At 63.4% G+C, this 115,343-nt stretch carries 88 protein-coding genes, 3 tRNA genes and 1 other RNA gene (2 of these 92 only partly in view); 44 read left to right on the forward strand and 48 right to left on the reverse strand.

The features are described 5' to 3' along the window. On the forward strand, positions 1-1,652 hold the 3' portion of the coding sequence (locus tag ACYQ00_RS03740) for an ABC transporter ATP-binding protein (RefSeq protein WP_460030837.1). It extends 160 nt beyond the left edge of the window; 1,652 of the gene's 1,812 nt are visible here — the last part of the coding sequence; the start codon falls outside the window, past its left edge; its stop codon occupies positions 1,650-1,652. Here the strand turns inward: ACYQ00_RS03740 and ACYQ00_RS03745 are convergent. Beyond that, positions 1,633-2,001: a hypothetical protein gene (locus tag ACYQ00_RS03745; protein WP_460030838.1), complete on the reverse strand. Its 369-nt coding sequence runs from the start codon at positions 1,999-2,001 to the stop codon at positions 1,633-1,635. The genes ACYQ00_RS03740 and ACYQ00_RS03745 overlap by 20 nt on opposite strands. 278 nt (positions 2,002-2,279) lie before the next feature. Between ACYQ00_RS03745 and ACYQ00_RS03750 the strand changes: the two genes are divergently transcribed. Next, positions 2,280-2,936 carry a hypothetical protein gene (locus tag ACYQ00_RS03750; RefSeq protein WP_460030839.1) on the forward strand — a complete coding sequence of 219 codons (657 nt, stop codon included), beginning with the start codon at positions 2,280-2,282 and terminating at the stop codon, positions 2,934-2,936. A 55-nt stretch (positions 2,937-2,991) separates the two neighbouring features. Here the strand turns inward: ACYQ00_RS03750 and ACYQ00_RS03755 are convergent, their stop codons facing one another. The 6 genes from ACYQ00_RS03755 to ACYQ00_RS03780 form a co-directional block, all read right to left on the reverse strand. Continuing rightward, the gene (locus ACYQ00_RS03755; protein ID WP_460030840.1) at positions 2,992-4,194 is read right to left on the reverse strand and encodes an FprA family A-type flavoprotein; all 1,203 of its coding nucleotides are present in this window, start codon (positions 4,192-4,194) and stop codon (positions 2,992-2,994) included. A 42-nt stretch (positions 4,195-4,236) separates the two neighbouring features. Beyond that, positions 4,237-4,395 (reverse strand): rubredoxin, encoded by a 159-nt coding sequence (gene rd / locus ACYQ00_RS03760; RefSeq protein WP_460030841.1) that lies wholly within the window; start codon positions 4,393-4,395, stop codon positions 4,237-4,239. Positions 4,396-4,425: 30 nt separating this feature from the next. Further along, entirely contained in the window at positions 4,426-5,004 is a 579-nt protein-coding gene (gene rbr / locus ACYQ00_RS03765; RefSeq protein WP_460030842.1) for a rubrerythrin, read from the reverse strand. A 194-nt stretch (positions 5,005-5,198) separates the two neighbouring features. Then, positions 5,199-8,234, reverse strand: coding sequence for an AIR synthase-related protein (locus ACYQ00_RS03770; RefSeq protein WP_460030843.1), 3,036 nt, complete (start codon positions 8,232-8,234; stop codon positions 5,199-5,201). Positions 8,235-8,334: 100 nt separating this feature from the next. Further along, positions 8,335-9,321 carry a polyprenyl synthetase family protein gene (locus ACYQ00_RS03775; RefSeq protein WP_460030844.1) on the reverse strand — a complete coding sequence of 329 codons (987 nt, stop codon included), beginning with the start codon at positions 9,319-9,321 and terminating at the stop codon, positions 8,335-8,337. A 135-nt stretch (positions 9,322-9,456) separates the two neighbouring features. Then, on the reverse strand, positions 9,457-10,770 hold the full coding sequence (locus tag ACYQ00_RS03780) for a nucleotide sugar dehydrogenase (RefSeq protein WP_460031319.1): 1,314 nt from the start codon (positions 10,768-10,770) through the stop codon (positions 9,457-9,459). Between the two features lie 125 nt (positions 10,771-10,895). On the opposite strand from ACYQ00_RS03780, the gene ACYQ00_RS03785 reads away from it, so the two are divergent. Next, positions 10,896-11,039 (forward strand): DUF2065 family protein, encoded by a 144-nt coding sequence (locus tag ACYQ00_RS03785; RefSeq protein ID WP_460030845.1) that lies wholly within the window; start codon positions 10,896-10,898, stop codon positions 11,037-11,039. 34 nt (positions 11,040-11,073) lie between these two features. On the opposite strand, the gene ACYQ00_RS03790 is transcribed toward ACYQ00_RS03785, so the two are convergent. The 9 genes from ACYQ00_RS03790 to ahbB all read right to left on the reverse strand — a co-directional run bounded on the left by ACYQ00_RS03790 (position 11,074) and on the right by ahbB (position 23,736). Beyond that, the gene (locus ACYQ00_RS03790) at positions 11,074-11,826 is read right to left on the reverse strand and encodes a ubiquinone/menaquinone biosynthesis methyltransferase (protein ID WP_460030846.1); all 753 of its coding nucleotides are present in this window, start codon (positions 11,824-11,826) and stop codon (positions 11,074-11,076) included. A gap of 14 nt (positions 11,827-11,840) precedes the next feature. Then, positions 11,841-12,062: a hypothetical protein gene (locus ACYQ00_RS03795; RefSeq protein ID WP_460030847.1), complete on the reverse strand. Its 222-nt coding sequence runs from the start codon at positions 12,060-12,062 to the stop codon at positions 11,841-11,843. Positions 12,063-12,462: 400 nt separating this feature from the next. Further along, positions 12,463-16,650, reverse strand: a complete 4,188-nt coding sequence (locus tag ACYQ00_RS03800) for a coiled-coil domain-containing protein (protein ID WP_460030848.1) — start codon at positions 16,648-16,650, stop codon at positions 12,463-12,465. A gap of 284 nt (positions 16,651-16,934) precedes the next feature. Beyond that, positions 16,935-17,747 (reverse strand): precorrin-3B C(17)-methyltransferase, encoded by an 813-nt coding sequence (gene cobJ / locus ACYQ00_RS03805; RefSeq protein ID WP_460030849.1) that lies wholly within the window; start codon positions 17,745-17,747, stop codon positions 16,935-16,937. Then, positions 17,729-18,898 carry a cobalt-precorrin 5A hydrolase gene (locus tag ACYQ00_RS03810; protein ID WP_460030850.1) on the reverse strand — a complete coding sequence of 390 codons (1,170 nt, stop codon included), beginning with the start codon at positions 18,896-18,898 and terminating at the stop codon, positions 17,729-17,731. Before ACYQ00_RS03810 ends, cobJ begins: the two co-directional genes overlap by 19 nt. Then, entirely contained in the window at positions 18,820-20,088 is a 1,269-nt protein-coding gene (hemL, locus tag ACYQ00_RS03815) for a glutamate-1-semialdehyde 2,1-aminomutase (protein ID WP_460031320.1), read from the reverse strand. Before hemL ends, ACYQ00_RS03810 begins: the two co-directional genes overlap by 79 nt. Before the next feature lie 123 nt (positions 20,089-20,211). Continuing rightward, positions 20,212-21,834, reverse strand: a complete 1,623-nt coding sequence (locus ACYQ00_RS03820; RefSeq protein ID WP_460030851.1) for a sensor histidine kinase — start codon at positions 21,832-21,834, stop codon at positions 20,212-20,214. A gap of 24 nt (positions 21,835-21,858) precedes the next feature. After that, positions 21,859-23,052 (reverse strand): ABC transporter substrate-binding protein, encoded by a 1,194-nt coding sequence (locus ACYQ00_RS03825; protein ID WP_460030852.1) that lies wholly within the window; start codon positions 23,050-23,052, stop codon positions 21,859-21,861. Positions 23,053-23,256: 204 nt separating this feature from the next. Then, a complete protein-coding gene (ahbB, locus tag ACYQ00_RS03830) occupies positions 23,257-23,736 on the reverse strand; it encodes a siroheme decarboxylase subunit beta (protein ID WP_460030853.1) in 480 nt (159 codons plus the stop codon). Positions 23,737-23,880: 144 nt separating this feature from the next. Here ahbB and ACYQ00_RS03835 point away from each other — a divergent pair, with 144 nt between their 5' ends. Both ACYQ00_RS03835 and ACYQ00_RS03840 read left to right on the forward strand, forming a co-directional pair. Further along, positions 23,881-24,873 (forward strand): NAD(P)H-dependent glycerol-3-phosphate dehydrogenase, encoded by a 993-nt coding sequence (locus ACYQ00_RS03835; RefSeq protein WP_460030854.1) that lies wholly within the window; start codon positions 23,881-23,883, stop codon positions 24,871-24,873. 104 nt (positions 24,874-24,977) lie between these two features. Continuing rightward, positions 24,978-25,370: a hypothetical protein gene (locus ACYQ00_RS03840; RefSeq protein ID WP_460030855.1), complete on the forward strand. Its 393-nt coding sequence runs from the start codon at positions 24,978-24,980 to the stop codon at positions 25,368-25,370. A 60-nt stretch (positions 25,371-25,430) separates the two neighbouring features. Here ACYQ00_RS03840 and ACYQ00_RS03845 read toward each other — a convergent pair whose 3' ends face one another. The 9 genes from ACYQ00_RS03845 to ACYQ00_RS03885 all read right to left on the reverse strand — a co-directional run bounded on the left by ACYQ00_RS03845 (position 25,431) and on the right by ACYQ00_RS03885 (position 37,855). Further along, entirely contained in the window at positions 25,431-26,444 is a 1,014-nt protein-coding gene (locus ACYQ00_RS03845; RefSeq protein WP_460030856.1) for an aldose epimerase family protein, read from the reverse strand. Positions 26,445-26,504: 60 nt separating this feature from the next. After that, positions 26,505-27,200 (reverse strand): ribose-5-phosphate isomerase RpiA, encoded by a 696-nt coding sequence (rpiA, locus tag ACYQ00_RS03850; RefSeq protein ID WP_460030857.1) that lies wholly within the window; start codon positions 27,198-27,200, stop codon positions 26,505-26,507. A gap of 266 nt (positions 27,201-27,466) precedes the next feature. Then, positions 27,467-28,195 carry a 6-phosphogluconolactonase gene (pgl, locus tag ACYQ00_RS03855; RefSeq protein WP_460030858.1) on the reverse strand — a complete coding sequence of 243 codons (729 nt, stop codon included), beginning with the start codon at positions 28,193-28,195 and terminating at the stop codon, positions 27,467-27,469. After that, a complete protein-coding gene (zwf, locus tag ACYQ00_RS03860; protein ID WP_460030859.1) occupies positions 28,192-29,817 on the reverse strand; it encodes a glucose-6-phosphate dehydrogenase in 1,626 nt (541 codons plus the stop codon). The genes pgl and zwf overlap by 4 nt, the downstream gene beginning before the upstream one ends. Before the next feature lie 8 nt (positions 29,818-29,825). Then, positions 29,826-30,731: a phosphogluconate dehydrogenase (NAD(+)-dependent, decarboxylating) gene (gene gnd, locus ACYQ00_RS03865; protein WP_460030860.1), complete on the reverse strand. Its 906-nt coding sequence runs from the start codon at positions 30,729-30,731 to the stop codon at positions 29,826-29,828. Between the two features lie 14 nt (positions 30,732-30,745). Beyond that, positions 30,746-31,762 carry a glucokinase gene (locus ACYQ00_RS03870; protein ID WP_460030861.1) on the reverse strand — a complete coding sequence of 339 codons (1,017 nt, stop codon included), beginning with the start codon at positions 31,760-31,762 and terminating at the stop codon, positions 30,746-30,748. 179 nt (positions 31,763-31,941) lie between these two features. Further along, on the reverse strand, positions 31,942-34,170 hold the full coding sequence (locus tag ACYQ00_RS03875) for a methyl-accepting chemotaxis protein (protein WP_460030862.1): 2,229 nt from the start codon (positions 34,168-34,170) through the stop codon (positions 31,942-31,944). A gap of 315 nt (positions 34,171-34,485) precedes the next feature. After that, on the reverse strand, positions 34,486-36,813 hold the full coding sequence (locus ACYQ00_RS03880) for a methyl-accepting chemotaxis protein (RefSeq protein ID WP_460030863.1): 2,328 nt from the start codon (positions 36,811-36,813) through the stop codon (positions 34,486-34,488). A 112-nt stretch (positions 36,814-36,925) separates the two neighbouring features. Next, positions 36,926-37,855 (reverse strand): hypothetical protein, encoded by a 930-nt coding sequence (locus ACYQ00_RS03885; protein WP_460030864.1) that lies wholly within the window; start codon positions 37,853-37,855, stop codon positions 36,926-36,928. Between the two features lie 190 nt (positions 37,856-38,045). On the opposite strand from ACYQ00_RS03885, the gene ACYQ00_RS03890 reads away from it, so the two are divergent. Further along, positions 38,046-38,828, forward strand: coding sequence for a substrate-binding periplasmic protein (locus ACYQ00_RS03890; protein ID WP_460030865.1), 783 nt, complete (start codon positions 38,046-38,048; stop codon positions 38,826-38,828). Between the two features lie 95 nt (positions 38,829-38,923). Here the strand turns inward: ACYQ00_RS03890 and ACYQ00_RS03895 are convergent, their stop codons facing one another. The 4 genes from ACYQ00_RS03895 to ACYQ00_RS03910 form a co-directional block, all read right to left on the reverse strand. Further along, positions 38,924-42,016: an efflux RND transporter permease subunit gene (locus tag ACYQ00_RS03895; protein WP_460030866.1), complete on the reverse strand. Its 3,093-nt coding sequence runs from the start codon at positions 42,014-42,016 to the stop codon at positions 38,924-38,926. After that, positions 42,013-43,191, reverse strand: a complete 1,179-nt coding sequence (locus tag ACYQ00_RS03900) for an efflux RND transporter periplasmic adaptor subunit (RefSeq protein WP_460030867.1) — start codon at positions 43,189-43,191, stop codon at positions 42,013-42,015. Before ACYQ00_RS03900 ends, ACYQ00_RS03895 begins: the two co-directional genes overlap by 4 nt. 2 nt (positions 43,192-43,193) lie before the next feature. Further along, positions 43,194-43,862 carry a CerR family C-terminal domain-containing protein gene (locus ACYQ00_RS03905; protein WP_460030868.1) on the reverse strand — a complete coding sequence of 223 codons (669 nt, stop codon included), beginning with the start codon at positions 43,860-43,862 and terminating at the stop codon, positions 43,194-43,196. Between the two features lie 178 nt (positions 43,863-44,040). Further along, complete coding sequence (locus ACYQ00_RS03910) at positions 44,041-44,850, reverse strand: alpha/beta fold hydrolase (protein WP_460030869.1); 810 nt, start codon at positions 44,848-44,850, stop codon at positions 44,041-44,043. Between the two features lie 170 nt (positions 44,851-45,020). Between ACYQ00_RS03910 and ACYQ00_RS03915 the strand changes: the two genes are divergently transcribed. The 7 genes from ACYQ00_RS03915 (at position 45,021) to hemC (ending at position 53,046) form a co-directional block, all read left to right on the forward strand. Continuing rightward, a complete protein-coding gene (locus tag ACYQ00_RS03915) occupies positions 45,021-45,404 on the forward strand; it encodes a flagellar basal body rod C-terminal domain-containing protein (protein ID WP_460030870.1) in 384 nt (127 codons plus the stop codon). Between the two features lie 263 nt (positions 45,405-45,667). Beyond that, complete coding sequence (locus tag ACYQ00_RS03920) at positions 45,668-46,678, forward strand: sigma-54 interaction domain-containing protein (RefSeq protein WP_460030871.1); 1,011 nt, start codon at positions 45,668-45,670, stop codon at positions 46,676-46,678. A 162-nt stretch (positions 46,679-46,840) separates the two neighbouring features. After that, positions 46,841-50,044, forward strand: a complete 3,204-nt coding sequence (locus ACYQ00_RS03925) for a tetratricopeptide repeat protein (protein ID WP_460030872.1) — start codon at positions 46,841-46,843, stop codon at positions 50,042-50,044. Positions 50,045-50,170: 126 nt separating this feature from the next. Beyond that, positions 50,171-51,079, forward strand: coding sequence for an AmmeMemoRadiSam system protein B (gene amrB / locus ACYQ00_RS03930; RefSeq protein ID WP_460030873.1), 909 nt, complete (start codon positions 50,171-50,173; stop codon positions 51,077-51,079). Between the two features lie 75 nt (positions 51,080-51,154). Continuing rightward, complete coding sequence (locus ACYQ00_RS03935) at positions 51,155-51,781, forward strand: D-sedoheptulose 7-phosphate isomerase (protein WP_460030874.1); 627 nt, start codon at positions 51,155-51,157, stop codon at positions 51,779-51,781. A 55-nt stretch (positions 51,782-51,836) separates the two neighbouring features. Beyond that, on the forward strand, positions 51,837-52,091 hold the full coding sequence (locus ACYQ00_RS03940) for an FmdB family zinc ribbon protein (protein ID WP_460030875.1): 255 nt from the start codon (positions 51,837-51,839) through the stop codon (positions 52,089-52,091). Between the two features lie 10 nt (positions 52,092-52,101). Beyond that, positions 52,102-53,046, forward strand: a complete 945-nt coding sequence (gene hemC / locus ACYQ00_RS03945; RefSeq protein WP_460030876.1) for a hydroxymethylbilane synthase — start codon at positions 52,102-52,104, stop codon at positions 53,044-53,046. A 62-nt stretch (positions 53,047-53,108) separates the two neighbouring features. Here hemC and ACYQ00_RS03950 read toward each other — a convergent pair whose 3' ends face one another. Continuing rightward, a complete protein-coding gene (locus ACYQ00_RS03950; RefSeq protein ID WP_460030877.1) occupies positions 53,109-53,798 on the reverse strand; it encodes a nuclear transport factor 2 family protein in 690 nt (229 codons plus the stop codon). A 672-nt stretch (positions 53,799-54,470) separates the two neighbouring features. Between ACYQ00_RS03950 and ACYQ00_RS03955 the strand changes: the two genes are divergently transcribed. The 12 genes from ACYQ00_RS03955 to ACYQ00_RS04010 all read left to right on the forward strand — a co-directional run bounded on the left by ACYQ00_RS03955 (position 54,471) and on the right by ACYQ00_RS04010 (position 69,901). Continuing rightward, entirely contained in the window at positions 54,471-54,779 is a 309-nt protein-coding gene (locus ACYQ00_RS03955; protein ID WP_460030878.1) for a hypothetical protein, read from the forward strand. A gap of 225 nt (positions 54,780-55,004) precedes the next feature. After that, positions 55,005-55,988: a type II secretion system protein gene (locus ACYQ00_RS03960; protein WP_460030879.1), complete on the forward strand. Its 984-nt coding sequence runs from the start codon at positions 55,005-55,007 to the stop codon at positions 55,986-55,988. Between the two features lie 187 nt (positions 55,989-56,175). Beyond that, positions 56,176-57,951 (forward strand): PilN domain-containing protein, encoded by a 1,776-nt coding sequence (locus ACYQ00_RS03965; RefSeq protein ID WP_460030880.1) that lies wholly within the window; start codon positions 56,176-56,178, stop codon positions 57,949-57,951. Further along, entirely contained in the window at positions 57,951-58,532 is a 582-nt protein-coding gene (pilO, locus tag ACYQ00_RS03970) for a type 4a pilus biogenesis protein PilO (protein WP_460030881.1), read from the forward strand. Before ACYQ00_RS03965 ends, pilO begins: the two co-directional genes overlap by 1 nt. Further along, the gene (locus ACYQ00_RS03975) at positions 58,501-59,121 is read left to right on the forward strand and encodes a hypothetical protein (RefSeq protein ID WP_460030882.1); all 621 of its coding nucleotides are present in this window, start codon (positions 58,501-58,503) and stop codon (positions 59,119-59,121) included. Before pilO ends, ACYQ00_RS03975 begins: the two co-directional genes overlap by 32 nt. Then, positions 59,121-60,986: a type II secretion system protein GspD gene (locus tag ACYQ00_RS03980; RefSeq protein ID WP_460030883.1), complete on the forward strand. Its 1,866-nt coding sequence runs from the start codon at positions 59,121-59,123 to the stop codon at positions 60,984-60,986. Before ACYQ00_RS03975 ends, ACYQ00_RS03980 begins: the two co-directional genes overlap by 1 nt. Before the next feature lie 4 nt (positions 60,987-60,990). Further along, on the forward strand, positions 60,991-62,133 hold the full coding sequence (locus tag ACYQ00_RS03985) for a type IV pilus twitching motility protein PilT (protein WP_460030884.1): 1,143 nt from the start codon (positions 60,991-60,993) through the stop codon (positions 62,131-62,133). Between the two features lie 18 nt (positions 62,134-62,151). Further along, positions 62,152-63,786, forward strand: coding sequence for a GspE/PulE family protein (locus ACYQ00_RS03990; protein WP_460030885.1), 1,635 nt, complete (start codon positions 62,152-62,154; stop codon positions 63,784-63,786). Positions 63,787-63,812: 26 nt separating this feature from the next. Continuing rightward, positions 63,813-65,045 carry a type II secretion system F family protein gene (locus ACYQ00_RS03995; protein ID WP_460030886.1) on the forward strand — a complete coding sequence of 411 codons (1,233 nt, stop codon included), beginning with the start codon at positions 63,813-63,815 and terminating at the stop codon, positions 65,043-65,045. A gap of 24 nt (positions 65,046-65,069) precedes the next feature. After that, positions 65,070-66,110 carry a peptidylprolyl isomerase gene (locus ACYQ00_RS04000; protein ID WP_460030887.1) on the forward strand — a complete coding sequence of 347 codons (1,041 nt, stop codon included), beginning with the start codon at positions 65,070-65,072 and terminating at the stop codon, positions 66,108-66,110. Positions 66,111-66,125: 15 nt separating this feature from the next. Next, positions 66,126-68,162, forward strand: a complete 2,037-nt coding sequence (locus ACYQ00_RS04005) for a type II secretion system protein (protein ID WP_460030888.1) — start codon at positions 66,126-66,128, stop codon at positions 68,160-68,162. Continuing rightward, complete coding sequence (locus tag ACYQ00_RS04010) at positions 68,159-69,901, forward strand: SpoIID/LytB domain-containing protein (RefSeq protein WP_460030889.1); 1,743 nt, start codon at positions 68,159-68,161, stop codon at positions 69,899-69,901. Before ACYQ00_RS04005 ends, ACYQ00_RS04010 begins: the two co-directional genes overlap by 4 nt. Here ACYQ00_RS04010 and ACYQ00_RS04015 read toward each other — a convergent pair. Beyond that, complete coding sequence (locus ACYQ00_RS04015; RefSeq protein WP_460030890.1) at positions 69,864-70,574, reverse strand: protein-S-isoprenylcysteine O-methyltransferase; 711 nt, start codon at positions 70,572-70,574, stop codon at positions 69,864-69,866. The two genes, ACYQ00_RS04010 and ACYQ00_RS04015, sit on opposite strands and share 38 nt — an antisense overlap. 294 nt (positions 70,575-70,868) lie before the next feature. Here ACYQ00_RS04015 and ACYQ00_RS04020 point away from each other — a divergent pair, with 294 nt between their 5' ends. From ACYQ00_RS04020 to larB, 3 genes are all read left to right on the forward strand, one after another. Beyond that, positions 70,869-72,074: an aldo/keto reductase gene (locus tag ACYQ00_RS04020; RefSeq protein WP_460030891.1), complete on the forward strand. Its 1,206-nt coding sequence runs from the start codon at positions 70,869-70,871 to the stop codon at positions 72,072-72,074. 138 nt (positions 72,075-72,212) lie between these two features. Beyond that, complete coding sequence (gene larC, locus ACYQ00_RS04025) at positions 72,213-73,523, forward strand: nickel pincer cofactor biosynthesis protein LarC (RefSeq protein WP_460030892.1); 1,311 nt, start codon at positions 72,213-72,215, stop codon at positions 73,521-73,523. A 32-nt stretch (positions 73,524-73,555) separates the two neighbouring features. Continuing rightward, complete coding sequence (larB, locus tag ACYQ00_RS04030) at positions 73,556-74,302, forward strand: nickel pincer cofactor biosynthesis protein LarB (protein ID WP_460031321.1); 747 nt, start codon at positions 73,556-73,558, stop codon at positions 74,300-74,302. Positions 74,303-74,332: 30 nt separating this feature from the next. Here the strand turns inward: larB and ACYQ00_RS04035 are convergent, their stop codons facing one another. The 3 genes from ACYQ00_RS04035 to ACYQ00_RS04045 form a co-directional block, all read right to left on the reverse strand. Continuing rightward, positions 74,333-75,211, reverse strand: coding sequence for an AraC family transcriptional regulator (locus ACYQ00_RS04035; protein WP_460030893.1), 879 nt, complete (start codon positions 75,209-75,211; stop codon positions 74,333-74,335). Positions 75,212-75,397: 186 nt separating this feature from the next. Beyond that, the gene (locus ACYQ00_RS04040) at positions 75,398-78,340 is read right to left on the reverse strand and encodes a PAS domain S-box protein (RefSeq protein ID WP_460031322.1); all 2,943 of its coding nucleotides are present in this window, start codon (positions 78,338-78,340) and stop codon (positions 75,398-75,400) included. A gap of 467 nt (positions 78,341-78,807) precedes the next feature. Further along, a tRNA-Ser gene (locus tag ACYQ00_RS04045) sits at positions 78,808-78,871 on the reverse strand. 197 nt (positions 78,872-79,068) lie between these two features. Between ACYQ00_RS04045 and ACYQ00_RS04050 the strand changes: the two genes are divergently transcribed. From ACYQ00_RS04050 to ACYQ00_RS04095, 10 genes are all read left to right on the forward strand, one after another. After that, the gene (locus ACYQ00_RS04050; RefSeq protein WP_460030894.1) at positions 79,069-80,313 is read left to right on the forward strand and encodes a tyrosine-type recombinase/integrase; all 1,245 of its coding nucleotides are present in this window, start codon (positions 79,069-79,071) and stop codon (positions 80,311-80,313) included. A 58-nt stretch (positions 80,314-80,371) separates the two neighbouring features. Continuing rightward, positions 80,372-80,560, forward strand: a complete 189-nt coding sequence (locus ACYQ00_RS04055) for a type II toxin-antitoxin system HicA family toxin (RefSeq protein WP_460030895.1) — start codon at positions 80,372-80,374, stop codon at positions 80,558-80,560. Positions 80,561-80,572: 12 nt separating this feature from the next. Further along, on the forward strand, positions 80,573-80,974 hold the full coding sequence (locus tag ACYQ00_RS04060; RefSeq protein ID WP_460030896.1) for a type II toxin-antitoxin system HicB family antitoxin: 402 nt from the start codon (positions 80,573-80,575) through the stop codon (positions 80,972-80,974). A gap of 438 nt (positions 80,975-81,412) precedes the next feature. After that, on the forward strand, positions 81,413-82,234 hold the full coding sequence (locus tag ACYQ00_RS04065; protein WP_460030897.1) for a hypothetical protein: 822 nt from the start codon (positions 81,413-81,415) through the stop codon (positions 82,232-82,234). A gap of 192 nt (positions 82,235-82,426) precedes the next feature. Continuing rightward, positions 82,427-82,594: a hypothetical protein gene (locus tag ACYQ00_RS04070; protein ID WP_460030898.1), complete on the forward strand. Its 168-nt coding sequence runs from the start codon at positions 82,427-82,429 to the stop codon at positions 82,592-82,594. Between the two features lie 78 nt (positions 82,595-82,672). Next, positions 82,673-85,840, forward strand: a complete 3,168-nt coding sequence (locus ACYQ00_RS04075; protein WP_460030899.1) for a DEAD/DEAH box helicase — start codon at positions 82,673-82,675, stop codon at positions 85,838-85,840. A 724-nt stretch (positions 85,841-86,564) separates the two neighbouring features. Next, the gene (locus ACYQ00_RS04080) at positions 86,565-86,882 is read left to right on the forward strand and encodes a type II toxin-antitoxin system PrlF family antitoxin (RefSeq protein WP_460030900.1); all 318 of its coding nucleotides are present in this window, start codon (positions 86,565-86,567) and stop codon (positions 86,880-86,882) included. Beyond that, on the forward strand, positions 86,882-87,286 hold the full coding sequence (locus tag ACYQ00_RS04085; RefSeq protein ID WP_460031323.1) for a type II toxin-antitoxin system YhaV family toxin: 405 nt from the start codon (positions 86,882-86,884) through the stop codon (positions 87,284-87,286). The genes ACYQ00_RS04080 and ACYQ00_RS04085 overlap by 1 nt, the downstream gene beginning before the upstream one ends. A gap of 184 nt (positions 87,287-87,470) precedes the next feature. Then, a complete protein-coding gene (locus ACYQ00_RS04090; RefSeq protein WP_460030901.1) occupies positions 87,471-90,470 on the forward strand; it encodes a hypothetical protein in 3,000 nt (999 codons plus the stop codon). A gap of 126 nt (positions 90,471-90,596) precedes the next feature. Further along, positions 90,597-92,816, forward strand: a complete 2,220-nt coding sequence (locus tag ACYQ00_RS04095) for a hypothetical protein (RefSeq protein WP_460030902.1) — start codon at positions 90,597-90,599, stop codon at positions 92,814-92,816. Positions 92,817-92,855: 39 nt separating this feature from the next. Here ACYQ00_RS04095 and ACYQ00_RS04100 read toward each other — a convergent pair whose 3' ends face one another. From ACYQ00_RS04100 to ACYQ00_RS04130, 7 genes are all read right to left on the reverse strand, one after another. Beyond that, positions 92,856-95,765 carry a type I restriction endonuclease subunit R gene (locus tag ACYQ00_RS04100; RefSeq protein ID WP_460030903.1) on the reverse strand — a complete coding sequence of 970 codons (2,910 nt, stop codon included), beginning with the start codon at positions 95,763-95,765 and terminating at the stop codon, positions 92,856-92,858. Then, entirely contained in the window at positions 95,758-96,942 is a 1,185-nt protein-coding gene (locus ACYQ00_RS04105; RefSeq protein ID WP_460030904.1) for a restriction endonuclease subunit S, read from the reverse strand. The genes ACYQ00_RS04100 and ACYQ00_RS04105 overlap by 8 nt, the downstream gene beginning before the upstream one ends. Further along, the gene (locus ACYQ00_RS04110) at positions 96,917-97,921 is read right to left on the reverse strand and encodes a hypothetical protein (protein ID WP_460030905.1); all 1,005 of its coding nucleotides are present in this window, start codon (positions 97,919-97,921) and stop codon (positions 96,917-96,919) included. The genes ACYQ00_RS04105 and ACYQ00_RS04110 overlap by 26 nt, the downstream gene beginning before the upstream one ends. Positions 97,922-97,999: 78 nt before the next feature. After that, positions 98,000-99,034, reverse strand: coding sequence for a PDDEXK nuclease domain-containing protein (locus ACYQ00_RS04115; RefSeq protein WP_460030906.1), 1,035 nt, complete (start codon positions 99,032-99,034; stop codon positions 98,000-98,002). A gap of 14 nt (positions 99,035-99,048) precedes the next feature. Further along, the gene (locus ACYQ00_RS04120) at positions 99,049-100,599 is read right to left on the reverse strand and encodes a type I restriction-modification system subunit M (protein WP_460030907.1); all 1,551 of its coding nucleotides are present in this window, start codon (positions 100,597-100,599) and stop codon (positions 99,049-99,051) included. A gap of 234 nt (positions 100,600-100,833) precedes the next feature. Beyond that, entirely contained in the window at positions 100,834-102,549 is a 1,716-nt protein-coding gene (locus tag ACYQ00_RS04125; RefSeq protein ID WP_460030908.1) for a type I restriction-modification system subunit M, read from the reverse strand. 1,369 nt (positions 102,550-103,918) lie between these two features. Further along, positions 103,919-103,993 (reverse strand) — tRNA-Lys (locus ACYQ00_RS04130). Positions 103,994-104,101: 108 nt separating this feature from the next. On the opposite strand from ACYQ00_RS04130, the gene ACYQ00_RS04135 reads away from it, so the two are divergent. The 5 genes from ACYQ00_RS04135 to ACYQ00_RS04155 all read left to right on the forward strand — a co-directional run bounded on the left by ACYQ00_RS04135 (position 104,102) and on the right by ACYQ00_RS04155 (position 107,461). Then, positions 104,102-104,191: transfer RNA gene (locus tag ACYQ00_RS04135), tRNA-Ser, on the forward strand. Between the two features lie 9 nt (positions 104,192-104,200). Next, positions 104,201-104,296: signal recognition particle sRNA small type (gene ffs / locus ACYQ00_RS04140), an RNA gene on the forward strand. A 153-nt stretch (positions 104,297-104,449) separates the two neighbouring features. Continuing rightward, positions 104,450-104,848: a response regulator gene (locus tag ACYQ00_RS04145; protein WP_460030909.1), complete on the forward strand. Its 399-nt coding sequence runs from the start codon at positions 104,450-104,452 to the stop codon at positions 104,846-104,848. 33 nt (positions 104,849-104,881) lie between these two features. Further along, complete coding sequence (locus tag ACYQ00_RS04150) at positions 104,882-105,613, forward strand: Tim44 domain-containing protein (RefSeq protein WP_460030910.1); 732 nt, start codon at positions 104,882-104,884, stop codon at positions 105,611-105,613. Positions 105,614-105,757: 144 nt separating this feature from the next. Further along, complete coding sequence (locus ACYQ00_RS04155) at positions 105,758-107,461, forward strand: autotransporter outer membrane beta-barrel domain-containing protein (RefSeq protein ID WP_460030911.1); 1,704 nt, start codon at positions 105,758-105,760, stop codon at positions 107,459-107,461. A gap of 3 nt (positions 107,462-107,464) precedes the next feature. Here ACYQ00_RS04155 and ACYQ00_RS04160 read toward each other — a convergent pair whose 3' ends face one another. From ACYQ00_RS04160 to ACYQ00_RS04175, 4 genes are all read right to left on the reverse strand, one after another. Then, complete coding sequence (locus ACYQ00_RS04160) at positions 107,465-108,397, reverse strand: cation diffusion facilitator family transporter (RefSeq protein ID WP_460030912.1); 933 nt, start codon at positions 108,395-108,397, stop codon at positions 107,465-107,467. A 176-nt stretch (positions 108,398-108,573) separates the two neighbouring features. Continuing rightward, a complete protein-coding gene (locus ACYQ00_RS04165; protein WP_460030913.1) occupies positions 108,574-109,533 on the reverse strand; it encodes an aminotransferase class IV in 960 nt (319 codons plus the stop codon). Between the two features lie 144 nt (positions 109,534-109,677). Continuing rightward, positions 109,678-110,730, reverse strand: coding sequence for an aspartate-semialdehyde dehydrogenase (locus tag ACYQ00_RS04170; protein WP_460030914.1), 1,053 nt, complete (start codon positions 110,728-110,730; stop codon positions 109,678-109,680). Positions 110,731-110,802: 72 nt separating this feature from the next. Continuing rightward, positions 110,803-111,219 (reverse strand): bacteriohemerythrin, encoded by a 417-nt coding sequence (locus ACYQ00_RS04175; RefSeq protein ID WP_460030915.1) that lies wholly within the window; start codon positions 111,217-111,219, stop codon positions 110,803-110,805. Between the two features lie 269 nt (positions 111,220-111,488). Between ACYQ00_RS04175 and ACYQ00_RS04180 the strand changes: the two genes are divergently transcribed. After that, positions 111,489-112,484: a hypothetical protein gene (locus tag ACYQ00_RS04180; protein ID WP_460030916.1), complete on the forward strand. Its 996-nt coding sequence runs from the start codon at positions 111,489-111,491 to the stop codon at positions 112,482-112,484. A 109-nt stretch (positions 112,485-112,593) separates the two neighbouring features. Here ACYQ00_RS04180 and metF read toward each other — a convergent pair whose 3' ends face one another. The 3 genes from metF to ACYQ00_RS04195 all read right to left on the reverse strand — a co-directional run. Further along, positions 112,594-113,982, reverse strand: coding sequence for a methylenetetrahydrofolate reductase [NAD(P)H] (gene metF, locus ACYQ00_RS04185; RefSeq protein WP_460030917.1), 1,389 nt, complete (start codon positions 113,980-113,982; stop codon positions 112,594-112,596). A gap of 29 nt (positions 113,983-114,011) precedes the next feature. Continuing rightward, positions 114,012-115,232 carry an alanine racemase gene (locus ACYQ00_RS04190; protein ID WP_460030918.1) on the reverse strand — a complete coding sequence of 407 codons (1,221 nt, stop codon included), beginning with the start codon at positions 115,230-115,232 and terminating at the stop codon, positions 114,012-114,014. Positions 115,233-115,335: 103 nt separating this feature from the next. After that, positions 115,336-115,343 carry the end of a ferredoxin gene (locus tag ACYQ00_RS04195; RefSeq protein WP_460030919.1) on the reverse strand. 172 nt of this gene lie beyond the right edge of the window, so only the last 8 of its 180 coding nucleotides appear in the window; its start codon lies beyond the right edge, outside the window; its stop codon occupies positions 115,336-115,338.

A 115,343-nucleotide genomic window follows, 5' to 3' on the forward strand; every position in this document is an offset into this window, starting at 1 on the left:
CCATGACCAGGCCGGCGGACGGGGCCTCTCCCCCGGGGCTCGATGGAGCTGCCTTTTTGCACTATGGGCTGGCCGTGCTTGGCGCCTTCTGCTGCCTGGCCTGCTTCCAGAGCATTTCAGACTATCTGCTGGACTCCATGGCCCAGAAGATCCGCCACGATCTGCGCACGGATCTGTACGCCGCCCTCTCCCGCCAGGACCTCTCCTTTTTCGAGGACCGCCAGACCGGGGATATCCTCGCCGTGGTTTCCAACGATGTGGACAACCTGGAAGCCTTCTTTTCCGACGCCACCACCAGCATGGTCCGCACGGTGATCACCTTTGCCGGCACCTTCGGATTCCTCTTCTGGCTGGATTGGCGGCTGGCCCTGCTCCTGGCCGGACCACTGCCCCTGGGCATCTTTGCGGTCCGCTTCTTCGCCACCCGCGTGCAACCGCAATATCGCAAGGCCCGACAAAGTGTGGGGGAAATCAATTCCCTGCTGGAGAACAACATCCAGGGCATGGGCGTCATCCAGGCTTACACCGCGGAAACCAGCCAGGCCGCACGCATCGCCGAGCAGTCGGCCACCTATCGCGACGCCGCCATCCGGGCCGCCTTTGAGCGTGCCCGGTTCATCCCCCTGCTGTACGCCGTGGCCGGCGTGTCCTACGCCGTGCTCATTGCCGGCGGCGGCTGGCTCACGGCCGAAGGGTACGGGCCATCCCTCGGGGATTACACCACCTTTGTGCTCATGGCCATGCGACTCATCCTGCCGTTGTTTGTATTTGGGATGCTCATCAACCAGATCCAGCGGACCGAAGCCTCGGCCCAACGAATCCGGGGGCTGCTGGCCACGGAACCGCGGGTGGTGGACACGCCTGGAGCCGTGGCCCTGCCCGGAACGCCCCAGACGCTGGAATTCCGGGAAGTCAGCTTTGCCTACCCCGGCCGGGAGCAGGTGCTGAATCGCGTCCAGTTCTCCCTGCGTCAGGGTCAGGTACTGGGCGTGGTCGGACCCACGGGCGCGGGCAAATCCACCTGCATCAAGTTGTTGTTGCGATATTACGATCCCACGGGCGGGGCCGTGCTGCTCAATGGCCGGCCGCTCTCAGACTACACTCTGGCCAGCATCCGGCGGCACCTGGGCTACGTTTCCCAGGAGGCGTATCTGTTCCACGGCACCGTGGCCGAGAACATCCGCCTGGGAACGCCAGAGGCTGACATGGACGCCGTGCGCCAGGCCGCAGCCGTGGCCGGGGCGGATGAGTTCATCGAAAAACTGCCCCAGGGCTACGAGACCATGGTGGGTGAACGCGGGGTGAAGCTCTCCGGCGGGCAGCGCCAGCGCATCTCCCTGGCCCGGGCCGTGCTGCGCGACCCGGCCATCCTCATCCTCGACGAGGCCACCTCGGCTGTGGACACGCGCACCGAGGCGCTCATCCAGCAGAATTTACAACGTTTTCGCCAGGGCCGCATGACCTTGGCCGTGGCCCACCGCCTCTCCACCATTCGCCACAGCGACGACATTCTGGTCCTGGTGGATGGTGTGGTGGTCGAGCGCGGGGATCATGCGGCGCTCCTGGCCCGCCACGGCGCCTACGCCCACCTCTGGCACGTGCAAAGCGGCGAGCAGGACCTCGAAACTACAACTACTCCAGCTGGTCAATGAACAATTCCAGCTCGTTGGGCTGACCATCCTGATAGTCATCCGGGTACAGCAGGCTGGCTTTGTAAAAGACGCTCTGCACCGACCGCGCCTGCTTGGCACGCATGGCCATACTGCGGACCTGATCGTTGATCATTTCCGCATACTGTTTGGGAATATCCTGCAACAACGGGGTGATAGTCTGGGGCAGGTCGATGAGCGCTGCGCACTTGGCGTCCAATGCCGCGGCGTGGGCGGCGGTATCATAGCCATTGTCCAGGGCGGCGCGGGCCTGGGATTCCAGTGTCCGAACCTGCGTCGCCGTCTGACGCAGCAGCGCCAGGGCGGTGGTCAAAGCGGTGTCGGCAGTCATGCGATCCTCTCTTGCTACAGCGGCATTTCGCTGCGGGGTGCGCCCCCGGCAGGGGCATCTGCAATGGCGGAACCTCGCTTCAGCGTCTGAAAATCTATGGCAGGGATAGACGGAAGTCAATGCGCCGCCCCGACTCAAGAATCTAGATAAAATCTAATGCCTATGCCTGGTTGCATAATACCCTGGCTGCGGCTACAATCGCAACAGGCGCATTGTGCCGTATCGCAACAGAATCGCAACGCCTGATCCCGCGCATGGCCGCATTGGGGGTTCCGCGCATGGCCGGTTTGTATGTTGACGACGATCCGTTGGAGGCCCACGGGCCCGTGCCCATCACGGAACTGGCCCGGCGCTTCCTGCTCCCGGAATCCACGGCTCGCTATTATTGCAAGCGGTTCCTGCCCTGGTTGCCGCACACGGGCCAGGGCAAGCGGCGGCGTTTTTTGCCCGAGGCTTTGCCTGTGTTCCAGGCCATTGTCCAGGGCATGCAGGAGCACAAGGACGCGCGGGCTGTGGAACAGCAGCTGGGTGATCCGCTCGTGCAATCGCAAGGTTCGCAACCCAACCGCAACATCACCGCCATTGCGCCCGTGCAGCCCCATGCGGCGGATGTGGCTGTGATCCAGCCCACAGCCCTGCATCCCCACGAACTGGGGGAACTGGCCCTGGCCGTGCGTCAGCAGGGCGCGGCCCTGCAAACCATCGCCGGCACGCTCCTGGCCATGCAATCGCAGCAGCAGGAGATTGCGATACTGCGCGAAGAACTGACCCGCCGCGACGCTGAAACCGCCGCCCTGCGCGAGGAACTCCGCCGCCTGACCCTGCTGCAGGACAGCGCCGAAAAAACCCACCAGCAAGATCTGGAGCAGCTGCGCAAATGGCTGGCCGCCATGGCCCGCCAGCAGCAGAAGAGCGAAGGGAAACAGGAAGAATAGGCACGAAAGGGGGAACCATTCTTCAGGAATGGCTCCCCCTCGTGTTCGCAATGCGTTACAGCTTGGCCTTCAGCGCCGTGGCGATGGTTTTGGCCATGGACTTGAGCTGTTCGTAGTCCGCATGGGTGGGGACGTTCTTGATTTTGACTGGTTCCGCCGGCATTTCAAAGCCCATGCCGGAGAGCCATTCGGCAATCACCTTGGGGGACTCGCCGCTCCAGCCAAAGGAGCCGAACGCGCCGCCAATCTTGTTCTGCGGCCGCAAGCCCTTCAGGTACTGCAGGGTGCCGGCCACATACGGCAGAATGCCGTTGTTGTGGGTGGGGGAACCGACGAGCACCGCGCCGGCGTCGCTCACTTCGCTCATAATCTGCGAATGATGGCAGGCCTTGCACCACATGACCTTCACGGTGCAGCCTTCTTCCCGGAAGGATTCAGCCAGCACGCGGGCCATTTTCTCCGTGGAGTGCCACATGGAATCGTAGAAGATGACCACCTTGTTGGTGGGCTTCTGCTCGGCGAATTCCACGTATTTTTGCAGGGCAAAGGCGCAATCCTGCGCGCCGCGGAAGATCAGCCCGTGGTCCGGGCAGATGTATTCCGGGGCCACGCCCGCGCCCGCCAGGGTCTCAATGGCCTTGAGGGTCTGCGGGGCGTAGGGGTTGACGATATTGGCGTAGTATTCGCGCATGGCCCGTTCCAGGGTCTGGCGCGAAATCTGGTCGCTGAAGCGCTCGCTGGCCGCGATGTTCTGGCCGAAGATGTCGTTGCTGATGAGCACCTTTTCTTCGCCAAACCAGGAGACCATGCTGTCCGGCCAGTGCAGCATGCGGGTTTCGTAGAACGTGACCGTGCGCTTGCCCAGGGAGAGCGTTTCCCCGTGCTTGACCACCTGCACGGGCCAGTCCTTGTAATGGAAGTGGGATTCCATGGCCTTCTGGCCCAGGGAGGAGGTGAAGATCTTCTCGGGCTGGCAGGCCTCGATGAGGGCAGGCAGCGCCCCGGCGTGGTCCAGCTCCAGGTGCTGCACCACAATGTAGTCGATCTTCTTGGGATCCATCACGCTGGCGATGCCGCAAAGCAGCTCGCCCTTGTACTCGGCCTTGACGGTGTCGAAGAGCGTGTTTTTCTCGTCTTCCACCAGATAGGCATTGTACGTGGTGCCCATGGGCGAGAGGGTGTAGCCGTGAAAGTCGCGGCTGTTCCAGTCAATGGCGCCCACAAGGTGGAAGCCGTCAATGATTTTAGTCGCTTGCATAATCAGGTCCAACTTCTGCTAGGGTGAGAACCGGCTCCGGCACTACTGCTTTTCAAAGGCGTCCTTGGACGCGCCGCACACGGGGCAAACCCAGTCGTCGGGCAGGTCTTCGAACTTGGTGCCGGGCTTGATGCCGCTGTCGGGGTCGCCTTTGGCGGGGTCATATTCGTAGCCGCAGATGGTGCAGACGTAGATGTCCATGCGTGTATCCTCTTGGTTGTGCCGCCGGAGTTACCAGGGCTGGCAATAGGGTTCAAAAAAGGCCTGGGGGTGCACACAGGCCGGGCACACACCCGGGGCTTCCATGGCCTCGTGCTGGTAGCCGCAGTTGGAGCACTGCCAGACCACCTTCCCAGGTTTTCGGAATACTTCCATTTTTTCCACCAGATCAGCCAGGCCGGTGTAGCGGCGCTCGTGCCAGGCTTCCACCTTGCCAATGGCCGTGAAGGCGGCGGCGATTTCGGGGAACCCCTCTTCCTTGGCCACCAGGGCAAAACCGGGGTACATCTCGGTGTATTCGTGATGTTCGCCGGCGGCAGCGTGGCGCAGGTTTTCCAGGGTGGTACCCAGGCGGCCGGCCGGGAAGGGGTAGGCGATTTCCAGATCGCTGCCCGTCTCCAGGAACTTGAAATACCGCTTGGCGTGTTCCTTTTCCTGGGCTGCGGTTTCCTCGAACACCTTGCTGATCTGGACAAAGCCTTCCTTGCGGGCAATGCCGGCAAAGTAAGTGTATCTGTTTCTCGCCTGGGATTCCCCGGCAAAGGAGATGAGCAGATTCTTTTCGGTCTTGCTGCATTGCAAGATAGGCATGATCCTTCCTCCATGGGTCTCAAACGGGGATGTGGTCAGCCGCCCCGCACGACTTGGGATACCAGTCTGTCGGATTACATTTTTTGGAAGGGAACTTCAATCCCTCGGGGTGATTTTTTGATCAATCTACCGCAGCGAGGGCAAAAGGTCAAAAAAAAGCCCCTTCCGAAGAAGGGGCCCGATCAGGTATGTGTTTACCAATCCAGTGTCGCCTTCCAGGAGGCGGCCAGGGTTTCCACCGGTTCGCGCAAGAGCTCGGCCCCCTGGTGCCGTACGATCAGCTCGGGAGCAGCCGTGATCTCGCCGATGCAGGCGCAATGCTGGCCGGCAAACAAGGCCTCGAAAGCCGCGGCGTTCTCGGGCGCCACCGTTGCCAGCAGGCGGCTGGCTGATTCGCTGTACAGGAGCTGCACGGCATCCAGTTCCCCGAGCGCCGGCACGGCGTCCAGGTCCATACTGAGGCCCAGCCGGCCGCCGATGCACAGCTCCGCCGCGGCCACGGCCAGGCCGCCGTCGGAGCAGTCATGGCAGGCGGTGACCAGCTTCCGACGCATGGCCTGATGCAGGGCGGCGTAGCGGGCCCGGGCCGCCAGGGCGTCCACCTGGGGCACGTGGCGGAAGGGGACGTTCAGGGCATCGGCCAGTTCGCTTCCGCCCAGTTCGGCCTTGGTCAGGCCCAGGATGTAGAGCCGCTCGCCGGGGCGTTTGGCATCGCTGGTCACGGCCATGGACACGTCGTCCATGCGGCCCAGGATGGTGAACAGCAGCGTGGGCGGGATGGAGATCTTGGCCGCGCCGCCGGTGTAGTCGTTTTTCATGGAATCCTTGCCCGAGATGAGCGGGATCCCGTAGGCAAAGCAGTAATGGGCCAGGGCCTCGTTGGCGCGGACCAGCTGGGCCAGCTTGTGGCGGCCGTCGGGGGTCTTGTCGGACTGGACGGGGTCGCACCAGCAGAAGTTGTCCACCCCGGCCAGGGTGGCGGGGTCGGCGCCCACGGCCACGGCGTTGCGCACGGCTTCGTCGATGGCGTTGGCGGTCATCCAGTAGGTGTCCAGGTCGCTGAATTTCGGGCAGATCCCATGGCTGAGGACCAGGCCTTCGCGCCGGCCGAGCACAGGACGCATGACCGCGGCGTCCGAGGGGCCGTCGCACATGGCCCCCACCAGGGGCTTGACTGCGCTGCCGCCCTTCACCTCATGGTCGTACTGACGGACGATGTATTCCTTGGAGCAGATATTGAGCCGGCCGAGCATGTCCTTGAGCAGCCGGGCGTGGTCGTGGCCGGGCTGGGTCAGGATTTCGGATTCGTCCACCAGCGTTCCGGCAGCCGGCGCACCGGCCCAGACGGCTTCCAGCCGCAACTGCGGGCAGCCATCGTGCAGGAAGGCCAGGGGCAGCCGGGCCACGGGCTTCTCGCCATAGACCACATGGAAGTAACCGGAATCCGTGTATTCTCCCAGCGGGGTGGCTTCCACGTCCATTTCCACAGCCAGGGCCAGGAAGGCGTCCAGCTTTGCCGGAGGCACGGCCAGGGTCATGCGTTCCTGGGCCTCGGAGATGAGGATTTCCCAGGGCGCGAGGCCATCGTACTTGAGCGGGGCCTTGGCCAGATCCAGGAGCGCGCCGCCGGTGTCCTGGCACATCTCACCCACGGAGGACGACAGACCGCCGGCGCCGTTGTCGGTGATGGCGTTGTACAGGCCCAGGTTCCGGGCGCGCATGAGAAAGTCGTAGCACTTGCGCTGGGTGATGGGGTCGCCGATCTGCACAGCCGTGGCCGGGGAGCCTTCGTGCAGCTCTTCCGAAGAGAAGGTCGCGCCGTGGATGCCATCCTTGCCGATGCGCCCGCCGACCATGACGATGGCATCGCCCACCAAAGCCTGCTTTTCGTGGCTGGGCTTGCCCTGGATGGTCCGGGGCATCATGCCCACGGTGCCGCAGTACACCAGCGGCTTGCCCAGGAAACGCTCATGAAAGACGAGGGAGCCATTGATGGTCGGCACGCCGCTCTTGTTGCCGCCGTGCTCCACGCCCTCGCGCACGCCTTCGAGCACCCGGCGGGGATGCAGCAGGCGGGGGGGCAGTTCGCCTTCAAAAAAGGGCGAGGCGAAGCAGAAGACATCCATGTTGGCGACCATCTCCGCGCCAAGACCGGTGCCCATGGGGTCGCGATTCACGCCCACAATGCCCGTGAGCGCGCCGCCATAAGGGTCCAGGGCCGAAGGGGAGTTGTGCGTCTCCACCTTGATGCAGAGGTTGGTCTCCTCGGTAAAGGCCACCACGCCGGCGTTGTCCTTGAAGACGCTCAGGCAGTAGTCCCGCTCGCCCATGGCCTGGCGCAGGCGGGCGGTGGTGCGCTGGATATAGGTCTTGTAGAGGGAGTCGATTTCCTGTGTCGCGCCGGTGTGTTGATTGGTATAGGTGATTTTGCTGCTGAAAATCTTGTGCTTGCAGTGCTCGCTCCAGGTCTGGGCCAGGCACTCCAGCTCGGCGTCCGTGGGGTCGGCCGGAAGGTGGAACCGGGCGCGTTCGGCCTGCACGGCCGGGTCCTGGAAATAGGCTTTGATACCTTGCATTTCCTCCAGGGAAAGGGCCAGCACGTTGTCCTTGCTGCAGGCCAGCAACGCGGCGTCATCCATGGTGGAAAGGGGTATGACGTTCACGGCGTCCGAGGCCGCGCCCAGCACGCGGGCGGCCCGGGCCGGGAAGCCGGGATCCTGCTCCCAGTCCGCCCCGCTCTTGATCTGCACGCGCTGGATCAGCTCGTTGGCCAGAAGGTTGTCGGCAATGGCCTGGATCTGCTCGCGGGAAAGCGGTCCCTGTGCAGGAGCGGACAGACGATACTGCAAGGAGGTGTAGACGGCCACGGGCAGGTCGCCCCCCTGGCGTTTGAGGCCGAGGGTCAGGGCGATGGAGGCCGCGGCAGTGCGGCCTTCGTTATCGGTCACCCCGGGCTTGAAGCCCACTTCCAGGGCCCAGTCGAAGCGGCCGGGCGCTGCGCCCACAAAGGCGTCCTGGAGCACGGGGTCGTGCAGCACGGCGCCGTCCAGCACGCGGGCGATGGCCGGGCCATCCAGCCCTTCCACGGTATAGACGCGCACCACGCGCACGTCGGCCACGTCGTAGCCCAGCACCTCGCGAATGCGGGCATCGGTCTTGCGACCCAGGGGATCGGCCAAATGCGGCCGCACCGCCACTTCCACTCGGGTCAGGCGCGCTGCGTCGGACATGGTGGCATTCAACTCCTTGATAAAACAGCCATTGCCGGCATCCAGCCCACATCTGGCCTGGGCGGTGCCGGCAATATCACGGAAACACTCTTCAGCAGTGCTACTTTTCGCGCGCCACCACGTAGGCCACGGCTTCGAGCAGCAGTTCCTTTTCCTTGCTGGCCGGGAAGGCGTCCAGAGCCGCGGCGGCGCGCAGGGCGCAGTCGCGGGCTGCGGCGCGGGTTCTGGCAGCCCCGCCGCAGGCTGCCACCTTGCCCACAAAGGGCGCAAACTCGGCCGCGAGCGACTCGGGCGCCTCGCCCTGGCGCAGCCGGGCCATCAACGCGGCCAGGGCCGTCTTTTCTTCCACCGGCGCGGTTTCCAGATAAAAAAGCAAGGGCATGGTCACCTTGCCTTCCAACAAATCTGCGCCCACGGGCTTGCCGGCCTTTTCGCGGGTGGCATCATAGTCCAGGGCGTCGTCCACCAGCTGAAAGGCAATGCCGAGATCAAGCCCGTAAGCTGCGGCGGCAGCCTCTTGTTCCGGAGTGGCCCCGGCGGCAATGGCCCCGCTCTGGCAGGCCGCCTGGAGCAGCCAGGCCGTCTTGCCGGTGATGATTTCCAAATATTGCTGCACGGTGAGGCCGATGTTCCCCACCTGGGCAATCTCCAGAATCTCCCCTGTGGCCGTGGCCATGATGGAGCGGGAGATGCACGCCGTGAGCCTGGCGTCGCCCGAATCGGCCATCAGCCGGTTACCCAGGGCCAGGAGCACGTCCCCGGCCAGGATGGTCGGCGTCAACCCGAAGAGGGTGTGCGCGGCGGGACGGCCACGGCGCAGGGTGGCGTCGTCCAGGATATCGTCATGCAGCAGCGTGGCCGAGTGCAGGTATTCCAGGGAACAGGCCAGGGGATAGAGCGCGTCGTCATCCCGACCCAATCCGCGGGCGCAGAGCAGCAGCAGCAGCGGCCGCAGCCGCTTGCCGCCGGCGGCCAGCACATGCTCGGCCACCGGTTTGACCAGGGGATTCAACTCCGCCAGCAGCGCCTGCAAGGAGGCGTTGATGCGCGGTTGTTCGGCGTGTAAATATTCCAGAAGGGCGTGCATGGCCGTCTCCTAACTGCAAAGCGCCGCAAGCGCAAGCTGCACCAGACTGACGCGGGCCAGGGCCTGGAGTCGCCATACATCCCGTGGAAACACCCTCCCGCAAAAAGGTGTTTCCACGAAGAACATGCGGGCTCCTTACAGCCGCCAATACTCAAAGCCGGCAGTGCGCCAGGCGGCCGGGTCGAACAGGCCGCGCAAATCCAGCAGCAGGGCCTTGTTCGGGTCGGAAAGCATGCCCCGCACAGCCTCGGGCGTCAGGGTCTTGAAGGCGGCGTGCGGCACGGCCACGATGACGGCATCCAGATCCCTGAAGGCATCCAGCCCGCAAAGGGTGAGCCCGTATTCCTCGCGCGCTTCTTCCGCATCGCACACCGGGTCATGCACCAGCACGGTGACGGCGTATTCCTCCAGTTCCCGGACCACGTCAATGACCCGCGTGTTGCGCAGGTCGGGGACATCTTCCTTGAAGGTGAAGCCCAGCACGCCCACGCGGGCGCCCTGGGTCCGGCCGCCGCCCTGGAACAGCTTCTTGATGCAGGTCTCGGCCACGTACTTGCCCATAAAGTCGTTAATACGCCGGCCGGCCAGGATCACCTGCGGATGAAAGCCCAGGGATTCGGCCTTGAAGGTCAGGTAGTACGGGTCCACGCCGATGCAGTGCCCGCCCACGAGCCCGGGCGAGAAGCGGATGAAGTTCCACTTGGTGGCCGAGGCCTGGAGCACTTCCAGGGTATCGATGCCCATGCGGTCGAAAATAATGGAGAGTTCGTTCATCAGCGCGATGTTCAGATCCCGCTGGGTATTCTCGATGACCTTGGCCGCCTCCGCCACTTTGATGGACGAGGCCCGGTGCACCCCGGCGGTGACGATGGCGCCGTAGAGCTTGCAGAGCAGGTCGGCCGTGGCGTCGTCCTGCCCGGCCACCACCTTGACGATGGTTTCCAGGGTGTGGACCTTGTCTCCGGGATTGATGCGCTCCGGCGAATAGCCGACCCAGAAATCCTGGCCACAGCGCAGGCCGGAGTGTTCTTCCAGCAGCGGCACGCAGATTTCCTCGGTCAGGCCGGGATAGACCGTGGATTCGTAGCAGATGACCGCGCCCTTGCGCAGGTGCTGGCCCACGGTGATGGTGGCCCCGCGCACGGGGCGCAGGTCCGGGGTGCGATGGTCATCAATGGGCGTGGGCACGGCCACGATGATCACCCCCGCAGTGGCCAGCGCGGCGGGATCCGCCGTGTATTCAATGGTCACGCTGGTCAACGTCGCGTCGTCCACCTCGCCGGTACGGTCATGCCCGCGGCGCAGCTCTTCCACACGGCCGGCGTTGATATCAAAGCCAATCACCCGAAACTGCCGGGCCAGGGCCACGGCCAGGGGCAACCCCACATAGCCCAGCCCCACCACCGCCACCGGCACGGTGCGGTCCTGCAGGGCGGAATACTGCTGCATCATCATGATCTCTTCCTTGTTCCAGACTGGACAGCCGGGCCGCGCCCCGGTATGTCCCCCGCATGGCCCTCGACATGCAGACCCTTGGACAGGCGGCTGGTTTGGCGTTGCTCATGGAGGGCGCGATGTATTTTCTGTTTGCCGAACGCATGCCCGACATGCTGCGCCAGCTGGCCGAGCTTTCGCCCGGCTGGCTCCGGGGGCTTGGCGGCGCGGCCATGCTCCTGGGGCTGGCGCTGGTCTTCCTTTTCAAGCATCACGTCTCGTAACGCCGCCTTTGGCGGCGCACTCCCGTTTTTCCCGTCAGCGTTGTGCGGGGGCGCCGCCCGGCGCGATGCCCACATGCACATAGACGATGCCAAAGGTGAGCTTCTCCCAACGGACCTGCTCAAACCCTGCGGCAACAAGCTCCGCACCCAGGGCCGCCGCATCCGGGAACCGCTCAATGGTGTCGGCCAGATACCTGTAGGCCTCTGGATCACCTGAAAAAATCTTGCCCATCACCGGCAGCAGCCGGCGCAGGTACAGGTTGTACACCCCGCGCAGGATGGGGGTGCGGCCGGAGCCGAATTCCAGTATGCAGAACCGCCCGCCCGGAACGAGCACCCGGCGGATCTCCGCATACGCCGCCTCGCGCGGAACGATATTGCGGATGCCGAAGGCGATGGTCACGGCGTCCACACTGGCATCGGCCAGGGGCAGATGCCGGCCGTCGGCCACGCCAGGCAGCACGCGGTGGCGGTCCTCGCGGGAAAGCTTGCGCAGGCCGCGGCGTACCATGGGCGCGGCAATGTCCAGGGCGGCCACGCGGGCCGTGGGCGCACGGCGCAGGAGCCCGACGGTCACGTCCAGGGTGCCGGCAGCCAGATCCAGGATGCGGGCCGGCCGGCCCAGGGACTTCCAGGCCGGGGCCGCGGCATGCAGGAGCCGGTGCCGCCACCAGATGTCCACGCCGCCGCTCAGGAAATGGTTCAGAAAATCATACCAGCCGGCGATGCGCCCGAACATGGCGCTCACGGCGCGACGATGGGCGTCCGGAGAAGGTGCTGATGCCATGAAGTATCCGTCGCTCAGGAGCGGGGGCGAGGGTCGCTCGCAATCTGCGGCGTGCCCGGCGTGCCCGGTGAGGCTGACGAGGCTGGCGCGCTCCCTGCGGTGATGGTTTCCAGAATCTTGGTGTAAATGGCCGGAAACACCTCACCCAGGTTCGCCGGGGAGACGCGGCCTGTTTCGATGAATTTGACCACGATTTCCTTGGTCACTTGCAAGGCTTCTTTTTGCAACTTGTCCACGTGCGTCACCATGTGGCGGATCCGCTTCGGCAAATTTCTGCGGCGGCCTGCGGGAAGTGCATGGCCACACATGACAACGCACGACAACGCACAACAGGCCACGGCAGAGGGAGGATTTCCCGGCTTCGCATGCAGCCCGCCGTCGCGCACACGCAGCCTTGCCAAAAAAAAGCCCGACCGGGTGGGGAAATGGCTTAGACCGAAATGGGCAAGCGCACCGGGCGGGAAAAAAGGAAGAAACCTGAGGAGCCCCTCCCTTTTTTTGCTGCTGGTAGCATGCCCGGAATGGAAAGTCGAGCGGCCCGGCCGCCCCTGCCCGGCCTTCGGAAGCCGGGCCGCATCTTTCTGCCTGCCGCACGCCTGTGAACAGGAGGAAACCGCCGGGGGCGTCGCCGTTGGATCAGTCGCCGGCGTCTTCTCCCTCGGCCTCGCCTTCATAGTCGTCCAGGGCGTCCTCCTCGGCCATGGCCAGCAATTCCTCGCGAATGACCGTGGCCGCCGCCATGGAAGCCAGGCGTTCCAGCTCCTGCAGCAGCTCGCCCTTGAACCCGGCCAGGGCCTCGGCGCTGACAAAGCGCCCGGCCGCCATGGCTTCCAGCCGGCCGGCCAGGGTCTGGCTCACGCCGGCCAGACGTTCTTCCAGCAACGCGGCCACGCGGGTCTCCACCTGCTCAGCCATGCGGGCTTCCAGTTGCGCTTCGAGTTGCGATGCCAGCTGCGCTTCCAATTGCGATGCCAGCTGCGCTTCCAGGCGGGCAGCCTGGGCCGCGGCCACTTCTTCCAGGCGGCGCTCCAGCTGCGCATTGCAGGATTCCGCCATGGCCCGCATGGCCGGCGAATCCGGCGCGAGCATGGCGGCCATCCGCTGCTCCAGGGTCGTCTGGGAGGCGGCCACCTGTTCCATTCTCCCGGCTACCTGCTCCACCCGGCCGGCAAGTTGCTGCCCTTCTGCATGCGCTGTTTCCCGGACCCCGGCCAGACGGGCCTCCAGGCGTTTGTGCAGCGCGCCGTTCTCGCCCAGGACGTCTTGCAGCCGCTGGTCCACCGCACCGGGAATATTGGCAAGACCACCAGCCAGCTGTCGCAGGCCGGCCTCCAGGGCTTCAGCGCGGTGGGTAAGGGCCTCGAATTGCTCCTGCTGACGGGCTTCCGCCGCCTGCTCCAGCTGGGTGAGCTGGGCCAGATCCTCCTGCAGCCGTTCCTGCTGCTGGTCCACGGCATCGAGCAGGCCGGCCTGGGCCGCCACCTGATCGCGCAACTCGTGCTGATCCCGGCTGCGGGCTTCGGCCATGCTGTACAGGGCGTCCAGGGACTGCGCCCCGGATTCCACGGCCGCGGCCTGTCGCTCCACAAGCTCCCGCAAGGCGGCCAATTCCTCTTCAAACGCGCCCAGGGTCGCCCCGCGCTCTTCCAGTCGGCCGTCCACCTGCTCCACCAGGGAAGCGGACAGGCGGACCAGCTCCTGGGCCAGGGATGTGGTTTCCTGGGACGATTGCTCCACCATGGCCCGGACTGTGTCCATGGAGCCGGCCAGCTCCTCGCGCTGCACTGCGGCATCCTGACGCTGGTGATCCAGCTCCGCGGAAAGGCGGGCTATTTCATCCATGAGCGGCTCGCGGACCTGGGCCAGACGCGACACATCCGCCCGGACTGCCTCCAGGGCCTCATCCACGGCGCGCTGGGCTCCGGCCAGCCGGCTTTCCACCAGTCCGGCAATGAATGCCCGCTCCTGGAGCTGCTCCTGCACGGCAGCCTCGCGCTGCTGTTCCAGGCTGGCGGCCAGTTGATTCTTCAGGGCGCCATCCAGGGCGGCCGCCGCAGTGAGCCCCTGTTTCAGCCGGCTATCCATGAGATCGACATACGCGGAAAGATTGGTGAATCTCCCTTCTACGCGCGTCACGGCGTTGTCTTCCGCCAGGGTCGCCGCCTGCCGGGCCTGGTCTACAGCCCGTTCCACGGCCTGCTCGGCAGCCGCCGCGGTGTCGGCCAGGGCCGTGCGCAGGGCCTCCAGCTCGCCAGCCAGGGCGGCCAGGCCATCCAGACGCTCCGACTGTGCGGCAATCTGCCCGGCAAGACTGTCCGCGGCTGCCCGCTGCGCCTCCAAGGCCTCCTGCAGCGGAACCAGCGACGTTGCCGCCGTGGCGGCCAGCTCCTGGCGCAAGGTCTCAAGGGCCTCCTGCGCAACGCCTGGCTCTGGCACCGACTGTTCGACAGGGGCTGCGGCTGCGGCAAGATGATGCTCCGCGTGCCCCGCGACCTGGGCTTCCAGCGCATCCAGGCGGGCGGCCAGTTCACTCAGGGAATCGACCCGGCTGGCCAGTTCGTTGATGGCATCCACCCGGCTGGCAAATTCCAGGGCCTCCACCCGACCCGGCAGGTCCTGAAGGGTCTGGAGTTCCTCGCGAAGCGCGACCTGTTCGGCCTGCAGGGCGACAAAGGCCTCCTGACGGTCCGGTTCGGCGGCAGAGGAAAGAGCGGCCAGCGACTCCTCCACGGCCACGAGGCGTGGCTCCAGGGACAGGCGTAGCTGAGCAAGTTCGTTGTGAATTTCTTCCTGCACCTGCTCCAGCGGCACCGCTGATCCGAGGCTCGCCGTTGCCGGCATCCCACCGGCCACCGCAGCTGCGGCCATGGCCGCGGCGCCAGGCAGAACCGCCGGCTCCAGTGTCTCGGGGAGATCTTGCGCAGAAGCCGGGGCAACGGGCTCAGAACGTTCCGGCAATCCAGTGTGCTCTGACAATTCCGCCGCTGGTTCCGGCTCTTCGAAGGCCAGGGCTGCCTTCATGGCCTGCGCGGCTTCCGGCGAGGAGGTCTCCATGTCGGCTTCAGACAGGCCGGCAGTCGCCAAAGACTCCACCACGTCGGCCGCGGCCTCCCCCCCTGCGTGAGGAGGTGGTGGCGGCGGGGGCGCAGGCTCCGAAAGCGCCAGGGCCTCTTCCAGGGCCTGGCCAAGAAATTCCTCTTCTGGCGCGACGGTGGATAGCGCTTCGGCCTGCTCCCCGGCCATTTCATCGGGCCGTTCGTCGGGCTGTTCCTCGGGCGCCTCGGCCACCAGCTCTTCCAGTTCCTCGACAAACCCATCGGATGGGGCACCGGGCGCGGGGCCGTGCTCCGCGAGCTCCAGCAGGGAATCCAGGTCGGCCAGCTCGGTCATGGCTTCCAGATCGGCCTGCGCGTCCAGACCACCCAGCTCATCCAGATCGTCCAGGGGCTCCAGATCATTCAGGGGTTCGAGATCTTCCAGATCCCCAAGCGCATCCGCCAGCGCAGCGGAATCGACAGGGGCGAGCGACTCTTCTTCCGCCAGGTCGAGGATGTCCTCGGGCTCCTCTGCGGCTGAAGCCGGGGCGATGGGCGGGGCAACAGGCTGGGAGGGGGCCTGGAGCTGCGGGGGCGGAAATTCGGTGGTGACGGCAGGAAAATCCAGATCCTGGAGCAGATCGTCCAGTTGGGCGGCGTCCACGCTGCCGGCCAGCAGTCGCGGTTCCGGGGGCGGGGCTGCCACGGCCGCACCGCTGCCGAGGGCTTCGATTTCACTCAGCTCGTCGAAGATGCCCAGGTCATTCATGCCGCCCAGCTCGTCCAGCCCGGCGTGATCATCCGGCGCGTGCGCGGTTGCCGGTTCGCGTGCTGGCGCAAGCTCGTCTTCTGGCGCAAGCTCTTCAATCGGCTCCAGATCCTCAATGGGCTCCAGGTCATCCACAGGTTCCAGGCCCTCAAGGGGCTCCAGAGCGTCCAGATCATCCAGACCGCCCAGATCATCCAGCGGGTCCAGGGCATCCAGTGCGCCCAGGGCTTCCAGGTCGGTCACATCGTCATCAAGTCCTTCGTCATCCGCCAGGCCCTGCAGGGGCGCCATGCCCGGGGCGAGGGTGTCGTCCATGGAAAGCGCGTCGAGGCGTTCCTCCGGGCCGGCTTGTTCCAGGTCGTGGGCTTCGGCGTCGCCCACGAGGTCGGCCAGGTCGGCGATGTCGTCGTCCTCGTCCTGGCTGAACCCGTCGTCCTTGCCGTCGATCATGGAGGCGGCCGTGAGGTCGAGAGTGAACTCATCGTCGTCGAGATCCTTGAAGTCGAGGATATCGTCGTCGATGCCGGCATCGTGCGGGTCGGCCAAAGGGGCATCATGGCGGACGAGGGTGGTTTTTTCCAGCTCGTCAAGGTCGTCATCCAGCCGCTCGCCAAAGTCGGCAAGTTCGGCGTCCAGATCCGGCGCCGGGGCCTTGCCCTGGTACGGGACCAGATCTTCCGGGCCAAAAAGCTCTTCCCCCAGCTCCAGATCCAGGCCGCTCAGGGCCAGATCCGTGTCAGCCTCGCCCCGTTGGGCGGCGGCCCGGGTATTGAGCAGGGTGTGATCTTCGGCCTCGGAGAACAGGTCGTCCAGTTCCCGTTCGAAGTCCACATCGGCGCCGAGACCGTCCAGGGGAACGCCAGTGATGGCAGCCATGCCATCCAGATCTGCGTCCAGATTGGAATCCACAGGCACGCCGGTGACGGCCATCAGATCATCCCGGGCGAAATCTTCCGCCAGGTCGTTCAAATCAAAAGCGTCTGTAGCATCCGTGTTGGGGGACTGTCGCCGGGCTGCCATACGTCACCTTCGCAGAGCAGGTTGCAGGGGATCCGGGTGCAACGGCGTCTGTTGCGGCCCTTGCACGGTACTGTGAAACAAGCAGCAGCCAACGCCACGAGCCTCGCCGCGGCCAGCACTACAGCGTGACCGGCATTAACTGAACACACGCAACAGACTGTATCTTCTCTGTAATTCCAAGGCTGCGCCATGCGCAAACACCACACGCGCCTTCTGCACAGCGTGAGTATTCAAGCACATTTCCGTGCGCAAGGCAAGGGAAAGAACAGAAAACCATAACGGAATCAACGCCTTTGCGCTGCATCCGGCATGTCGTACTTGTCCAGATATCCGCGCGGTGTGATGAGCCTGCCCCCTGCGATGCGGGTTCTGGAATTGCCCACCACGGCAATGGAGAGCATATCCGCCTGATCCCACGGCATTTCCCCAAGCGGAGCGACCCGGACTTCCTGCTCCGGACGGTAGGCCTGGCGGACCAGCCCGGCCGGGCGCTCCGGGCCTGTGACCGCGATGATCAGTTCCAGCGCCCTGGCCAGCTGCCAGTCCCGATGCATGGAGCGGGGATTGTACAGGACCATGACGAAATCCCCGGCCGCGGCATGGGTGATGCGCGACTCGATAACCTCCCAGGGTGTGAGCAGATCCGAGAGGCTGATCACCGCGAAGTCGTGCATCAGGGGCGCGCCCAGAATCGCCGCCGCCGCTGTCAGGGCCGGCACACCGGGAATCACCTCCACGGGCACGCGGTCCAGCAGCCCCTGCCCTTCCAGCAGTTCCAGGATGAGTCCGGCCATGCCGTACACGCCGGCGTCGCCGCTGCTGACGATGGCCGTGGGCGTGCCGGCCAGGGCGGCATCGATGGCCTGGCGGCAGCGCTGCATCTCCCCGCGCATGCCCGTGGACACAATCTGCTTGCGGGCGCGGATGGATTCCGGAATCAATTCAATATACCGCGTATAGCCCACCAGCAAGGCGGCGGCCTCCAGGGCGGCCGTGGCCTGAGGCGTGCACAGGGCGGCATCGCCGGGGCCCAGGCCCACCACGGACAACAGGGCAGGATTCCGGGAGGCAGGCGGGGTTATTGTTTCAGCAGACATGGACTCCTCACTGCCACGGCGCAGGTCATGCCCTGGCCGGTCTGTTTGGGAACGAGCAATTGCGCCGCATCGGCCAGCAGCAGGGCCGCGGCCTCGGCCACGGAGGGCGTGCCCATGCGGCGCATTACCACGGCCGATGGCGTGGGCACCGGCACCGCGGCCAGCGCCTCGACGGGATAACACGTCAGCGGGAGTCCCAGCCGCTGCGCCAGGGCCAGCATTCCCGGCTCATCGGCCTTGGCCTGGGCGCTGGCCAGCCCGGCGAGGCTTTGCCGGGCCAGGCCATGCCGGGCCAGCACGCCCTGCCCGCCCAGCACGAATTCCTGCAGCGCATCGGCCGGGGTGCCGCGTTTGCATCCCATCCCCAGGATCAGGGCCGGCGGATGGACCAGCACCGCGCCAGGGGGGAGCCACGGCGGCCGGGCCCGCCAGTCCACCACCAGCAACGGGCCGGGCCAGGAGGCCATCCCGGTCTGCGCCTCCAGGCTGACGCTTTCAGGAAACGCACCGGCAAACCACCCTTCCGGATCCACCACCCCCAGCTGTTCGCCCCGGACGATCCGCGCCATGGCCGCAGTCAGCGCCGCGGGGTTGGCCGGAACGAGACTGCGTCCGGCCAGCAGCACATCCAGCGCCGGCAGGCCCAGACAGTCCGACGCCGTGGTGATCACGGCCTGGCCGCCCGTCAGGGCCGCCACGCGCCGGGCCAGGGCATTGGCCCCGCCCAGATGGCCGGACAACAGGCTGACGGCGAAGCGGCCGTCCTGATCCAGGACCACCACCGCCGGGTCGCTGTGTTTGGAGGCCAGCAGAGGGGCGATGGCCCGGACCACGATGCCCGTGGCGCACACGCAAAGGTGCCCGCGGAACTGCGGCCAGGCCGCGGCGAGGGCGTCTCCAAAGCGATGAAAGACGCGAGGGGAGAGAGCGCCCTCGTGCGGGAGCGGGAGATTGGCGTGCAGAAAGAGCGTGGCCCCCAGCGCCTCGGCCAGCCTCCCCCCCAGGACCGCGCCCTGGGGGGTCAGGCACCAGATGGCCAGCGATCTGGCCAGCGCAGTGGGCAGCTGTTCGCTCAGAAGGTCACCTTCCGGGCGGCGTCCAGGGTCCTGGCCAGATCTTCCTCGCTGTGGGCGAAGCTGAGCATGGCGCACTCGAAGCCCGAAGGCGCGAGGTAGATGCCCTGGTCCCGCATCTGGGTGTAGAAGCTGGCGTAGCGGTCGCGATCCGCGGTCTTGGCGCTGTCATAGTCCGTGACCGGGCAGTCTGTGAAGAACAGGGTGAACATGGAGGCGATGGTGTTGCAGGTGACGGCTGCGCCCTTGCCGCGCAGGATTTCCGCCAGTTCGCCGGCGAATTTCGCAGTGCGGGCCTCCAGGGCGGCGTAGTCCTGGGTTTCCAGGGCAGCCAGGGTGGCCAGGCCGGCGGCCATGGCCACGGGATTCCCGGAGAGGGTTCCGGCCTGGTACACGTCCCCGCAGGGCGCGATGCGTTCCATGTATTGCCGCTTGCCGCCGTAAGCCCCCACGGGGAAGCCGCCGCCGATGATCTTGCCCATGGTGGTCAGGTCCGGCTCAATGCCAAAGCGGGTCTGGGCCCCGCCGAAGGCCACGCGCAGGCCGGTGATGACCTCGTCAAAAATCAGCAGCGCGCCATGGGCGGTGCACAGTTCGCGCAGGCCGGCCAGGAACCCGGCGGCCGGCGGCACCAGCCCCATGTTTCCGGCCACCGGCTCCACGATGACACAGGCGATCTGCCCGGCATGGGCGGCAAAGCAGGCGGCCGTGGCGTCCAGGTTGTTGTAGGGAACCACGATGGTATCCTCCACCGTGGAGGCGGGCACGCCGGGGGTGCCGGGAATGCCCAGGGTGGCCACGCCAGAGCCGGCGGCAGCCAGGAAGGCGTCGGCATGGCCATGGTAGCAGCCATCGAACTTGATGACCTTGGCGCGCCCGGTCACGCCACGGGCCAGCCGCAGGGCGCTCATGGTGGCTTCGGTGCCGGAGGAGACCATGCGCACCATGTCCATGGCCGGGAACAGGGCTGTCAGCTTTTCGGCCAGCACCACTTCCCCTTCACAGGGCGCGCCGTAGCTGGCGCCCTTTTTCACGGCATCCAGCACCGCGGCCTCCACGCCGGGGTGGCAGTGGCCCAGGAGCATGGGGCCCCAGCTCATGACAAAATCAATATACTCCTGCCCCTCCACCGTGCGCAGCCTGGAGCCGTAGCCCTCGGCGATGAACAGGGGATCGGCCTTGACGGACAGGCAGGCGCGCACCGGGGAATTGACCCCGCCGGGAATGACCTTGCGGGCGCGGGCGAACAGTTCCTGGGACGTGTGCATGGCGTTCATGATGGCATCCTTCACAAGACAAAAGGTGACTCGGCAGGCCAGACACAGCGCTGTGGCTGCCAATGTGGGCAAGCGATGCCACAGCCCGGCGGCGGGGTCAAATGGAGGAGGGGTTCAGGGCTGCGCCGTGGCATCCGGCTGCGGGCGCGAGGCCCCCGGCCAGACCGGGAGGGTGAAGTGGAACGCGCTGCCCTCGCCGGGCTGGCTCTCCACCCAGATCTCCCCCTGGTAATGGGTCACTATTTCCCGACAGATGGCCAGGCCCAGGCCGGTTCCGCGGGAGCTGACGGGGGACAGATCCGCCGCGGGACGCCCGGGGTGATGCAGCTGGATGAATTTCTGAAACAGCCGTTCCTGATCTTCCAACGCAATGCCCGGGCCGGTGTCCTGCACGGTAAAGCCGATCATCTCCGGCCCGTCTGGGTTTTCTGGGCTTTCAGGATGCTCCGGCCTGTACCGCCTCGCCCGCACCGCCACCTGCCCGATATCCGTATAATTCACGGCATTGTGCAGCAGATTCACCAGCACCTGCTGCAGCGAGTCCGGGTCGGCCATGACCTCTGGCAGATCCTGCGGCACCTCGGTCCGCAGTTCGATCTCCGGTTTGAGGGCAAAAAGCATGGCCGTGCTGCGGATGGCGTGCTCCACGGCCTCGGCCGGCCGGATGGGCTTGTCCCGCCAGACGCGGCGCCCGGACTCGATACGGTTCAAATCCAGGACATCGTTGATCAGCCGGGTCAGCCGGGCGCCCTCGGCCTCGATGACTTCCAGGTTGTCCATGATCTGCCCGCTGCGGCGTTCCAGATTGGGGTCATTCTCTGCCAAGGGCAGAAAATGCTTGCGGAAGTGTTTGCGGGTCAACGAGGCAAAGCCCAGCAGGGAGGTCAGCGGGGTGCGCAGCTCATGGGAGACGGAGGAGAGGAAATGACTTTTCAGCTCATCCAGCTCGGTCAGCTTGCGGTTCAGGTCTTCCAGCTCGTGTACCTTGGCCCGGATAGCCTCGCGCATGGTGGCGAACTGCCGGGCCAGGCTGCCGATTTCGTCATCGCGGGAGGTGTCGATGGGCTCGTCGAGCTGCCCCTCTGCCAAGGCGTTGGCACTTTTTTCCAGGGCCTCCAGGGGGTGCACCACGCCCCGTCGGAACAGCAGCAGCAGCCCCGCAGAAGTCATGAGGATGCAGCCCAGGGAGCCCAGGGCAAAGCCCCAGCCCAGGCGGGCCTTCAGGTGCTCGGAGTATTCCGTATTCAGGAAAATGAGCGCAAAGAAAAACGGCTTGGCGCCTTCATAGGCCCGGATCGGCGTCAGGCAGAGGAGCGTGCCCGCCTGCAGGCGGACCACACTCCCTTGCGAGGACAACCCTCCCAGGGCGGTATTCAGCTGGGTGGCCGCTTCCGGATCCAGCCGTCCCAGAGACTGGCCAACCAGTGACTTGTCCGTGGCAAAGTAGATGTGCCCGTCTGCCGCCACCACCAGGCCGTTCAGGAATTCATTGCCCGCCAGGGTGGTCATCACGGCTTTGTCCGCGACGGATTCGTACCGCAGGAGCTGGCGGCTCATGAGCAGCCCGGGCAGCCGGGCCCGGGCCTCCAGGGTGCGGTCGATTTCCCGGGAAAGCAGCCCCACGGCCACCACGCCCAGTGCCGCCAGGGCCAAGGCTTCCACCAGCACCACGATGATGCTCGTGCGCCCCAGCAGGCTGTGTGGTATACTACGTGAGCCGATATGCATGCCAAGCATGTCTACCTGACCAGTGTTGCAGCATTATTGCCACGTCACGCGCTGCATGGACCGCAGGGTTTCATCCACGTCGTGCCGGCCAAGATGAAAGTCTTCAAAGGCCTGCAGCCCCGCCTGCGCCAGGGGCGGTTGAGCTGTCAGATCAAAGGCAAACACCCACGGCCCTCCCCCGGCCACTTCCTTCTGAATCTCTTGCATGATGGGGGAATACCATGTCGGTGGCACCAACCGGCTTGGGGCCAGACAGCCGAATCCCCGGCTCATGGCTTTCTGGGCATTGGTGGCGGCAAAGGCGGCCAATGCCGCGCTGCGTTGCGGATGCCTGCCCTTGCGGCTCATTAACACCAGATCCACCGGGCCAACCTGCACGCGGGGCACCCCGGCCTCGATTTCAGGGAACGCAAATACCCCAAAATCCTTGCCCCCCTGCCAGCCAAGTTTCTGCTCCAACTGGCCGATGGCCCAGCTGCCCATGAGAGTCATGCCTGCCTCACCGCTGTGCACAGCCTTGACCGCCCCGGCCCAGTCGTACAATGCGGCCTGCGGCAAAAAGAAGTCCCGATCCTTGAGTTCCTGCCATAGCACAAACGCCCGGCGAACGCGTGCGTCCGTAAAGGATGCACGCCCATGCAGCAAGGCTTCGCGAAATTCCGGGCCCGCCGTGCGCAGCAGCAGAAAGTCGAACCAAAACTGGGCCGGCCAGCGGCGTTGCAGCCCCAGGGCCACTGGCGCTCGGCCGTTCCGCCGGATGGCTTCGCACACATCCAGAAAGTCCTTCCAGGTGCGCGGCGGTTCCAGATTCAGATTGCGGAACAGGGCCTTGTCATAGATGAAACCAACCCAGTGCATGGTCACGGGCACGCCGTAACGCACCCCGTTGTAGGTGCATGCGGCCTCGACCGCAGGAGGAAACACATCCTGCAGGTTGTACTGACGCCACACCTCATCCACCGGCGCAACCAGCTGTCTGTCCACCAGCATCTGTGTCCGCTGGCCAGCCCAGTAGGAAAACAAATCCGGCGGCTCCTGCGATTGCAGCATGGCCGCGACGCCGGTTTTGAAGGCCTCGTGCTCGAAGCCCTGCCCCTGCAAATGCAATGACGGTTCGCCGCGACGGATGGCTTGCAGCATTCCATCCACTCCGGTTGCAAAGTCATCCGTCCAATAATGCAGGAACACCACCGCATCTGAGGCGGGGCCGGTGGTTGCAGCGGGCATTGCCTCCACCGGCAACACCGGCTGCACACAGAAACACGCCGCGCACAGCGTTGCGCTTGCGATAAGGTGGAGCCACACGCTCGTTGCATCCTTTGCCATGGCAGTCCTTCTGGCTGTCCGCTGCTTTTCGCCTGGTTGTTTTGCCAAGGTATTATGCATAGCACAACTCCGCAAGATTGGCGACAACAAAGGACCGGAAACCCCCTATTCCTGAAAATAGACCATCGATGTCTTCTTCAGCTCCTTGATGCTGTGCAGCAGGGCATAGTCCCTCTGCCCCGTCGCCTGCGACAGCTCCGCCACCACCTGATGCAGCTCTTCCGGACTGCGACCATGCACCATGGTGTACAGCGTATACGGCCAGTCCGCCTGGGCGGGCCGCCAGTAGCAGTGGGAAACATGGGCGTGTTCGGCCATGGCGGTTCCGGCAGCATCGCGGGCGGCGTCCTCGTCGATGCGCCAGGCTACCATGACGTTGTGGTTCCACCCGGCCTGCTGATGCTTGATGGACGCGCCGAACCGACGGATCACGCCTTCCTCCAACAGGGATTGCAGCAACGCGATGACTTCCGCCTCCTCAATCCCGGCTTCCCGGGCCATGTCGGCATACGGCGTGAGCGAATCCGGCAGCTGATCCTGGGCCATCCGCAAAACGGCTCGTTCGGCGGGGGTGAATTGACGCATGGGCTACTCCTTTGCAGCAAGGACGCCGCGGCGCCCTGTGACATGATGCACAGCAGCCTTGCCAAGGCCGGCCGTGTTTGGCAAGCCGCGTCTTGCATCCGGCTCGCTCACCACGTAGACATGACGGCTGCAAGGAGGATGATCATGCGCATTACCGTGCTGGGAGGCGGCAGCTGGGGTACCGCCCTTGCTGGCCTGTTTGCGGAGCAAGGCCGCGAGACGACACTGTGGCTGCGAGAGCCGGAACTGGCCGCCCGTATCCGCACCACTCGCATCAATGATGCCTATTTGCCCGGCATTGTCCTGCCTGAAGCCCTGCGGGTGGAGCACGACCTGCCCCGGGCGCTGGCCGGCTCCGGGGTGTTGGTGCTGGCTGTGCCGTGTCAGTTCAGCCGCGCGTTTCTCGTGCAGGCCCGGCCGCACCTGCCGCACCGGCCCGTGGTGGTCTGCGCCAGCAAGGGCATCGAAGTGGCCCACCTGGCCACCATGCATCAGGTGGTGGAGGAGGCCCTGCACGACCTGACCCCCATGTATGCCATGCTCTCCGGCCCCTCCTTCGCCATGGAAGTGGCCAGAGGTCTGCCCACGGCGGTGGCCCTGGGCTGCGTCAATGAGGCCATTGCCCGGGAGCTGCAGGGGCTGCTCTCCGGCCCCATGTTCCGCATTTACACCAACCCTGACGTTCTGGGCGTGGAACTTGGCGGCGCCCTCAAAAACGTCATGGCCATTGCCGTGGGCATGCTCGACGGCCTGGAAGCCGGGCTGGACGCCCGCGCCGCCCTGATCACCCGCGGTCTGGCCGAAATGAGCCGCCTGGGCGTGGCCATGGGCGCACAGGAAAGAACCTTCATGGGCCTGGCAGGCATGGGCGATCTGGTGCTGACCTGCACGGGGGCCCTCTCCCGCAACCGCACGGTGGGCCTGGAGCTGGGCCAGGGCAAATCCCTGGCCGAGATCACCGCCTCGCGCAACAGTGTGGCCGAGGGCGTGGCCACTGCGCAATCCATGTTCCTCTTGGGGCAACGCCATGGTGTGGAACTGCCCATTGCCGCCGCGGTGCACGCGGTGCTGTACGAGGATGCCCCGGTGCGCGAAACCCTCTCCCGGCTGATGGCCCGCGGGCTCAAGGGAGAATAGTCGTCAGACCTGCCTCTATCCCTGCGTATCCTTGATTGACCCCGCACAAGGGTGCCTGATACAGCACCCCCATTCACCTTTCACTCACTCTCGCGAGCGTTGCCATGAAACGAACCCGTCGGTCCAACATCCTGCTTTGCATTATGGCGCAACTGGCGCTGGCTTTCGTTCTGGCGTTCATGTTCATTGCCCAGGCCGGGCTGCCCCTGTTCATGGGCGACAAGGCCGGCGCCCAGGCCGCGGCGCTTCGCAAGCAGGGCCAGGCCATCGTGAACGATGTGCAGAGCGTGCTGACCATGAACATGGCCAGAGCCTCCGGCGTGGGCAAGGACGCCCTGATGGCCGGCCTGGAAGACGCCTGCGCCAAGGCCCTGCAGTTTACCGCCGGCTGGAAAATCGACTGCGCCGGGGATCCTGCCAGCGGCGAGGTGACCATCACCGCCAGCCACGAAGGCTTGAAAGACCCCGTGCGCGCGGTCTGGAAAAAAGCGGAATAACCGGCCGAACCACGTCCTTCCGGCGCCGGCCTGCCGGATTCGGTGGGGAGCCGCGGCTGGCTAGAGCAATCTGAGCACCGTCATGTGCCGGTACACACCGCCCGGGAACAACCAAACATTCGGGAATCTGGGCTGGTTGGGGCTGTCCGGCAAGTGCATGTCTGCCAGCACCAGGCCGGGGGGGGTGTTTGCGCCCGCCTCCATTGTCCGCACGCGCAATCCCGGCCGGGTGGAATAGAGTTCCAGCCCCCGACCGCTGGGGGGATGCCGCAGCCGGGCGACCAGCTCCGGGCACTCTATGCAGCCGGGCAGTACCAGAAAGCAATCCAGACCATCCCCCGCGGCCAGACGGTCGCCCAGCCGGACGGGCATCCGCAAATCCGCAGCAGTGCCATGCGCCAGCCTCGGTTGGGCCACGGGCAGGCCGTGTGCTTCGGGGAGCATGTAACTGGCCAGCACTTCCAGCTCATGCGCAGCCAGCTCGTGCGGCAGGTGCGCCCCGGCCAGATTATAGCTGCACTGTTGGGAGAGATTGCAAATGGTGTCGGCCGTGGATGTGGCAAGCATCTCCACGTACAACAGATTGTCATCCGTCAGGACATAGCGCGCCTGCACGCCCAGCGTACCGGGATAGCCCTCTTCGCCATCCTGGGAAATATACGACAACACCACGGACATGCCCGTTGCGGTGGCCTCCCGGCGCGCGGACCAGAGCACGCTGTGGAGCCCTGCCGCACCGCCATCGCAATGGTGCGGGCCGCAGTTGGCTGTCAGCTGCACGGGCGCGCCTTCCAGCTCGTACCGGGCTCCGGCGATGCAGCCGGCAAAACGCCCCAGCAGCGCACCGCAGTGCCGGGGATCCTGCAATCGCGCCGGCAACGTGTCCGGCCCGGCGAGCACGTTGGCCCTGTGGCCGGCCCGATCCGGCCACACCAGCCGTTCCAGGGCCGCGCCGTATTCGAGGATGGCCACCTCCACCCCGGCAGCGTTGGCCAGCACATGCCGATGCACAGGCCTGCCATCCAGCAGTGTGCCCACCACTTCAATCGGTTCGGAGAGTTGAGGAAAAGTCAAGGGACCTGTTTCCTGAGGAACTACTTGTGTGCGCCCCTGTGCCGGAACGCGGGGAAAGGCCTATGCCCTGCGCAGGCGCTCCAGGTCTTGCGGACCGGCCAGAATGACCTCGCTGGCCATGCCCAGGAACAACCCATGCTCGACCACGCCGGCCCTGGTGGCCAGGCGCTGGGCCAGATCATGGGGAGCATCTATTGGGCCAAAATCGCAATCGAGGATAATATTCCCCTGCTCCGTCAAAAAGGCCCGGCCTTCCGTGTTGCGGCGCAAGACTACCGTGGCCCCCAGGGACTCCAGATATTCCACCTGGAACCGGCGCCCCCAGGACACGCATTCCACAGGCACAGGCCAGTGCGTCCCCAGCGCCGGCGAAAGCTTGGAAGAATCGGCAATGATCACCAGGCGGTCCGTGGCCTGGGCCAGGATCTTTTCCTTGAGCAAGGCCCCGCCGCCGCCCTTGATGCAATCCAGATTCGGGGTCACCTCATCCGCGCCATCAAGCACCAGATCCAGACGCGGCACATCGTCGAGCTGCTTGAGAGGAATGTGCATGGCCCTGGCCTCACGCTCCACCAGGGTGCTGCAGGCCACGGCGGTGATGTCGCGCAGGCGGCCTTCCTCCAGCCATTCTGCCAGAAGCCGCACTGCCCAGAGCACGGTGCTGCCGTGCCCCAGGCCAACCACCATGCCCGGTGCCACCAGTTCCAGGGCGGCCCGCGCCGCCTCCTGCTTGTGCACCTTCATGGTTTCAGTCATCGCGGCTCCCCCCAGACTCATACCGAAAAAACCGGCTTGCGAACTGTCGATCTTCGACAGCGTCACATCACCATTTCGCTGCAATAACGAATGCATGGGCGCTCCCTTTAGTCCGAATCAGGACTCCCCGGGCCAATTGCTCCGGAACATTCCGAAACCATTGCCCTGCGCGACCGGTGACGGCTGCAATAAATCCAGTATCGACTATTGAATTATCGCATTACCATCTCCGGCAAACTGCCATGCCCCCGCTGGCGAGTACCATATCACAGTTGTTCCGAAACAATCCACACGCAATTTTCTGAAGGACACGCTCTCGCCGCAGGAAGTTCCGCAGCTTGTTCCGTGTTCCAGATTCGTTTCGCCAGGGCGAGTTTTTCCTGCCCGCCTGCCAGAAACAGCACATGCCGGGCCCGGTTGATCAGCGGCAATGTCATGGTCAACCGTGGCACCCTGGGCTCCACCTCTGGAGACGGCACCGCGAAAATCCAGGCTTTTTGCGCAATGAGCGCCGGCGAGCCCGGGAAAAGCGAGGCTGTGTGCCCATCCTTGCCCAGGCCGAGGATGACCACATCCAACACCAGATCCCCACCCGGCGCGATTCCCAGGGCCTTGGCGATCTGGGCCTCGTACGCGTGGGCAGCGTCCTGCGGGGAGCAGCCTTCAAGCTCCGGCACCAGGAACCGGGCCGTGCAGGCCCGACCGCCGGCCATGAGACTCCGCCGGATCATGGCCGCGTTGGAAATAGCTTCCTGGCCGGGAGCAATGCGCTCATCCCCCAGCAGCAGGAGCACCTTCTCCCACGGCAGATCCAATTCCCCGAGTTCCTTGTAAAAAACCTCCGGGGTTCTGCCACCGGCCAGGGCCATCACTGCCCGGCCTTTGGTGTCGATGGCGTCCTGCAGCCAGGTGCGGACGCGCTCAAGCGCTGCGGCGGTCATGGCCGCGCCATCCGGAACAATCACATGTTCCGATGCGGATGCATCTGCATTCATAGTCCCATCCCGTCGTGCATCGTTACTGGCGAGAGAATTCGCCGTACTTCCTGAGGGCCGTCACTGCCCGCCCGATACAGGAACAACCGCTCAGCCATGTCCCTTTTATCCGGACAGTCACACTCGTGCAAGATCGGTGTCAGAAATCCCCAACACAGCTCCACGCCATCCTGTCGCCAGAACAACGTCTGGTCCCCGAGCAACACATCCTGCAGCACTTTGACGTATGAGTCCACCTTTGGCCGTTGTACCCCTGCATTGTAGTCGAATTCCATGCGCACCGTGCGCAGGCACATGGGGCCGGGCTGCTTGGTCTGGAAGGTCAGGATGACTTCTTCCCTGGGCTGGATCGTCAAAATGAGGGTGTTTGCGGAAATATGTTCGCCCAACACACTGCGGAACATGGAATATGGCACCTGCTTGAACTGCACGGCAATTTCCGTGTGCTTTTTCCGCAGTCGTTTGCCGGAGGTCATGTAGAACGGCACGCCCTGCCAGCGCCAGTTGTCGATATAAATCTTCATGCTGGCGTAGGTCGGGGTGATGCTGTCCGCGGCCACGCCGGGCTCATCCACGTAGGCCGGGGCCTTCTGGCCATTGATCAGGCCAGCCCCATATTGCCCGAGCACCAGATATTCGTCCAGCCGGTCCACGGGAAATGGGCGCAAGGCCCTGTAGACTTTTGTCTTCTCGTCGCGGACCAGTTCGGCCTCAAACCGTGAGGGTGGCTCCATGGCGCACAGGGCCAGCAGCTGCATCATGTGGTTCTGGAACATGTCCCGCAGGACGCCTGCGTGCTCGTAAAACGCCGCGCGGTGCTCCACCCCCAGGGACTCCGCCGCGGTGATGCGCACGTGGTCAATGTAGCGCCGGTTCCAGAGCGGCTCGAAAATGGCGTTGGCAAAGCGCAGAAGCAGAATGTTCTGCACCGTTTCCTTGGCCAGATAATGATCAATGCGAAAGACCTGATGCTCTCGAAAATGCTGGTGAATCGCCGCATCCAGGGCCCGGGCGGTTTGCAGGTCGCTGCCAAAGGGCTTTTCGATGACGATGCGGGCAAAGCCGCGTTCTTCCCGGGCCAGCCCCGCCTGGCCCAGCCCCGTGGCGATGGGCTCGTAGGCAGCTGGCGGAACCGCAAGATAAAACAGCCTGTTGCCGCCAATGCCATAGTCCGCGTCCAGAGCCTCGCACTGGGTGCGCAAGGCGTCAAAGCCCGCGGTGGCATCGGCATCCAGATCCACAGGGCAGTAATACAGCCGGGGGGCCAGCGTTTCCCAGGCGGTGGGGTCAACCCCTCCCGCCTCGGCCAGGGCCTCGCGCATGCGGGTGCGGAAGGCCTCGTGCTCCATGGGCTTTCTGCCCACGCCCACAATGCAGGACCGCGGGTCCAGGCTGCCGAGAGAGTGTAAATTATACAACGAGGGAAAGAGCTTGCGCGCCGTCAAATCCCCCGTGGCCCCAAAGATGACCAGCACGCAGGGCGGGCCAGGGCGATCCGTCTGGCATTGACTTCCCAGCGCGGCGGGGGTCTCGTGCTCCGCGGCAATGCGGGCCGTGGCGACAGGCGGAGCGGCTTGCGCGACGGCTGGCATGGATTCGGGCTGCGATTGAACGTCCGACATCGGCGGTCCTAGGTGCTCTTGACTGCGTGGCCGCCGAATTCCCGGCGCAACGCGGCAAGGACGCGGTCCTGAAACGTGTTTTCCTGGCGGGACCGGAAACGCTGCATGAGTGACAACGCCAGCACCGGCGCAGGCTGGGCCAGCTCGATGGATTCCTGCACCGTCCAGCGGCCCTCCCCGGAATCATCCACGTGCCCGGCAAGACCCTCCAGGGCGGGATCCTCGGCAAACGCCCGCTCAGCCAGTTCCAGCAGCCAGGAGCGGACCACGCTGCCTTGGTTCCACAGGTGGCACAGGGCGGCCATATCCAGGTCCTGTCCATAAGGGGAGGCCTGGAGCAGCCCCAGGCCCTCGGCGTAGGCCTGCATCATGCCGTATTCAATACCATTGTGGATCATTTTGACGTAATGCCCGCTCCCCACGCCGCCGCAGTGCATCCAGCCTTCGGGCGGGGCCAGGGCATCGAGATAGGGTGCGAGCAGCGCCACGGTCTCGGCCTCGCCGCCAACCATGGTGCAATACCCTTCGCTCAGGCCCCAGATGCCGCCGGAAACACCGGCATCCACGTATCGCACACCGGCTGCGGCGCAGGTTTCGGCATGGCGCAGGTCATCTTTGTACCAACTGTTGCCGCCGTCGATGAGCACATCCCCTGGCGCAAGCAGGGGCAGCAGCCGGGCGATGTGCGCATCCACGGCCGGGCCGGCGGGAAGCATCAACCAGCACAACCGCGGCGGCTCCAGGGCCCCGACCAGCGCTTCCAGGGTCCGGCAGGCCAGGGCGCCATCTTCAGCCGCCAGGGTCTCGGTTTTGTCAAAGGAGCGATTCCACGCCGCCAGAGGCAACCCGGCGCGCCGCAGGCGGCGGGCCATGTTCAGCCCCATGCGTCCAAGCCCGACAATGCCGAATTGCATGTCACCCTCCGTGTTCATACGGCCTGCACCACCCCGCGCCGCCCGGGGGGAAAGCCGGGGGAGCCGGCCCGCAGCGCCTGCAGCCCAGCATGCGCCGCGCCCCACAGTCCGGACAGTTCGTTGGCGTTCCTGCGTATGGGGATGGCCTCCAGCAAGGGGAGCTGGCTGGGGCAATCGAGAAACGAGGCGAGAAAATTCGGATGCCGCACCAGAATGGGATGCCGTGCCGCCACGCCGCCGGAAATGACCGAACCGCCCGAGGCCACCACAGCCAGGGCATATTGCCGGCAGGCCCGGCCATAAAAACGGGCAAACCATTCCACCACCTGCGGCACTCTTTCAAAATGCTCAGCCACTTCCCAGGGATGTACCATCTCGCCAGTGAAAAAGGCATGCAACGCAACAAGCCCGCTGCCGCTAACCACATGGTCCCCGATCGGCGCCGCGACACCCACCTGCCTGGCCAAAAACGACTGGAACGCAAACTCTTCCTTGCCCTGGAACGGAAACGGCGCATGCCCGATTTCCGAAGGCACCACCGTGCAGTCCCCGTCCGGCAGCGGCAGCAAGGCGCAGTTCCCCAGGCCGGTCCCGGCGCCGGTGACCGCCACCGGGCCCAGGTCATAGGCCTCGCCCGGCTTGAGGAGCTCGGCCTCAGCCATGACCGGCGTACGCACGGCATGGGCCTGGGCGGCGAAATCATTCAGTATCACCAGCACTGCCCCGGGCACGGCAGCCTGCATCTCCTCCCTGCGGGCCTGCCAGGCAATGTTGGGCAGATGCACCGGGCGGGTGCCACGCACGGCGCCGGGCACGGCAAATGCGGCAGCATCCATGTCGGCTGGCTCCAACGCCGGCTCCTGCGCCACGGCTTGTTGCAGCAAGTCGGTAAAGGAGTCCGCGTTGCCTGTGGGCAGCACCAGTGTCGCTTCGAGGGCAAGCTCGTCCCCAAAGGCGACGAAACAGCCGAATCGACTGGAGGTGCCGCCAATATCCGCGGCCAGAATACGGTCCGTCCTTTCTGCCATCATCACATCCATACAGCATGAGTGTCAGGGATTTTCCGGACACCACGTGCAACCCAATGCATCCCAGTATCGGCATGCCTAGCACGACACGCCCCTGCAGAACAAGCCCGCCCCCCAAAAAAACGCGCTCCGGGTCATGGAGACTCGGAGCGCAACCTACACGATTTGTATACAAAACAGGCCTAGGTGGAATGTGATTGCGACAACAATTCCCGGCTCACCGCTTCCATGGCCTGCACCTGTTTGCGCAGGGCCTCAATGGTGCCGCGGGCGTTTTCCATGACCCGGGACGTTTCCGTAGCGATGCGGTCCACTTCCTCCACCGCACGGGTGATCTCCTCGCTGGTGGCGGATTGCTGCTGGCTGGCTGCGGCAATCCCCTGCACCTGACCAGAGGCTTCATTGACGAAGCTGACAATCTCATCCAGGGCGTTGCCGGATCGCCGGGCCAGATCAGTGGCCGCAGCCACGGCTTCGGATGCGGTGGTGGTGGCATTGCGAGAGACCAGCGCCCCCTGCTGGATGGCCTGGATGGCGCCAACCACATCTTTGGTGGCGTGCATGGTTTTTTCCGCCAGCTTGCGGACCTCATCGGCCACCACGGCAAACCCGCGGCCGGCATCGCCGGCGCGTGCCGCCTCAATGGCCGCATTGAGCGCCAGCAGGTTGGTCTGGTCGGCGATATCTGTAATCACGGTAATGACCTGGCCGATCCCCTCGGCGTGCCGGGCCAAATCATCCATGCTGCTGCGCAGCTGTTCGGCCTGATGCTGCACCCCGCTGATGGCGTCCACCACTTCCTGCACGGCCCGTTTGCCATGCTCGGCCTTGTCCGTGGCCTGGGCGGCCTGTTGGGAGGCGTTGGAGGCGCTCTGGGCCACTTCCAGCACCGTGGCGTTCATTTCTTCCATGGCGGCCGCCGTGGCCGAGACGCGCCCGGACTGCAGCCGGGCACCCTTGCCGGCTTCATCCACCTGGCTGGTCAACGCTGCCGCGGCAGCCGCCACCTCCCGGGCCACGGCATCGCCTTCCTGCGCCAGACGCTGCAGGGAAGCGTTGGTGGCCTCCATGACCTGCTGGCGACGGCGTATCTCGGTGATATCATGATAGAAGGTAAAGACTCCGAGGGGCTGGCCGTCAAGATCCTGAATCGGATTGGCCTGCACGGAGAGGATATGCTCTTCTTGCTTGAAGTTCTTCAGCTGCAGTTCACCGGCCACCCGCTCCATGCGTTCCAGGGCTTCATCGGTCCGGGTTTTGCGCGCGGCGTCCTTATACAGCAGCTCCCCATTGCGCATGCCTTCGACATCCTTGGGCGACTGATCCCGTCCCACAATGCGCAACATGTGCTCGTTGATGAAGGTGATGCGGCCTGCCTGGTCCGTCACCAGACAGGGGACAGCGCTGGCGATGCCACCCAGCACGCCCTGGGCAAACCCCAGGCGGTTTTTCAGCACCGCGATCATGCGTCTGACGTTCTCCGCCAGTTCCAACAGCTCCTTGCCCGTCCCCACTGCCACGGTGGCGTTCAAGTCGCCATCGGCCACGGCATGCGTATAGGCCCCAAGGGCCTGCAACGGTTTGATGATGACGAAGCGACTCAGCAGCACAATGACCGCCAGGAGCACCACAAAGGCGCCTGCCCCCACAGCCAGCAGCAGATTGCGCTGGCCGGCGGCCTTTTCCGCCATCTCTGCCGTATAGGCCGAGGCCACCAGAATCCAGCCGTTGGACACCCGACCCCAGGAGAGGAACTTGTCCTCACCTTGGAACACATATTCAAAGGAGCCTTGCCCATCGCTCAGGTGCGGCTTGATGAGCGGATAAGTGGATGATGGCTGGAGCATGAGCTTGGGGTTCGGATGACCGACCAGCTTGCCTTCGCTGTCGATCATGAAGGGATAGCCCCGGGCGCCGATTTTGATCGGAAGGATGTAGGTCTTGACGAAGCGGGAGAGATCCACGGCCACGGCCACCCCGCCAGCGATGGCGCCATCCGCGCCCTTGACCGGGCAAGCCATCACCAGAACATTGTTCCCGGTAAAGCGGCTCTGCACCAGGGTATCGCCCTTGTAGGGCTGCCCCTTGGAAATGGCCTGAAAGTAGGCCCTGTCCGTGACGGAAAAGGCATCGTCCTGCCGCCGGATCGAACCATTGACCGAAACGCTGGCCGCCTGCACCTGTCCGGCTGCATTCCATACCAAAACCGACTCTGCCTCGGGCACGCTCTCCAGCAACACAGCCAATTCATCGGGATCGCCTGCCTGACGGCCATGCACCGCCAGACTGCGCACGGCAGGATTGCCCGCAGCCACGCGCGTGACGGCTTCCCCATGCGCGAGAAAATCTTCCAGTGTGTGCGTCAGCGAGATGCGGAGCTGGTCCATGGCCCCAAGCTGCGATTGCAGCACGGCCCTCCAGGTGGATTGATACGCCACGAACACAAGCACCGCAAGAACAGCCAGCAGGACCACAGTCACCCCAGCAGAGAGCCGAGATGCTATCGACCGTAACCCGATCATATCTTCCCCCAAGTTAAAGAGGCCGCCTCCCCTTTACCCAAACAATTCGTATCACCCATGGTGACGATTGAGAAGCATTTTATCGCGTTGCCTCCCAAAACAATGCCGTCCCGCCTCTTTCAATACAGGTTGCCCGCAATTTGTCACACATTCTACACAGAGCAGGGCGCACCTCCCCCAAGGCGCGCTCCCTCCCGGCAACAACTAGCGCGCCTCAGACTGCGCCATCAGCTCTTTGGTAATGGATTCCATGGCCTGCGCCTGGTGACTCAAGGCCTCGATGGCCTGGCGGGCCTGACGCATGGTGGCGGCGGTTTCCGCGGCAATCCGGTTCACATCCTCCACCGCCCGGGTGATTTCCTCACTGGTGGCAGACTGTTCCTCGCTCGCCGCAGCAATACCCTGCACCTGGGCCACGGCTTCATTCACGTAGCGCACAATCTCGTCCAGACTCTGGCCCGAGCGGGAGGCCAGTCCTGTTGCCGAAGACACGGCAGCGGCGGCCGCCTGCGTGGCCTGCATGGAAGAGGCTGCGCCCTGCTGGATGGACTGGATGGCGGACACCACATCCGTGGTGGCATGCATGGTCTTTTCCGCCAGTTTGCGCACCTCATCCGCCACCACCGCAAAGCCCCGGCCGGCATCCCCGGCCCGGGCAGCCTCAATGGCTGCATTCAGAGCCAGCAGGTTGGTCTGGTCCGCGATATCCTTAATAACGGTGATGACCTGACCGATCCCCTCGGCGTGCTTGGCCAGCACGTCCATGTTCTTTTGCAGATCTCCCGTCTGCTGATGCACGCCGCCGATAGCCCGTACCACTTCGGTAACGGCCTCACGCCCTTCGTGTACCTTGTCCAGGGCCTGGGACGCCCGGTCCGAAGCCTGGGAGGCGCTCTTGGCCACTTCCATGACTGTGGCGTTCATTTCTTCCATGGCGGTGGCGGTTTCGGTCATGCGCTGGGACTGCAGCTCCGAGCCCCTGGCCGCCTCGTCCACCTGCCCGGCCAGCTGCGACGCCGCCCCGGCCACCTCCTGCGCCACGGCCCCGCCCTCCACGGCCAGGCGCTGCAGGGCCTTGCCCGTGGCCTCCATGGCCTCCTGCTGATGCCTGAGGGCGGTAATGTCATAATAAAACGTGAAGACGCCATTGGGGGTGCCATCCAAATCCATGATCGGATTGGCCTGAACATTCATGACCACGGGCTGGCCTGCCAGATTGGTCATGGTGTGCTCGCCGGTCACGCGTTCCCCGGTCTTGAGGGCCCGGTCGGAACGGGTGCTCCGGGTGCGGTCGTTGTAGAGCAGCTCCGGCACAGTCAGCCCATAGGCGGTTTCCGGCTTTTGGTTACGACCGGTGAACTGCATCATCAATTCATTGATAAAGGTGATTTTTCCATCCCGGTCAATGACCATGCACGGGAGCGCGCCGGCGATGCCGTTGAGCACGCCTTGGCTGAACCCGAGGCGGTCCTTGAGCATGGTCACCATGTTGTGGATATTGGCGGTCAGCTCGGCCAGTTCGCAGCGGGGATTGCCACGCACCTCGGCATTAAACTCGCCAGCGGCAACCGTTTGCGTGTACTGTCGCAAGGCCAGCACCGGGGCGATAACCAGCCGGTGCACTGTCAGGAACAACACCCCAAGCAGCACCAGAAACGCTGCGCCGCCAATGGCCAGCAGCAGATTGCGCTGGGCCTTGGCCTTGGCCAGCAGCTCTTCTTCAAAGGCCGAGACCACCAGCACCCAGCCATTGTTCAGCCGGGCCCAGCTCTGGACTTTGAGCTCGCCTTTCCAGTCGTATTCCACGGTGCCCTCGGGGCTGGCCAGGGTGGTTTTGACGAAGTCCAGATTACTGACATCCTTGGCGAACATCTCCGGATCCGGATGCGCCACAATCACGCCTTTGGCGTCCAGGATGTACGGGTAGCCCCGCTGCCCCACCTTGACCGGCAGCACATAGCGTTCCACGAAGGTACTAAAGTTCACGCTCATGCCCAGGCCGCCCATGACCTTGCCCCGCCCGTCCAGCAGGGGTCGGGCCACCACCACCACATCCGCGCCCGTCAGCCGGCTTTTGACTGGTGTATCGCCCATGTAATTGCGGCCTTCCTGAATGACCTTGAAATAAGCCCGGTCGGCAATGGAGAACGGGGGGACCTTTTTGTCTGCGCCACTCACGGTAATCGCGGTGACCATCCCCTCAGCGTTCCAGATAAAAATCGATTCCGCCACCGCGAGTCGCTCACGCAGGGCGCTCAATTCACGGCTGGCCGTGTCGGCCTGCGTGCGCATTGCCAGGGAACTTACCTGGGTATTTTCCCCGAGCAAGACCACGGACTCCAGGGAATTGGCCAGAAAATCCTCAAGGGTTCTGCGCAGGGAATCCCGCAGCTGGGCCATGGAGCCGAGTTGCGATGTCAGCACGGCCTCATAAGTCGAATCATACGCCTGCCAAACCATGCCACCAACCACCACCATCAGCAGCAGCGCGGTGGTCAACAAGAATCGTGCGGCGAGTGAACGCGAGAGCATGCTTCCTCCCTGCCAGTCTGGTGCAGGCAATACCGATAGGGGACATTACCTAGTTATATGAGAATGACAAGCACTATCATCCAAGGACGTCGTAGCGGGAATCCTCCTCCAATCAGTTCGCTGCATTTCGCAGGGCGGCGAGCACTCCCGCCAGGGCCTGCTCCAGCAGCGGCACAAACAGTTCGCACACTCCGGCGCCATGATGCCCGTACCCGCCCAAGGGGGCCATGAGCGCGCCAATGGCCGGACCTGACCGGGGGACAAAGGGAGAATGCCGCACGACCAGCCGCACATTCTCGCCGCCGGGATCGCTGCTCAGGCGAACCTGGGCGTGTGCCTCGGGAAAATTGAGGAAATCCTGGGCCTGAATGCCCGGAGGCTGAAAGTCCAGGCCCCGCAGGTCGGTCAGCAGCACCCCCTGCTGCACCGAACTGCGGGAGCGGACCATGGCGTCATATTCATGTTGTCCGGCCGCCAGCCGCAGCCGGGCAGCATGGCAGGCCGGACTATCCAGCACGGCGGGGGCGGGCATCCGGCGGCAGAGCTGCACCAGATCAAAAAACCGAGTGGCCAGGGGCTGCGTGCAGGGAAACGGCGAATCCGCCTCCACCTCCAGCAAAAACCCGAGCAGCAGATGCTCCGAGGGGGCCTGGACCATCTCCGGGGTAAGGCCGGCTTGTTCCAGCGCATCCGCAGCATCCACCCACTGGGCAAATGCCCAGGGGAAACGTTCCCCTCCGCCGAGTTGTTCCCAGAGAATGCGCGCCGTGCTTGGCACATCCGGCAGGCATTCGCCGCGCAGGTTGTAGCCAATGGCACGCGCCTCGGCCAGGCGGATGGCCTCGCTGACATGATGGTCGTGCCATTGGCCCGCAGCCGCGTGATATGGCAAGCTTACCAGCACGTCGTTCCCATCCACTTTGGCCAAGCCGTCAAGCACATCCTTGGGGTTTGCCAACCCCACATCCTGTACCTGCCTGGCTTCGAGCAAAAGCATGGCGCTCACCAGACCGTCCAACGAAAGACGGGCGCTGCAATGCATAACTGGTCTCCTAGCCCCCCGCGCTTATTCACACACAAAGTTCGTCTGCACGGTACGTGAATGCGGCACATCCCGCAACATCCCTGCGTTGCCACAGCGGCTGTCGAATGATTTTCACCTGCCTGTCATCCTCCCGACAAGGCCCATGCGCATGGTCAGGGAAAATACCCTAACGCCTCAGGAGCAGGCCATGAAATCCAGTGTCGTCGTGTTGTCAATTCTCATGCTGGCGCTCTGTGTCAGGGGCGCCTGCGCCCAGTCCGGCGCTTCCAACACCATCACCCTGGCTGCGGACGAATGGTGCCCCTACAACTGCGACCCTGCCAGCGATGCGCCAGGGTACATGGTGGAGATTGCCCAAAAGGCCTTTGCGCCGCAGGGGCTGACCGTCTCCTACCAGGTGCTAAACTGGGCGCGCGCCGTCAGCGACGCCCGCAGTGGTGTGTTCAGTGGGGTTATCGGCGCCATTGAGGGCGATGCCGAGGGTTTTGTCTTCCCCAGCGTGGCCCAGGGCAAGGATGACTCGCATTTCTTCATCCGTAAGGGGTTTGACTGGAAATTCGCCGGCGTGGATTCCCTGCGCCCCCTGCGCGTGGGCATCATCCGCGACTATTCCTATGGCGAGACCCTGGATGCCTATTTCGAGGAACTCGGCGAAGGGGACCACGTGCAGCTCGCCTCGGGCGACAACGGCATGGAGACCAACATCAAGAAGCTCCTGGCCGAGCGCATCGACGTGATCATCGCCAACCCCTACGTCTTTCAGTACGAAGCCAAGCGTCTCGGGGTGCAGGACCAGATTGCCGATGTCGGCCCCCAGGGCGAGCCCACGCCGCTCTACATTGCCTTCTCCCCGGCCGATCCTCAGGCCAAGGAGCACGCCGAGCAGCTGGCCAGGACCACCCAGGCCCTGCGCGCTTCCGGCGAGCTGGCGACAATTCTGGCCAAATACGGCCTGACCGACTGGGAATAGCGCTGCGTGGGGATAGTCCCACCGTTGCCACAAAAAAGGGAGGCGCAGCCGTGCGTCTCCCTTTTTTGGATCAGAAGATGGTGCCGTCAGCCCGCTCAGGCCTCGGCGGGACGGGCCGCGCCGCCCGAGAGCAGACGCTGCAGCTTGTCGAAGTACATGTAATACACCGGGGTTATATACAAGGTGAGCAGCTGCGAGGCCACCAGCCCGCCCACCACGCACAGGCCCAGGGGCTGGCGGGCGTCGCCGCCGGCGCCGTACCCCACGGCGATGGGCATGGCGCCCATGATGGCGGCCATGGTGGTCATCATGATTGGCCGGAAACGGACCAGACAGCCCTGGCGGATGGCCTCCCGCGGTGCAAGGCCCTGATCCCGCTGGGCCTCCAGGGCGAAGTCGATCATCATGATGGCGTTTTTCTTGACAATGCCGATGAGCATGATGATGCCGACAAAGCCGTAGAGATTCAGGTCAAAGCCGTAGAGCCAGAGGGTCACCAGGGCCCCGAAGCCGGCGGACGGCAGGCCGGAGAGGATCGTCAGCGGGTGGATGAAGGACTCGTAGAGCACGCCGAGAATCAGGTAGATCACCACCACGGCCATGAACAGCAGGAGCCCCATGTCCTTCAGGGAGTCCTGGAAGGCTTGGGCCGTGCCCTGGAAGCTGGCATGAATGGAGTCCGGCAGCACCCCGCGCGAGGCCTTTTCCACCGCCGCCACGGCCTGGCCCAGGGAAACACCGGGCCGGGGGTTGAAGGCGATGGTCACCGAGGCCAGCTGTCCCGTATGGTTCACCAGCATGGGCCCCACCCCCGAGGTGATGCGGGCCAGGGTGTCCAGCCGGGCCAGATTGCCGTCGGCCGTACGCACGTACAGCAGGGAGAGGGCATCCATGTCCCGCCGGTACTGGGGCAAAAGCTCCATGATCACGGAATATTGATTACTTGGGGCATAGATGGTGGACACTTCCCGCGTGCCATACGCCGACTGCAGGGCCAGCTCGATGCGCCGGGCCGAGACGCCCAGGGCCGAGGCCTTGTCCCGGTCAATCTCCACGCGGGCCTGGGGATTCTTGAGCTGCAGGTCACTGGAAACGTCCTGGATTTCCGGCAGGGTCTTGAAGAGCCCCTCCATCTCCTGGGCCACACGGTAAAGCTCCTGGGTATCCGGGCTCTGCAGGGTGTATTGGTACAGGGCCTTGGCCGCACGACCGCCAATGTTGATGGCCGGGGGATTGACCAGAAAGGCCTGAATGCCCGGCTCTTTGTTCAGCTTTGGCCGCAGGCGGCGGATGATCTCGTCGGCGGTCTCGTTGCGGTCGTGCAGGCCCTTGAGGCGGATCATCAGCCGGCCGTTGTTGCCCGAGACGTTGGGGCCGCCCGCGCCCACGCTGGACATATACGTCCGGATGGCCGGGTCCTTGTTCAGGATCTCGTGGAGGGTCTTTTGGTACTCCACCATCTTGTCAAAACTCACTCCCTGCTGCGCCTCGGTAAAGCCCTGGATCTGCCCCGTGTCCTGGCTGGGCAGAAAACCCTTGGGCATTATCTGGAAGAGATGCACCGTGGCGTACAGCACGGCCAGGGAGATCAGAAACGTCAGGGGATGCAGCCGGAGGCTGATGTCCAGCGTCATCCGATACAGGGCCTGCAGACCGTCGAAGACCCGTTCCGTGGCCCGCAGCAGCAGGTTGGGTCGGGCAGCGTGGTCATGCGGCTTGAGGAACCGGGCGCAAAGCATGGGCGTGAGCGTGAGCGACACAAAGCCCGACAGCAGAATGGCCGCCGCAATAACCACGGAAAACTCGTGAAACAGCCGGCCCACAATGCCACCCATGAACAACACCGGGATAAACACCGCGGCCAGGGAGATGGTCATGGAAATGATGGTGAAGCTGATTTCCGCCGAACCGTCCAGGGCGGCCCTGAGGGGCGGCTTGCCCATTTCCAGATGGCGGACGATGTTCTCCAGCATGACGATGGCGTCGTCCACCACAAAGCCCACGGCCAGGGTCAGGGCCATGAGCGAGAGGTTGTCCACCGAAAACTCCATCAGGTGCATCACCGCAAAGGTGGCCACGATGGACATGGGCAAGGCCAGGCTGGGGATGATGGTGGCCCGGACATTGCGCAAAAACACGAAGATGACCATGACCACCAGACAGACCGTGAGCACCAGGGTGAACTTCACGTCGTCCACGGATTCCCGGATGGACTCGGAGCGGTCGTACAGAATCTCCATGGAGATGGCCGCCGGCATCTGCGCCTCGAAGGTCGGCAGCAGCTTCTTGATGCTGTCCACCACGTCGATGGTGTTGGCGCCGGGCTGGCGTTCCACGGCCAGCACGATGGAGGTCTGGCCGGCCCGCCAGGTGATGGCCTTGTCGTTCTCAATGGAATCGATCACCTCGCCCATGTCCTGCAGTCGCACGGGCGCCCCGCCCCGCCAGGCCACGATGAGCGGACGGTAGGCTTTGGCGTCCATCAACTGTCCCGAGGCCTGGACGTTCAGGGCCCGGTGCGCGCCGTAGAGCGTGCCTGTGGGCAGGTTGACGTTGGCGTTGTCGATGGCCTCGGCCACCTCGTCAATGCCCACCTCGCGCGAGGCCAGGGCCTTGGGGTCCAGCTGCACGCGGACGGCGTATTTCTTGGATCCATAAATGGAAACCTGGGCCACCCCCGGCAGCATGGACAGCCGCTGGGCAATCATGGTGTCCGCATACTCATCCACCTGGGACATGGGCAGCGTGTCCGAGGCCATGGAAATATAAAAGATGGGCTGATCCGCCGGGTTCACCTTGCGAAAGGACGGCGGCGCGGGCAGGTCGTCCGGCAGGGCGCGCTGGGCCTTGGAGATGGCCGCCTGCACGTCCAGGGCCGCGGCGTCGATGTTGCGGTCCAGGTTGAACTGCAGGGTGATGCGCGAGTTGCCCTGGTAATTGGTGGAGGAGATGGAATCAATGCCCGAAATGGTGGCGAACTCTCGCTCCAGCGGCGTGGCCACGGTGCTGGCCATGGTTTCGGGGTCTGCGCCGGGCATGCTGGCGCTGACGGAAATGGTCGGAAAGTCCACGGCGGGCAGGTCGCTCACGGGCAGCACCCGGTAGCTCATGACCCCAAAAAGCAACAGCCCGAGCATGACCAGCGTGGTGGCCACCGGGCGACGGATGGACGGTTCGCACAGGTTCATTGTGCGCCCCCGGCCTGCGAGGCGCCGGCTTTGCCATTTAGGGCTTCCGTCCCGGCCGCGCCGCCAGCCTGCTGGGGCGCATTGCGCACTTCCACGGGCCGGCCGGGCGCCAGACGCAAATGCCCGTCGGTAACCACCCGCTCCCCACCCGAGAGCCCGCTCTCCACCACGGCCTTGCCTTCCAGCCCCGAGCCGAGCTGCTCGTCCGTCTTTACCGGGCGGAATTCCACGGTATTGTCATCCTTGATCACATACACCGCATCGCCCTGGGAGGAGGCCATGATGGCCTGCGAGGGCACGGTGACCACCTTGTCCCGCACGCCCAGCACCATCTGCACATTGACGAACTGCCCGGGCCAGAGGCGGTGGTCCTTGTTTTCAAACCTGGCCTTGAGGGCAATGGCCCCGGTTTTGCGATCCACCGTGTTGTCAATGAAGGTCAGCGCGCCTTCGGCCTGCTGCTGTTCTTGCCCAGGCGGTGCGGCCCGCACCTCCAGCGCGGCCTCCTTGAACCGGGCCATGACCTCCGCCAGCCGGGCTTCGGGCACGGAAAACTGGACAAAAATGGGCTCGATCTGCTGGATGACCACCATGGCCTCGTCGGCATTGGCCTTGATCATGTTGCCCTCGTCCACCAGGGTCTGCCCGGTGCGGCCGTCAATGGGCGAACGGATCACCGCATAGGTCAGCTCCACCTGGGCGGACTCCACGGCGGCTTCGTCCGCCTTGACCTGGGCCTGCAGGGCGGCCAGGTTGGTCATTTTTTCCTCAAACTGCTCTCGGCTGATGATGCGTTCGTTCACCAGACGCTCGTAGCGACGGTTGTCTTCCTCGGCCTTGCGCATGAGGGCCTGGTTGCGCTCCAGATTGGCCTTGGCTTGGCGCACCTCGGCTTCCAGGGGGCGGGGGTCGATGGTAAAGAGTACCTCCCCTTTTTTGACCTCCTGGCCTTCCGCAAAGTGCACCTTGACCAGTTCCCCGTTGATGCGGGCCTTGATGGACACGGTGTTGGCCGCCTCCACATTGCCCACGGCCGCCACCACTTCCGGCACCGACTCCACGGCAGCCACAGCCTCCAGCACCGGGGCCGGCTGCGGGGTCCCCTTGCCCTGGGCAAACCCGGCCGAGGCCCACGCCAGGACACCAACAAGCACACAGACGCAGACAACTCGCATACTCAATCCTGTTGAAGCGGTGAACGTGACCCGCGGGGAGCCCGCAGGGCGGCCAGGCCGGCCAGGGAAAAGGCAGTGATGTGCGCAGCCAGGGCATCAAGCTCGGCCGGCGTGTATTCATAATCGGGATACAGCAGGGCGATGTTCCGGGCCGCCGTGCGATGATGCAGACACTGCCCCACAATGGACAGGGCGCAACGGATGCACTCCCTGCGCGAAAGCTCCGGCCCGGTCAGCTCCTGCACCAGATCCAGCAACAGCTGGGAGACGGGCCGCAGCTCCCGGCGCACGAATTCGGCCCGCAGTTCCGTGGGCTCCACCAGCTCCCAGTTCAGAATGCCCCCGCACCAGGCAGGGCGCACCCCACCGCGGGCGCGCTGGATCATGGCCCGCACAAACCGCTGCAACCTTTCTTCCGGGGGCAGCACCGCGTTCTGGTCCAGCTCCTGCACAAAGCGCGGCGGGCCGCACTGGTGGCAATGCTCCAGCACCGCGCCGTACAGGCCGGCCTTGTCCCCAAAATAGTACTTCACCATGGCCACGTTGAGCCCGGCCTTGCGGCAGATTTCCCGCAGCGAGGTACGGTGAAATCCCTTTTCTGCAAAACACTCCCCCGCGGCGTGCAGCAGGCGGTCCTTGGTGTCCGGATGATCTGGCGGCAGGTTCGGCATGGAAGACGGCTTTGACTAAGGGTGTGCACAACGGGATGGCCCGGCCAATACGCCCGCAACGGCTCCAGGGCACGCCTGGATGCGGACGGCACACTCTTAAACAATCGTTGAATCCATGTCCAGATTGCCACCCCCGGGCAAGTGTGAACTTTTTGTCAATTTTGTCGTCACCTGCTGTTCATCCGGCCAGAAAGCCCTGCACCGCCTGCCGATAGCGCACGGGATCTTCCCACAAATGGCAATGCCCGCATTCCGCAAAGGCCAGCAGTCGCGCGCCGGGAATGCCGGCAGCCAGTTGGCGGGCGCCTTCCAGGGGGACGAGGATATCGTCCTCGCCATGAGTCACCAGTGTCTGACAACCGATATCTGCCAGTCGGCCAACCGTATCATGCCTGATGCACGCTGCCGCCTGATACTGGAACACTTCCAGCGGCACTGGCTGCTCCAGTCCGGCCAGGAGCAGGGCGTCCAGCTCGGCCAGGTGCTCGCGGTGAAAGCGGGCCCCGAAGACCAGCCAGTAGATCATCTGCAGGGCGGCCACGGTGTCGCCGGCGGCCAGCAGTCTGGTGCCGGCCTCCAGGGCCCGGGCGGCCCGCGGGTCCAGCCGGGCAAAGGTACCACTGAGCACCAGCCGGCGGACCAGCTCTGGATGCCGGAGCGCCAGTTCCTGGGCAATGGCTCCGCCCATGGACATGCCCAGCACGTTCGCGGACCCGATGCCCAGAGCCCTCAAGCCGGCGGCGATGCGGTCGGCCAGGGCCCCGGTGCTGCAGCCTTCTTCCGGCAGAGGCGTGGCCAGGGGGCCGGCAGGCAGGCCGGGGTGTTCCAGGGTCAGGCAGCGCATGGAGTTGCCGAAGTATTTCAGCTCGGCCTCCCAGCCCCGGTAATCTCCCCCCCAGCCTGAGACAAGCACCAGGGGTTCACCCTGGCCATGTTCCACATAGACGATCGATTCGCCTGCCGCTGTGTGCACCGTTCCCGTTCGCATGCTCGCTCCTTTTGCGGGGTGTGCCGCCAGCACACTTGCTGCCGGCGGACTGATGGCTATACTACTGAAACGAGGACTTGACTGCACGAGCTTTTCGGGCATGCTGCATGGGAGAGTCAGGCCTCAGATGCACGCACGACCGGCGCCAGGCAGTCGCAAGGAGTTCCGCCATGAACATGGACGCGCCCATTTCCGCATTGCAGTCCTTTTCCGTGGGCATGCAGGTCACGGCGAACAACATCGCCAACGTGAACACGCCCGAGTTCCGCGCCAGCCAGATTCACCTGGCCGAGGCCGCAGGCTCCGGCGGAGTGGCCGTGGCGGATATCACCCAAAGCACGACCAATGGCGGCTACGTGCAATCCCTGCAGCCCCTGGAAAACCCTGAAACCCAGCAGATGGAAGTGCAGTGGCAGACCGTGCCGGCCTCCAACACCGATCTGGTCCGGGAAATGGTGGACATGATTTCCTGGCAGCGTGGGTTTGAAGCCAACATTGCGACAATACACACTATCGACGAAATGAACGGCGTGGTGCTGGACATGGTGGTGTGAACGCCTCCCCCTGTTTTCCCCGCTCCCACACGCTCCTGCCGGAGCGTTTTTTTTGGCATGGCAGGGGGATAGATTTTGTCTAGAGATTATGCTATGTTCCCGTTGACGTCAGAACCTTGACAGGATGCTGACCTCGCCGCATAGTTTTCATACTGGATGTTCCTGCAACCGTAGTCGGAATCCTGGTTGCCGGAAACTTGCCCTAGCACCGTGTTGTCGCAACTGTCTGCCGCAGCCTGTTGTTGTGAGGAGGAGGATGCCGCGTGAGCTTTAACGCCGGAAACATCATCGGCAATTGCCAGGGCTTGCGCGACCTCTTCAAGGTCATGGCCAAGGTCGCTCCCACGGACTCCACCGTGCTGGTGACCGGCGAATCCGGCACCGGCAAGGAGCTGATGGTCCGCGCGCTGCATACCAACTCCCTGCGCAGGGACAAACCCTTCGTGCCCATCAACTGCGGGGCCATCCCCAAGGAACTCCTGGAATCCGAACTCTTCGGGCATGAGAAAGGGGCCTTCACCCACGCCATCCGCTCCCGGCCCGGACGCTTTGAGCTGGCTGACGGCGGCACCATCTTTCTGGATGAAATCGGCGAGATGGAGCTCTCGCTCCAGGTCAAGATCCTGCGCGTGCTCCAGGAAAAAGAGTACGAGCGCGTGGGCGGTGCCGGGGCCAAAAAGGTGGATGTGCGCATTGTGGCCGCCACCAACCGGGACCTGGAAGAGGAAGTCCGCACCGGCCGGTTTCGCGAGGATCTGTTTTACCGTCTCAACGTCATTCCCTTGCACCTGCCTCCCCTGCGCGAGCGCGGCAGCGACGTCCTCCTGCTGGCCGAGAGCTTTCTGCGCCGGTTCTGCGAAAAGAAATGCCGCCCCACCCTGACGCTGGAGCCCAACATCCGGGACATGCTCCTGGGCTACTCCTGGCCAGGCAACGTCCGAGAGCTGGAGAACTTCATGGAACGGCTGTCCATCCTGTGCGATGGCGACGCCATCACCACGGAAGATCTGCCGGAAAAAATTCTGCGCGAAGTGGGCGTTGAACCCCCAAAACGTGTGATTGAGGCCGCACCGGCCGGATTCGTCTGGCCAGCGCTCAAGGATCTGCGCGAGCAGCATCTGGGACTCAAGGAATTTCTGGATACCGTGGAAGAGCGGCTGTTGCGGGAGGCCCTGGAACTGAGCGGCGGCGTCAAGAATCAGGCAGCTGAGATTCTGGGCATCAAGCGCACCACCCTCATTGAGAAGCTCAAGAAGCGGCAATGGGAGGAGTGAGGCGCGGCCAGCCATGCACCAACGCAATGTTGCACAGCTTTTGCATAGAGCCAGGACATGAACGCGCAGCATCAGGCACATAGACGACAGGCTCAGGGCGTGCAGGGGTGGGGCAGCCAACCGCTTGTTCTGGTAACGTCCTTGTGGAGAGGAGCGTCCGCCATGCTGGCGCGCCTGCCTTTCTCCTTTCATCGCAATGCCTTGCCCGTTAAGTGCACCCTGGCGCTGGCGCTGCTGGCGGCAGTGTTGCTCTCCCCTGCCGCGGCGCGAGCGGCGTCCTTTTCCTTGCGCCCGGTCCAGGGGCACGAGCAGCTGACCATCACCCTGGAGGCCACGCCTTCCCTGTACAATCTGCTGCGCGACTCTCGCACCTCCATGCAGTTATCCCTGCCGCCAGACAGTCTGGGCGGCAAGCAGCCCAGGGCCCTGCGTCCCGGCGCGGGTGCGGGCAAACTGGTCAAACGGGTGGAGGCCACGCCCCAGGGGGTGCGCATTGAGCTCGCCTCGCCGTCCTTTGGCTTCATTCACCAGCTGAATGACAATGTTTTGACCATCGACATCTTTGCCGACCCCTTGGGCGCGCAGTGGACCCCGCCGGCCCAGCCCGCGCAACTGGCCCAGAACGCGCAACTGGCCCAGAACGCGACGACGGCGGATAACGCCACCGCCGCAAGGCCTGGCAACGCCACCGGGGCGGCCCCGGCCCCAAGCACGAGCCCAGCTCCAGTCACAAACCCTGGCCCCGGCACGAACACGGACTCTGGCGCGATCCCGGGCGGCGACAATGCCACAGCCGCGCGCAATGCCACAGCCCCCGCGCCTGCGCCCGCCTCGGCCTCGGCTTCGGCCCCTGAAGAAAGCACGCCCCGGGTCACTGCCGCAGCACCACCGCGACCTGAGCCTGAAGCCGAGCCTCGCACTGCGCCCGCCCCTGTGCCGCAGGCCCCCGCGGCACCGCCGAGTGCCGGGGCGGCCCCGGCCCCGGGCAGTGCGGACCACTGGCGGATGCGCGCCCCGGTGGTCAAGCGCGAGTTTGGCGATCCGGTCCCTGGTGGCAAGACTGGGGCCCCAGCCGCCAATGCCTCTTCCGGCACCCCCCCTGTCTCGCCCGCACCGGCTGCGGACCAGCCCGCAAAACCCGCGGCCTCCGGTACTTCAATGCCGGAAGGGAATGCCTCCCAGGCCGAAGCCCAGGCTGATACACGGACCGGTACCCCCAACGCCACGGCCACGGCCGCGCCCATGCTCGAACAAAACACCACCGCCACGCCTGCTGCGTCTCCCACGGCCGCAGCCACTGCGGAAGAGCCCGAAGACGACGGCTGGCTGATGACGCCGGATGAGGCCCTCAGGGCCCTCTCCCCGCCCGAAGGCGAACAGAACGCCTCCAAGCCCTTTGTGCCGAACTTCGCCGGCGTCCTGAACAGCGCCCGGGCAGCCATGGTCAATGGGGACTACGATCCGGCCATCGCCCTGTTCATGGCCCTGCGCGACCATCCACAACTGCCGAAAAAGTATGTGGAAGAAGTGCTGTACTCCCTGGCCGACGCCCACTTTGCCAAAGCCAAGGAAGACTACCGCGGCAACTACGACACCCTGACCTCGCTGCTTTCCGCAGCCATGAACCAGAACCCCAAATCCACCCGCACACCGGAAGCCCTGCTCAAACTCGGGCTGATCAACCTCAAGGTTGGCAACCAGCCCGAAGCCGACGCGTATTTTGGCATCCTGCTGCGGGAATTTCCCAACGATCCCAGCGTCCCCCTCGTGTATTACTACCAGGGCAAGGACTTCTTCGAACGCGGCCAGTACCAGGAAGCCGCGGACAAATTCCAGTTCGTGGTGCAGCAATATCCAGACTCCCGTCACGTCCGCGAATCCGCCGTGGCCCTGGCCGAATCGCTCTACAAACTCGGCTACAACGAGCAGGCCCAGCAAATCGCCGATTACCTGGACAAACGCTGGCCCCGGTTCTACGTGGAATACCCGCCCATCCTCAAGCTCAACGGCGACATCGCCGCCCGCAACAAGGCCTGGGACCGCGCCCGCGTGAACTACTGGACCTACTACAACCTCGACCCCGAAGGCGACGACGCCGATATCGTCCTCGCCCGCATCGGTGACGTGTACACCGGCCAGAACAGCACGGCCGCAGCCCGGGAAATCTACACCCAGTGCGCCACCAAATATCATGACAAGGACGGTGGCCTCATCGCCCTCATGCGCCTTGCGGAAAACGGCATCCACGACGCGCCCTCCGTTCAGGAAATGTTCACCGTGTTCGACCAGCCATTTTCCATGCACCCGGTGGACATCTATGAGCGCATTCTCAAGGAGCACCCCGATTCCACCATCGCCCCCCTGGCCCGGCTCAAGCTGGCCATGTGGCGGCTCTTCAACAGCGAGGAACGCGAGGCCCTGGGCGATGTGGAAGATTTTCTGACCAAATGGCCCTCCCACGAACTGGTGCCCCAGGTCATGGATGTGGCTGCCCAGGCTTTCCAGACCATCATCGCCCAGCAGGTCAGCCAGGAAAACTATGCCGGCGTGGTACTGCTCTGCAACGATCACCCGGCCATTGCCAAGCAGTTGGACAAACTGCCCCCTTCCACCCAGACGGCCATGGCCCTGGCCTTCATGAAAGTCGGCCAGCCGGCCCGGGCGCTTTCCATCGTGGAACCCCTGCTCACCCGCCCCGGCATGCCGGAGCAAAGCGAAATGGCCCTGCAGCTGGCCACCACCATCCACCTGGACGCCCGCGCCTGGGACAGCATCGTGGCGCTCAACGAAATCGTCCAGGACTGGGAACTCTCCCCCAAGGTCAAGGACGAGTTCGACTACGCCCTGGCCCTGGCCTACGAGAATCTCCAGTCTCCTGAAAAAAGCGCCTCCATCTGGCAGGAACTGGCCGACAAGCAGGACCTCGGCATCAACCGCATCGCCTACACCAAATACTTCCTGGCCATGGAAGCCCGCAAACGCCAGGATCTCAAGCCGGCCTATGAATACGGGCTCGAAGCCCTGACCAGCTTCCTGGAAACCGGCGAGGACCCGGCCAAGGTCATGGATTTGATGCAGATGCTCATGGACGTGGCCGACGTGGCCGGCCGGCCCAGGGATGCCCTCAAGTGGGCCATTGAATATGGCAAACGCCTGGACCCGTCAGATTCCCGCTGGCCGGCCATGCGCTACCGCACCGCCCAGCTGTACAAGAAGGTGCAGGACGAAGGCCAATGGCGTGCTATTCTTGAAGAACTGGCCACCCAGATGCCCACTTCCCACTTCGGCCGCATGGCGGCCATGGACCTCAAGGGCGCCAAACTCGAAGAAGGCCTGAGTCAGTACACCACATCCCCCTCAATGTAGCAGCGTTCCGCGCAACGCCGATAGCAGGGCCATGGGCGCCTTCTCTCGCAGGCTCCAGCTCAAGCATTGACTCCAGCCATTGCGGGACTATGGTACATGGAGTCCTTATCATCAGGAGTGTGCGCCATGCTCAGACCGCCCGTCGTTGCCGGCAGATTTTATGACGGCTCTCCAGAGCTGTTGCGGCAGGATGTCCAGACCCGCCTGGCCCTGGGGGCGCACCTGGCAGGCAAGGCGCACAGTGCGGGAGAAGGCCGCGCCCTGCTGACCATGGTCCCCCATGCCGGCTATTTTTATTCTGGAGACGTGGCCGGCAAGACCCTGGCTGCCGCACCCCTGGCGGACTGCATGCTCCTGCTCGGCCCAAACCACACCGGACAGGGGGCGGCGCTCTCCCTCTGGGCCCAGGGCGGCTGGCGCATCCCCGGTGCCGACGTGCCCGTGGACGAAGCCCTGGCCCAGGCCCTGCTCCGGGCCGAGCCGAGCCTGACGCCGGATCAGGCCGCCCACCGCGGCGAACACTCCCTGGAAGTGCTGCTGCCCTTCTTGATCCAGACCAATCCGCACTGCCGCATCGTGCCCCTGGCCGTGGCCGAACCGAACCTGCGCACCCTGCTGACCGTGGCCCACTCCATGGCCGGCGTGTTGCGTGCCTGGCACGAGCCGGTGACGATGCTCGTCAGCTCGGACATGAGCCACTACCTGCCGCATGAGGTGGCCGCCACGCAGGATGAACTCGCCATCAACCGCATCCTGGCCCTGGACCCGGAGGGGCTCTACACCACCGTCCGCACTGCGCATATCAGCATGTGCGGCGTGCTGCCCATGACCCTGGGGCTGGCCATTGCCCGGGAGCTGGGCGCGCAACCGCCGGAACTGGTGGCCTACACCACCTCCGGCGAGGCCAGCGGCGACTACACCCAGGTGGTGGGCTATGCCGGGGTGGTGGTTCGGGCGGCAACCCAGGAGGCGACACAGGAAGAGGCGCAGGACCAGAACGGGACCCGGCCGGCCCAGGCGCCCGGCATTGCCTAACGCCGGCGCATGGAGTAGTGGGTTCCTTTCCTTTGATGCACGCCATCGTGCCGGAATCCGGAAGAAGGTACCGCCATGTCAGACAACGCACTCTCCATGGTCCTGACCCATGGCCAGGAAGGCGCCGTGCTGCGCACCGCGTTTTTCCAGAACCATGCCCAGCAGGTGGTGGACATTGCCCGGCACATTGCCCTGCGTCTGGCCGAGGGTGGCAAGGTGCTGCTCTGCGGCAACGGTGGCAGCGCTGCCGACGCCCAGCACCTGGCCGCAGAATGGGTGAACCGCTATCAGATGGAGCGCCCTCCCCTGCCGGCCATCGCCCTGACCACGGACACCTCCATCCTCACGGCCATCGGCAACGATTACAGCTACGATCTGGTATTCAAAAAGCAGGTCCAGGCCCTGGCCAGTCCGGCGGACGCCCTGCTGGCCTTTTCCACCTCGGGCAACAGCGCCAACGTGGTCCAGGCCCTCAAGGCTGCGCGGGAAAAACGCTGCCTGACCGTGGGCTTTTCCGGGGAAAGCGGCGGGGAAATGGCCCCCCTGTGCGACTATCTGGTGGCTGTGCCGTCCAAGGTCACGGCCCTGATTCAGGAAGTGCACATCGCCGTGGGCCATTGCCTGTGCCGGCTGGTGGATCATTTTCTGTTTGAGGCGGTGCTGGAGCTGGAGCCCTACCTCTCCGCCCGGCCACGCTCCTGAGCGTACCGCTGCCACCTTCGATTCTACCGTTGCACGTTCGACGAGGAGATTTGTCATGCCGATTTTCGAGTACCGCTGCGGCGACTGCGGCCGCGAGTTCGAAGAGCTGGTGTTCAAGGATGACGCCACCGTGACCTGCCCCAAGTGCGGCAGCACGCAGACCGAAAAACTCATCAGCTGCTGCCAGTTCCGCACCGGGCCGCGGCCGTTCCCGTACAAGGATCAGGCAGTGCCCGCCCCGGCGGCCGGCCCTTCCTCCCGCAGCGCCTGCGCCAGCTGCAGCGGCGGCAGCTGCGCCACCTGCAAGTAACCGGGCCGTCATGCGCAGACTCGTCATCGCCACCCGCGGCTCCAAACTCGCCCTCTGGCAGGCCAACCACATTAAATCCCAGCTGGAGCTTCGCCATGGCCGCGCCGTGGCCGTGGATCTGCTGGTGCTCAAGACCAAGGGCGACAAGATCCTCGATGTCCCCCTGGCCAAGGTTGGCGGCAAGGGCCTGTTCGTCAAGGAAATTGAAGACGCCCTCCTGGATGGCCGGGCCGATCTGGCCGTGCATTCCATGAAGGACGTGCCCGTGGAGCTGCCCGAAGGCCTGGTGCTGGGCATCGTCCCCCCGCGTGAACGCGTCACGGACTGCCTGCTCAGCGTCCACTGGCCCACCCTGGAAAGCCTGCCCCAAGGCGCAGTGGTGGGCACCTCCAGCATGCGCCGACAGTGCCAGCTCAAGGCCCTGCGGCCAGACCTGCAGCTGGAGCACCTGCGCGGCAATGTGGACACCCGGCTCAAAAAGCTCCTGGGCGGCGAGTTTGCGGCCATCGTCATGGCCACGGCCGGCATGCGCCGCCTGAACCTCACCGCCCCGCACATGCAGGAGCTTGGCCCGCCGCACTTCCTGCCCGCCGTGGGCCAGGGCGCCCTGGGCATCGAATACCGCCAGGACGATGCGGACGTGCTGGATTTGCTGGGATTCCTGGACCATCCGCCCACCCGCATCACCGTGGAGGCCGAACGCGGCTTCCTCACCGGCCTCAATGGCGGCTGCCAGGTGCCCATTGCGGCCCATGGCGTCCTGGACGGCAAAACCGTCCACCTGGAAGGCCTGGTGGCTGACCCCGACACCGGCGAGACCGTCCGCAAACAGCTGGAAGGCCCGGCCCACGAGGCCTTCGCCCTGGGCCTCGCCCTGGCCCAGGAGGTCCTGGCCGCCGGCGGCAAGGCCATTCTGGACAAGGTGTACGCTGAGAACGGGAACGCGAACAGCTAACCTGCTGCAAACCGCCCCTCCACACCTCCGTGGAGGGGCGATTCCGCTCGTGCCCCGAGCATTCACTGCGCCTTGGCGTAGCGCTCCTCCAGCATGAGCCAGCGGCCCTGGTGCTTGACCATCCGGGCCGAAAACCGGGCCCGCACCTCTGCCGGCCCGCCCTGATGCATTTCGTGGATGCGTACGATGTACTCCACCCACAGCTCGTTGCCGTGCAATCTGGGCGAGTCCACGAACTCCAGCAGGTGTTGCCGGTCCACGGTCTTCCAGCCCTCCACCTTGGCTGGCAGCATCTCCTTGTACTGTTCCAGGGAAGCCATCACATCCCCGCCGCCGGCCCCCTGGCCGGGAGCCCAGGTCATCACCCTGGCATTCGGCGCGTAACAGGCCAGAATGGCCTGGGCATCCCGCTTGTTTTTGGCCTCCACCAGCTGGGCCACGGCGTGACGCAGCTCCAGGCGCACGGTGTTTGCCCCTGCAGGATCCCCGGGGAGCCCTGCGGGGCCGGCCGTGGCATTGGGGCTGGCCGGATTCACCGGGCTGGCCGGGCCGGGATCAGGCGTCACCGGCTCGCCCGAGGCTGCCGGCGCGCCGGCCGCGGCTGGCACCTCCGTGGCCACGGGGCTGGCGGGCTTCTTTTCCGCGCACCCCGCCAGCAGCAGCGCCAGGCATCCGCATCCAAGCAGCATCATTACAGCGGAAGTCCCCCAGCCCTTCCGGCCACCCTGCCTCCGCACTGTATTCCGCACCATGTGAGCCTCCTCCTGACCGCGCCATGGGAACACGCCGCGATCTTGATGCACGCCAATGTGGCTAATTTTTCACATAAATATAGCGAGATGTGACTTTGTGCCAAATCGTGTGAAAATTGTCCAGGTTTTTGTTGACAACGAATTTCAAATTCAATAGGAACGATCTTGCCGGTGCACGAGCAAGAGGGCAAGACGGCCAGCGTGCAACTCAGGTGCGCAACCCAGATGCATCCCGGAGGCACAGGCGACAGCCCGCCCCCTCCGCACCGGCAGATGGCCGCCTTGTGCAGCACCCCACCGGTGCAGCCGTGGCGGCCCAGCGGAGCAAGGCGAGGTCCCTCTCGGGGCGGCCCCGTCTGTGAGGCTTCGAGGTGATGGTTCGACTGCCGCCGGCCCCGGCGCGACCTTCCCGGCCGGGACCATACAGAACCAGCGCCGGGCCAGCTCGCAACAGGCCCGGCCCGCCGGCAGCGCGATTCCGGCCAGTGTGATTCGCCAATGTGATTCGCCAGTGCCGCAGGCATGGGCAGCAGGCACGAGCGAGCGCCCGCGCGGCTTCTCCCCAGCCGCCGCCGGAATCCAGGTCGAAACAGGCTGCCTCAGGCAGACAGACGAGGGGTGTGGAAACCTGAGCACCAACAAGCGAGGACCCAGAGCGAGGACATGGAAGGGTTGCCAGATTGCAGACGCGAGGTCCGGCCAGACGCCGAAACCGTCGTCGTCATCGTCAAGGGGCTCGACCAGGGGCACGAGGTCATCCTGAACACCCTGGGCGCGTTGTACAAGGATCTTTTCAACCACGATGGCTACGGCCAGCTGCGCATTGAAATGCGATTTTTGAAGAAGCGTCAGAAGGAAGTCATCATCCACTGCGGCAAGGATTACCGCTTTGTGGTGGACTTTCAGGGCGCGTCGTCCGCCCCTGGTCCGGAGATCGGGCAGGAGCCGGGCGGCAAGACCGCCTGCGGCGCAATCAGCTAGCCTGCGCGCGAGTGCCTGACCGCACGACGCGCCGGCGGAGCTGGCGGATCTGTAATGACGAGCATGCAACACATGGTCTGCATGGGAGTGGGCTGTGTGCGCAGGGTCCTGCATGGCGAGAGGCCATAGGACATTCTAACCAAGGAGAGGAAATTTCTGGCCCGTGCCCGGTCCTGAGGGTGGACGACGCGAGCCGCAGTTCTGCAAAAACAGGAGGCAGAACAGATGTATTCGATTCGTACCCGTCGCAAGTCTGAACTCGGTTTCACCCTCATGGAATTGCTGGTCGTGCTGGTCATCCTGGGCTTCCTGCTCGGCATGGTCCTCCCCCGCCTCGGCAGCATCACCGACAGCGCCGTCGATACGGTCTGCGACTCCAACAACAAGGGCATCCGCTACTTCACCAAGCTCTACCTTGATCAGAAGGGCCGCCTGCCCAACAACCTCACCAACCTGGTGCATACCGACACCACCGCTGCGGCCTCTACCACCACCACGACTTCTGGTACCGAGACTGTCGACGGTATCTTCATTGTTGCCGGCGGCATGACCGAGAGCGACCCCGTGGAAGGCACCGTTGGCGAACTGCATCCCGACTTCGTGCAGCGCAATGGCTACGGCATCCGCGCCCTGCAGACCGGCGAAGCTGCCGAACTCAAGACCTGGGGCATTTCCACGGTCCGCGACTACATCGGCGCCAACGAACAACCCATGGCTTCCAACACGCTTGCTGATGGCGACCTGGTGGCTTCCGTTGGCGGCGCCATGCCCGCTACCGCTGCTGACATCACCACCGGCATCAACAGCGCTGCCGGCAACCCCTTCTGGTACGGCCGCATCATGCTCGGCGTGAGCGACGTTTCCTCCCTGGTGACCGAAGGCTTCATCCAGGCCGCGGCCCTCTGCCCCGGCGGCATCCAGAACGCCGACACGGTCAAGTACAACAACTACGTGCTCATCCTGCCCCGCACCGAAGCCTATGTTGCCGCGCTGGAAGACATTGCCACTGGTACTTCCACGGCGACCCGCACGGTTCAGGAAGCCACGGACGTTGACGGCGACGGCGTGGTGGAAACCGGGGAAGAAACCGCCAACGGCCGCCAGGAAACCTTCGACCTGACCGCCCAGGAAAAGTGGAACTTCGACCTGTCTTGCCCCGAAGGCCACAAGTGGCCCGACAACGACAACGACTACTGGATCTCCATCTAACCTAACCTGAAGGTCTGATCCACCAGTCGTTCCATCGCTCATACCCACAGCCTCCAACCCTCAGCCTCCGGGACCGGCGTCGCGGCGCCGGTCCCGGACTTCATGCCTTCATGCCTTGCGCCGGCGCAAGGCGGCTCCCGTGCACCCCGCATCCGGCGCATCCGCGCCTTGAGGAGGGTCGTAGTTCATGGTGTCTGCTCCGCACGCCCAGCCTGTTCCGGGCATTCCCGGCGGCCCCGGATCCCTGGCCGCCGGTTCCCTGGCCGCCAGGGGGGCCCGCAAGCTGGGCCGGCTCAAAGGGGCCATTGCCGGCGGAGGGGCCGGCGTGCTGGCCCTGGTCATGGGGGAACGGTACTGTCAGGGCGTGGCCCTGCAGCCGCACGGTGCGCGGCTCCGGGTGGTCCGCTTTGCCGAGGTGGAGGTGAACGCCCCGCCTCTCAGGGTCCGGCCACGCATCCAGGCCCTGCTGGCCCGGCTGGACGCCCCCGGCGGCAGTCTGCCCGCGCCCCTGCGCAACGTGGTCATCGTCAGCCCCGAGGTGCGCGGCATGCAGGTGGATCTGGCCCTGCCACCCCTGGCCACGGGCAAACGCAGGCGCGGCAAGGCCGCCAGCCCCAAGCCAGCCGTGCTGGACCGACTGCTGCGCCAGGCCGCAGCCGGCGAACTGTGCACCGGGCTGGACATTGCCCGCGAATCCCATCTTTTTTCCTACCTCCCCCTGGTCCAGTCCCCCGAAGATCTCTTTGCCTTCGAAGACGAGGACGAACAGGCCCTGCTCACCGTGCCGGCCATGGCCTTTGCCATCACCCGCAAATATCACGACAACCTCACGGCCATCCTCGGGGAGTTCAAAAAGCGTCTGGTGGGCGTGCTGCCGCCGGAGTGCTTCGCCTACTCCACGGGCGAGCTGGTGGCCCAGCTGCCCAGGGTGGGCGGCCAGGCCGGGAATGATGACCTGCCCCCTTCCGACGCCCTGCAAATCCTGGCTTTTTCCTCCGGCCAGGAGCTGCACGGCGCGCGCATCAGCGATGCCGGCGCGGAACGCTTTGCCATGGAATCCATGCTGCCCGGCGAACCCCTGGATCAGGCCCTGCCCCGGCTGATGCAGCAGCTGTGCGACCCGCACGAGGCCATGCCCGTGCTGCTGGGCGGGGTGCTCCGGGAGGAGGAGAAACCCCTGGAAATCACCCAGGGCATGCTGCCCGAGGCCGACCCTGCCGGGGGCATGGAGCGTCTGGCCCTGTACGGCGCGCCCGGCGAGCTGGATGTCATCGAGTGCCCGGGACCGCTCTCCCCGCGGTTCATGCAGGCCGTGGGGGCAGGGGTTCTGGCCATGCAGGGCAAGGACGAGCATCGGACCATGCTCCTGCATTCCCACGAATCCTTCACCAGCCGGTTGCGGGCCAATCCGATGTTCCTCCCGGCGCTCATCGTGGGTCTGGCCGTGCTGACCATGGCCGGCCTGCAGCTCCACGTGCGCATGAAGACGGCCTATCTGCAGCACTCCATGGCCGCCCTCAAGGAACAGAAGGCAGATATCGAAGCGGACGTGAAGAAGGAGCGGGATCTGGAATCCAAACAGGCCTCCCTCAAGCGCAATGCACAGGAAAAGGAGCGGCTCAAACAGATGCTCAGCGGGGATATCGCCATGCGCACCGTGCGGCTGGCCCAGCTGCTGCACGGCCTGGTGGAGGACACGCCGCCGGAAATCATGCTCACGCGCTTCGAGCAGCTTTCCGACGACGCCTACACCCTGGACGGCGTGGGCACCTCCTCGGCGGTCATCTCCCAGTATCTCCTGCAGTTGCGCAATACCAGCATTGTTGGCGACACGCGGCTGGTCAAGACCACGCCGGCCAAGGGGCAAGGCGATCCCAAGGCCCGGCCTGCCGCGGGCGGCAACACCCCGGAGGCCACCCTGCTGGAATTCAGCATCCGCATCAGTCTCGAGGAGGCCAAGTGATGGCGGCACTGGGCAACAAACAACGCATCCTCGGGGCCATCGGTCTGGACATGATGCTCGTCTTCACCTGGCTGCAGTACATGTATGACCCGGCCTCGACGGCAATGAACAAGACCGTCAAAGAATACAATGCCCTGGTTGGAGAAATCAACACATTGAACCAGACGCCCGTGGACATCCGCCGGGCGCAGTCGGCCCTTCCGCCCCTGGAGAAAAAGCTCAAGGCCCTGACCGAGGAAACCGACGCCCTCAAGGCCGCGTATCTGGCCACGGGCGAGGTGCGCGACGAGATCATCTTCCGCGTCAACGACGCGGCCCGCAACAACGTGATCCGCGTCCACGAAATCACGCCCACGCCGCTGGAAAAAGCCACCGCCCTGCCCAAGAACGTCGCCGCGGAGTTCAAGACCATGGATCGGGCTGTGTTCAAGGTCCGCTGTTCCGGAGACTTCATCGACTTCTTCGCCTTCATCCGGGATCTGGGCCGCATGAACCGGCTGGTCAGCATGGAATCGCTGATCATCCTCAAAGCCAAGGAGCAGGACGGGCATGTGGATGTCGAATTCTTTCTGGCGGTGTGATGGCGCGGGCCGGCAGGCCGGCCCGGCACCTGCTTTTGTCCTTGCGCTGGCGCTGGGCCTGGGAACAGTGGCCACCCCGGCAGCCAGCCGCGCGGCCGATCCGGCCCCGGACAAGACGGCGGCACCGGCCGAGGCCAACGCCACCGACAACGCCACCGATGCAGAGGCCGCTCCGCCCAGCCTGGCCAACCTGCCCCTGCAGCATGCGGTGAATCTGGAACTGCCCCTGCGGGCCCGCAACCCCTTCACCCAACCGCGAACCTCCCAGGCCGCCCCCACCCAGCAGGAGCCCGGCATGGTCAGCGTGCGCTTCGACGGCAGCTCGCCGGAAGGGGCATTTCAGGGCGATCCGCGGCTCATCCCCCGGCTCAAGGTGGTTGGCGTGCTGGACAACGGCCAGTCCATCTGCGTGCTGGCCGAGTTGGAAAGCCGGGGCCGCGTGGTGCTGCGGGAAAAAGAGCAGTTTTTTCTCAAGGACGGCAAAAGTAACAAGGATGACGCACTGTGGTTCACCGTCGAACGCATTTCGCACAAGGGCATGGCGCTGAGATTGAAGGACGGCATGGTCGTGGAAGGGAATTTCTTCTGATGTCCCGCCTTTCCGCGTGGGTGATTCTTGCGGCGCTGGCCTGGTGCATGGTGCTTGGCGCGCCGCTGTGCTGCGAAAACGCCTCCCTGCCCGCGTTTGCCGCGCCGGCGTCCGGCTCCGGTCTGAGGATGTTCAACTTCCGCGGCACGCCGCTTGCGGAAGTGCTCATGCTCTTTACCGAGGCCACCAAGAAGAACGTGGTGGCCACCCCAAGCATCATGGACACGGCCATCACCCTGTATCTGGAAAACGTCACCCCCATGGTGGCCCTTTCCGTACTCTGCAAGAACTACAACTTCTGGTTCAATGAGGAGGACGGCGTCATCCGCGTGATGAAGCTGGAGGAATACGGCCGCGAGCTCATGCTGCGCCGCGATGAGCGCACCGAGTTCTTTCCCCTCAAATACGCCTCCTGCCTGGGCGTGGCCGATGCCATCCAGAACATTTACGTGGACGTGGTGGAATATAACGAGCCTGACGACATGACCAGCTACCGCCACGTGGGCACGGACAAACTGCCCAGCATCGGCGAGGGAATCGACAGCTCCAGCGGTAGCTCCAGCGGCAGTTCCTCCTCTTCCTCCAACAGGAACCGCAATTCGCAGCAAAACCGCAACACCCAGCGCAGCAGAACCGGCAAGGATGTGCTGGAGGCCGGCAATGTGGAGATGGGCACCCAGGATCTGGGCAAGCTGCGCCAGATCGTGGAGAGCGACGGGCATGTCACGGCCCAGGATCTGCTGGAATTCCAGGTGGGCAAGACCAAGGCCCAGTTGACCGTCTTCCCCCGCAGCAATGCCATCCTCGTGCGCAGTGTGGACACCCGGCTCATGGCCGACATCGGCGCGCTGATCCACAAGCTGGACACCCCCACGCCCCAGGTGCTGCTGGAGTGCAAGATCCTGGAGGTGTCCCTTTCCGACGATTTCGAGTCTTTCTTTGATTTTTCCTGGACGCCCGAAGGCGTGCTGGACGAAACCGCCGGCACCATCACCCGCGCCCTGCCCGGCGCCCTGGGCTCGGCCCTGGGGGGCTCCAGCCTTGAAGAAAGCACCCTGCGCTTCTCCTACATCAACAACACCGTGCAGGCCCAGCTGGAGCTGATGCAGAAGGAAGGCCGGCTGCGCAGCATCTCCACGCCGCTGGTGTACGCCGCCAACAACGCCGCGGCCCGCTTCTTCCAGGGCGATACCGTCCCCGTGCGCACGGGCTACACCGTGACCGAGGCCACCTACGATGCGGACACCGGCCGGCAGCTGACCTCGGCCCAGATCTCCACGGACTATTCGCTGGAGGATCTGGGGGTGCTGCTGGAGGTCTCCCCGTCCATCAACCAGGACAACACCGTGACCATGAAAATCGTGGCCAATATCGGCATGCTCAACCAGGGTGGCGGCCCGCCGTTCAACTACAACGTGAACAACGTGGCCCAGGTGGGCGAGACGGACTCCGTCACCTCCACCCGCATTGAGGATATCATCCTGGCCAGGGCCGGCCAGAGCCTGGCCATCGGGGGACTGATCAAGGAAAAGGATTCGGATACCAATAAAAAGGTCCCGCTTCTGGGGGACATTCCCCTGCTCGGCTACTTCTTCACCACCAAGGACGCCACTCATTCCCGCAGCGAGATCATCTTCGTGCTCACGGCGCACATCATCAACCATCCCGAGGAAGGCGGGCCCTACAACCAGCAGCTCATGCCCACCCTCTCGGACCACCCCTGGTACACCAACGGCACCAATCACGTGGTCCAGTACAATGCCACCTATGATGAGCTGTATGATCTGGAGGGCCGGCCGGTGCAGGAATTCTGGAACGGCAAGAGCTCCAAACGTCTGATCCGCGAAGTGCAGATCGGAGGGTGACCCGGTGAGCCACTGCCAACACACCCAAGCGATTCCCACCCTGGAAGATCTGCTGCAGGCCACCCTGGATCTGGAGGCCTCGGACCTGCACCTGAGCGCCGGGCACCCGCCGGCCGTGCGTGTGCATGGCCGCATTGAGGTCCTGGACCTGCCCGACCTCACGCATGCGCACCTGGAAGGCATCCTCCTGCCCATGCTCGCCCCGCGCCAGCGTGAATCCCTGGCAGAAGCCCGCTCCGTGGATCTGGCCCATTTTCTGGGAGACCAGGCCCGCTTCCGCGTGAACATCTTCTACCAGCGCGGCAAACTGGCGGCGGTCATGCGGCGGCTGCCCTCGCTGGTGGTGTCGGTGGAGGGGCTGGGGCTGCCCCCGGCGGTGCTGGGCTTCACCGAGCTCAAGGACGGCCTGGTCCTCGTCACCGGCCCCACGGGCTCGGGCAAAACCACCACCCTGGCCACCCTCATCGATGCCATCAACCGCCACCACGCCGACCACATCATCACCATCGAAGACCCCATCGAATTCGTGCACCCCAACAAGCGCTCCCGGGTGACCCAGCGCGAGCTGCATGTGGACGTCCCCGGGTTTGGCGAAGCCCTGCGCGACGCCCTGCGCGAAGACCCGGACGTGATCCTGGTGGGCGAAATGCGCGACCTGGACACCATGCGCACGGCCATCATGGCCGCGGAAACCGGCCACCTGGTCTTCTCCACCCTGCACTCTCGCGACGCGGTCTCGTCGGTCACGCGCATGATCAGCGTCTTTCCCTTTCAGGAACAAAGTCAGATCCGCACCCAGCTGGCCGGGGTGCTCAAGGGCGTCATCTCCCAGCGGCTGTTGCGCAGCAGCAAGGGCGGGGCGCGGCACGCCGCCGTGGAGGTCATGCGCACCACGCCGGGCATCGCCAACCTCATCCGGGCCGGCAAGGAGGAACAGCTCTACAGCCTCATCGAAACCGGGGGCAACGAGGGCATGCAGACCATGGAGCAGTCCCTGGCCAAACTCTTCCTGGACGGCAACATAGACCGCGACACCGCCGTGCGCATGGCCAAGAGCGAATCCCTCATCGTGCCGCGCATCAATCGGGGCCAGGCCGCCCAGGCCGCGCAACTCGCCCAGGCCGCCCAGGCCACGCCGGGCTACTGATCCCAAGGAGCATCCACCATGCACAGCCTGCCCGCCAAGGAAATCTCCAGCGTTCGCCAGCTCCTGGGCGCCGTGCTGCAGGAGGAAGGCAAAATCGACCAGACCCAGCTGGCCGAGGCCATGCGCATCAAGTCCCGCGAACGCCTGCCCCTGGGACAGATCCTCGTCCGCCTGGGCCATGTGACCGAGGAGGACGTGGCCCGCGCCGTGGCCAAGGGCGCCGGCCTGGCCTACGTGAACCTGGATGAGCTTTCCATGGATCCCAAGGCCATGGAACTCCTGCCGGAATCCCTGGCCCGCCGCCACGGCGTGCTGCCCCTGGCCATGGACGAGGAGACCCTGCACGTGGCCGTGGCCTCGCCCCTGTCTATCCAGGTCAGAAAACTCCTGGAGCGCGGGGCCCGGCGGCGCATCAAGGAGCATGTGGCCCTGGCCGGCAAGCTCAAGGAGCATGTGGAGCGGATTTACGAACGCGGGATTCTGGAATCCAGCGCCGACGCCGGCGCGGCCGAAATCGTGGCCACCTTCATCGAGCGGGCCATCCGGCTCAAAGCCTCGGACATTCACCTGGAAGCCCTGGAGGATTCCGGCCGGCTGCGGTTCCGGGTGGACGGCATGCTGCGCGAGGTGGAGCGTTTTCCCACCACGCTGATGCCCAGCCTCGTCTCACGCATCAAGGTCATGGCCGGCATGGACATTGCCGATACCCGCCAGCCCCAGGACGGCGCCTTTCAGCAGCAAGGCGGAGCGCGTCCCATGGATGTCCGCGTCTCCACCCTGCCCTCCATCCATGGGGAAAAGGTCGTCATGCGCCTGCTGGCCTCCTCCGGACAGCGGCTGACCCTGAGTGACATCGGCCTTTCCCAGGCCAATTGCGATACCTTCCAGGAACTCATCCGCCGGCCCCATGGCATCATCCTGATTGTCGGCCCCACGGGCTCGGGCAAGTCCACCACCCTGACCGCAGCCCTGACCACCATCAACACCGTGGACATCAACATCACCACGGTCGAAGAACCCGTGGAATACAAGCTGGATGGCATCACCCAGGTGCATGTGGGGCACAACAGCAAGATTTCCTTTGCCGCGGCGCTGCGGACCATCCTGCGCCAGGATCCGGACGTGATCATGGTCGGCGAGGTACGGGATACGGAAACAGCAGAAATCGCCCTGCGCGCCGCCCTCACCGGCCACCTGGTCTTCACCACCCTGCACACCAACGACGCTCCCAGCGCCCTGCCCCGTCTGGTGGACATGGGCTGCGAGCCGTTCCTGGTGGCGTCTTCAGTCACCTGCGTGCTGGCCCAGCGGCTGGTGCGCGTGCTCTGCCCGCGCTGCCGGGAAGCCTATGTTCCGGAGCCGGCGCTGCTGGACCAGCTGGAGGTGGCTCCAGAGCCGGATCTGCACTGGTACAAGCCCGTGGGCTGCCCCCTGTGCCAGAAGATCGGCTACCGCGGCCGCACCGGCGTGTTTGAGATGATGGTGGTGGACGCGGCCATCCGCGCGGCCACCATGCGCGGCGAATCCGCCGAAGCCCTGCGCGCCCTGGCCCTGGAGGCCGGCATGCGCACCATGCGTCAGGACGCCCTGCCCCGGCTGGCCACGGGGCAGACCTCCGTGCAGGAAGTCCTGCGCGTCACCGTGGCCGGGTAGCCCCGCAGCACCAGGGAGCATGCGCCATGCCCGACTTCACGTACATCGCCCTGGACGCCTCGGGCCAGCAGACCAGCGCGGTCATCAGCGCTGCTTCCGCTGCCGAGGCCACGGCCATGCTGCGGGACCGGGGTGTCTTTGTCCTGGACGTCCGCCCCATGCAAGGCGAAGGCGGGGCCAAGTCCATCCTGGACATGGAAATCGACCTCTCCCGCTTTGGCCTGAGCAGCGGCCCGAAAACCGCGGATGTGGCCCTGCTCTTCCGCCAGCTTTCGGTGATGCTGGAGGCCGGGGTCAGTCTGGTGCGGGCCCTGAGCGTGCTCGGGGAACAGAGCCGCAAAAAGCCCATGCAGGCCATGCTGCGGCGCATCAACCACCGCGTGGAAGACGGCGTGCCCTTTTCCGAAGCCCTGGCCGCGGAAAAAAAGACCTTCGCCGGCCCCACGGTACGCATGATCGAGGCCGCCGAGCTGTCCGGGGAGCTGGATCTGATCATGAACCGCGTTTCGGACCAGATGGAGGCCCGTCTGGAGTTCAAGCGCAAGCTGGTCACCACCATGATCTACCCCAGCATGGTCATCATCATGGCCGTGCTGGCCATCATCGTCATGGCTGTGGTGGTGGTGCCCAAATTCGCGCCCATGCTCAAGGGCGGCAAAAAGCTGCCCGCCGCCACCAAGCTGGTGATGGACATCTCGGCCTGGACCCAGACCCACACCACGGAACTGGCCGTCGCCGCCGTGGCCATCCCGGTGCTCATCCTGGTCCTGCGCCGGCTGCCGGGCATGGGGTATCTGGTGGACTGTCTGGTCTTCCACGTCCCGGTGTTCAAGCACATCGTCCAGTGCGGGGTGGTGGTGAACCTTTGCCGTACCCTGGGCACGCTCTATTCCAGCGGCGTGCCCCTGGTGGAAAGCCTGCGCACCGTGCGCGGCACCATCACCAACCAGGCTGCCGCCAAGGTGCTGGACACCATGATTGAACGCGTGCTGGACGGCGAGCGCATGTCCCAGGCCTTGCTGGAGAATCGTCGCATCATCCCCTCCGTGGCCGGGGAAATGGTGGCCATGGGCGAGGAAAGCGGGGAAATGGAAAAGGTCCTGGGTCTGACGGCCAACATCTATGACCAGATGCTCGATATCTCCGTCAAACGGTTGAATGCCCTCGTCGAACCGCTGCTCATCGTCGTGCTGGGCGGCATCGTGGGGTTTGTCATGTTCGCGCTCATCTCCGGCATGCTCGCGGTGTATGGCGCGTAATCTTTGAGACTTCATGGAGCGATCATGATCCGCCTTCGCGTCTTCGTGCTGCTTGCCGTGCTCTGCCTCGCGCTTGCCCCCCACCCTGGAACGGCCGCCCAATCCACTGCCGAGACGGAGGAAATCGCGGCCATCGAAAAGCAGGTCCTCGCTGCGCAGGACACCGCGCCCGTGGCCATGGTGAATGGTCAGCCCATCCCCCGCTGGATGTACGACAATGCCCTGCGCGACCGCCTGGCCCGTCTGCCCGCCGCCGAACGCGACAAGGCCGAGGTCCTGGCCCGGGAGCGCCAGACCATCCTGGACAACCTCCTGCAAATGGAGCTCCTGGCCCAGGAAGCAGCCCGCCAGGGCGTGGAGGCGGACATCGGCGCCGGGTACATCCGCGCCGGCATCATGGCCAAGGCCCATGGAAACGATCTGCTCTTTGCCAAGGCCCTGGCCAAGGCCGGCATGACCCGACAGCAGTATGTGGAAATCTGGAAACAGCAGGTCAGCGTGAACCGCTGGGTCCAGGAAGTGCTGCAGCCCACCCTGGCCGTCACCGAAGAGGCCATGCGCGCCCGTTACGCCCGGGATCTGCCGGAGCTGAACATCCCCCGCCGCATCCGGGTGCAGGAAGTGTTTGCCCCCTGGACCTCCGAGAACATGGAGGGCCGCCGGGATCTGGAAACCCTGACGCCCCTGCTGGTCAACGCCACCCACGCCCTTTCCCGCAGCGAGGACTTCCTGGCCGGCGCACGGGCCATGGCCAGCGGCGCCCTGGCCCCCGTGCGCGGCCTGGCCATCGGCGAGAAAGGCCTCATGCCCCTGGACGGCAACGCCACCCTGGCCAAGGCCGGGGCCGAACGCTGGCAGGCTGGCGACACCGTGGGCCCCTTCCCCTCCTCCGGCGGGCTGCATGTCTGGCGGGTGCTGGAAATTCAGGCCGCGCGCCAGGCCTCCTTTGAAGATGTCCGCGAGGCGCTCCAGACCCAGATGTTCGAAGAGGCCACGCATGAGGCCATTGCCGCCCGCAGCAAGACCCTGCGCGAGGGCGCGGACGTCAAAATCCTGCTCCCCTAGCAGCGGAGGCTCGGCATGGCACCACGGCGCAATGGCTTCACCCTGCTTGAACTGATCATCGTCATCACGATCCTGGGCATCCTGACGGCCATGGTCGCGCCCTTTGGCGCGCACATGGACAACAGCGCCCGCCGCGCCGCCACGGACAACACCTTCGAGGCCGTCCGCGCCGCCATCCTGGGCCCCCGCGGCCAGACGGACGCCCAGGGTCGCCCGGTCATCGGCGGCTACGTGGGGGACATGGGCCACCTGCCGCCATTGTATGCCTACGAATGGAACGACGCCCGGGGTAGAATGGTGGTCACCCTGGGCGCGGATGACGACGCCGTGATCTCCGACATCCCCTTTGATCCCGATGCCCCCGCTGCCTTCAACCCCCACGCCCAGCCCATGGGGTTGTGGACCGCCTATGAGGACAGCCTGGAGGCCAACAGCACCCTGGGCGCGGGGAGGGCTGGCAGCGTCTGGCGCGGCCCCTATCTGGCCACCCCACGCGACCAGTACCCCGATGACAATGCCTTTGCCTACGCCACCGATCCCCGCCTCTTTCTGCTGCGCGAAACCGAGGGCCGCCTGAGCGATGGCTGGGGTCTGGCCTTCATCGTGCTCAGCGAGGAAATGGATTCGGACGGCATCCCCCAGAGCCTGACCTTCATCAGCCCCGGCCCGGACGGGGACTATGATCCCGATGACGAAAACTTCGCCACCGGCATCGACTGCGAAAAACCCGTCAACGAGGATAACCTCGTCTACACGATCACCAGACACGAATACGCCAACGACGCCGTCAGAATTGACCAGACCCGGTCCCAGCTGCTGGCCCTCCACGACGCCATCGTCGGCCCCCGGCGCGATTCCCAGGGCCGGCAGGTCCCGCCTTCGGGCTACAGCGCCGACGTGGGTGGGCTGGAAACGCTCTTCGGCACCCTGGTCCGCCACAACTCACGCGTGTACCTGCGCAAGGAAGACGGCACGGACGCCACCTGGATTGCCGGCAACTGGATCGAGGTCAGCGGCGATGCCGATGACTTCCCCCTCATCCCCCTCTGGCGTGAGGGCGCCATCTGCCATGCGCCCAAGCCGTACCTGCTGCACGGGGACAGCGGCGATATTGTCCTGGATGCAGACAACATCACCGCCTGGCAGTGCCTGAAGACAAACTGCAACACCGCCGCCTTCACCGCTGCCAATGGCTGGCGGCTGCGATCGGATCTGAGTTTTCCTATCCTGGAATTCGTTGTCGACTTTGACGACACCTCATCCCTGACCCTGGAAAAACCCGACGCCTGGACGGCCGCCTTCTCCCACTCCAACGCCACCAGACTTCCGGCCTGGGGCATGGCCGACACGACCGACGGCTGGCCGGCCCTGTCCTTCGGCTGGCGCGGAGGGTATCTGCCGCCTGCCATGACGACCGCCGCCCCCCTGTGGCTGGACGCCTGGAACCGACGCATCCTCGTCCGCCAGGATGCCGGCCGGAACATCCACCTCATCAGCGAAGGCGCAGACCCGGACGACAGCAACGATGACATCATCGTGACCATCCACCGCGACGAATACGAACAGCCGCTCACGGTGCAGGTCACCACCTCGGGCAATGTCGTCCCGGTACCCGGCGAAAGCGTGGTGGACCTCTGGGCCCCGCGCAACGGGCAGCTGCATGTCTGGCGGGCCTGGAATGCCACGGCCACGGGCGATACCTTCCGCTTTGGAGCCACTGCGGCGGCCTCCATCGGGCTGCCACTGGTGCCCCCCGCCGCCATGCGGCCCATCGCCCAGCTGTGCGAGGATGCCGCCAGTTGCCCCGCCTCCATCAGTACGGTGGATGCCACCCTGGCCGGCCTGCGCGTGCCGGTCGGCCAGGTCTATCTGGAATTCCGCCACAAGGAGTTCGAGAACACCAACAACACCATTGCGGCGGGCCAGTACGCCTCCCCTCATCCAACCCTGACCACCAACAGCACCACCACCGCCGCCGGCCCCGCGGGATATCAGCAGATCAAGACCCTGTTCCTGATGGATAGCGGCGCGGTCCGGGAGCTGGGGCCATGAAACGGAGGCCTGCTGCGCTGCTGGGGAGCCTGCTGTGCGTCCTGCTGCTCGCCCCTGCCCGTCCGCCTGCTGTGGCTGCCCCGGCCCCTCGAAACACGGCCAGGGCCGAGGCCACCCTGGACGCAGCCATGCGCATGCTGGCCCTGGGCCGGCTGCGCGAGGGGCGCAGCCTCTTCCTGCATCTGGCCGAGGAGGCCGCCCGCCAGCAGCTCCAGCCCGAGGTGGAACGCTTTGCCCTGCAGGAGGCCGCGCGCCTCTCCCTGCGGCTGGAGGCCCCGGCGGATGCCCTGCGCATCTGGGAAACCCTGTACGCCCGCCATGCCGCGGCCAGTGTCCGGCGCACGCTGTGCCAGGACGCCGTGGCCGTGCTGACCACGCATGCGGCCCTGGAAAGCTCCCTGCGCAGCGCCTGCGGGCTCACACCCAGACCATCCCCTGCGCCGGTTCTGTCTGATCTGCCTGGGCCAGCAATGCCCGGCCCTGATTTGGCTGAACCTGATTGGGCTGGTTCTGGGCTGCCCGTCACCGACGCCCCCACCGCGGCGGACACCATCCGCCTGCGTCTGGCTGCCGGGCCGACGCTGACCATCACCCTGCGCCAGACCGTCGCCTGCCGCACCGGTGGGGAAGAGCTGCTGCTGCCGCCCGGGCGCTGGATCCTGCGCGAGCAGGCCGGGCAGATCGCCTGCACTGCGGCCGAATCCCCGGGAACTGCGGTGCTGCTGGGCTCGGATCTGCAACTGGAAGTCCCGGAACGGGGACTGATCCTCCATGACGGTGCCGACCATCGCTACGGCGGGGCCTTCCGCCTCCTGGCCCGGCCCGGCCAGCCCGGCAGGGTGGACCTGGTGCTGCGGCTGGCATTGGAAGACTATGTGACAGGCGTGCTGCTGGGCGAGATGCCGGCCTCCTGGCCTGCGGAAGCGTTAAAGGCCCAGGCCGTGGCCGCCCGGACCTATGCCCTGGCCCAGCGTCGCCAGGCCTCCCGTGACTGGGATCTGCTGGACGACACCCGGGACCAGCGCTATCTGCCGCCCGCGCCCGGCACTCCCCGGCTGGCAGATATCCGCGCCGCTGTGGCCGCCACCCGCGGCATGGTGCTGACGCATCAGGGCCAGCTTTTTGCCGCCTATTACCACGCCCACAGCGGCGGACGTCTGGAGGCGGCCAACGCGGAACTGCCCGGCCCGGCCGCGGTGTTTCCAGCCGATACCGACCCCGCCGGCGCAGACCTGCCCGGCCTGGACTGGACCCTTTCCCTGCCGGCAGCGGCGGTCTTGCGGCGGACCATGCCCACGGGCGTTTCAGAGGCAGCGGCCGCGTCGCCGCCGCTGGTTGGCATCGCCGTGGGCGAGCGCACGGCAGGCGGCCGGGCGCGGACCGTGCTGCTGCGCACGCCGCAAGGCACCACCCGGCTGGATGCCGCCGCCTTCAGGCGCGCCCTGAACCTGCCGGCCTTCAAGAGCCTGCTCTGCGACATCCGCCTGGCCGAGGGCGTGGTGTACATCACCGGTCGCGGCCACGGCCACGGCGTGGGCATGAGCCAGTACGGCGCCGCCCGGCTGGCCGCCCAAGGGCTGCCTTTTGACGCCATCCTGGCCCGGTACTACCACCAGACCGCCCTGGCCCGGCTCGCTTTCAGGCCAGAAAGCCCAGAAGCGCCCGGAGCGTCAGGCGAGCCGGGCCTCCAGACAGCCGCCCTCAGCCGCGCCCCCGCTTCGGGAGCAGCCGGCCAGTAACCCGGCAATAGTCCGCATACGCCGGCCCGAACTGCTGCGCCAGCATTGCTTCCTCGCGCGGCACCCGCAGAAACCACAGGGCCGCGCAGGCCGGCAGCACCAGAAAGCCGGCAATCCAGTTGTGAATCAGCAGCGGCTGCGCCACGGCCGAAATCCAGATGGCGGCGTACATGGGATGGCGAATCCGGCCGTAGATGCCGTGGGTGATCAGCCCGTGCCCTTGGCGCAGTTCCAGCCCCGGGCTCCAGTTGGCCCCCAGGTGGGCGTGCGACAGCCAGAACAGCGCCAGAAACGGCAGCTGCAGGAGCGCCCCCACCATCGTCCAGAACCAACCCAGGGAATAGGCGGCAAAGGCAAAACAATTCGTGACCAGATGCAGCAGGGGCAGCAGCATCATGGTGGCGAACATGCTCGTCAGGAGCACCTTCTCCAGGGTATCCTTGCGGGACCAGACCACCACGTTGGCCCGGTTGCGCAGACTGTATGGCATGCGGATGATGAACATGGCCGCAAACGCGGCCAGCCAGACCAGCACGCCCCACCCCTGCTCGCGCCAGCGCAGTGCCGCCACCACCAGCAACACCGCCCCTGCCGCCACAGCAGCCCAGGGCGCCTTGCCGCGTACCATGGGCCGTTGTCCCGAAACCTCGCCATCACCGGTAACGTCTTTCATGGCCTTCCTCTTTATGGCTTGATATTCTTGCTGATATTTTTCAGCTTCAACATGCCGCGCCAGCATCTCATTATTGAAATCGATTTGCAATATCATTTATAGAGGTGTCGACTCTGCCCCGGCGGGAGAGCTTCATTGCACAGCATTTCCCCAGTAAGCCAGGATCAGGCAAGCAATTGGCAGAAATAGGCGTTCAACGCCGCGCCATGGTCGAGTATTTGCCTACTTGCGGCCAGGGCGGCCCGTCTCCTCCCAGCTCCTGAACCCTCCGCCCGGCGCGCAAGGAGAACCCGCATGCTCTACAGAACCATGCCCAAGACCGGCGATTCCCTGTCCATCCTGGGCTTCGGCTGCATGCGCCTGCCCATGCAGGACGGCGCCATCGACGAACCCCGGGCCATCGCCCAAATCCGGCAGGCCATTGATCGCGGCGTGAACTATGTGGACACCGCCTGGCCCTACCACGCCGGCGCAAGCGAACCCCTGCTTGGCAAGGCCCTCAAGGATGGCTGGCGCGAAAAGGTCAAGCTGGCCACCAAGCTGCCCTCCTGGCTCATCAACACCCGCGAGGACATGGACCGCTACCTCAACGCCCAGCTCGAACGCCTGGGCGTGACCCGCATCGATTACTACCTGGTTCACACCCTGGACGGTCCTCTCTGGGATCGCCTGACCGCCCTGGGCATTGCCGACTTTCTGGACAGCGCCATCAAGGACGGCCGCATCGGCTGCGCCGGCTTCTCCTTCCACGGCCTGCTGCCGGACTTCAAACGCATCGTGGACGCCTACCCCTGGACCTTCTGCCAGATCCAGCTCAACTATCTGGACCAGGAATTCCAGGCCGGGCTCCAGGGCCTGACCTACGCTGCCGAACGCGGCCTGGGCGTGATCATCATGGAGCCCCTGCGCGGAGGCAACCTCGGCCAGCCCACCGCCCCCCCGGCCGTGCAGGCCCTCTGGGACACCGCCTCCACCAGACGCGCCCCGGTGGACTGGGCCCTGCGCTGGGTCTGGAACCGGCCGGAAGTCACGGTGGTGCTCTCGGGCATGAACGAGGAAGCCCACATCGAACAAAATCTGGCCATTGCCGACACCGCCACCCCTGGCTGCCTCACCTCCGGGGAACTGGCCCTGGTGGACAAGGTCGCCCGGGCCTATCAGGAACTCATGGCCGTGGGCTGCACCGGCTGCGGCTATTGCATGCCCTGCCCCATGGGCGTGCAGATCCCCAAGTGCTTCGACATGCTCAACCGCCTGCACATGTTTGGCGACGAGGATGGCACCAAGTTCTTTTACGTCCTCAGTGTCGGCGGCGTGGTTGGCACCAGCGCCCCTGGCTATGCCTCCCAGTGCGTGGCCTGCGGGGAGTGCCTGGAGAAGTGCCCGCAACAAATCCAAATCCCCGACGTGCTCCGGCAGGTGGCCGCAGACATGGAAGACAATGCCATGGAACCGCGCGTGGCTGCGGCCAGGGCCATGTTCGCCAAGGGCTTATCCTGAGGATTCGGCGGGATACCATTCCCCTGCGAAGGGTATCCCGCCTGCCCCTGCAGCCAGCCCTGCCTTTGCCTTTCTCTGCGCTTCCTTCTATAGCCTGCGTATGATCCCCATCCTCTACCGCCCCTCAGGAACCGCCGCATGACCATGCTCTATTATGACTGCGCCGCCGGCATCAGCGGCGACATGCATCTGGCCGCCCTGCTTGGCCTGGGTGTGCCCCTGGAACATCTGCAGGCCGAACTGTCCAGGCTGGGGCTGGATGATGAATTCTCCCTCCACGTGGCCAGGGACGCCCGCAACGGCATCGTCGGCCTGCGCGTGGACGTGCAGCTGACGGCTGAAAGTCATGCGCCTTCGCATGACCACGAGCATGGCCACAACCATGCCCATTCGCATGCCCATCCGCACGGGCATGAACATGCGCATGGACATGAGCACGGCTCCCCTCACAGCCACCCCCATGCCCCGCACCGCAATTTCGCAGACATCCGCCACCTGATCGAGGCCAGCACTCTTGATCCCGCAGTGCAGGCGACCAGCCTGGCCATCTTCCGCCGGCTGGCCGAAGCCGAGGCCACGGTGCACGGCAAACCCGTGGACGAGGTGCACTTTCACGAGGTCGGGGCCACGGACTCCATCGTGGACATCGTCGGCGCGGCCATCTGCGTGCATTTTCTCAAGCCGGACGCCATCTGGGCCTCGCCCGTGGAGCTGGGCGGCGGCGTGGTCCGTTGCGCCCACGGGCTCATCCCCGTGCCCGCCCCGGCCACGGTGGAGTTGCTGGCCGGCATCCCCACCACCCGCGGCGCCACCCCACACGAAACCACCACCCCCACCGGCGCGGCCATCCTGGCCACCCTGGTGGACCATTTCACCGCCACGCCCCGGCTGATCATGGACCGCACGGCCTATGGCATCGGCCATCGCCAGACCGAACTGCCCAACGTGCTGCGGGTGCATCTGGCCCGACCCGTGGAGCAGGAGCAGGCGGCGCCGGCCATGCCGGCAGGCGCAGCCATCCAGCAGGCCCGGCTGCTCCAGTGCAACCTGGATGACATGACCGCGGAGATGCTCGGCGTGGCCATGGAACTGCTCATGGAGGAAGGGGCCATGGACGTGCACTTCACGCCCATCGTCATGAAGAAGAACCGCCCGGCCACCTGCCTGTCCCTGTTGTGCGCAGTGGAGGACGAATCGCGCTTCAAGGCCCTGCTTTTTCGCCACACCACCACCCTGGGCGTGAAGAGCTTCCCCCTGGAAAAGACTGTCCTGGATATCCGGTTCGAAACCCTGAACACCCCCCTGGGGCCGGTGACGCTCAAGCACGCCCTGCAGGACGGCCGGATCATCCGCTCCAAGCCCGAGCTGGAAGACTGCAAAACCCTGGCCCGGTGGCACGACCTGCCCCTGACCGAGGTCTATGCCCTCATTGCCAAACACCGGGGCTGAGGCTCCGGGCGGTTGAAGGATTGCATCGCATGATGACGAACCAGTTGAAGGCCCTCCTGACGGAGGTGCAAAACGGCACCCTGGATGTGGACCAGGGCCTGGCCAGACTGCGCGACCTGCCGTTTCTGGAGCTGGGGCACACCCGCATCGACCTGCACCGGGCCCTGCGCAACGGCTTTCCCGAGGTCATTTACGCCGAAGGCAAGACGCCGGACCAGGTAGCCGAGATCTTCCAGCGCATGCAGGCCCACAGCCACGTTCTGGCCACACGCGTCTCTCCGGAGATGGCCCGGCGGGTGCAGGCCTGCTGTCCCGAGGCCCAATACAACGCCATGGGCCGGACCCTGACCTTTGTGCGCGGGGAACTGGCCTGGAAGGAAGGACAGATTGCCATCGTCACCGCCGGCACCTCGGACCTGCCCGTGGCCGAGGAGGCCCGCGTCACCTGCGAGATGCTCGGCAGCCGGGCCGTGGTGCTCAGCGACGTGGGCGTGGCCGGGATTCACCGGCTCTTTGACCGGCTGGAGGTCCTGCGTCAGGCCAGGGTGGTCATTGTGGTGGCCGGGATGGAAGGCGCGCTGGCCAGCGTCATCGGCGGGCTGGTTTCCCAGCCCATCATCGCCGTGCCCACCTCCGTGGGCTATGGGGCGGCCTTTTCGGGGCTGGCGCCGCTGCTTGGCATGCTGACCTCCTGCGCCAGCGGCATCACCGTGGTGAACATCGACAACGGCTTTGGCGCGGCCTGCGCGGCCTGCAAGATCAACAATCTGTTCGGCTGAACCCCGCCTCAGCCTGTGGCCTGCCCCGCCTCAGCCCCGCTCGCCGTGGGCCAGGGCTCTGGGACTGGCGCCAAAATAGCGTTTGAATTCGCGATTAAACTGGGAGACGCTCTCATATCCCACCTGGCGTGCGGCATCGCTGGCGCGGAAGCCCTGATCCACCAGCAGGTTCTTGGCCATGTTCAGCCGCACCTGCTTGACGTACTGGATGGGCGAGAGGGAGGTCACCTGTTTGAAGGCCCGGTGGAAGGCCGAGGCGCTCATGTTCACCTCGCCGGCCAGTTGCTCCACGTTGAAGGACTGGTGGAAATTGTCGTGAATCTGCCGCAGGGCCTTTTCAATGCGGGCCAGGCCGGTGTGCTTGAGCACCAGGGCATGCAGGCAGGCGGCGTCCCTGCCACAGAGAATCCGATACATCAGCTCGCGCAGGAGCCCTGGCCCAAGCACCCGGCTTTCCACAGGATGGTCCAGGGCATGCAGCAGTCGCAGCAGGGCATCCTGAAACACCGCATCCACATGCCCCACGAACAGGCCCGGCCGGCGGCAGCCGGCCTTGGTGCAACCCGGCTCGGACGGAGGATCCATGTGCGAGGTGATGCCGTGGAGCAGGGCCATGTCCAGATCAATGGTCATGCCCAGGAGCGGCTCACCTGGAGCGATGCAGGCCTCGCACTCCAGAGGCAGCGGCACGGACAGGACGAGGTAATGATCGGGATCGTACGTATACCGTTCCCCTGCCAGATAAATATGCTTGGCGCCCTGGCCCAGGATGATGATGCCTTGCTTGTAAAGCAACGGGGCACGGGCCGAACTGCGCGAACTGCGGAAAACATGCACGCCGGGCAGGGCGGCGGGGGTGATGCCGTCCTGGACAGCCAGTCGTGCAAGTGCGGCAGCGATGGTCGACATTGGGAGTTCCGGGCGTTTATTGTGGCGTAATCCGATCTTTTTCTAGCGGCTGCAGCAGCATCAGGCAAGAAAAAAACGCACAGGCCACCCAAAGCACGCCCGGGGGACCTGATGTTCGCGGCGCGCCGCGGCCGGTGCGAGCGGTGCGGCCGGTGCGGCCGGTGCGGCTGGTCTGCGGTGGTTCTCTCAGTGGGGCGATTGCCTGGGGCACGCGACGCCTTGGCGTATGGCCTGCTCCAGGATCGGCAGTTCCACGGGCTTGGACAGGTAGCCGTCCATGCCGGCCGCCAGAAACCGTTCCCGGTCGCCGGCCATGGCATAGGCCGTGAGGGCGAGAATGGGGATGCCGGCCTTGTCCGGGCCCGCGGCCCCGTCCCGGATACGGCGGGTGGCCTCCATGCCGTCCATGCCGGGCATCTGAATATCCATCAGCACCAGATCAAAGCGGCCCGTCTTCAAGGTTTCCAGCGCCTGCTGCCCATCGGCCACAGCCACCACACGGTGCCCCAGCAATTCGACCAACCGCATGGTGGAGAGCTGATTGGCTGGGTCATCCTCCACCAGAAGCAGGGAAAGACCATACCCTGAGGCCTGCTGCACCGAGGCGTCCGTTTCCGCAGGACAGTCAGCCAGGCCAAAGGTAATGCAAAAATATACCGACGTCCCCACCCCGGCCTGGCTTTCAATGGCGATATTGCCGCCCATAAGATTCACCAGCCGTCTGCAAATCGACAGGCCAAGCCCTGCCCCCTGGAATTCCCGCTGATATCCCTGGCTGACCTGGGAAAACGGGGTGAACAGCAGGGCCATCTTATTGTCCGGAATACCGATCCCGGTATCGGTCACGCTGAAAAGCACCCGATATTCCAGGGAGTTTCTGGCTGGAAGGGGGTGGGCCTCCACCTCGACATGCCCTGTCGTGGTGAACTTGAGGGCATTGCCGATAAGATTGCTGAGCACCTGCTGCAACCGCGGGGCATCCCCGCGCAGCCATTCAGGAATACTGGGATTAATGGTCATGCGCAGCTCCAGGCGCTTTTGCATGGCCGTGGGGGCAAAGAGCTGCAGGACAGCCTCCATGGCGTCCTTGAAGTCAAAGGGATACATGACGATTTCCAGCTTGCCGGCTTCCACGCGGGAGAGATCCAGAATATCCGAAAGCAGGCGGGTCAGCCTTCTGGACGACTGCACGGCCGTGGTGACGTATTCCGCCTGTTCCGGTGTAATGGCCGTGAGTTGCAGAAGCTGGAGCATGCCGATGATGCCATTGAGCGGCGTGCGGATTTCATGGCTCATGTTGGCCAGAAACTCGCTCTTGGCCAGGTTGGCGGCCTCGGCCACTTCCTTGGCCTCAGTGAGCTGGGCTTCCAGGGTTTTGCGACGGGTGAGGTCATCCATCACCCAGATGACCCCCTTGTTCAGGTCCACAGGGTCCAGCGCTTTTCCCGAGAGAATGCACCAGATGGCGGTGCCGTCTTTTCTCCGGAACTGGTACTCAAGCTGTGTTTGCTTGCCCCAGGCCAGGGGCTTGTAATAGTTCTCCCCAAATTCTAGATAGTGTGCCTCATCAAGATGCAGGCCCCGCACGCTGGCGCCTGTCAGCTCATCCGGCGACTCGTACCCCAGAATATCCGCAACCCGCTGGTTGGCCAGGGCAATTTGTCTCCCGCCTCGCAAAAGCAGGATGCCCACCTGGGAATTTTCAAAAATGCTTTGGAACTCCTGCTGGGCCTGCCGCAGGGTCACTTCGGCCGCCTTGCGTTCACTGATATCCAGGGCCGTGAAGACAACGCCCTTGGACAAGTCCTCGCGTTCCAGCGGCGTGGAGCTCAGGAGCACGTCGATGATGGTCCGGTCCTTGCGTATCCAGCGGGTCTCCACCGTGCCGGTCCCGTGTTCGAAGATCTGGCGATACTTTTCCCGCCCCACCAGCTCGTATTCGCCATCGTCCGGATAGAGCATCCTGGCATTGCGGCCCAGCAGCTCCTGTTCCGAATATCCCGTCATCCTGCAAAGCAAGGCGTTGGCACGGAGGATGACCCTGTCCACCACCAGACCGGCGCCCACCGGCGCGGCCAGGAATATGCTGGTGAGGGTATTCTCGCTCTGGCGCAGGGCTTCCTCGGCCCGCCTGCTCTCCAGTTCCCTGGCCTTGGCGTGGCGCTCCGCACGCCGGTAGCGCCGGGCAAGAACAAACAACCAGATGACACAGGCCCCCAGCAACCCCACGGTGGCACACAGTGCGACAAGCTCCGCACCGTATTCATCGAACATGGACTTTTTTTTGTTCAGAATTACAGCCCCGGCAGGCACGGTGGAGGCCTTGATGCCGAATCGATCCAGCACGGCCTGGTCGAAATAATAGGCATTCACCTCGCTGCTCGCCATCACGGGAATTGTGCCGGGGGCCCTCCCGTTAAGAATGTCCAGCGCGATGCCGCCGGCCGCCTTTGCCTGATCATAATGTGAGATGAGTTTCCCCCCGACGACACCCTCCCCCAACCCGTGATGCCAAAGGTGAAACACCGGCACGCGCGTATGCACCAGCACCCAGTCCAGGGATTCCGCAAATTCCTTGGTCACGTTGGCCTTGTCTCGATAGGCCGAGAGCAGCAACAAGGCGTCGTCCGAAGCAGTCAGCGCATCCAGGGCGCGTTCGGCCTGCCTCCAGGTCAAATCCTGCAAAGACACCACAGCCAGCTCTTTGCCCGGATATGCAGACTGCAGCGCCAGGTAAGTTGCAAGATCGGCCTGCCCGCTGGGGGTGGCATCCGTGAGGGCCACCACGCGCCGGGCCCTGGGCAGCATCTGCCACAGCGCGTCCAGCGTCTCCCTCATGGAAACAGCCTCCACCACGCCGGCCGTCAGGGCGTCGCCACTCAGTGATTGTGCCAGGGTTTGGTTGTTCACTCCAAAAAAGACCAGCGGCAGGTCGGGAAACAGCTGGGCGCGAGTGTCCAACGCAAAGCGCAGCGCGTCATCATCCGCAACGATGACAAGCTGATACGGGGGGAGTGCCTGCAGTTTTTTCTGCAGCATCTCCTGAAATCTCGGGAAGGTGTCTGCAGTATAAAACCGCTTGCAGTCCATGAACTCCACATCCAGCTTCACGCCTGCCGGGTCCAGCACACTCTTCAAGCCCGCCGTTTGCTGGAAAAAAGTGGGGAATCCAGGATGGTAGGAACTGATAAACAGTGCGCGCTGTCCTGCGGCAAACGCCGGGGCGCCCGGCACCACAACAAGGCACACGCTCACTGCGCACAGGACGGCAAGGCACCAGGTTCGAACTTGAGATTTTCCCATATCCCCCCCGATCAGTCCTGCTGTCCCCCAAAATAGCAACCGCCCCCGCCCTTCTCTTCGCCTCCTGCTGTGAGCCAGCATGTGCCAACCACTCTGCCACGACGAGCCTGCATCAAGCAACACCGAAGCCAGAACCGCACGCATCAGCCCACCCCTCGCAATCCGGCCACCTGCCCGCAGTCCCTGCCCAATGACCGGACAGCTGTGGCCCGCCGCCCTTGCGGCAGGGCAGCAGCACCGCGCGGACCAACACAAAAAAGGCGCTGAGGATTGCTCCTAAGCGCCTGAAATGCTGGTGGGCCGTGATGGGTTCGAACCATCGACTCTCTGATTAAAAGTCAGATTTTTACCTTTCCCTGCGCTTCCCGCAATTTCATTAATTCACATTATTCTAGATAAATAGACAATAGCACTTTCCCTAGCTTTCCCTTGACGTCACCTTGCTTCAGGCATAAAAACGTACCCATACCGTACCCAAAAGCCCTGCGGACACTTGGTGCGATCAAACTTTCTGGGTACGGTTTTGGGTACGGTTTTTTCAAGGAGCTTACGGCATGGGTGACAGGAAGTGGACTAAAGCCGGCAAAGGCATCGAATACCGGGACCATGCCACGCGCAAGCACGGCGTGAGGCCTGACAGGTATTACCGCATCCGATATGCCCGCGAAGGCAAAGACGTTGCCGAATGCCTGGGCTGGGCTTCGGAAGGCTGGACCCTGGACAAGGCCACCCTGGAGAGGGCGCGGATTGTCCAAGCTATCAAATCTGGCGAAGGCCACCAATCGCTTTCGGAGAAGCGCGAAGCCGTCAAAGCCAGACGCGAAATGGAAGAAGCCGCCGCCCGTCGCGCTGCCGCAGAAGGCCGGACCTTCCTGGACATCTTCGAGACGGAATATCTCCCGGCCCAGTCAACCCAGGGCAAAAAACCCGTCACCATCGCCAACGAACGTTCCATTGTTCGCCGCTGGCTTGGTCCTGCCCTGGGCGACCGCCCCTTGAAGGACATCTCTCCCTTCGACCTGGAGAAGCTGAAAGCGTCCATGGCCAAGGCCGGCAAGACCCCGCGCACCTGCGAATACGCCCTGGCCGTGTTCCGGCAGGTGCATAACTTCGCCACGCGTCACAATCTGCTGGACGCCTTCAACCCCATGGACAAGGTGAAGGCCCCGCGTCGGGACAACCGCCGACAGGCCTTCCTGACCCACGAGCAGGCGGCCACCCTCTTGGATGAGCTGGCCAAGCACAGCCAGGACGTGCATGATCAGGCCTTGATCTCCCTGCACACCGGCGCACGGGCCGGCGAAATCTTCCGCCTCAAATGGCAGGACATCAACCTTGCCCACGGCGTCATCACTTTGATGGACACCAAGAACGGGCAAACACGTCAGGCCATCATGACGGCGGAGGTCCGGGCCATGCTGCAACGCCGCAAACCTGGCGCGCCTGCTGCGTTCGTCTTCACGACCAAGGACGGCCAACCCGTGGCCAAAGTCTCCAAGACCTTTGAGCGGGTTGTGGCCTCCCTGGGCTTCAACGAAGGCGTGGACGACGAACGGCACAGACTCTGCTTCCATTCCCTACGCCACACCTTCGCCAGCTGGATGGCCATGAGCGGCGCGGACGTCTTCACCCTCAAGGAGGCCATGGGCCACAAAACTTTGGCCATGACCATGCGCTATTCCCACCTCATGCCCTCGCACCTCAAGAAGGCCGTGGCCGGCTTCGAGGCCAGCTTGCAGCAGGCCCATGAAGCGAAAGCGCGCAAGGTGGTGGCGTTGCGCAAAATCGAAGGCGAGTAAGACGCAGACCAATGGCAGCTGGCCTTGACCAACTTCACGATCCATATTAGTATATATTATGCACAGCAGGGAAATCATCCGCCGGCTTGAGGCAGACGGCTGGCAGGTTATCCAGACATCGGGCAGCCACTGGCAGTTCAAGCACCCAGAAAAGCCGGGCCGGGTGACTGTGCCGCACCCAAAGAGGGACGTTCCCGCCGGCACCCTGCGTTCCATTGAGCGGCAAGCAGGCCTGCGCCTGCGGTAGGAGAAAGAGGCCATGCCGAGCTACATCGGGATCATTCACAAGGACACGGACAGCGACTACGGCGTCAGCTTCCCGGATTTTCCGGGCTGCATCACCGTGGGCAGCACCCTGGACGAAGCCGGACGCATGGCCCAAGAAGCGCTGGCCCTGCACGTGGCAGGCATGCGCGAGGACGGCGAGGCCATTCCCGACCCCATGCCCCTGGACGAAGCCCGCGCCCATGAGTTCGCCCAGGACGCCGCCGCCTTCATCGTGGTGGCCATCCCGGACGAAGCGCCAAAGTACGTGCGCATCTCCATCACCGTGCCGGAAGACGCCCTGGCCAGGATCGACAATTACAGCAAGGCCCAGGGCATCCCGCGCAGCACGTTCCTTGTCCAGGCCGCGACACGGGCCATGCAGGCAGGGGCGTGATGGAGCTGAACCCCGATGCACAGCCCTGGCGCGAAGCTCTGTGCGTCCAGGAAGTGGACGCACTTGCCGCCTGCCTGCGTAACGCCCGCGACCGTGATACCTGACGCAAAAGGCTAATGAACCGCCATTTCGTTCGAAACAAACGACGTTGTGTTGGCTCTGCTCCCAACAACCATCCCGCAGACGCCCATCTGCAGCAGCACTGGAGCAACTGACCACACTGGTGCACAGCCCCCGCGCACTCCACCACATCACAGAGTATACATTTCGATTCCTCTGGGTATTCTGGCCTGGTAAAAGCTCTGGGTGACGACACAAATGCACGTCTACAGGACTGCCCAGGCCCTTCGTGAATGAATGCGATGCTCTTTACTGCAAACTCCTTGGTGGAAAACAGTATCCTTAAAGTAGCGTATCATAGCACCTTGCGATAATCCTATGGCGACACAACAGACTGACTCCATCCATGCTGTGGAACGGTTTTTCTTCTGGCTGTGGGAATACCAGCGGCGCAATGCCGGGTTCCAAAAGACTATTGAGAAAGAGATCGAGAAGCTGCGAATACTAAGCAACTCCTCTGATCCGATTCTCTCTGAAAAGCCTCCGCCAGGATACTTCTATCGCTTTATGCAGTTGGAAGGCACTCGCTCGATTGACTGGGAGTGCGAGCAACGTCTCGAGGAGTTCAATGCATGGATCACCATAGCCCGGGATGGAATAATCCGCCAGGGACTGCTGCATAGCGGGTGCCGGATGATTAGCAAGGAGTCCACCTCTGCAGATCTTGTTGTTGCCGTGGTAAAAAAGGCTGGCTTGCCAAGGCTGCAAATTGAGGTCGTCGACACGCCCCGCAACACGGTGCAGGTCCTGGAGCCGCCTTCGGGTGGGCGCCCCGCCAATCTCAACGTGGATTTTGACGCACCGCTCGATACAATTTTCTCTGACTTCAAACACTTGCATGACTATTACAACCTGGAAAATTATAGTGTTGCCAGCCGGTTGGAATACATCAGTATAATATTGCGACTTGAGGGGCATAGCTTGGGGCGATTAAGCGGGGACTATTCTCGCGCCAAGGGATTGTACATCTGGGACCGAGTCCATGCCGACGGCCTGACTCAGTCCGCCGCCGTGGAGCAGCTTGCCCGCCTCCTGCCCCGCGGCGACATCGAAATGGAGGACGAGCTCTGGCGCTACCGCATCACTTCTGAATGTATTGAAAAAATTAATGTTGTCCCCATGCGCAAACGTCGGAACTAGCAAATTCTTCGTAGTTCCCTACAACCCTACGCATTCCCTCCATATGCTGCTCCCTGCATCCGGCGGACTCCCCCGTCGCACCAAGCGCAAGGAGCAAAGCATGCCTCACCACCCTGTCACCGTAGAGCACTTCCTGGAAAATGGCCTGCCCCAGTGGTCTGCCGCACGGACGCAGCCAAGGCCACCGGGGGCTTGATCTCACCCAAGCAACTGGCCAACCTGGACTGTGAAGGCGCCGGCCCGCCCGAAGTCCTGCGCCTGGGCCGCGAGGGTCGGGGCAAGGTCGCATACCCGGCGGCCAGCTTTTTTCAATGGGTGTGCGAGCAGCTGCACCCAGTCGAACACCGGGCGCGGGGCTAAGGATGGGCTTCATCCAGGATAGCCAAAGTAGTCGCCGCCCAGGAAACGCTTCAGCTGCGCTGCAACGACGCCTGGGCCATGCTGCCTGATCTGGCCACACTCGTAACCACCATCAAGACGGGCGTCTTTGAAAAAAAAGCCGCATGGCGGCGTATTCCGCTGGGCGAGGTTCCCGACTTCGCCCGGCGGATACCCCACGCCGACTGGACCACGGGCCGCGTCAACATCTACCTGCGAGCCAGTTTCGAGACACCTGCCGGCGTGGCCTATTGGCCGTGCCTGGACGTGGAGGCCAGCAGCGAGCATGACAATGTTGCCGCGAACCTTGCCGCTGCATTCGAAACGGCGCTTGCGTTTGAGCAGGCCGGACTGTGGAGCCATGAAACCCAGGTGTTGCTCACCGGGCGCGGCCTGCGCTTCATTTGGCCTTGTCTCATCCGCCCCGAGCACGGTGAGCTGTACCAGCATTTCCTGAAGGACCGAGTTCGCTGGCCATGCATCGACGCAGGGCCAAACCGCAAGGGTACGCCCTTGCGTCTGGCCGGCTATCGTGGGCACCTCAAGCAGGGCACACCACTTAAGCGCCGTATCCACATGCTTGCGGATCCCTGGCAGCTGTTCGAGCTGGACGAGGTCGAATACCTGCGGTTGGTGGACGGACCAGGGAGCCCAGACGAGCATTGCGCCATCGTGGAAGCCATCCTGCCCCGCACCTGGGCAAGGGTGGAGCACTCTTGGAGCCGGTTCCTGGAATCCTACCGTCGGCAGGTGGCCCTGGCCTCCTCGTTGGTGGAAGTGGTCCTGCCGCGCCCGGAGAAAACACGCCGCGCCCTGCTGGCCGCCGTCCTGGCGCATGTTGAAGAGGATCTCGGCATGACCCCACGTGTGGTGGATTGCGGTGGGCGGGTTATTTACCAGCTGCCGACCTGCCCCTTGTGCGGCAGGGACGGCAAGGCCTGGATTACTGGAAGTGGTCGGATAAAATGTTGGCGCGCCACCTGCGAGGCTTCCGCCAGTGAGGGCGGCGTATCGCCCTCGAAGTGGATTGAGGACTTTGCTCCCGAATTGCCGGACCTGCCGGAGCCGGCTTCCGCCCTGACGCATGGACAGGCCCTGCCATTGGAAGAGGCTCGCGCCCTGCTGCGCCAAGCCTTCGAAGGTCAAGGCAACGTCCTCATCAACGCCACGCCGGGTCTGGGCAAGACCCATGCCGCATTGGACTACCTGCAAGCGTTTTGCGCCAACGGTGGCAGGGCCGTCTATGCCGCGCCCACGCACGCCCTGGCTGAAGAGGTGGCGGACAAGGCCCGTCTGCGTGGCATCGACACGGCGCGCGTTAAGGGCATGCATGCCGACATCTGCGGTCCGCAATGGGCAGACGCACAATCATTCATCCAACGCGGCTTCTCTCCCGTGGCCATGTACTGCCGGCGCAAGTGTCCGCAACGTGAAGGCTGTTCCTACCTGCAGCAATCCGAATCGGCCCCGCTGATAGTCACCTCGCATGCCTGTCTACCGACTCGGGAATGGAGTGCGGACTTGTTCGTCATCGACGAAAGCGCCGCTGCGTCCCTGCTGGAGTCCCAGGCCGTGCCGTGGCCCGCCATGGAGACCATTGCCAGCCGGTTGCCCAGCGACAGTGCCAACGTCATCCGCGCCGTGGAGGATTGTTGCCGCGAGGCACTGGCCCGTCTCCAAGCCACGGACAAGCAGCACGTTCACGCTCGGCTGTACGCCTCACGGCCACCAGAAGGCCATGAGCGCGCCTGCAGTCTCTGGGAGGTGCTGTGTGTGCCGGACGTCGCCTTGACCGCCTTGCAACGCGACCTCGCCGCATTTGAGCAGGGCGCGGAAGAAAACTGGTTGCGTTGGCAATGGAGACTGTGGACGGAAGGCTTGAACCTGCGGGCCATGCGCTGGCTGGAGGAGGCCCTATCGGCAAAGGCTGATCTCGCCGCGCCGGGCTCCGTTTACCTCCACGTAGCACGCAGCAAGACGGAACCCTTCCACATGGTGCGGGTGGTCAACCACGCCGCAAGCCTGGGTCAGGAACGCCGGCTGATCCTCCTGGACGGCACTGGCGACCACGCCGAAGCCGAGGGCCTGTGGCTACGCCCCATCCAACCCATGCGCATCAAGGCGGCAATGCCGGACCTCAAGACCGTCTGGCTTCGGCGCGGCCTGGGCAAGGGCCGGACGCTGCAGCTCTCGCCCCGGCAACTGGAATCCCGCCTGCAAGACTGCATCAAGCACCTGCCGCCCGTTGCCTCTGGCGCGCATGACGTGCTGCTGCTCATGCATCTGGCCCGCGAAGGAGAGGCCCTGGCCACTGCGCAAGATTTGGACCCTTCGCGCAACTGGTCTGGCCTCCACCACTTCGGCCCCCGTGGCGTGAATAGCTGGGAGGATTGCCAGGCCGTCATTGTCCTGGGCACGCCCACGGCCAGCCCCGCTGGCAGCTTGGACGCTGCCTGTACGCTTTTCCCCACGCAGGAAGCGCGCCTGCACTGGATAGCCAGTCTTGGCAGGCGCGACCTTGCGCAAGGCATTCACCGAATTCGACCCATAAGAGGCGGCAAAACCATTGTCGTCATGGGCAGCCACTGGCCAGAAAACTTCCCGCCGCCCGGACTGATCCTGGACGGCCGCCGCAAGGCCGGCACCTTCCCGGAAGCCCTGCGACGCCTCCGCGCGTTCGTCGATACGCATGGCTTCATCACGCAGGAAATCGCCGCGCTCCTGGGCATCGGCTGCGGGCCAGATGGGCAGGAACTCCTGAATCGCGCCACATCGCTGCTGAAAGCCCACAAAAACGACAAAAATGAAGGCCAAGGGAAGGTGAGGGACGTAGAATCAAAGCTTTCTGGTAATCATTGCACTCTAATAGACTATATTATTAGAGTGCAAAAATTTTCAAATGACTTGGATTCTACGTCCTCTGACGTCCCCGGGAAGACAAGGGAAGGAATTCTGCTTCCAGATTGTGCTGCGTGGTCAAACCTCCTCACCGCACTGCACCAGGAGACTGGTCTGCCAGCCTTGGAGCACCATCCAATCGGGCGCACCAGACCGCAGGCATGTCTGGGGCACCTTGACGCGGCGGAAGCCTTCTACCGCGCTGTTGGAACGCATTGGAGCCCGGATCATTGGCAGGGCCAACCTCGCAGCTCCACGCCGATTGACATATCTGCTCTGAAAGGTGTGGGAACATGCCGCCCGCACGCCACGCAGGCCGAAGACTGGTGATTTTGTGAAAGCACCCCTCAAAAGCCCACTCTCCACCCTGCCCCCTCGCGAGAAATGGCCAGAGAGCACAACATACCAAAAAGCAGAGCGGAATCCGCTTGGCCAAATCCAGGCCCTGAGAACGCAATGCTAAGGCCAGAATTTCTATGCCTCAAACGTCCTGGAGGACGACGATGCACCACCAAAGTTTGCCCACGCGATCCCACGATACGCCCGGCCAGGAATTCGAACCACAGGAAATTTGGGGCCTGGAAGCTATCGCTTTCGTGCTTAAATGCTCTAAAACGACACTTCTGAGGAACATGAAAGACCCGAGATACAGCATTCGGCTGCACCAGATCATCCGCAAACGCTTTGGCCGCTGGATGGCCTACGAGGACGATCTTGATTCCTTTAAAAATTGATCTTTCGTAACTATCCACCACAAGACGAGTACCTTTCTCTAAAGAAGGGGAACGCGCTCTCCTTGCTTTCGGGTATCTGCTTTCCAACGTCCCCTTTTTGCCGAAAAACTTGAAAACGACGTATTGATGGGCGCAACCGGTCCTTATCACTGAAAGTATTAGAGATTTACCCTCCCCCCTGGCACGGCGCATGCGACGCGGGCTGCTAGCGAGAAGGCAAGACTGACCACCCGGGAGGGCCTCCCCGGCTACCTGCCACTCCTCCTTGACCTTGTAAGGATTATTCCTTACCCTCTTAGGGTCGAACCAAGGAGCTTCTCATGGGCACCATTCACGAACTCGCCTCCATCACATCCAAGGGACAGATCACGCTGCCGAAATCCGTCCGGCAACTGCTTGGCGTGGGCGCTGGCGACAAGGTCGCCTTCGAACTGGACGGCTCGCGAGTGGTTGTCAGCCGCGCCGAAGAGCAGCCGCATACGGACCCGGCCATCGCCGGTTTTCTCACGCTGCTGGAGCAGGACATCCGTAGTGGCCAGCATCTCGGCACGTTGCCCGAGGGGGTGGCGCAGTCGATGATTGCGGCTGCAGGCACGCCTCCCCTGGAGGATGAGATCGAAGGCGACGTGGCACTGTGATGCAGCGCCACGGCTGGACCCTGCTTTTCCATGACTGCCTGATCGAGCAACTGCAGCGACTGGTGCAGGCGGCAGCGCGAGCCATGGCCCGGAACCCCGAAGAGGCCGCCTCCAACGCCAACGTCAAGCTGTTCCGCGCCCTGTCCCGCCTCATCCTGGAGACCGTCCCCGGCGATCCCAATCGCGAGGACTACCGACAAGGCAACACCATGGGCCCTGCATTCCGGCACTGGCGGCGGGCCAAGATCGGCAGGCGCTTCCGGCTCTTCTTCCGGTTTGACTCCAACGCCAAGATCATCGTGTTCGCATGGGTGAACGACGAGCAGACACTGCGCTCGGCCGGCAGTCTGTATTATACCAGCGGTCCGACCTCTCTCGGGATAAGCACCAGCTCTGGCTCCTAGCTCTCCAAGCAGCCAGCATGTTCGGATGTACGTCCTTGTTGCGGCAGAAGACGCCGTGCCATCGGGTGTTTTCTGCCAAATGGTATGGCAAAGCAAGCTTACTTCGGGTACATGGATTCCATGCTGCGGCAATGTCAAAGTATCCTCGCATGAGACTATACACCCTTACCCCCACCTGCCAGCCATGACAGCCAAAACGATCACCATCGATCTGTCCCAGTCCAGAGAAGCGACCTCCAGCCTGAATCGGGAGGGCCTCATTCAGCAGGAAGCCTTCTCGCAATTCTGCGAGCTGCTCAAAGGCATTCTGGCGCGCATTGAACCATTCAAGGCGTCGCTGCAGGGTATGCGGTGGCCCATGCGGACCCACGACGTGATCACCGTGGACGGCGTGCGCGGTTCGGGCAAGACGACCTTCATTTTGAGTGCCTGCAAAATCCTGTTGGAACCGAACCGCAAGGAGTATGAGGCCTTCTCGGAAGTGGAATTCCTGGACATCATCGACCCCACCCTGGTGGAAACACGAGAGCATGTCTTCGTCTCCATCATCAACGCCATCCGGGACCGAGTTGATGAACACTTCCGCCGTCATGACCATGGCGACGCCCGCCACAGGTACGAACAGTGGAGCAAAAGCCTCCTCCCCTTGGCCGGCGGCATTACCATTCTGGACGGGATTGGCAAGGATCCGCTGGACAACGAAGAGTGGATGGACGAGCAGTACGTGCTGGAGCAGGGGCTGAAAAACGCGCGCAGCGGCAGCAGACTGGAGCGGAATTTCCACGAGTTCGTCAAGGAAAGCCTGGGCTTTTTGAACAAAAAGGCCTTTCTCCTGGTCTTTGACGACATTGACACGGACTTTTCCAAGGGCTGGGGCGTACTGGAAATCATCCGAAAATACCTGACCACCCCCCAGCTCATGGTGGTCCTTTCCGGCGATCTCAAGCTCTATTCGCTGCTGGTGGAAAAGCAGCAATGGGAGCGGCTGGGGCAGAACATGATAGCGGAAGTGGATGACGCGAACCGTTTCAAGCCCATCGTGAGCGAGCTGCAGGATCAATACCTGCTCAAGATCCTCAAACCGGCCCATCGCATCGAGCTCAGGGGGCTGGAGCATTACAGCGCAGCTCCCTATGTACTGCGGGTCACACGTTCTGCGGCTGAAAAGCAGTCGGAATCAGACATCAGTGCCATTTTTGATGCCTTCTGCACCAACGTGTTGCACCGCAAGGCCGTTGGCGATAAGCGGCGCCTCGTCCAGATGCTGCTGCAACGCCCTCCCCGCACGGTCATTGCCCTGCTGCAGGCCTATGCCGATGCGCTCCGCAACGACAACACGGAGCAGGAAAAGAATGCTCTGGATAAAGCCGGTGTCGCTCCCGGCAAGATGCAAGGACTGTATCTGGCCCTGGCGCATGTCTTCCACATGGGCCTCACTGAAATGGGCTACAGTGCCGCAGAGCTTGAACGCTTCGATCCTTCCCGCTCCATTGAACGGCTGATCGTCCAACTTAACAGGAATGGCCTCTTCGGAAATGGCGCGAGCCTGCGGCCTGTGTTCACCAACGACCTGCGCAACGACGCCCTGATGTGCCTAAGCGGTGTGTTTGCCTGGCACATGGCCAGCCAGCCGACTGCCTACCTGCATTATTTGCTCAAGCTATGCCTGACTGAGGAGGTGATTCGCGACCAGCAACACCCCGAAATCATTAATGCATACATGCGGCACGTCAATCTCCTGGGCGGCGAAACCACCTTGCACATTGCCAGGAGCTACCTCTCGTTTTGTCATGCCCAGCCCATCGCTCAGGTGCGCCGCCCTGCCTTGGAACAAGGTACCATCCTGGTTCGCGCGCCAGGCAAATTCAATTTGTCTGATATTCGAGATCAGCTGTTCCGTGAGGATGAGGGCGAGTACACAGCTCGCCTTGCCGGGCTAAAGGCTTATTGGTCAATTATTGACACAACGAAAACCGCACAGGGAGTCATCCAAGGAGTTTTCCTCAACACCATGGACAGCCTGGCCAAAGGCATCACCTCCTGGCACATCCATTTTGCGAAAATTCCGTATTCCATCAATCTCATCTTCGGAAAGAGCAATCCTCATTATTCATTTTTCAGCCTCTTCGGGGCGTTGGGAACGCTGCTGGAAGGCGAATCCCTGGACGCGGTGCTTCCAGTGGCCAGTCAGACCCGCATGTTCCCCGTGTGGCAATCTGAAGCTCGAAAAGCCATCCGGCCGCCAGATATGCCTGACGAAGAAACTGGCGGGGTACTGGACGACAACAACGAACGCGCGCCCATTGATTCTGCATTTGATGCTTCCTGGAACACTTGGAGAAAAATGTTACCATTGAAACTTGGGGGCGTTTCCTCCACTGCCGTGCTGGCCAGGGCCTGGACCAGATTTTACTACAGTCTTACATCGATATCTCAACAACTGGAACGGTTCAATTGCCTGGCCGGCATTGTCATGCACCGCTGGATCGTCGCCTTTTTGCATTCCGTGCTGCTGGAAGAAGCCTTGGAGGCGTTTGGACCGCAATTACCGGGCGGCGACAAGCTCATCCTCGAGAACGCCATCACTAGCGATACTACCTTTATGAACCTGGTGCGAAAGTTGAGAAAAACATTGGGGTCTGAGAACAATCAAGCATGGGGAAGTACTTTCCCTCTGTTCAATTGGTTTTACTCTTGCCCGGTCTGGAGTCTCTATTTGGACAGCATGGAAACCAAGGAAAAGGTGCTCGATCACAACCTCAACTACCTGCTTCAGCGAGGTATCATCCAGGACCTCGACTCCTTCAGGCAGGCCCTGCGGGTCCAGTATGCGATGGCCAAAGAACCCTATCCCAATCTTTTCCCGCTGCTCAACTCCATGCTCGTAGTTGGCATGTCGCACACGATAAACGAAGATGAATTTATTGAAGATCATCTGGAAAAAGTCAGGTGGGCTCAGGTGCTGACGGATAATCAGCCTGAGCTGCGGGCTGCCTGGGAACAAAGAATTGCAACTCGAAAAGACAGAGACACCGACGAGGGAATTGTGTTCTCCATCCTTAGGGAAGCAATGCAACGCTGGGAATATCCGTATAATGAGTTGATCCTGACATCGAGCAAAAATACAAGGATTTTCAAGGAAGATGTCTTCCCGCTGTTCAAACAGTACGTCCTCGACCAATAACCCACCATGCGGCCCCTCTCCTGCCATCTCCACGAATCCCTGCTTTCCTCCATGGAAATCCTGGGGGAATATTGCTGTGGCCGGCTGTGTTCCACCAAGGAGCTGCGCAGTCTGGTGCGTGTTACAATGCGACAGCGCACGGGCTATTTGCCGGATTACCAGTATACCAATCTCCAGAAGCGCCTGTATGATGGTGAGGGTGGGGACGTTACCACCCTGCTTTCCAAGGCATTGTTCGGTATGTCGGACGCCTATCTCCTACACTGCGACGGGCAGGTCCAGGTGCAATGGGAGCGCTTTGACGACTGGCAAGATGTGATGACGCGCCTTTCGCCCCTGGCGCTGGTGGCGGCTGCGTTGTGCACGCATGCCAAGGAGGTGGCGCTGGTCGAGCCCTGGTCGCTGGTGCCCGACGCGGTCAAACATTCCGCCCTGCCGCATATGGGCAACCCCATCCTTGATGATCTGCTGGCCAAACGCGGGCTTGCGGAACTGCATCTGCACCTCAACGGGAGCTCCGAGGCGGACGTCATCTGGCTGGACGCCCTGGCCCGACCGCGCCTTACCTACAAGTCCCTCAAGAAGGCGTTTGGCGAGAAAATTGATGAGCAACTGCGCCAGGTGGCGTTTTTCTTGTCGCCCTACCGCATGTACAGACTCTTGCAACTCGCCGGTTGGTTGCGGCACAGGCTGATCAAACACCTCTTCGGCCAAGGAGAGCTCAGCCCGCGTGATCTTGCGGAATGGTGCAATGTCAACATGCTCTTGCCCCCTGGCGAACCGCCATCCTCCAGGGAGCATCCCATGCGCCGCCATGTGGAGCCTCGGCTATGGGAGGCAACACCCCTTGCGCTCGAAGTGATCTTTCTGACTCGCGCCATCCATGCCCTCACGTACTCCAATGAAGCATTTGGCCATGCCCTGCATTGCTACCTGCTCATCCAATCCTGCTTCAACAGGCTGCTGGTGCAACAACTTGAGCAGAATGGGTTCGACCAGTTCCAGCGCATTGCCGACAACAAGCTCCGAGATCCGTTGGAAAATGAGCGCTACCGGGACCGGTATCAGCAGCTCCTGGAGCACATGCCGGGCCGGGCGTGTCATATTGAAGGACGCTTTTCGCCAAAAGCAACCTGCAAGGAGAACTGGCTTCTTCTGAAGAAAATCACCGAGCAATGGACCGAAATCTGTCCACCCGATGCCACGCTCGCCCTTGTGGCGCATTTTATTAAGAAGCCGCCCAAGGACAAGTTTTCATTCTGTCGACACCTCAAACTGAGAACGCAGGTGAGACATCTTGGATGGTGTCTCGCAACCATCAGGGAGCGCCTGCCGCAGTTTCCCCTGTGCGCCATTGATGCCGCAGCCAACGAAATGCACGCCCCGCCGGAGGTATTTGCGCCGGTCTACCGCTTCCTGCGCAGCAGGGGGTGGCACAACTTTACCTACCACGTTGGCGAAGATTTCGTGCACCTCGCCTCAGGACTGCGAGCCATATACGAAGCCCTGGAGTTTCTGCAGCTTGGATTCAAGGATCGCATTGGCCACGGCACCGCGGTGGGGCTCGATCCGAAACTGTGGCGCGAGCGCACGGGCGGAAGCATCATCATTCGCAAGCTGGAGTGGTTGGATAATCTGATTTTTCTGTACGAACTGCTGTCTCAGGAACCTGCGACAAGCGAATTTGGGCCGCTGCTCAAGGCCAAGGCAGAGGATGCAGCGCAAGAGCTGTACGGTGGCGGCGTCTGTTTTTTCAACGTACGGAAAGCTTGGCGCTTGCGGGCACTTGACCCTTTTATCGCGTTCAATCTGCAAGAACCCTCCGTGCTGCCCTTCTACCAACAGGAGCGCGCAAAGGCTTTGCAGGTGGAGAACGGCGAGAAAGAAGCCTGGCAGCTCTTCATGCGGTACCATCAGGACATGCAATTGCGGAAAGCTGGAAATCTGTTGAAGGAAGTCCAGGTGGACGAACTCTCCGACGCAATCTATGAAGCGGCGCAGCGAGCAATCGTGAAGCTGCTCAAAACTCGTCGTGTGGCCGTGGAAATAATGCCAACAAGCAATGTGCGCATCGCCTGCTATGAAGCTTATCGGGAACACCACATGTTCCGCATGCTTGGGCTTGGGGACAATCCCTTGCCAGAGCATCCAGACATGGTGCTTGCCAGTGACGATCCAGGCATTTTTTCCACATCACTTCGAAATGAATATGCGCATGTCTTCAAATCGCTATGCGACTTGGGGCTTTCCGAAGGCGAGGCGCTTGGCCGGGTACAGTGCCTGCTGGATGCCTCCTGGGCTTACCGCTTTTGTTGCCCGAGCTCTGGATCTGCTTGCCCGAAGTAGCGCATTCCCTTCTTGTGAGAAGTGGTTAATGGCCGCACGTTAGTAATACTGCCGAATATACCCATACGCCTTGTCAAAGAGATCCTGGTCTTTGACCTTGTACTTCACGTACACCACCTTGCGCAGGGCTTTCTGGACTTCGCGCTCGCCGGCCTTAGTGTTTTGCCAGCCGGGGAATCGGACCAGGCGCACGATCTCGTCGATATCGGCCACGATGCGCTCCACCATGACCGGTGTCTGCCCGTTTTTTACCTCGACGAACAGTTCGGTCAGGGCGGCCTTGGCCTTGGCCTGCTCATCGACCGGGTCCACCTGCTTTTCGGCCTGGACTACCTCCTTGGCCAGGGTCAGCAGCGCCTTGAGGAAGTCGAGGCTGTGCAGCAGTCCCTGTTCATGCCGTTCCTTGAGCTTTTCCAGGCGCTCGCCCAGGGCGACAAAATTCGGATTGTCCTTGTGCTTGCGCAGGCGGGCGATAAGCTTGATCTCGAGTTCCTTGGATTTCTTGTCCGGATCCTTGGCATCGAGCAGGCCCTGGAGGACCTCGGCATCCATGACCAGGGTGTCAAGGTCGTCTCGCACCGTCTCCAGATGCACGTTTTCATGGACCAGTTCGATGGTCTTGGCGCCCAGGGCGTGCCAGAGCAGTTTGCCGTTACCGCTGGGTGGTTTTACCGATTCATAGACCTGGGTCAGCCACTTGTAGTCCTTTTCATAGGGGCCGAGGCAGGGGTCTGGAGACAGCGCCTCCCACAGACGGGCCAGCACCGTATATTCCGCCGCGAACTTGTCACGGGTCTCATTGTTGGGCAGGCAGTCCTGTGCCGCAATCAGTCCCTCATAGCCGCCAACGGTGCGGTCCACCTTGGGGAAAAAGGCCAGGCATCTCGTCACCACGCCGGGCAGCTCTTTTTTGAGGTCGTCCAGGTTGGTGATGACCTGCTGCACTGCCTTCTCATCGAAATCCAGAGCCGTGGCTACGTCATCAAAGATTCCCAGGTAATCCACCACCAGGCCGTGGGTCTTGCCGGTATAGACGCGGTTGGTGCGGCAGATGGCCTGGAGCAGGTTGTGGTCCTTCATAGGCTTGTCCAGGTACATCACCTGCAAAATGGGCGCATCGAAACCGGTCAGGAGCTTGGACGTGACGATCAGGAATTTGAGCGGATCGTTCTGATCGCGGAAACGATCCAGGAGGGTTTCTTCCTCGTCCTTGGATAACCGCCATGGAGCGTAGTCGTCGGATTTGCCGCCCTGGGTGTGCATGACGATGGCGCTGGCCTCCGGGCCGACAAGCTCGTCCAGGACGCCCTTGTAGAGCACGCAGCATTCCCGGTCGAAGGTCACCACCTGGGCCTTGAAGCCGTTGGGTTCCACCTTTGCCCGGTAATGGTTGACAATATGCTGGCAGATGGCGTTCACCCGCGCTGGGGCCTTGATGAGCACGGCCATATTGGCGGCCCGCCTGGCCAAGTCGTCACGGTCCTGCTCGCTCAGGGAATCGGTCATCTGGGCGTAGGCTTCGTTGATGGCATCCTTGTTGATACGCAACTTCACGTCCACGGCCTCAAAATGCAGGGGCAGCGTGGCCCGGTCCCGTATGGAGTCCTGGAACGAATAGCGACTCATGTAGCCCTGGGCATCCTCATCCGCGCCAAAAGCCCAGAAGGTGTTGCGGTCCCTCGTGTTGATGGGCGTGCCGGTGAGGCCAAAGAGAAAGGCGTTGGGCAGCGCGTCGCGCATCTTGCGTCCCAGGTCGCCTTCCTGGGTGCGGTGGGCTTCGTCCACCATGACGATGATGTTCGACCGCTCGTTCAGCCGGCCGCCGGCCTCGCCGAACTTGTGGATGGTGGTGATGATGATCTTGCGGGTGTCCGCGGCCAGGAGGCGTTGCAGCTCCTGCCGGGTGGCGGCTCCGACCATGTTGGGGATGTCCGCGGCGTTGAAGGTGGCGCTGATCTGGGTGTCCAGGTCGATGCGGTCCACCACGATCATCACCGTGGGGTTGCCAAGGGCAGGATGCATGCGCAGCTTCTGGGCCGCGAAGACCATAAGCAGCGACTTGCCCGAGCCCTGGAAGTGCCAGATAAGCCCCTTCTTGGGAAAGCCCTTGACCACGCGTTCCACCATCAGATTGGCGGCCTCGTACTGCTGATAGCGGCAGATGATCTTGATGCGCCGGTGTTTCTTGTCCGTGGCGAACAGGGTAAAATTCTGCAGGATGTCCAGCACCACCTGGGGGCGGAGCATGGCGCGGATGGAACGCTGCACATCCGCAAGCGTCCCCTCGGCCTTGTTATCGCCCTCGTGCCACGGCCCCCAGAGGTCAAGAGGCATGCGCACCGAGCCGTAGCGGAAGCACTTGCCCTCGGTGGCGAAGGACAGGACATTGGGCACGAACATCTGCGGCACGCTGCGCTCGTAGCCATGGTGGATGTCGCTGGCGGCGTCCAGCCAGGTGACGGCCGGGCGCACCGGGGTCTTGGCCTCGCCAATCACAAGCGGGATGCCGTTGACCACCAGGACGATGTCGAAACGGCGGCCGCCCTCCCGCACCGGGTAGACCCACTGGCTGGTGACCACGCAGTCGTTGTTGCTGAGATTCTCGAAATCCATGAGCCGCACCGGCGTGTGTTCGCCTCGCTCGCCGAAGGGCATGGACTTCTCACCCCGCAGCCATTCGGCGAACAGCTCGTTGGCCCGCACCAAGCCTTCGCTCTGTACCGACAGAGGAATGGTCCGCAGGCGATAGAGCACCTCGTCGGCGCGGTCGGGCTGGGCGGCGATGTCCGGATTCAGGCGGATGAGGGCCTCGCGCACCATGGACTCCACCAGCACGTCGGCAGGCTGGCGCGGCAGCTCCTCGGCGGGGATGAAACGCCAGGGGCTCCCCGTACCGGCGCACAACGTGTCGAGCACCAGCTGTTCAACGGTGTTGGTTTCGTTAAACATGGGTTCCTTCAATGAGGGCTCGCGTTAGGGCACCGATTTGAATCTTTGATGACTCGAGGTGATGACGACACGCTTCGATTGTCGTATCAATGGCAGCATATCGTTGGCATAGTTTTTCTTGTTGATCCATAGAGGGCAAGAGAATCGGAATGGTTTCAAGAACTCCTTTGTTGAGCTTAAGCCTTGTCGCTCCCTGCTTAGAAAGATAAGGCCCTATGTCACGGTGCTTGAAGTAGTAGTAGATGTATTTGGTAAGACACTTTTCTGTCCCCCGAAGAATATGTGCGTGATTATTCACATTGAATCGACCGGACACTAACTGAGTCATAGCCCAGTCATTAAACTTTGTGAAGTGGTCTCCATCTTCACCAATAAGAACATACTCACCTTCTATGCGGTATTCGTTGAGACTATCCAGCTTTCCAGTTGGCCCATAGTAAGGATATTGCCCCTGGATCTTTGTCCGCTCGGCCTTCGAAATTGGCTTGCGTAAATTATTCAGTATTTGGCATACCTCACCAACCTTTGCGAATTTCCAGTCAGTCGGGATTTGTGAAGAACTACCAAAACTTGAGAAAGAAAGGCTCTCTCTTTGGTAGGTTTTTCTGAAAATTATCTGGTCCTCAAGGAGCTTATAGTGTGATTCCTTTGCCTCATCCGCCGCCCACAAAATTTCGGCAATGCGCTGCTGTTCCGCAAGGGGCGGAAGGGGGAACTCCTGCTCGCGGAGCGTCTTCCAATTAATTGTCGGGGAGAGCGAGCCCACGGATATTTCAATGGCCCGCTCCATGAACATGTCGGATTGCAGAAAGAACGGCAGAAACTCCGGCAGGATCAGCTTGGGCTTCGCCCGCACCACCATGGCATGCGCCGAGCAGATGCCGTCAAACTCCGCCACGGCGAGCTTGCGCTGATAGGCACGGCGGCGACCGAAAATCACATCGCCCTTTTTGAAGGTTAGTTTCTGCCCGGTAACATCGGACGGATGCCCCCATTGGCGCAGGTGAATTGTGCTGGGGTCAAGATGCTCCAGCCCGACATAAACGTCGGTCTTGGCATCGGCGGGATCCACCCGCACGGCAACGTTCTGGGCGATGTCCCCGAACTTGACCATTTTCCAGTCGGGCTTGAGGGAACCACTATGGGATGCATCACGCACGGGGCGGCCCTTCTGCATTGATGGCAAACTCCAGGATGGAAATGCCGCGTCCTCCCTCTTCGTTGTCCTCGCGATCTCTTGCCGGCACATCAGGTGGACCGTCCATGCCTGCCGGGAAGTCCGAGACACTGAAACCCAGGTGCGACAAGCGAGAGAAAAATGGCATCTCGCCGGACAGGAAATGCAAGGCCATCATGCCCCCCCGCGCCCTGGTTGTTCCTCCAGAGGCGCGCCCCATAAACTTGGAATGGCGTTCTGCGGTGATCGTCGTCAAATCTTCGATGACCTTGTCCCACCCTGTTGCAAAGTGGTGAACACGTTCATTGTATGTCTTGCCAGAATCACCCATGATGAATTCCAGCACATCCCTGGCAAAGCAGCGATGGTGCGTGAGGTGTGGCTCTGTGGGGTGCGCGGTCATCGCGTAACAATAGCCGCGCATCAAATAGCAGAAGCCAGGCGCGCAACAACAGGGAAACTCGGGATGCGTATCGCCGCAGAGCAGCAAATACTTTGCGGCATCATACAAGTCTGGTCCCCTGACATGCCGCGTCTCGCCATTCAAATGCGGCGTGGAGCGAACATATTCGAACCTGGGCCACTGCGCATACAGATGGTACTGGTTCTTGTTGTCTGGCTTCGCCGGCAAGGTGGCGGTCTTTTTGGCTTGCAGGAGCATGGCCCGCCGGTCAACTGCGCTGCCGGCATTGTACGCCGTGCGCAGCAGCAGAAGGTCGCCAATTTCCACGGAAGCCGGAGTCGCGGCAGGAAAGCTTGGGGCTGTTACAAATGGTTGCGCATGCACGAACACGCCGCCTGCCTTCAGGGAGTTGCCGCCAGAAAGCGAGACGGCATTCAGTCGCCGTGGCAGATGCCAGACAAGATTGGCCACAAGCTGCGGCTCATGCTGCGTGGGGTCTCTAAATGCGGTACGGAACGCCCTGTGAATTTCTTTAAGCAGGACCATATGATCATCAAGTGGCAAGTTCCAACGCATAGCACCCTCCGCTTGGCCTCGGCTTGTTATGGAACATCCTCGCAATAGCCATAGCCGCACGTATAGGGTGACACACACTCATTCGTCAATCCCCTCCAGCAGGGCCGCGATGGCCTCCGGCGGGGGCAGGTGGCCCCGCAGTTCCCTGGGCAGCGTCTGGGTGATTTCGTAGGTAGCCACGCCGATGGGCGTGTGGGTGTGGTGCAAGGCGTACTCCACGATGGTCCGGTGCTTTTCCTTGCAGAGAATGATGCCCAGGGAGGGGTTCTCGTCCTCCTGGCGGATCTGCCGGTCCAGCGCGGTGAGATAGAACTGCATCTTGCCAACGTGCTCCGGCTTGAACGCGCCAATCTTCAGCTCGATGGCCACCAGACAGCGCAACCGGCGATGGAACAGCAGCAGGTCGATGAAGAACTCCTGGCCGTCCACTTCCAGCCGGTACTGGCTGCCCATGAAGGCGAACATGCCGCCCATGGCCCGCAGAAAGGCCTCGATGCGGGCCAGCAGCGCCCGCTCCAGCTCCCGCTCGTTGTGTTCTTCCCCCAGCTCCAGAAAGTCGAAGGTGTATTCGTCCTTCACTGCCAGTTTGGCCTGGGCGCGCAGCGCGGGCGGCAGGGTCTGGTCGAAATTGGTCTGGCCGAGCAGGGACTTCTCGTAGCTTTGGTTTTCAATCTGGTGAACAAGGACATTCTTGGACCAGCCGAACTTGCGGGTCATGCGGATGTAGAACTCGCGTTCCAGGGGGTCCTTGCACTTGCTCATGATGACGAGATTATGCGCCCAGGCAATTTCTCCAACCAGTGGTTGGAGTCTTTCATGGCTGCTGTATTCCAGATAAAATTGGCGCATGTACCAGAGGTTCTGCACCGAAAAGCCGGCGGTTCCGGGAAATTCCCGCCGCAGGTCCGCAGACAGGTGCTCCACGACCGACCTGCCCCATCCGGCTTTTTCCTGACGTTCGGCAATCAGCCGCCCGATGTCCCAGTACAGCCCGACCAACTCGGTATTGACCGTCTTCAAGGCGGCGTACTGTGCCGAGCGGACGCGCTCTTTCACCTCGGCAAGCAGATGCGCGTAGTCCGGGACGGGATGGTTCGTATCCAGTTCGCTCATGGTATCGTCCGCTTTCAAGAGTTCGACCGTTGCTCGCTGGATGCCCCGGCCAGGTTCCCGGCGCCGGGTGCATGGTCGGTGTGCCCTTCAAGCAACGCAAAGAGCTCGTCCATGGACTCCCGTAGCGCCATGGAGCTTTCCTGCCAGTTGGCAATGGCCTGGGCAAGGCTGATGGTGTCGGCGGCTTCAGGCCCATTGCCATTACCATTGCCCGCCCGCACATACAGCGGGATGCTGAGGTTGCAGCCCTTCTGCCGAATGTCGTCGTTGCTGACCACGCGGGTGAAGCCGTCCTCGTCGGCAAAGGCCTGATAGGCGGCGACAATGCGCTGGATATGGTCGTCGGTCAGAAAGCTCTGGGCCCGTTCCCGGGTCACCTCGTTCACCGCGTTGATGAACAGCACCTTGTTCCGGCGCTCCCTTGGCTTGTGCATGCGGCAGATGACGACGCAGGCTTCCATGGGCGAGTTGTAGAAGAGGTTGGGGCCGAGGCCCAACACGCACTCCACTACATCGTGAGCGACCAGCTTTTCCCGCATGGCCTGCTCTTCGTTGCGAAAGAGGACGCCGTGCGGAAACAGGATGGCGCAGCGGCCGCTCCTGGCCTTCATGCTCTTGATGATGTGCTGCCAGAAGGCATAGTCGGCACGCCCCTGGGGCGGGGTGCCGTAGATGTTCCGGCCCCACGGATCGGCGGCCCAGGCATCGCGGTCCCACTGCTTGATGGAATATGGCGGATTGGCCAGGACCACGTCAAACTGCATGAGCCGATCGCCCTCGACAAAGGCGGGATGGGCCAGGGTATCGCCCCGGACAATGCGAAAGTCCTCGATGCCGTGCAGGAACAGGTTCATCCGGCCAATGGCAGACGTGAGCAGATTGCGTTCCTGGCCGAACAGCTGCAGATTCCGCCACTCCCGGTTCTGCCGTTTCAGGTGGGAAACGGCAGAGAGCAGCATGCCCGCGGAACCGCAGGTGGGGTCGTAGATCGACTCGCCCGGCATGGGCTCAAGCATCTCGGTCATCAGATGAACCACGGTGCGGTTGGTATAGAACTCCGCCGCGGTGTGGCCGGAATCGTCGGCAAACTTCTTGACCAGGAACTCATAGCCCACGCCCAGTTCATCCTCCGGGCAATTGGCAAGCGAAAGCACCTGCGCACTGAAGTGTTCGATCAGCTCGCGCAGCATGCGATCCGGCAGGCGGTCCTTGTTGGTCCACTGGGCATCGCCGAAGACGCCGTACAGGGTATCGGGATTGGCCGTCTCGATGACTCGCAAGGCATCCTGAATGGCCGTGCCCACATCTTTCACCTTGGTGCGGGTGGCATTCCAGTGCGCGTCTTCCGGGATTTGAAAGCGATGCAGCTCCGGGAGCGCGGCGTATTCCTGGTCGCCGCCGGACTCCTCCAGGGCGTCTGCCAGTTCTTCGTCATAGACGTCGCACAGACGCTTGTAGAACAGCAGGGGGAAGATGAACTGCTTGTAGTCCCCGGCATCAATGGTGCCACGCAGCAGGATGGCTGCGCCCCAAAGATAGGATTCGAGTTGGGATTGGGAAATCACCGCTCCTGTCTCCGGAAAATCTTGAGCCCGCAATGGGTGCATTCCCACGCTGGATCGTCATCGCTGACACAGCAACCGCCAAGCGTGATCCGGCCTTCATTCATTTTTCGTTCTAACTTCTCATCGAAGGCGGGCATGCCAAAGAGGATGCTGGCCAGAGGGGCCTGCCCGCATTCGGGACATTTCCGTGGTTTCTGCGCACGCTCGACTCGGGTTGATGCGTTGCTCATGCCATCAACCCCTCTTTTTGAGTAGCGCCTTCAACCGATCCTCGGCCGCATAGGCCGCCCGCAGCGATTCCTTGAGGGTGGCGAGGGCTTGATCAATGGTCATGGATTCTTCATCGATCACCGGCTCCACGTAGCGAGGAATATTCAGGTTGAAATCGTTCTCGCGGATTTCGTCGAGGGTGACGACCCGACAGATTCCTTCCACATCCTGATAACCCTCGTACCAGCGATGGATGTTGTCCACGTGTTCGGGAAGCAGCTCATTCTGGGCACGGCCGGTCTTGAACTCCTTCGAGGCATCAATGAACAGCACCTTCTGACGGTGGGCCTTGGGTTTGCGGTCGCGGAAAACGAGCACACAGGGAGCGAGGCCGGTGCCATAGAAAATATTCTGGCCGAGGCCGATCACCGCCTCGAGGATGTCCATCTCCAGCAGCTTGCGCCGGATCTCGCCCTCCTTGGACATGCGGAACAGCACGCCATGGGGAAGGACCACAGCCATGCGGCCGGTCTTGCGGGCCATGGACTTGACCATGTGCTGGACCCAGGCGAAGTCGCCGGATTTGGCTGGCGGCAATCCCGCGAAGTTGCGGCCGTAGGGATCATTGATCCAGACGTCTTCCCCCCACTTTTCAAGGGAAAACGGGGGATTGGCAATAACACAGTCAAAGGTGGCGAGGCTGTCTCCTGAATAGAAGGCGGGCATGCGTAGGGTGTCGCCACGTTCGATATGGAAATCTTCCGCACCGTGGAGAAAGAGGTTCATCCGGGCGATGGAGGATGTGGTCAGATTCTTTTCCTGGCCATAGAGCTTACCCAGCATGAGGTTCTCGTCGCCGCCATGCTCTTTGACATGATGCAGCGCCTCAAGGAGCATGCCGCCGGTTCCGCAGGCTGGATCATAAACGGTCTCGCCGGCTGTGGGCGCAAGGATGCGCACCATCAACGCAACCACGGAGCGCGGGGTATAGAATTCACCGGCCTTTTTATTAGTCAAGTCGGCAAATTTCTTAATAAGATATTCGTAGGCTTGACCAAGGATGTCCGCCTTGCAATATACATTGCCCAGATTGAGCGACGAGAAGTGCTCTATCAGGTTCTTGAGCAATGCATCCGACAAACGGTCTTTATTGGTCCACTGGGCATCACCAAAAATGCCGTGTAGTGTGTCCGGGTTGGCCTGTTCAATACAGCGCATGGCCTTTTGAAGCGCATGTCCAACAGTGGCGCTCCTGGCACGCACATCGTTCCAATGGCAGCCTTCAGGGATCTGGAAACGATGATTCTCGGGGAACTGTGCGAATTTGATGTTGCCGTCAGACTCTTCCATGGCTGTTGCGATTTCTTCGTCATAGACATCAGAAATTCTTTTAAAGAATAACAGCGGGAAGATGTATGCCTTAAAATCAGCAGCATCGACCGGACCTCGTAGAATGTTTGCGGCTTCCCATAGTTTGCTAGAGAGCTGACTTGTATTCATGTTTGGCGATTTGTCATTGCGGTTAAACCCGAAGAACAACGGCGACCAGAAAAAACAAGGCCTGTTATGCACTGGCGCAGTGCGTCCATATATGCCCCAGTCGTGCTGCTCCGTCCAGTGCAGCCAGTACGAGGGAATCCATCCAGCACCAACCCACCAACATCCTGAACTGGATTGCCCTAGGGTTTTCTGGGCACCTGCCTCCCTAAAGCTCACGCCGCCCCTGCCATCGCCGCCCACTGTCTCGCCCTAACCTGGGCCGGGCTCCGAAGTCCTGCTTCGATTCGGGCGCGTCAAAGCCGTAGAGCCTCACTTTGACCTACACATGGTCCGCACGCAGGACAGTGATGGTGTCGCCATCAGTGATGCGGACAGCTTTCCCCTGCAACGCATAGAGAGGTACCGGGGACAGGATCACCCAGCAAAGGAACAATAGGGTTATTTTTTCCATTCCTGCTCTCCGTAGCGAGAAGAGGCCCCGTCAGTCTGGACAGATTCGCGGCGTTCGTAAGGTGGAGTCCGGGGTGTCGGGTTATGCCCCGTCCCCACTCTGTTCTTCCAGATGTACCGTTTCCGGAGCAGCCCTCCAGTAACGGCACGCCATGCTTAATTCTGTGGGCCGCAGGCCGTCAAAGACCGACTCCAGCCGGCGGCGTGGCACAGGCACAGCAATCCACCCCTACCCCGTCACCCCCAACTCCGCCCCAAACGCCAACTCCGCCACATCCTGGATGAACAAGTTCGTCGCCGCCACCCGGAAGTAGTGCACGGACGGCGCTGTCACATTCAGTCCTTCATCGTCGCAGACGTCCCGCTGCCCGTGTAAACCAGCTTGCCGGTGTTCTCGGGGTCAAAGCCCGACGTTTCGCCGCTATAGAACTTGTAGCCCGTGGCCCCGGAGACTCCGGTCCAGGAGAGGAGACGCCGTTGGAGAGCAGGCTGGCCAGGGCCAGGGTCGTGGGGGCGGCTCGGTGTTCGCCGAGGCCGTGCTGGCCATCGGGCTCCTGGACGCCTACCAGCAGCCCCGTCTCTACGGACCTGCCGCCCCTCGTCGGAACAATACTACTATACGCGATTTCGCCGGCCTGATTTTATGGTGAAACGATAGGTCCAGGAAGTTTCTAGCATTCGCCGCACGTGCTCAAGGGACTGGTATTTGGGCTGGCCCAGCTGGCGTAGGGAGGGGAAGACGTGGGCGTATTCGAGCGCAGGCAGGAGGTGAACCTACCAGGGACGTCGCGCGCTGTCACCGGGCATCGATATAGAGCCAAACCCGGCACGGCTCACTCAAGGAATCCATGGCTTGAAGAAAGCCGGCAGGTCATACCCGCCGCCTGGGAAAGCTCCCCGCATTGACGGCGAGCCCATCCGCGCTTACTTCCTTTCAATAACCACTGTGGCCCGAGTCCGCGCCAAGGGTCGAAGCAATTCGATGATTGGACTGCGCCCTTTCCCACAGTGGTTTTTTTGCGCCCTGTGTCCGGTATGGCTGGGCTGTTTTCGGCTGCTTCACTCGGCCCGTTGTCTGTTTTTCCGTACCCATACCGTACCCAAACAGCCCACCCCAAAGAAAAAGGCAGCAAGACCTGCGTCTAACTGCCTGAATTTCTGGTGGGCCGTGATGGGCTCGAACCATCGACTCTCTGATTAAAAGTCAGATACTCTACCACTGAGTTAACGGCCCTTGCGAAAGAACGGCTTTGTACCTTTTCCCTTCATTGCTGTCAACAACAGATTCTTGAAAAAAGTCCTTGCGCTCTCTGGACGATCGTTGTACTAACCCTCTTCCCGCGGAGAGGTGACCGAGCGGCCGAAGGTGCACGACTGGAAATCGTGTGTACCCGAAAGGGTACCGAGAGTTCAAATCTCTCCCTCTCCGCCACCCTGTTTTTTCAGGGAGCTGGGCGGCAATGGCGCTGCCAACCCCGTCAGGCCCGAAAGGGAGCAGCGGCAACAGACGCTGTTGGGCGCCCGGCTCCCTCAAGGGCGCGCTGTGTACTGCACAGCGCGCCCTTGCTTTTTTCTTGGGCAACGCAAAAAAGCGTTGCGTTCCTCGTTTATTTCGGTAACATCCCCCTATTCGCACTCCTTTTTGCAGCCTGTTACGGCGCGTGGCCTCACGAATCTTAGGAGAATCCGCATGCGCGTGCTCATCGTGGAAGACGACTTCACCAGCAGAAAGTTGATGCAAACCATCCTGTCGCCTTACGGCGAGTGCGATGTGGCCGTGAACGGGCGCGAAGCAGTGGAAGCGTTTCAACTCGCCTTGGACAACGAAAACCCGTATGATCTGGTTTGCATGGACATCATGATGCCAGAGATGGACGGCCAGGAAGCCCTCAAACAAATCCGGGCCATTGAACGTGCCAAAGGTGTGCGCGCCTCGGATGAGGTCAAGGTTGTCATGACCACGGCCCTGGATGACCCCAAAAACGTGGTGGAAGCCTACTACAAAGGCGGCGCCACCTCCTACATCCCCAAGCCCATTGACCGGCAGCTCTTCATCCACCTGCTGCGCAACCTGGGGCTGATTCAGTAACCCCGCGCTGCGCTGCCGGTTCTGGACGACATCATGGGCGATATTATCTGGATCATCCTGTTGCTCGTCATGGCCTGGTTCCTGTTTGCCCGGCCCAAGGACGGCGTCGATGACGAATCGGACGCCCCGCCCGCTCCCAAGCCCGGCGGCCGCCCTTCCCCTAGCGATTTGCGCCCTCCGTCCCGACACACCCCCGCTTCCAGCTCCGCGCCACCGCAGCAGCCTGCCAAGACCGCACCGGAGGAGGAACCCGGCCCGCGCGAAGTCAGCGAAGCCTACCGCCGCGCCCAGGCCATGTGGGACGCCCTCCGTTCCTCCCCGCCAGATCCCCGGGCCGCAAAAGCCGGGAGCCCCGCCACCAACAGCGCTGGCAGTTCGGGCGGCTTCGACCAGGACGACTTCCTCCAGGGCGCGCGCATGGCCTACGCCCGCATCCAGGAGAGCTGGGACGCTCGCGATCTCGCCGATATACGGGACTTTGTGGATGATCAGGTGCTGGCCAATCTCCAGGAACTGGCGGCCAAGGATCCCGCGCCGTCCACCACCACCATCCTGACCCTGGACGCCGCCTTTTTGGACCTCGACCGCGAACGCGGACAGGACGGCGAACGCGAAGTGGCCAGCGTGCGCTTTCGGGTCCGCATGGCCAAGGGTGACAAACCTCCCTACATTGTCGAAGAGATCTGGCACTTTGGCCGCGACGCCGCCACGGCAGAGATTCCTGCCGGCATGTGGAAGGTTGTCGGCATCAGCCAGGTGGCCTGACCCCCGCAATTCCCCCCTCTTTACAATCGCTTAACAGACCGCTACGCTCGCGTGCATGCAGTGCGGTGTGTGCAGTCAATTCGTACGCCCGTGTCCTGCTGGCGTTACTGCGTGTCACTGCAGACTGCAACACAAGGGGGGACGATGCGCGGCCGTTCCGTGTACCCGATGATTGTGGCGGTGTGGTGTGCGCTGTGGATTTTCGGCGGCGGGCAGACCGCCAACGCCCAGCAATGGCCCCTGACCCAGCTCCCGCCTTCCTCCCTTGAAGCCTATGAATCCGCCGAAACGGTCAATGCCCGGTTTCGCGGCAATGCGCCCTTCTGGCCCGGCACCACCGTGGGCACGGTGGTGCTCGCCGAGCCTTTGCTGCTGGTGCGATTCTACAATCCTGCCGCCGGCTCCAATGCCCTGGGCAGCTGGATGATGCCTGCCTGGGAAGTCCGCGGGCTGACGGCCTGGGAGATTCAAAACAAGTTCGCCCTGCCCAGTCTGCCCACCTCCATGGAGCTGGTGGCCGTGCCTGCCGGGGCCGATCTGTACATCGGCACAGCTGCGGCCATTGCCGGCTGGGGCGCTGGCGGAGGATTGCAGCTGCGAATCAACAGTCCACAACTTCCCGAAACAAGCTATTTTAATCGACAGCCGCTGGTGGGCGCCGCCTTTTCGTACCGGACTGCCGGCGTCGGTGGGGATGCGGCGCGCATCGGCGCCCTGCTCGACAACCTGCCCCTGGGCGAGGTCAGCCCCTGGGGAGGACTCTACGACGCCACCAGCGCCCTGGACCAGCTCATGACCACGGCGTCCGGCTACATGGTCGGCCCGTCCTTGCAGCGGCTGGGCCCCGAGGCCTATGAACTGCAAACCGTCATTGGCGAGCGTCAGGCACAGTTGTTTGAAGGAACTGTTAGCCGCCGGCTGGACGCCCTGCGGCGGGATGCGTCCTCGCGACAGCACGAAGATTCGCGGCCAAATGAAGACTCACGGCCACACGAAGGCTCACGGCAAGTCCCCCGTCAGCTCTGGCTGGATGTCACCGGCGCGGATCTTTCCCGCACCGGCAATGCCGGCGGCGTTGCGTATCACGGGCAGGTGGGCGCGATGCACGTGGGCGCGGAAACCGCCGTCTCCGACTCCCTGACCCTGGGCCTGGCCGGCGGTTTTGGGCGCAGCTGGATGGATGCCAATAGCGACGAGGCCCGCATCACGGCCAGCCATCTGTCCCTCGGCCTGTACGGTCTTTGGCTGCAGGACGGCTGGCAGGCCCGCGCCGGGCTGCAGGGCAGTCTGGCCCTGGAGTCCATGGAACGGGAGATCGTCTACCCCGGACAGGCCACCTCGGCCCAATCCTCGCCGTTGTCTTCGGCCCTGGCCTCGCATCTGGCCCTGGGCTATTGCGTTGCCCTGGAGCATCTGCGCCTCACGCCGGAACTGGGTCTGGCCTGGACCTGGCAGCACCACGGCGGGGTTTCCGAAGAGGATGCCGGGGAACTGGCCCTGGACGTCCGCAGCCGGGACGCCCACTCCCTGCGCAGCTGGGGCAATCTGAAACTGGAGCGCGAGTTTCAGCTGGGCGAGTCGGTCTGGATGCGGCCCTCGGTGCGGGTGGGCTGGATCTGGCGGGGTGCCCTGGACCAGCGGGACATCAAGGCTTCATTCCTGCAATATGCCGAAACCATGACCGTGCAGGGCGACCACGCCTCCCGTCACGGCGGCAGCGTGCAGGCCACCCTGCGGCTTTTCGGCAACGAGCCGCGTGACTGGCGGGTGCAGGCGGAGTACGAGGGCGAATTTTTTCAGGATGCCTGGAGCCACGCCGTTTCGGCCCAGCTGGCCATCGCCTTCTGAGTCTCAGCCTGCGTTCGTGGCCTCAGCTGGCACCGGGCACTTTGTGGCCTGGACATACAGCCGCCTGACGGCCGGAATCTCGGCCTTGATGGCGGCGTCCAGCTCGCAGATGATCTCCTCCACCCGGCCGGCGGGGATGGCGTCCTGAAAATCCGCGCTGATGGTCACCAGAATCATCTCCGGCCCCATGTGCATGGTGGCGATTTCCGTAATGCCCACCAGCTCAGCACGGGCGGCGGCGTGCCGGCGCAGGGCGGCCACCACGCGGGGATCCGCAGCCTCGCCAATGAGCAGGCCCTTGGTCTCAAAGGCCAGAAACACCGCAGCCCCGGCCAGAATCAATCCAATGCCCACGGCCGCCGCGCCGTCGTAGTACGGGTTGCCCGTCACATGCCCCAGGGTGATGCCGGCAAGCGCCACCAGCAGGCCGGCCATGGCGGCCAAATCCTCGAACAGCACCACAAAAATGGCTGGATCCTTGCTGGCGCGCACAGCCCGCAACCAGCCCGTCTGGCCCTTGGTCTTCCTGAATTCCCGCACGGCCACGCTGCAGGAGTAGCCTTCAAAGCCAATGGAGGCCAGGAGCACCAGGTAGCTCAGCCACGGGCTCGCCACGGGCTTGGGATGCAGCATGTGGTGGATGCCCTCATACAGGGACACCCCCGCGCCCAGGCCAAAGATGGAGATGGCCACCACAAAGCTCCAGAAATACACCTCTTTGCCATAGCCGAAGGGGAACTTCTCGTCCGCCGGACGGGCGGCGCGTTTGAGCCCGTATAACAGCAGCAGCTGGTTGCCACAGTCCACCAGGGAGTGCACGCCCTCGCTGAGCATGGCCGCGCTGCCGCTCACGGCCGCAGCCACGAACTTGGTCACGGCAATGGCCATGTTCCCCAGCAACGCCGCGATGATGACCTTCTTGGACCCGTGCGCCATGGAAAGACTCCTGGTGAAGAGGCAAGACATGTTTCCCGGGGGGATAATCCCCCCGGACCCCCTGTTCCTGTTTTTTTGCGCCCCTGCCGAAGACGGCAGGGGCGCAAAAAAACAACCGGAGGGGGCGCGGGGGAACTCAGTTCCCCCGTCCATTCTCGTGCTTTTCTTCCTGTCCCTTAGGCTTCGTACACCAGCACGCCTTCCTGGCGTAAATCCTGGCGCAGCAGCTCGCGGATGCGGCGGGTGACCGGGCCGGGGCGGACGTCGTGAACAGGCTTGTCATTGTAGCGGACGACGCCGATGGCGTCCCAGGTGGTGCCAATGACCATGATTTCACGGGCCTCGGCCAGTTCATCCTCATGCACGGGGCGGCGGATGAGGGGAATCTCGTCGCTCATGAGTTCAATGGCCCGCAGGATGGTGGTGCCGGCCAGGGCGCGGTCGAACTCGGGGATGACGAGATTGCCGTGGCGATCCACCATGCCGATGTTTTCCGTGGCGCCTTCGGCCAGGTAGCCATGCTCGTCAAAACAGACGGCAAAGTCCACGCCCAGTGCCTTGGCCTCGCGCTTCATCATGGCATTGGGCAGATAGTTGGTGGACTTGATGCGGGCGAACCAGTCCGGCTTGGCCGGAGTGGCCACCTTGGCCGCGGTCACGCCCTTGTCGTAGAAGGACTCGGGCTTGGGCGTGTAGGCGTAGGCGATGATGAACAGCGAGGCCACGGGGCACTCGGCCATGTCGATGCCAAAGCCACCCACGCCGCGGCCCAGGAGAATGCGTACATAGCCGTGAGGACGTTTGGCCACGCGGGCAGTCTCCACGGTGAGGGAGAGGATTTCTTCCCACGGGCAGGGCGGGTTCAGGTGGATGGCCGCCGCGCCGCGGGCCAGACGGCCGATGTGCGGGGTGAGCTGGTAGAGCCGGCCGTCTTCCCATTTGAGGGTTTCGAAGAGCCCGTCGCCGCGGTGCACGATGTGATCGTCCAGGGGCAGGAGCATGAGGGCCGGGTCTGTGGTGCAGGCGCGAATCTGGTGGTTGTAGCAGGCCAGATAGTTCTGGCTGCCGGGCCGGGGCTGGTTGAGGAGCCGTTCCAGGAACGCCTGGCTGTCGAGCACGTCCATGCGAACATCCATGCGACATCTCCGGGGAAACGGAAAAACGCGAGGGGTGAGCCGTTCTCGCTCCTGCCGCAGTGCGGTCCCCTCGCGCTGTTCCCGTCCCAAGCTGGTTGGGGATTGCAGTCTGGCTTGGTTCAGGGGGGGCCGAAGCCCCCCGCCTTATTTCAATTCAAACACGTTGCGGTCACGCACGCTGACCATGCCGCGGGCGGCCATGGTTTCGGCAATCTGCACGGCGTTCAGGGCTGCGCCCTTGCGCAGGTTATCAGCCACCACCCACAGATTCAGGCCGTTGTCGATGGTGTCATCCTCACGGATGCGGCCCACGAAGGTTTCATCCATGCCGCCGGCATTGACGGGCATGGGGTAAATCTTCTCGGACGGGTTGTCCAGCACGCGCACGCCGGGGGCCTGGGCGAGGATGGCCCGGGCTTCCTTGGCGGTAAGCTTCTTTTCCGTCTCGATATTCACGGATTCCGAATGCCCGAAGAAGACCGGCACGCGCACCGCCGTGGCGGTGACGCGGATGGAGTCATCCCCCATGATCTTCTTGGTTTCGTGCACCATTTTCATTTCTTCCTTGGTGTATTCATTCTCCAGGAAGACGTCGATCTGGGGCAGGACGTTGAAGGCGATGCGGTGGGGATAGACCTTGTTTTCCACATCCTGGCCGTTCATCAGGCCGCGCACCTGCCGCTCCAGTTCCTCAATGGCCTTCTGCCCGGTGCCGGACACGGCCTGGTAGGTGGAGACAACCACGCGGGTGATGGTGGCGGCGTCATGCAGGGGCTTCAGGGCCACGACCATCTGGATGGTGGAACAGTTGGGATTGGCGATGATGCCATGGTGCCAGTCCAGGTCATCGGGGTTGACCTCGGGGACAACCAGCGGGCAGCGGTCATCCATGCGCCAGGCGCTGGAATTGTCGATCACCACACAGCCGGAAGCGGCGGCGTAAGGCGCGAATTTCTCGGAGGTGCTGCCGCCGGCGGAGAACAGGGCAATGTCCACGCCCTCGAAGGAGGTTTCGGTCAACTCCTCCACCACAAGCTCGGTGTCTTTGAAGGGCACGGTGGTTCCCGCGGAACGAGAGGAGGCCAAGGCAATGACCTTGGATGCGGGGAAGTTGCGCTCTTCCAGAATCTTGAGCATTTCTCTGCCAACGGCGCCCGTGGCGCCTGCCACGGCCACAACGAATTGCTGTGCGCCCATGCCTGCGTGCTCCTTAAGAGAGGCGGTTGCTGGGAACGGCCGGAAGGCCCTCCCCAGGAAAATATGGTATGCCTACATAACACCGTGCTGATTGAGAAACTGGCCAAAGCGGGCATCAATCCCAATCACGTGCGTTTTCCACCAGTCAACCAGGAAGTCCAGCAGTTCCGGGGTCAACTCGCCGTCAGGATCGCTGACATAGGCCAGAAGAAAATCGACAATCCTGGAAAAAAACTGGGAATGCAACTGCAAATGTATGGTCAGCTCGCCGTAGGAATCCTCAAAACGGCGCATGAGCGCTTCTTCAGTGGCAAAGTGCACCTGGGCATAGTCATGCAGGGAGTTGATGATGGGCGCGATGAGCTGCTTGTCCTGGCCCTGCATATACGCCTGATGCAGTTGATTGATGAGGTCGGTCAGCAGGCCGTGCTGGGCATCAATCTGCGCCACGCCGACGAGCATTGACTGGTCCCAATTGATGACATCCATGCGAATCTCCATGCATAATTCGCGTTATCCCGCCTGGTGCCCCCACATGCTTCCCGCGATGGCCAGCACCCTACACCAGCAGGCAGGGATTTGACAAACTGGAGTTTGCCGCCGGAGGGTGGCATCCTGCCTCCAGGATGGCAAAAGTGCTTGCGATTATCTAGATTTTCTATAGTATTTACTCCGGTTGGATATGAACCACTCGCCTGGCCGCCTTGCGGGCCGGAGGTTTTGCAATGCGCACGCAGGGGCTTTTTGTTCAAGGATGCATGCGTCGTGGCGTGTTCGGGCTGCTGGCGGTCCTGGCTGCCTGCCTGCTGCTTGCCCAACCGGCCAGCGCCCAGCAGGAGGTGGCCAACCGAACAGCCTCCTCGCCTGCGGAAGGCCAGTTTGCCGTGATGGCCGAACGCTTTGATGCCGAGGACCCGGCCCGTGTCCTGGCTGATCAGCTGCGTAAAAAGGGCCTCTCCCCCTACCTTTTCGAAACCCAGGCAGCCAATGGCAGCGCGGTCTTTGCCGTGCGGCTGGATATTTTCGATTCACTGCCTGAGGCCCTGCAGGCCCGGGAGACAATGGCCCATACTGTCAAGGCGCCCTTGCGCATCACCCCCGGGGGCAGTGCCGAGCCCATTGATCTGGAATCGCTGACTCTTTATGTCCAGACGGGCCTGTACCCCGATGAGGCCGCGGCCCGGGAATCCCTCGCGGCGCTGGTGGATCGGGGCCAGGAAAACGGTGGCATCCTCTCCTTGCCTGGCGGAGAGAGCGGGAAAAATGGCGCGGGCGCAGCGGGCGGAGCAACGCGGTATGCCGTCCATGCCGGTGTCTATCCCACCTATGCCACTGCCGCCAAAGCCGCCGCCGCCCTGACCAAAAAGGGCGTGCCGGCCGGTGTGGGCGTGCTGGATGCGACCGAGTTCAAGATCCGCAACACCCCGGCCAAGGCCGCCGTGCCCGACGTCTTCGCGAAAAAAGCCGCCGCCGCCAAGGCCGCTGCTGACAAGGCCGCTGCTGACAAGGCGGCCGCAGCCAAGCCCGCCACGCCCCCCGCGACTGCGCCCACCGCGCCCTCCGTGGCAGGCAACGCCACCGCTGCCCCGGCCAAGGCAACCGCCCCGGAGCCGAAATCCCCGGTAAAATCCCCCCCGCTCGATCCGCCGGTTAATCCTGGCGCCACTGCCCCCCCCGCGTCTCCCAGCCAGGGGAATGACGCGCCGCTCAAGCTCGTGCCCACGCCGCCCAACGTCTATCCCCCGCCCGAGTAGCCCCGGCCGCCGGCCAGCCCATTCTTCCCCGTGCCCAACACCACAAAAGACGGCCAGTCCCTGCCGGGGCTGGCCGTCTTCTCTTGACGAAGTATGGCGTGTCTGCGCGTCAGCAGCTGCCCGTGAGGGGGCACACGTCTTTGTCCTTGACGATGCGCAGGCAGGCGGCGGCCTTGTTCAGGGTGTACAGATGCACCCCGGGCGCGCCGTGGCGCAGCAGATCGAGCACCTGTTCCCGCGCGTGGGCAATGCCGGTATCCGGAACAGCCGTGGCTGCCTCGCCGCGTTCCTTGGCTGCCAGATCCATGGCTTCCGCGGCTTCCAGTTCGGCCTGATAGGCCGGGGAGATGCCTGCCCCGCACATGGCCGCCATGCGCTGCACCGAGGCCATGGACAGTACCGGCAGAATGCCCGGCAGCACCGGCAGGGCGATCCCCCTGGCGCGCACCAGCTCCACGTAGCTGAAATATGAGGCATTGTCGAAGAAGAGCTGGGTGACGATAAAATCCGCGCCAGCGTCCACCTTGATCTTGAGGGCGTCCAGGTCCGCTTCCATGCTGGCGGCTTCGGGGTGCTTTTCCGGGTATCCAGCCACCCCCACGCACATTTCAGGATGCCGGGCCTTGATGAAAGCCACCAGATCGCTGGCATGGCGGAACCGGGCGTCACTGGGAATGAAGCGGGATTCGCCCTTGGGGGGGTCGCCGCGCAGGGCCAGGATGTTCCGCACGCCGGCCGCGGCCAGGGCGTCCAGGTATTCGGCCATGGCGGCTTCCTCGGCCCCAACGCAGGTCAGGTGGGCCATGGGCGTAAGCCCGTGCTGCCCTCTGAGGGCGGCCACCAGCTCCAGGGTCCGGTCCCGGGTGGAGCCGCCGGCACCATAGGTCACGGAGACGAACAGCGGACGCAGCGACTTGAGCTGCTCCACCTCGCCGTAGAACTCCGGCCATTTTTCCTGCTCTTTGGGAGGAAAGAACTCCAGCGAAACAAACTGGCCTTTGGCCATCAAATCGATAATCCGCATGCTTGCTCCTTGGCTATGCCGGCACTCGGGCCGGCGCTGCGGCGTGGGACGCAGCCGCTGCTGATCGGCACGGATCAGGGCGAGCACGCCCTCGTCGGCAGGCAAAAACGGCAATGTCGCCGCATCACGGGCATCGCACCACTGCAGGGTCTGCCCCTCATGCGGGTGCGGCGCGCCGCGCCAATCGTCCACATGAAAAAAATACAGGGTGACATGCGCGTGGGGATACTGATGCGTGGTGACATGAAACGGCACGGCCGACAAGACTTCCACACCCAATTCCTCGCACAGTTCCCGCGCCAGGGCGGCTCCGGGCGTTTCTCCCGGCTCCAGCTTGCCGCCGGGGAATTCCCAGAACCCGGCCAGGGGTTTGCCCTCCGGCCGTCGTACAGCCAGGAACTGACCGGCGCGCCAAAGTACACCAGCCGCCACATGCACGGCAAGGGGCGTATGCGGTTCGTGCTCGGATTGCATCTACATCGTGCTACACGTGCGATCTGTTATCAGGCAGCGGCCCTGCGCCCCGGCCGGGCGCGCACGGGCCAGGACTCCAGACGACCGTCCGGATGGACCACGGTGAGGTGTTCGGTCAGGTTGGTCACGGGGCAGGCATGAGCCGGCAGAATGCGGACCTTCTCCCCCACCCGCGGCCCCGTACCGTGGTGAAGCATGAAGCCGTGTTCTTCGGAAAGCTTGACCACCGGATAGCCCTCCAGGTCCCCCGGGCTTTCCGGATGCAGCGGGAAGGCCAGGCCGTGCCGGGGCAGGTCTTCATCCTCAGGATCCTGGAGCAGCCCGTGCGGGCCGGAATCCGAGGAGAGCGTCTTGGAGCCGGTGTCGAGGATGGCGTATTTCCAGTTGCGGCTGACCACCGTGGCCAGAACCCACATGGCAGGCGCATCCAGAGTGGCCAGGCCGAGCCGCACCGTCTGACAATCCAGAAAGACATAGTTCCCGGGGCGGATTTCCTGCATGCCCGGGAACCCTTCCGCCGCCAGGGCCGTGGGGGTGGCCCCCACGCTGACGGTCAGTGGGGAGAAGCCGGCGTCTTCCAGCCGGGTCCGGGCCAGGGCCATTTTAAGGGCTTCATCTCCGGCCACCACAGCCACAGCCTGGCGGTCGGCCACGGCGTAGGCATGCCCGGCGTGGGAGAGAATGCCGGCCAGCCGCAGCCTGGGGAACCGGCTCATGGCGCGCGCCAGTTCCACCAGCACGCCGGATTCAGGCGGCACTCCGCAGCGTCCCAGGCCCACGTCCACCTTGATGAACACGCCCCAGCGGGCGTCGTCGTCGCGACCAGCTGGCACGGGGGCGCGGTCGGCGGCCTCGCCCAGCGCGGTCAGCACGGGCAGGCTGTCGGCCACACACTGCAGCGCCACCCCCCTGGCCGCGGCCAGGGCCATGCAACGCTCCAGCTTGGCAGGCTGGGGTTGGGGATAGGCCATAGTCAGGGAGGTCAGGGAGGTCAGGGATTCGAGGCCGGCATCAAGCAGGGCACAGGCCTCTTCCGCCGTGGCCACGGTAAGCCCCGCCGCACCAGCAGCAAGCTGCATTCCGGCAATAGCGAACGATTTATGACTCTTGAAGTGAGGTCGCAAGGCCACGCCCTGGGTCGAGGCCTTGTCTTGCATACGGCGGATATTCGTTTCCAGACGCGCGTGATCCACCACGACGCAAGGCGTCTCAAGCTGTTGGACGTGGGCTGTCCAGGCGGGGATGTTCATGGGCGGTCCGAAAAAGGGAGGGGGGAGACCCCGGCCCGGAAGCCGAGGCATACGCCGGGGCTACCAGGCCGGGGTTCATACAACTCGAAAGAAACCAGCGACTTCAGGACT

This window comes from Megalodesulfovibrio paquesii, assembly GCF_054653055.1.

Bases quoted from the DNA above. Each gene is read 5' to 3' on its own strand.
- ACYQ00_RS03745 (WP_460030838.1), bottom strand. From the start codon at position 2,001: ATGACTGCCGACACCGCTTTGACCACCGCCCTGGCGCTGCTGCGTCAG.
- ACYQ00_RS03750 (WP_460030839.1), top strand. From the start codon at position 2,280: ATGGCCGGTTTGTATGTTGACGACGATCCGTTGGAGGCCCACGGGCCC.
- ACYQ00_RS03755 (WP_460030840.1), bottom strand. From the start codon at position 4,194: ATGCAAGCGACTAAAATCATTGACGGCTTCCACCTTGTGGGCGCCATT.
- rd (WP_460030841.1), bottom strand. From the start codon at position 4,395: ATGGACATCTACGTCTGCACCATCTGCGGCTACGAATATGACCCCGCC.
- rbr (WP_460030842.1), bottom strand. From the start codon at position 5,004: ATGCCTATCTTGCAATGCAGCAAGACCGAAAAGAATCTGCTCATCTCC.
- ACYQ00_RS03770 (WP_460030843.1), bottom strand. From the start codon at position 8,234: ATGTCCGACGCAGCGCGCCTGACCCGAGTGGAAGTGGCGGTGCGGCCG.
- ACYQ00_RS03775 (WP_460030844.1), bottom strand. From the start codon at position 9,321: ATGCACGCCCTTCTGGAATATTTACACGCCGAACAACCGCGCATCAAC.
- ACYQ00_RS03780 (WP_460031319.1), bottom strand. From the start codon at position 10,770: ATGCAGCAGTATTCCGCCCTGCAGGACCGCACCGTGCCGGTGGCGGTG.
- ACYQ00_RS03785 (WP_460030845.1), top strand. From the start codon at position 10,896: ATGTATTTTCTGTTTGCCGAACGCATGCCCGACATGCTGCGCCAGCTG.
- ACYQ00_RS03790 (WP_460030846.1), bottom strand. From the start codon at position 11,826: ATGGCATCAGCACCTTCTCCGGACGCCCATCGTCGCGCCGTGAGCGCC.
- ACYQ00_RS03800 (WP_460030848.1), bottom strand. From the start codon at position 16,650: ATGGCAGCCCGGCGACAGTCCCCCAACACGGATGCTACAGACGCTTTT.
- cobJ (WP_460030849.1), bottom strand. From the start codon at position 17,747: ATGTCTGCTGAAACAATAACCCCGCCTGCCTCCCGGAATCCTGCCCTG.
- hemL (WP_460031320.1), bottom strand. From the start codon at position 20,088: ATGCACACGTCCCAGGAACTGTTCGCCCGCGCCCGCAAGGTCATTCCC.
- ACYQ00_RS03820 (WP_460030851.1), bottom strand. From the start codon at position 21,834: ATGCTTGGCATGCATATCGGCTCACGTAGTATACCACACAGCCTGCTG.
- ACYQ00_RS03825 (WP_460030852.1), bottom strand. From the start codon at position 23,052: ATGCCCGCTGCAACCACCGGCCCCGCCTCAGATGCGGTGGTGTTCCTG.
- ahbB (WP_460030853.1), bottom strand. From the start codon at position 23,736: ATGCGTCAATTCACCCCCGCCGAACGAGCCGTTTTGCGGATGGCCCAG.
- ACYQ00_RS03835 (WP_460030854.1), top strand. From the start codon at position 23,881: ATGCGCATTACCGTGCTGGGAGGCGGCAGCTGGGGTACCGCCCTTGCT.
- ACYQ00_RS03840 (WP_460030855.1), top strand. From the start codon at position 24,978: ATGAAACGAACCCGTCGGTCCAACATCCTGCTTTGCATTATGGCGCAA.
- rpiA (WP_460030857.1), bottom strand. From the start codon at position 27,200: ATGACTGAAACCATGAAGGTGCACAAGCAGGAGGCGGCGCGGGCCGCC.
- pgl (WP_460030858.1), bottom strand. From the start codon at position 28,195: ATGAATGCAGATGCATCCGCATCGGAACATGTGATTGTTCCGGATGGC.
- zwf (WP_460030859.1), bottom strand. From the start codon at position 29,817: ATGTCGGACGTTCAATCGCAGCCCGAATCCATGCCAGCCGTCGCGCAA.
- gnd (WP_460030860.1), bottom strand. From the start codon at position 30,731: ATGCAATTCGGCATTGTCGGGCTTGGACGCATGGGGCTGAACATGGCC.
- ACYQ00_RS03870 (WP_460030861.1), bottom strand. From the start codon at position 31,762: ATGATGGCAGAAAGGACGGACCGTATTCTGGCCGCGGATATTGGCGGC.
- ACYQ00_RS03880 (WP_460030863.1), bottom strand. From the start codon at position 36,813: ATGCTCTCGCGTTCACTCGCCGCACGATTCTTGTTGACCACCGCGCTG.
- ACYQ00_RS03885 (WP_460030864.1), bottom strand. From the start codon at position 37,855: ATGCATTGCAGCGCCCGTCTTTCGTTGGACGGTCTGGTGAGCGCCATG.
- ACYQ00_RS03890 (WP_460030865.1), top strand. From the start codon at position 38,046: ATGAAATCCAGTGTCGTCGTGTTGTCAATTCTCATGCTGGCGCTCTGT.
- ACYQ00_RS03895 (WP_460030866.1), bottom strand. From the start codon at position 42,016: ATGAACCTGTGCGAACCGTCCATCCGTCGCCCGGTGGCCACCACGCTG.
- ACYQ00_RS03900 (WP_460030867.1), bottom strand. From the start codon at position 43,191: ATGCGAGTTGTCTGCGTCTGTGTGCTTGTTGGTGTCCTGGCGTGGGCC.
- ACYQ00_RS03905 (WP_460030868.1), bottom strand. From the start codon at position 43,862: ATGCCGAACCTGCCGCCAGATCATCCGGACACCAAGGACCGCCTGCTG.
- ACYQ00_RS03910 (WP_460030869.1), bottom strand. From the start codon at position 44,850: ATGCGAACGGGAACGGTGCACACAGCGGCAGGCGAATCGATCGTCTAT.
- ACYQ00_RS03915 (WP_460030870.1), top strand. From the start codon at position 45,021: ATGAACATGGACGCGCCCATTTCCGCATTGCAGTCCTTTTCCGTGGGC.
- ACYQ00_RS03925 (WP_460030872.1), top strand. From the start codon at position 46,841: ATGCTGGCGCGCCTGCCTTTCTCCTTTCATCGCAATGCCTTGCCCGTT.
- amrB (WP_460030873.1), top strand. From the start codon at position 50,171: ATGCTCAGACCGCCCGTCGTTGCCGGCAGATTTTATGACGGCTCTCCA.
- ACYQ00_RS03935 (WP_460030874.1), top strand. From the start codon at position 51,155: ATGTCAGACAACGCACTCTCCATGGTCCTGACCCATGGCCAGGAAGGC.
- ACYQ00_RS03940 (WP_460030875.1), top strand. From the start codon at position 51,837: ATGCCGATTTTCGAGTACCGCTGCGGCGACTGCGGCCGCGAGTTCGAA.
- hemC (WP_460030876.1), top strand. From the start codon at position 52,102: ATGCGCAGACTCGTCATCGCCACCCGCGGCTCCAAACTCGCCCTCTGG.
- ACYQ00_RS03950 (WP_460030877.1), bottom strand. From the start codon at position 53,798: ATGGTGCGGAATACAGTGCGGAGGCAGGGTGGCCGGAAGGGCTGGGGG.
- ACYQ00_RS03960 (WP_460030879.1), top strand. From the start codon at position 55,005: ATGTATTCGATTCGTACCCGTCGCAAGTCTGAACTCGGTTTCACCCTC.
- ACYQ00_RS03965 (WP_460030880.1), top strand. From the start codon at position 56,176: ATGGTGTCTGCTCCGCACGCCCAGCCTGTTCCGGGCATTCCCGGCGGC.
- pilO (WP_460030881.1), top strand. From the start codon at position 57,951: ATGGCGGCACTGGGCAACAAACAACGCATCCTCGGGGCCATCGGTCTG.
- ACYQ00_RS03975 (WP_460030882.1), top strand. From the start codon at position 58,501: ATGTGGATGTCGAATTCTTTCTGGCGGTGTGATGGCGCGGGCCGGCAG.
- ACYQ00_RS03980 (WP_460030883.1), top strand. From the start codon at position 59,121: ATGTCCCGCCTTTCCGCGTGGGTGATTCTTGCGGCGCTGGCCTGGTGC.
- ACYQ00_RS03990 (WP_460030885.1), top strand. From the start codon at position 62,152: ATGCACAGCCTGCCCGCCAAGGAAATCTCCAGCGTTCGCCAGCTCCTG.
- ACYQ00_RS03995 (WP_460030886.1), top strand. From the start codon at position 63,813: ATGCCCGACTTCACGTACATCGCCCTGGACGCCTCGGGCCAGCAGACC.
- ACYQ00_RS04000 (WP_460030887.1), top strand. From the start codon at position 65,070: ATGATCCGCCTTCGCGTCTTCGTGCTGCTTGCCGTGCTCTGCCTCGCG.
- ACYQ00_RS04005 (WP_460030888.1), top strand. From the start codon at position 66,126: ATGGCACCACGGCGCAATGGCTTCACCCTGCTTGAACTGATCATCGTC.
- ACYQ00_RS04010 (WP_460030889.1), top strand. From the start codon at position 68,159: ATGAAACGGAGGCCTGCTGCGCTGCTGGGGAGCCTGCTGTGCGTCCTG.
- ACYQ00_RS04015 (WP_460030890.1), bottom strand. From the start codon at position 70,574: ATGAAAGACGTTACCGGTGATGGCGAGGTTTCGGGACAACGGCCCATG.
- ACYQ00_RS04020 (WP_460030891.1), top strand. From the start codon at position 70,869: ATGCTCTACAGAACCATGCCCAAGACCGGCGATTCCCTGTCCATCCTG.
- larC (WP_460030892.1), top strand. From the start codon at position 72,213: ATGACCATGCTCTATTATGACTGCGCCGCCGGCATCAGCGGCGACATG.
- larB (WP_460031321.1), top strand. From the start codon at position 73,556: ATGACGAACCAGTTGAAGGCCCTCCTGACGGAGGTGCAAAACGGCACC.
- ACYQ00_RS04035 (WP_460030893.1), bottom strand. From the start codon at position 75,211: ATGTCGACCATCGCTGCCGCACTTGCACGACTGGCTGTCCAGGACGGC.
- ACYQ00_RS04050 (WP_460030894.1), top strand. From the start codon at position 79,069: ATGGGTGACAGGAAGTGGACTAAAGCCGGCAAAGGCATCGAATACCGG.
- ACYQ00_RS04055 (WP_460030895.1), top strand. From the start codon at position 80,372: ATGCACAGCAGGGAAATCATCCGCCGGCTTGAGGCAGACGGCTGGCAG.
- ACYQ00_RS04060 (WP_460030896.1), top strand. From the start codon at position 80,573: ATGCCGAGCTACATCGGGATCATTCACAAGGACACGGACAGCGACTAC.
- ACYQ00_RS04065 (WP_460030897.1), top strand. From the start codon at position 81,413: ATGGCGACACAACAGACTGACTCCATCCATGCTGTGGAACGGTTTTTC.
- ACYQ00_RS04075 (WP_460030899.1), top strand. From the start codon at position 82,673: ATGCTGCCTGATCTGGCCACACTCGTAACCACCATCAAGACGGGCGTC.
- ACYQ00_RS04080 (WP_460030900.1), top strand. From the start codon at position 86,565: ATGGGCACCATTCACGAACTCGCCTCCATCACATCCAAGGGACAGATC.
- ACYQ00_RS04085 (WP_460031323.1), top strand. From the start codon at position 86,882: ATGCAGCGCCACGGCTGGACCCTGCTTTTCCATGACTGCCTGATCGAG.
- ACYQ00_RS04090 (WP_460030901.1), top strand. From the start codon at position 87,471: ATGACAGCCAAAACGATCACCATCGATCTGTCCCAGTCCAGAGAAGCG.
- ACYQ00_RS04095 (WP_460030902.1), top strand. From the start codon at position 90,597: ATGCGACAGCGCACGGGCTATTTGCCGGATTACCAGTATACCAATCTC.
- ACYQ00_RS04100 (WP_460030903.1), bottom strand. From the start codon at position 95,765: ATGTTTAACGAAACCAACACCGTTGAACAGCTGGTGCTCGACACGTTG.
- ACYQ00_RS04105 (WP_460030904.1), bottom strand. From the start codon at position 96,942: ATGCAGAAGGGCCGCCCCGTGCGTGATGCATCCCATAGTGGTTCCCTC.
- ACYQ00_RS04110 (WP_460030905.1), bottom strand. From the start codon at position 97,921: ATGCGTTGGAACTTGCCACTTGATGATCATATGGTCCTGCTTAAAGAA.
- ACYQ00_RS04115 (WP_460030906.1), bottom strand. From the start codon at position 99,034: ATGAGCGAACTGGATACGAACCATCCCGTCCCGGACTACGCGCATCTG.
- ACYQ00_RS04145 (WP_460030909.1), top strand. From the start codon at position 104,450: ATGCGCGTGCTCATCGTGGAAGACGACTTCACCAGCAGAAAGTTGATG.
- ACYQ00_RS04150 (WP_460030910.1), top strand. From the start codon at position 104,882: ATGGGCGATATTATCTGGATCATCCTGTTGCTCGTCATGGCCTGGTTC.
- ACYQ00_RS04155 (WP_460030911.1), top strand. From the start codon at position 105,758: ATGCGCGGCCGTTCCGTGTACCCGATGATTGTGGCGGTGTGGTGTGCG.
- ACYQ00_RS04160 (WP_460030912.1), bottom strand. From the start codon at position 108,397: ATGGCGCACGGGTCCAAGAAGGTCATCATCGCGGCGTTGCTGGGGAAC.
- ACYQ00_RS04165 (WP_460030913.1), bottom strand. From the start codon at position 109,533: ATGGATGTTCGCATGGACGTGCTCGACAGCCAGGCGTTCCTGGAACGG.
- ACYQ00_RS04170 (WP_460030914.1), bottom strand. From the start codon at position 110,730: ATGGGCGCACAGCAATTCGTTGTGGCCGTGGCAGGCGCCACGGGCGCC.
- ACYQ00_RS04175 (WP_460030915.1), bottom strand. From the start codon at position 111,219: ATGGATGTCATCAATTGGGACCAGTCAATGCTCGTCGGCGTGGCGCAG.
- ACYQ00_RS04180 (WP_460030916.1), top strand. From the start codon at position 111,489: ATGCGTCGTGGCGTGTTCGGGCTGCTGGCGGTCCTGGCTGCCTGCCTG.
- metF (WP_460030917.1), bottom strand. From the start codon at position 113,982: ATGCAATCCGAGCACGAACCGCATACGCCCCTTGCCGTGCATGTGGCG.
- ACYQ00_RS04190 (WP_460030918.1), bottom strand. From the start codon at position 115,232: ATGAACATCCCCGCCTGGACAGCCCACGTCCAACAGCTTGAGACGCCT.